The 112,848-nt window shown below is 73.0% G+C and carries 103 protein-coding genes, 3 tRNA genes and 1 pseudogene (2 of these 107 cut by a window edge); 38 read left to right on the forward strand and 69 right to left on the reverse strand.

The features are described from left to right. Positions 1-692, forward strand: the 3' portion of a protein-coding gene (locus ACQEU6_RS17720) for a beta-propeller domain-containing protein (RefSeq protein ID WP_499333244.1). 493 nt of this gene lie to the left of the window's left edge; only the last 692 of its 1,185 coding nucleotides appear in the window; its start codon lies beyond the left edge, outside the window; it ends in the stop codon at positions 690-692. 171 nt (positions 693-863) lie between these two features. Here the strand turns inward: ACQEU6_RS17720 and ACQEU6_RS17725 are convergent, their stop codons facing one another. From ACQEU6_RS17725 to ACQEU6_RS17735, 3 genes are all read right to left on the reverse strand, one after another. Next, entirely contained in the window at positions 864-1,988 is a 1,125-nt protein-coding gene (locus tag ACQEU6_RS17725) for a D-alanine--D-alanine ligase family protein (RefSeq protein WP_499333247.1), read from the reverse strand. Positions 1,989-2,059: 71 nt separating this feature from the next. Next, positions 2,060-3,049, reverse strand: a complete 990-nt coding sequence (locus ACQEU6_RS17730; RefSeq protein ID WP_499340234.1) for an NAD(P)H-dependent glycerol-3-phosphate dehydrogenase — start codon at positions 3,047-3,049, stop codon at positions 2,060-2,062. Positions 3,050-3,066: 17 nt separating this feature from the next. Next, positions 3,067-4,017 carry a lysophospholipid acyltransferase family protein gene (locus tag ACQEU6_RS17735; RefSeq protein WP_499333251.1) on the reverse strand — a complete coding sequence of 317 codons (951 nt, stop codon included), beginning with the start codon at positions 4,015-4,017 and terminating at the stop codon, positions 3,067-3,069. 84 nt (positions 4,018-4,101) lie between these two features. On the opposite strand from ACQEU6_RS17735, the gene cofC reads away from it, so the two are divergent. Then, positions 4,102-4,779, forward strand: coding sequence for a 2-phospho-L-lactate guanylyltransferase (cofC, locus tag ACQEU6_RS17740; protein WP_499333253.1), 678 nt, complete (start codon positions 4,102-4,104; stop codon positions 4,777-4,779). A 9-nt stretch (positions 4,780-4,788) separates the two neighbouring features. Continuing rightward, entirely contained in the window at positions 4,789-5,007 is a 219-nt protein-coding gene (locus tag ACQEU6_RS17745) for a hypothetical protein (protein ID WP_499333255.1), read from the forward strand. 131 nt (positions 5,008-5,138) lie between these two features. Here ACQEU6_RS17745 and ACQEU6_RS17750 read toward each other — a convergent pair whose 3' ends face one another. The 4 genes from ACQEU6_RS17750 to leuC all read right to left on the reverse strand — a co-directional run bounded on the left by ACQEU6_RS17750 (position 5,139) and on the right by leuC (position 8,017). Beyond that, a complete protein-coding gene (locus tag ACQEU6_RS17750) occupies positions 5,139-5,417 on the reverse strand; it encodes an HU family DNA-binding protein (RefSeq protein ID WP_499333257.1) in 279 nt (92 codons plus the stop codon). A 158-nt stretch (positions 5,418-5,575) separates the two neighbouring features. After that, positions 5,576-5,809 (reverse strand): SCO5555 family protein, encoded by a 234-nt coding sequence (locus ACQEU6_RS17755; RefSeq protein WP_499333259.1) that lies wholly within the window; start codon positions 5,807-5,809, stop codon positions 5,576-5,578. 158 nt (positions 5,810-5,967) lie between these two features. Next, the gene (leuD, locus tag ACQEU6_RS17760) at positions 5,968-6,555 is read right to left on the reverse strand and encodes a 3-isopropylmalate dehydratase small subunit (protein WP_499333261.1); all 588 of its coding nucleotides are present in this window, start codon (positions 6,553-6,555) and stop codon (positions 5,968-5,970) included. A gap of 10 nt (positions 6,556-6,565) precedes the next feature. Then, entirely contained in the window at positions 6,566-8,017 is a 1,452-nt protein-coding gene (gene leuC / locus ACQEU6_RS17765; protein ID WP_499333262.1) for a 3-isopropylmalate dehydratase large subunit, read from the reverse strand. A 145-nt stretch (positions 8,018-8,162) separates the two neighbouring features. Here leuC and ACQEU6_RS17770 point away from each other — a divergent pair, with 145 nt between their 5' ends. From ACQEU6_RS17770 to ACQEU6_RS17790, 5 genes are all read left to right on the forward strand, one after another. Continuing rightward, positions 8,163-8,882 carry an IclR family transcriptional regulator gene (locus tag ACQEU6_RS17770; protein ID WP_258938490.1) on the forward strand — a complete coding sequence of 240 codons (720 nt, stop codon included), beginning with the start codon at positions 8,163-8,165 and terminating at the stop codon, positions 8,880-8,882. A gap of 129 nt (positions 8,883-9,011) precedes the next feature. Continuing rightward, a complete protein-coding gene (locus tag ACQEU6_RS17775) occupies positions 9,012-9,641 on the forward strand; it encodes a MerR family transcriptional regulator (RefSeq protein ID WP_499333265.1) in 630 nt (209 codons plus the stop codon). 127 nt (positions 9,642-9,768) lie between these two features. Beyond that, complete coding sequence (locus ACQEU6_RS17780; protein WP_499333266.1) at positions 9,769-10,158, forward strand: YidH family protein; 390 nt, start codon at positions 9,769-9,771, stop codon at positions 10,156-10,158. After that, entirely contained in the window at positions 10,155-10,457 is a 303-nt protein-coding gene (locus ACQEU6_RS17785) for a DUF202 domain-containing protein (protein ID WP_499333267.1), read from the forward strand. The genes ACQEU6_RS17780 and ACQEU6_RS17785 overlap by 4 nt, the downstream gene beginning before the upstream one ends. A 93-nt stretch (positions 10,458-10,550) precedes the next feature. Then, positions 10,551-11,783, forward strand: a complete 1,233-nt coding sequence (locus ACQEU6_RS17790) for an NAD(P)-binding domain-containing protein (RefSeq protein ID WP_499333268.1) — start codon at positions 10,551-10,553, stop codon at positions 11,781-11,783. Here the strand turns inward: ACQEU6_RS17790 and ACQEU6_RS17795 are convergent. Further along, entirely contained in the window at positions 11,780-12,736 is a 957-nt protein-coding gene (locus tag ACQEU6_RS17795; protein ID WP_499333269.1) for a LysR family transcriptional regulator, read from the reverse strand. The two genes, ACQEU6_RS17790 and ACQEU6_RS17795, sit on opposite strands and share 4 nt — an antisense overlap. Before the next feature lie 70 nt (positions 12,737-12,806). Between ACQEU6_RS17795 and ACQEU6_RS17800 the strand changes: the two genes are divergently transcribed. Together ACQEU6_RS17800 and ACQEU6_RS17805 are read left to right on the forward strand one after the other, a co-directional pair. Then, positions 12,807-13,205 carry an NUDIX hydrolase gene (locus tag ACQEU6_RS17800; protein WP_499333271.1) on the forward strand — a complete coding sequence of 133 codons (399 nt, stop codon included), beginning with the start codon at positions 12,807-12,809 and terminating at the stop codon, positions 13,203-13,205. Between the two features lie 124 nt (positions 13,206-13,329). After that, positions 13,330-14,481 (forward strand): glycoside hydrolase family 113 protein, encoded by a 1,152-nt coding sequence (locus tag ACQEU6_RS17805; RefSeq protein WP_499333272.1) that lies wholly within the window; start codon positions 13,330-13,332, stop codon positions 14,479-14,481. Here ACQEU6_RS17805 and ACQEU6_RS17810 read toward each other — a convergent pair. From ACQEU6_RS17810 to ACQEU6_RS17850, 9 genes are all read right to left on the reverse strand, one after another. Continuing rightward, the gene (locus ACQEU6_RS17810; protein ID WP_499333273.1) at positions 14,469-15,851 is read right to left on the reverse strand and encodes an NADH-quinone oxidoreductase subunit N; all 1,383 of its coding nucleotides are present in this window, start codon (positions 15,849-15,851) and stop codon (positions 14,469-14,471) included. The genes ACQEU6_RS17805 and ACQEU6_RS17810 overlap by 13 nt on opposite strands. After that, positions 15,851-17,332 carry a complex I subunit 4 family protein gene (locus ACQEU6_RS17815; RefSeq protein WP_499333275.1) on the reverse strand — a complete coding sequence of 494 codons (1,482 nt, stop codon included), beginning with the start codon at positions 17,330-17,332 and terminating at the stop codon, positions 15,851-15,853. The genes ACQEU6_RS17810 and ACQEU6_RS17815 overlap by 1 nt, the downstream gene beginning before the upstream one ends. 4 nt (positions 17,333-17,336) lie before the next feature. Beyond that, positions 17,337-18,974, reverse strand: coding sequence for a proton-conducting transporter transmembrane domain-containing protein (locus ACQEU6_RS17820; RefSeq protein WP_499333277.1), 1,638 nt, complete (start codon positions 18,972-18,974; stop codon positions 17,337-17,339). A gap of 40 nt (positions 18,975-19,014) precedes the next feature. Continuing rightward, positions 19,015-19,320 carry an NADH-quinone oxidoreductase subunit NuoK gene (gene nuoK / locus ACQEU6_RS17825; protein WP_499333279.1) on the reverse strand — a complete coding sequence of 102 codons (306 nt, stop codon included), beginning with the start codon at positions 19,318-19,320 and terminating at the stop codon, positions 19,015-19,017. After that, positions 19,317-19,853: an NADH-quinone oxidoreductase subunit J family protein gene (locus ACQEU6_RS17830; protein WP_499333281.1), complete on the reverse strand. Its 537-nt coding sequence runs from the start codon at positions 19,851-19,853 to the stop codon at positions 19,317-19,319. The genes nuoK and ACQEU6_RS17830 overlap by 4 nt, the downstream gene beginning before the upstream one ends. Positions 19,854-19,881: 28 nt before the next feature. Beyond that, a complete protein-coding gene (locus ACQEU6_RS17835; protein ID WP_499333283.1) occupies positions 19,882-20,745 on the reverse strand; it encodes a complex I subunit 1 family protein in 864 nt (287 codons plus the stop codon). Continuing rightward, positions 20,738-21,616 (reverse strand): hypothetical protein, encoded by an 879-nt coding sequence (locus ACQEU6_RS17840; RefSeq protein ID WP_499333285.1) that lies wholly within the window; start codon positions 21,614-21,616, stop codon positions 20,738-20,740. The genes ACQEU6_RS17835 and ACQEU6_RS17840 overlap by 8 nt, the downstream gene beginning before the upstream one ends. Next, positions 21,607-21,951 carry an NADH-quinone oxidoreductase subunit A gene (locus ACQEU6_RS17845; RefSeq protein WP_499333287.1) on the reverse strand — a complete coding sequence of 115 codons (345 nt, stop codon included), beginning with the start codon at positions 21,949-21,951 and terminating at the stop codon, positions 21,607-21,609. Before ACQEU6_RS17845 ends, ACQEU6_RS17840 begins: the two co-directional genes overlap by 10 nt. Positions 21,952-22,038: 87 nt before the next feature. Further along, positions 22,039-22,485: a hypothetical protein gene (locus ACQEU6_RS17850; protein ID WP_499333289.1), complete on the reverse strand. Its 447-nt coding sequence runs from the start codon at positions 22,483-22,485 to the stop codon at positions 22,039-22,041. 211 nt (positions 22,486-22,696) lie between these two features. Between ACQEU6_RS17850 and ACQEU6_RS17855 the strand changes: the two genes are divergently transcribed. Both ACQEU6_RS17855 and ACQEU6_RS17860 read left to right on the forward strand, forming a co-directional pair. Next, entirely contained in the window at positions 22,697-23,257 is a 561-nt protein-coding gene (locus ACQEU6_RS17855) for a helix-turn-helix domain-containing protein (RefSeq protein WP_499333291.1), read from the forward strand. A 114-nt stretch (positions 23,258-23,371) separates the two neighbouring features. Then, positions 23,372-25,426, forward strand: a complete 2,055-nt coding sequence (locus tag ACQEU6_RS17860; RefSeq protein ID WP_499333293.1) for an MMPL family transporter — start codon at positions 23,372-23,374, stop codon at positions 25,424-25,426. Between the two features lie 666 nt (positions 25,427-26,092). On the opposite strand, the gene ACQEU6_RS17865 is transcribed toward ACQEU6_RS17860, so the two are convergent. After that, on the reverse strand, positions 26,093-27,064 hold the full coding sequence (locus tag ACQEU6_RS17865; RefSeq protein WP_499333297.1) for a helix-turn-helix transcriptional regulator: 972 nt from the start codon (positions 27,062-27,064) through the stop codon (positions 26,093-26,095). 62 nt (positions 27,065-27,126) lie between these two features. On the opposite strand from ACQEU6_RS17865, the gene ACQEU6_RS17870 reads away from it, so the two are divergent. Continuing rightward, the gene (locus ACQEU6_RS17870; protein ID WP_499333300.1) at positions 27,127-28,113 is read left to right on the forward strand and encodes a zinc-binding dehydrogenase; all 987 of its coding nucleotides are present in this window, start codon (positions 27,127-27,129) and stop codon (positions 28,111-28,113) included. Positions 28,114-28,148: 35 nt separating this feature from the next. Here the strand turns inward: ACQEU6_RS17870 and ACQEU6_RS17875 are convergent, their stop codons facing one another. Continuing rightward, positions 28,149-28,862: a TetR/AcrR family transcriptional regulator gene (locus ACQEU6_RS17875; protein ID WP_499333303.1), complete on the reverse strand. Its 714-nt coding sequence runs from the start codon at positions 28,860-28,862 to the stop codon at positions 28,149-28,151. 57 nt (positions 28,863-28,919) lie between these two features. On the opposite strand from ACQEU6_RS17875, the gene ACQEU6_RS17880 reads away from it, so the two are divergent. The 3 genes from ACQEU6_RS17880 (at position 28,920) to ACQEU6_RS17890 (ending at position 30,885) form a co-directional block, all read left to right on the forward strand. Next, a complete protein-coding gene (locus ACQEU6_RS17880) occupies positions 28,920-29,426 on the forward strand; it encodes a cupin domain-containing protein (protein ID WP_499333308.1) in 507 nt (168 codons plus the stop codon). 117 nt (positions 29,427-29,543) lie between these two features. Continuing rightward, positions 29,544-30,041 (forward strand): hypothetical protein, encoded by a 498-nt coding sequence (locus ACQEU6_RS17885; protein WP_499333309.1) that lies wholly within the window; start codon positions 29,544-29,546, stop codon positions 30,039-30,041. Further along, a complete protein-coding gene (locus tag ACQEU6_RS17890) occupies positions 30,013-30,885 on the forward strand; it encodes an alpha/beta fold hydrolase (protein WP_499333311.1) in 873 nt (290 codons plus the stop codon). The genes ACQEU6_RS17885 and ACQEU6_RS17890 overlap by 29 nt, the downstream gene beginning before the upstream one ends. A 6-nt stretch (positions 30,886-30,891) precedes the next feature. On the opposite strand, the gene ACQEU6_RS17895 is transcribed toward ACQEU6_RS17890, so the two are convergent. From ACQEU6_RS17895 to ACQEU6_RS17905, 3 genes are all read right to left on the reverse strand, one after another. Beyond that, positions 30,892-31,224 (reverse strand): YnfA family protein, encoded by a 333-nt coding sequence (locus tag ACQEU6_RS17895; RefSeq protein WP_499333314.1) that lies wholly within the window; start codon positions 31,222-31,224, stop codon positions 30,892-30,894. 13 nt (positions 31,225-31,237) lie between these two features. Continuing rightward, positions 31,238-31,696: a MerR family transcriptional regulator gene (locus ACQEU6_RS17900; RefSeq protein WP_499333316.1), complete on the reverse strand. Its 459-nt coding sequence runs from the start codon at positions 31,694-31,696 to the stop codon at positions 31,238-31,240. Positions 31,697-31,824: 128 nt separating this feature from the next. Further along, positions 31,825-32,964, reverse strand: coding sequence for an erythromycin esterase family protein (locus ACQEU6_RS17905; protein ID WP_499333319.1), 1,140 nt, complete (start codon positions 32,962-32,964; stop codon positions 31,825-31,827). Positions 32,965-33,054: 90 nt separating this feature from the next. Here ACQEU6_RS17905 and ACQEU6_RS17910 point away from each other — a divergent pair, with 90 nt between their 5' ends. After that, on the forward strand, positions 33,055-33,816 hold the full coding sequence (locus ACQEU6_RS17910) for a TioE family transcriptional regulator (RefSeq protein ID WP_499340235.1): 762 nt from the start codon (positions 33,055-33,057) through the stop codon (positions 33,814-33,816). A gap of 25 nt (positions 33,817-33,841) precedes the next feature. On the opposite strand, the pseudogene ACQEU6_RS17915 reads toward ACQEU6_RS17910, so the two are convergent. The 10 genes and pseudogenes from ACQEU6_RS17915 to cimA all read right to left on the reverse strand — a co-directional run. Beyond that, positions 33,842-34,390: pseudogene (locus ACQEU6_RS17915) on the reverse strand (phosphatase PAP2 family protein); the annotation flags it as partial. A gap of 136 nt (positions 34,391-34,526) precedes the next feature. Next, positions 34,527-34,602 (reverse strand) — tRNA-Glu (locus ACQEU6_RS17920). A gap of 480 nt (positions 34,603-35,082) precedes the next feature. Beyond that, positions 35,083-35,155: transfer RNA gene (locus ACQEU6_RS17925), tRNA-Glu, on the reverse strand. Positions 35,156-35,179: 24 nt separating this feature from the next. Then, positions 35,180-35,251 (reverse strand) — tRNA-Gln (locus ACQEU6_RS17930). 101 nt (positions 35,252-35,352) lie between these two features. Continuing rightward, complete coding sequence (locus tag ACQEU6_RS17935; protein WP_499333321.1) at positions 35,353-35,988, reverse strand: DUF2461 domain-containing protein; 636 nt, start codon at positions 35,986-35,988, stop codon at positions 35,353-35,355. Between the two features lie 11 nt (positions 35,989-35,999). Beyond that, entirely contained in the window at positions 36,000-36,767 is a 768-nt protein-coding gene (locus ACQEU6_RS17940) for a fumarylacetoacetate hydrolase family protein (protein ID WP_499333325.1), read from the reverse strand. Positions 36,768-36,833: 66 nt separating this feature from the next. Beyond that, positions 36,834-38,363, reverse strand: coding sequence for a cellulose binding domain-containing protein (locus tag ACQEU6_RS17945; RefSeq protein WP_499333327.1), 1,530 nt, complete (start codon positions 38,361-38,363; stop codon positions 36,834-36,836). A gap of 81 nt (positions 38,364-38,444) precedes the next feature. After that, on the reverse strand, positions 38,445-38,813 hold the full coding sequence (locus tag ACQEU6_RS17950; RefSeq protein WP_499333331.1) for a tetratricopeptide repeat protein: 369 nt from the start codon (positions 38,811-38,813) through the stop codon (positions 38,445-38,447). A 276-nt stretch (positions 38,814-39,089) separates the two neighbouring features. Further along, complete coding sequence (locus ACQEU6_RS17955) at positions 39,090-39,368, reverse strand: GNAT family N-acetyltransferase (protein ID WP_499333333.1); 279 nt, start codon at positions 39,366-39,368, stop codon at positions 39,090-39,092. Between the two features lie 37 nt (positions 39,369-39,405). After that, entirely contained in the window at positions 39,406-40,983 is a 1,578-nt protein-coding gene (gene cimA, locus ACQEU6_RS17960; protein ID WP_499333335.1) for a citramalate synthase, read from the reverse strand. 386 nt (positions 40,984-41,369) lie between these two features. Between cimA and ACQEU6_RS17965 the strand changes: the two genes are divergently transcribed. Both ACQEU6_RS17965 and ACQEU6_RS17970 read left to right on the forward strand, forming a co-directional pair. Continuing rightward, positions 41,370-41,609 (forward strand): S1 domain-containing protein, encoded by a 240-nt coding sequence (locus ACQEU6_RS17965; RefSeq protein ID WP_499333337.1) that lies wholly within the window; start codon positions 41,370-41,372, stop codon positions 41,607-41,609. A gap of 77 nt (positions 41,610-41,686) precedes the next feature. Then, entirely contained in the window at positions 41,687-42,247 is a 561-nt protein-coding gene (locus tag ACQEU6_RS17970) for a hypothetical protein (RefSeq protein WP_499333339.1), read from the forward strand. A 58-nt stretch (positions 42,248-42,305) separates the two neighbouring features. On the opposite strand, the gene ACQEU6_RS17975 is transcribed toward ACQEU6_RS17970, so the two are convergent. From ACQEU6_RS17975 to ACQEU6_RS18015, 9 genes are all read right to left on the reverse strand, one after another. Then, complete coding sequence (locus tag ACQEU6_RS17975; RefSeq protein WP_499333342.1) at positions 42,306-43,409, reverse strand: branched-chain amino acid aminotransferase; 1,104 nt, start codon at positions 43,407-43,409, stop codon at positions 42,306-42,308. A 165-nt stretch (positions 43,410-43,574) separates the two neighbouring features. Then, complete coding sequence (locus ACQEU6_RS17980; RefSeq protein ID WP_499333344.1) at positions 43,575-44,624, reverse strand: 3-isopropylmalate dehydrogenase; 1,050 nt, start codon at positions 44,622-44,624, stop codon at positions 43,575-43,577. A 58-nt stretch (positions 44,625-44,682) separates the two neighbouring features. Further along, the gene (locus tag ACQEU6_RS17985; RefSeq protein WP_499333346.1) at positions 44,683-45,222 is read right to left on the reverse strand and encodes a (2Fe-2S)-binding protein; all 540 of its coding nucleotides are present in this window, start codon (positions 45,220-45,222) and stop codon (positions 44,683-44,685) included. 707 nt (positions 45,223-45,929) lie between these two features. Then, entirely contained in the window at positions 45,930-47,519 is a 1,590-nt protein-coding gene (serA, locus tag ACQEU6_RS17990; protein WP_499333349.1) for a phosphoglycerate dehydrogenase, read from the reverse strand. Positions 47,520-47,692: 173 nt separating this feature from the next. Beyond that, entirely contained in the window at positions 47,693-48,349 is a 657-nt protein-coding gene (locus ACQEU6_RS17995; protein ID WP_499333352.1) for a thymidylate synthase family protein, read from the reverse strand. 411 nt (positions 48,350-48,760) lie between these two features. After that, positions 48,761-50,311 (reverse strand): DUF2079 domain-containing protein, encoded by a 1,551-nt coding sequence (locus ACQEU6_RS18000; protein WP_499333354.1) that lies wholly within the window; start codon positions 50,309-50,311, stop codon positions 48,761-48,763. 50 nt (positions 50,312-50,361) lie between these two features. Continuing rightward, the gene (locus tag ACQEU6_RS18005; RefSeq protein ID WP_499333356.1) at positions 50,362-52,332 is read right to left on the reverse strand and encodes an FtsX-like permease family protein; all 1,971 of its coding nucleotides are present in this window, start codon (positions 52,330-52,332) and stop codon (positions 50,362-50,364) included. Further along, positions 52,329-53,045, reverse strand: a complete 717-nt coding sequence (locus ACQEU6_RS18010; RefSeq protein ID WP_499333358.1) for an ABC transporter ATP-binding protein — start codon at positions 53,043-53,045, stop codon at positions 52,329-52,331. Before ACQEU6_RS18010 ends, ACQEU6_RS18005 begins: the two co-directional genes overlap by 4 nt. After that, positions 53,042-53,635 (reverse strand): PadR family transcriptional regulator, encoded by a 594-nt coding sequence (locus tag ACQEU6_RS18015; protein ID WP_499333362.1) that lies wholly within the window; start codon positions 53,633-53,635, stop codon positions 53,042-53,044. Before ACQEU6_RS18015 ends, ACQEU6_RS18010 begins: the two co-directional genes overlap by 4 nt. Before the next feature lie 140 nt (positions 53,636-53,775). Here ACQEU6_RS18015 and ACQEU6_RS18020 point away from each other — a divergent pair, with 140 nt between their 5' ends. Both ACQEU6_RS18020 and ACQEU6_RS18025 read left to right on the forward strand, forming a co-directional pair. Beyond that, positions 53,776-54,567, forward strand: coding sequence for a hypothetical protein (locus ACQEU6_RS18020; protein WP_499333364.1), 792 nt, complete (start codon positions 53,776-53,778; stop codon positions 54,565-54,567). Positions 54,568-54,628: 61 nt separating this feature from the next. Then, positions 54,629-55,528 (forward strand): transposase, encoded by a 900-nt coding sequence (locus ACQEU6_RS18025; protein WP_499333365.1) that lies wholly within the window; start codon positions 54,629-54,631, stop codon positions 55,526-55,528. A gap of 155 nt (positions 55,529-55,683) precedes the next feature. On the opposite strand, the gene ilvC is transcribed toward ACQEU6_RS18025, so the two are convergent. From ilvC to ACQEU6_RS18045, 4 genes are all read right to left on the reverse strand, one after another. Next, positions 55,684-56,667, reverse strand: a complete 984-nt coding sequence (gene ilvC / locus ACQEU6_RS18030) for a ketol-acid reductoisomerase (protein WP_499333367.1) — start codon at positions 56,665-56,667, stop codon at positions 55,684-55,686. A 70-nt stretch (positions 56,668-56,737) separates the two neighbouring features. After that, positions 56,738-57,262 (reverse strand): acetolactate synthase small subunit, encoded by a 525-nt coding sequence (gene ilvN, locus ACQEU6_RS18035; RefSeq protein ID WP_499333369.1) that lies wholly within the window; start codon positions 57,260-57,262, stop codon positions 56,738-56,740. A gap of 5 nt (positions 57,263-57,267) precedes the next feature. After that, positions 57,268-59,139 carry an acetolactate synthase large subunit gene (locus tag ACQEU6_RS18040; protein WP_499333371.1) on the reverse strand — a complete coding sequence of 624 codons (1,872 nt, stop codon included), beginning with the start codon at positions 59,137-59,139 and terminating at the stop codon, positions 57,268-57,270. A 150-nt stretch (positions 59,140-59,289) separates the two neighbouring features. Beyond that, a complete protein-coding gene (locus ACQEU6_RS18045) occupies positions 59,290-62,118 on the reverse strand; it encodes a putative bifunctional diguanylate cyclase/phosphodiesterase (RefSeq protein ID WP_499333372.1) in 2,829 nt (942 codons plus the stop codon). A gap of 424 nt (positions 62,119-62,542) precedes the next feature. Here ACQEU6_RS18045 and ACQEU6_RS18050 point away from each other — a divergent pair, with 424 nt between their 5' ends. Beyond that, positions 62,543-63,646: a PQQ-dependent sugar dehydrogenase gene (locus tag ACQEU6_RS18050; RefSeq protein WP_499340237.1), complete on the forward strand. Its 1,104-nt coding sequence runs from the start codon at positions 62,543-62,545 to the stop codon at positions 63,644-63,646. Positions 63,647-63,722: 76 nt separating this feature from the next. On the opposite strand, the gene gatB is transcribed toward ACQEU6_RS18050, so the two are convergent. Genes gatB through gatC form a run of 3 tightly spaced genes read right to left on the reverse strand, consistent with a single transcriptional unit; the run spans position 63,723 to position 67,024 of the window. Next, entirely contained in the window at positions 63,723-65,207 is a 1,485-nt protein-coding gene (gatB, locus tag ACQEU6_RS18055; RefSeq protein ID WP_499340239.1) for an Asp-tRNA(Asn)/Glu-tRNA(Gln) amidotransferase subunit GatB, read from the reverse strand. 14 nt (positions 65,208-65,221) lie between these two features. Beyond that, positions 65,222-66,721: an Asp-tRNA(Asn)/Glu-tRNA(Gln) amidotransferase subunit GatA gene (gatA, locus tag ACQEU6_RS18060; protein WP_499333373.1), complete on the reverse strand. Its 1,500-nt coding sequence runs from the start codon at positions 66,719-66,721 to the stop codon at positions 65,222-65,224. 3 nt (positions 66,722-66,724) lie between these two features. Continuing rightward, a complete protein-coding gene (gene gatC / locus ACQEU6_RS18065) occupies positions 66,725-67,024 on the reverse strand; it encodes an Asp-tRNA(Asn)/Glu-tRNA(Gln) amidotransferase subunit GatC (RefSeq protein ID WP_499333374.1) in 300 nt (99 codons plus the stop codon). Positions 67,025-67,203: 179 nt separating this feature from the next. Between gatC and ACQEU6_RS18070 the strand changes: the two genes are divergently transcribed. Then, entirely contained in the window at positions 67,204-67,452 is a 249-nt protein-coding gene (locus tag ACQEU6_RS18070; RefSeq protein ID WP_499333375.1) for a DUF6458 family protein, read from the forward strand. A 294-nt stretch (positions 67,453-67,746) separates the two neighbouring features. Here the strand turns inward: ACQEU6_RS18070 and ACQEU6_RS18075 are convergent, their stop codons facing one another. From ACQEU6_RS18075 to mnmA, 5 genes are all read right to left on the reverse strand, one after another. Then, positions 67,747-69,861, reverse strand: coding sequence for a putative bifunctional diguanylate cyclase/phosphodiesterase (locus ACQEU6_RS18075; protein ID WP_499333376.1), 2,115 nt, complete (start codon positions 69,859-69,861; stop codon positions 67,747-67,749). Between the two features lie 258 nt (positions 69,862-70,119). Then, entirely contained in the window at positions 70,120-72,288 is a 2,169-nt protein-coding gene (gene ligA / locus ACQEU6_RS18080; protein ID WP_499333378.1) for an NAD-dependent DNA ligase LigA, read from the reverse strand. Between the two features lie 51 nt (positions 72,289-72,339). Beyond that, on the reverse strand, positions 72,340-73,341 hold the full coding sequence (locus ACQEU6_RS18085; RefSeq protein ID WP_499333379.1) for a methionine synthase: 1,002 nt from the start codon (positions 73,339-73,341) through the stop codon (positions 72,340-72,342). Between the two features lie 71 nt (positions 73,342-73,412). Further along, positions 73,413-74,006: a TIGR03619 family F420-dependent LLM class oxidoreductase gene (locus ACQEU6_RS18090; protein ID WP_499333380.1), complete on the reverse strand. Its 594-nt coding sequence runs from the start codon at positions 74,004-74,006 to the stop codon at positions 73,413-73,415. A 34-nt stretch (positions 74,007-74,040) separates the two neighbouring features. After that, a complete protein-coding gene (gene mnmA / locus ACQEU6_RS18095) occupies positions 74,041-75,117 on the reverse strand; it encodes a tRNA 2-thiouridine(34) synthase MnmA (RefSeq protein WP_499333381.1) in 1,077 nt (358 codons plus the stop codon). A gap of 67 nt (positions 75,118-75,184) precedes the next feature. Here mnmA and ACQEU6_RS18100 point away from each other — a divergent pair, with 67 nt between their 5' ends. Then, complete coding sequence (locus ACQEU6_RS18100; protein WP_499333382.1) at positions 75,185-76,270, forward strand: DUF695 domain-containing protein; 1,086 nt, start codon at positions 75,185-75,187, stop codon at positions 76,268-76,270. A gap of 108 nt (positions 76,271-76,378) precedes the next feature. Here the strand turns inward: ACQEU6_RS18100 and ACQEU6_RS18105 are convergent, their stop codons facing one another. Together ACQEU6_RS18105 and ACQEU6_RS18110 are read right to left on the reverse strand one after the other, a co-directional pair. Beyond that, positions 76,379-77,215, reverse strand: coding sequence for a DUF1206 domain-containing protein (locus tag ACQEU6_RS18105; RefSeq protein WP_499333384.1), 837 nt, complete (start codon positions 77,213-77,215; stop codon positions 76,379-76,381). A gap of 39 nt (positions 77,216-77,254) precedes the next feature. After that, positions 77,255-78,430, reverse strand: coding sequence for a cysteine desulfurase family protein (locus ACQEU6_RS18110; protein ID WP_499340241.1), 1,176 nt, complete (start codon positions 78,428-78,430; stop codon positions 77,255-77,257). Positions 78,431-78,574: 144 nt separating this feature from the next. Between ACQEU6_RS18110 and ACQEU6_RS18115 the strand changes: the two genes are divergently transcribed. From ACQEU6_RS18115 to ACQEU6_RS18125, 3 genes are all read left to right on the forward strand, one after another. Continuing rightward, a complete protein-coding gene (locus ACQEU6_RS18115) occupies positions 78,575-79,096 on the forward strand; it encodes a TetR/AcrR family transcriptional regulator (protein ID WP_499333385.1) in 522 nt (173 codons plus the stop codon). Positions 79,097-79,313: 217 nt separating this feature from the next. Next, a complete protein-coding gene (locus ACQEU6_RS18120; protein WP_499333388.1) occupies positions 79,314-80,534 on the forward strand; it encodes an MFS transporter in 1,221 nt (406 codons plus the stop codon). Between the two features lie 49 nt (positions 80,535-80,583). Further along, complete coding sequence (locus tag ACQEU6_RS18125; protein ID WP_499333391.1) at positions 80,584-82,383, forward strand: serine/threonine-protein kinase; 1,800 nt, start codon at positions 80,584-80,586, stop codon at positions 82,381-82,383. 44 nt (positions 82,384-82,427) lie between these two features. Here ACQEU6_RS18125 and ACQEU6_RS18130 read toward each other — a convergent pair whose 3' ends face one another. The 8 genes from ACQEU6_RS18130 to ACQEU6_RS18165 all read right to left on the reverse strand — a co-directional run bounded on the left by ACQEU6_RS18130 (position 82,428) and on the right by ACQEU6_RS18165 (position 91,291). After that, entirely contained in the window at positions 82,428-83,378 is a 951-nt protein-coding gene (locus ACQEU6_RS18130) for an electron transfer flavoprotein subunit alpha/FixB family protein (RefSeq protein WP_499333393.1), read from the reverse strand. Between the two features lie 21 nt (positions 83,379-83,399). Further along, complete coding sequence (locus tag ACQEU6_RS18135; RefSeq protein ID WP_499333395.1) at positions 83,400-84,179, reverse strand: electron transfer flavoprotein subunit beta/FixA family protein; 780 nt, start codon at positions 84,177-84,179, stop codon at positions 83,400-83,402. Between the two features lie 275 nt (positions 84,180-84,454). Further along, complete coding sequence (locus tag ACQEU6_RS18140; RefSeq protein WP_499333398.1) at positions 84,455-85,744, reverse strand: hypothetical protein; 1,290 nt, start codon at positions 85,742-85,744, stop codon at positions 84,455-84,457. A gap of 61 nt (positions 85,745-85,805) precedes the next feature. Further along, positions 85,806-87,764 carry a serine/threonine-protein kinase gene (locus ACQEU6_RS18145; protein ID WP_499333400.1) on the reverse strand — a complete coding sequence of 653 codons (1,959 nt, stop codon included), beginning with the start codon at positions 87,762-87,764 and terminating at the stop codon, positions 85,806-85,808. A gap of 48 nt (positions 87,765-87,812) precedes the next feature. After that, the gene (locus ACQEU6_RS18150) at positions 87,813-88,625 is read right to left on the reverse strand and encodes a serine/threonine-protein kinase (RefSeq protein WP_499333402.1); all 813 of its coding nucleotides are present in this window, start codon (positions 88,623-88,625) and stop codon (positions 87,813-87,815) included. A 43-nt stretch (positions 88,626-88,668) separates the two neighbouring features. Beyond that, positions 88,669-89,619, reverse strand: coding sequence for an acyl-ACP desaturase (locus ACQEU6_RS18155; protein ID WP_499333405.1), 951 nt, complete (start codon positions 89,617-89,619; stop codon positions 88,669-88,671). A 171-nt stretch (positions 89,620-89,790) separates the two neighbouring features. Then, positions 89,791-90,558, reverse strand: a complete 768-nt coding sequence (locus ACQEU6_RS18160; RefSeq protein WP_499333408.1) for an SDR family NAD(P)-dependent oxidoreductase — start codon at positions 90,556-90,558, stop codon at positions 89,791-89,793. 67 nt (positions 90,559-90,625) lie between these two features. Next, entirely contained in the window at positions 90,626-91,291 is a 666-nt protein-coding gene (locus tag ACQEU6_RS18165; RefSeq protein WP_499333410.1) for an NADPH-dependent F420 reductase, read from the reverse strand. An 82-nt stretch (positions 91,292-91,373) separates the two neighbouring features. Between ACQEU6_RS18165 and ACQEU6_RS18170 the strand changes: the two genes are divergently transcribed. Continuing rightward, on the forward strand, positions 91,374-91,760 hold the full coding sequence (locus tag ACQEU6_RS18170; RefSeq protein WP_499333412.1) for a winged helix-turn-helix transcriptional regulator: 387 nt from the start codon (positions 91,374-91,376) through the stop codon (positions 91,758-91,760). Here the strand turns inward: ACQEU6_RS18170 and ACQEU6_RS18175 are convergent. After that, entirely contained in the window at positions 91,747-92,529 is a 783-nt protein-coding gene (locus ACQEU6_RS18175) for an enoyl-CoA hydratase/isomerase family protein (RefSeq protein ID WP_499333414.1), read from the reverse strand. The two genes, ACQEU6_RS18170 and ACQEU6_RS18175, sit on opposite strands and share 14 nt — an antisense overlap. A gap of 105 nt (positions 92,530-92,634) precedes the next feature. Further along, a complete protein-coding gene (locus tag ACQEU6_RS18180; protein ID WP_499333416.1) occupies positions 92,635-93,567 on the reverse strand; it encodes an intradiol ring-cleavage dioxygenase in 933 nt (310 codons plus the stop codon). A 153-nt stretch (positions 93,568-93,720) separates the two neighbouring features. Between ACQEU6_RS18180 and ACQEU6_RS18185 the strand changes: the two genes are divergently transcribed. Continuing rightward, entirely contained in the window at positions 93,721-96,714 is a 2,994-nt protein-coding gene (locus ACQEU6_RS18185; protein ID WP_499333417.1) for a DEAD/DEAH box helicase, read from the forward strand. Beyond that, positions 96,715-97,491: an SWIM zinc finger family protein gene (locus ACQEU6_RS18190; RefSeq protein WP_499333419.1), complete on the forward strand. Its 777-nt coding sequence runs from the start codon at positions 96,715-96,717 to the stop codon at positions 97,489-97,491. Here ACQEU6_RS18190 and ACQEU6_RS18195 read toward each other — a convergent pair. Then, positions 97,488-98,555: a sensor histidine kinase gene (locus ACQEU6_RS18195; protein ID WP_499333421.1), complete on the reverse strand. Its 1,068-nt coding sequence runs from the start codon at positions 98,553-98,555 to the stop codon at positions 97,488-97,490. The genes ACQEU6_RS18190 and ACQEU6_RS18195 overlap by 4 nt on opposite strands. 330 nt (positions 98,556-98,885) lie before the next feature. Here ACQEU6_RS18195 and ACQEU6_RS18200 point away from each other — a divergent pair, with 330 nt between their 5' ends. Continuing rightward, positions 98,886-99,146: a helix-turn-helix transcriptional regulator gene (locus ACQEU6_RS18200; RefSeq protein WP_499333424.1), complete on the forward strand. Its 261-nt coding sequence runs from the start codon at positions 98,886-98,888 to the stop codon at positions 99,144-99,146. Beyond that, positions 99,143-99,718, forward strand: coding sequence for a hypothetical protein (locus ACQEU6_RS18205; protein ID WP_499333426.1), 576 nt, complete (start codon positions 99,143-99,145; stop codon positions 99,716-99,718). Before ACQEU6_RS18200 ends, ACQEU6_RS18205 begins: the two co-directional genes overlap by 4 nt. Here the strand turns inward: ACQEU6_RS18205 and glgP are convergent. After that, positions 99,715-102,312 (reverse strand): alpha-glucan family phosphorylase, encoded by a 2,598-nt coding sequence (gene glgP, locus ACQEU6_RS18210; RefSeq protein WP_499333428.1) that lies wholly within the window; start codon positions 102,310-102,312, stop codon positions 99,715-99,717. The genes ACQEU6_RS18205 and glgP overlap by 4 nt on opposite strands. 354 nt (positions 102,313-102,666) lie before the next feature. Between glgP and ACQEU6_RS18215 the strand changes: the two genes are divergently transcribed. Genes ACQEU6_RS18215 through ACQEU6_RS18225 form a run of 3 tightly spaced genes read left to right on the forward strand, consistent with a single transcriptional unit; the run spans position 102,667 to position 108,058 of the window. Further along, positions 102,667-104,685 carry an alpha-1,4-glucan--maltose-1-phosphate maltosyltransferase gene (locus ACQEU6_RS18215; RefSeq protein WP_499333430.1) on the forward strand — a complete coding sequence of 673 codons (2,019 nt, stop codon included), beginning with the start codon at positions 102,667-102,669 and terminating at the stop codon, positions 104,683-104,685. Positions 104,686-104,741: 56 nt separating this feature from the next. Beyond that, positions 104,742-106,535 carry a maltose alpha-D-glucosyltransferase gene (gene treS / locus ACQEU6_RS18220; RefSeq protein WP_499333432.1) on the forward strand — a complete coding sequence of 598 codons (1,794 nt, stop codon included), beginning with the start codon at positions 104,742-104,744 and terminating at the stop codon, positions 106,533-106,535. After that, the gene (locus tag ACQEU6_RS18225) at positions 106,532-108,058 is read left to right on the forward strand and encodes a maltokinase N-terminal cap-like domain-containing protein (RefSeq protein WP_499333434.1); all 1,527 of its coding nucleotides are present in this window, start codon (positions 106,532-106,534) and stop codon (positions 108,056-108,058) included. The genes treS and ACQEU6_RS18225 overlap by 4 nt, the downstream gene beginning before the upstream one ends. 84 nt (positions 108,059-108,142) lie before the next feature. Here the strand turns inward: ACQEU6_RS18225 and ACQEU6_RS18230 are convergent, their stop codons facing one another. After that, complete coding sequence (locus tag ACQEU6_RS18230) at positions 108,143-108,910, reverse strand: GntR family transcriptional regulator (RefSeq protein WP_499333436.1); 768 nt, start codon at positions 108,908-108,910, stop codon at positions 108,143-108,145. A gap of 214 nt (positions 108,911-109,124) precedes the next feature. Between ACQEU6_RS18230 and ACQEU6_RS18235 the strand changes: the two genes are divergently transcribed. The 3 genes from ACQEU6_RS18235 to ACQEU6_RS18245 all read left to right on the forward strand — a co-directional run bounded on the left by ACQEU6_RS18235 (position 109,125) and on the right by ACQEU6_RS18245 (position 112,267). Further along, positions 109,125-109,343 carry a hypothetical protein gene (locus tag ACQEU6_RS18235; RefSeq protein WP_499333438.1) on the forward strand — a complete coding sequence of 73 codons (219 nt, stop codon included), beginning with the start codon at positions 109,125-109,127 and terminating at the stop codon, positions 109,341-109,343. A 332-nt stretch (positions 109,344-109,675) separates the two neighbouring features. Then, on the forward strand, positions 109,676-111,907 hold the full coding sequence (glgB, locus tag ACQEU6_RS18240) for a 1,4-alpha-glucan branching protein GlgB (RefSeq protein ID WP_499333439.1): 2,232 nt from the start codon (positions 109,676-109,678) through the stop codon (positions 111,905-111,907). A 9-nt stretch (positions 111,908-111,916) separates the two neighbouring features. Then, complete coding sequence (locus ACQEU6_RS18245; protein WP_499333440.1) at positions 111,917-112,267, forward strand: ACT domain-containing protein; 351 nt, start codon at positions 111,917-111,919, stop codon at positions 112,265-112,267. 175 nt (positions 112,268-112,442) lie between these two features. On the opposite strand, the gene ACQEU6_RS18250 is transcribed toward ACQEU6_RS18245, so the two are convergent. Next, positions 112,443-112,848, reverse strand: partial view of an NUDIX domain-containing protein gene (locus ACQEU6_RS18250; RefSeq protein WP_499333442.1) — the end only. 452 nt of this gene lie beyond the right edge of the window; 406 of the gene's 858 nt are visible here — the last part of the coding sequence; the start codon falls outside the window, past its right edge; its stop codon occupies positions 112,443-112,445.

Below are 112,848 nucleotides of genomic sequence, written 5' to 3' on the forward strand. Positions count from 1 at the left end.
CGACCAGCCGGATCGAACCCGGCAGCAGGGCGTCGCAGAGCTCGGTGTACGTCCTGGCCCAGCACGGTGCGCGCCTCGACCAGATCGGACGGCTCGACGGGCTCGGCGAGGGCGAGCGGATCCATTCCGTCCGGTTCTTCGGCGCCACCGGCTACGTCGTGACGTTCCGGCAGACCGACCCGCTGTACGCCGTCGACCTCAGGGACCCTCACCGTCCCCGGACCACCGGCGAGCTCAAGATCAACGGCTATTCCGCCTACCTGCATCCGACGGCGGACGGGAAGCTGCTCGGCGTGGGGCAGGACGCCGACTCCTCCGGCCGTACGAGCGGCCTCCAGGTCTCCCTCTTCGACGTCTCCGCCAAGCCCCGCAGGCTGGACGCCTACAAGCTCCCCGGAGCGAGCTCCCAGGCGGAGTTCGAACCGCACGCGTTCCTGTACTGGCCGAAGACCGGCCTCACGGTCGTCCCGGTGACGGGGCGGGACGGCGGCCCGCCCGAGGCCCTCGCCCTCAAGGTCACCGGAACGGGCGTCACGAGGCTCGGAACCGTCCGGAATCCGGGCGGGGACCTCGGCGGCGGCGTCAGCCGATCGCTCGTCATCGGCGACACCCTCTGGACGTTCTCCGACGCGGGCGCGCGGGCCGTCGACGCGGCCACCCTCAAGGGCGGCGACCGGATCGCCTTCGGCTGACGCGTTCCGGAGTAGCTTGGGTCATGCGCGCGAACGCGTGAGCTGCCCGGTGCAGCGAAGCCGGAGGCGAGCGGAGCCGGGCAGATCGCGAAGCGATGCCGCGTTCGCCCAGGCCCGGTCACGTAGCGGGCCGCCAGGCGAGCGAAGAGGGCCGGGACTGCGAAACGCAGGCTAACGCAGGCCCGTCGAGCGCTGGAGGGCCGTCTGGATGAGGCGGTCGACCAGCGCCGGGTAGTCCACGCCCGTCGCCGCCCACATCTGCGGGAACGCCGACGCGGGGGTGAAGCCCGGCATCGTGTTGATCTCGTTGAGGATCCAGCGGCCGTCGGGCGTGTGGAAGAAGTCGACCCGGGCGAGGCCCTCGCAGTCGAGCGCGTCGAACGCCTGCACGGCGACGCGGCGGACCTCCTCGATCGCCGCGGGCGGCAGGTCCGGCGGGATCGCCATGGTGGTGGAGCCGTCGAGGTACTTCGTCTCGAAGTCGTAGAAGTCGTGGTCGCCCGCCATCAGGACCTCGGCGGGCAGGCTGGCCTCGGCGGGGCCGTCGTCCACGCCCTGCAGGACGCCGCACTCGATCTCGCGGCCCTCGACCGCGGCCTCCACGATGACCTTGGGGTCGTGCCCGCGGGCGGCCTCGACCGCGGCCTCCAGGTCGGACTCGTCGGTGACGCGGGTGATGCCCATGCTCGACCCGGCGCGGGCCGGCTTGACGAACACCGGCGTCCCGTCGGCGAGGCCGAGCTCCCTGATGATCTCGTCGAGCTTGCGCTTGCGCTCGCGCCGCCACTCCCGGTCGCCGACCAGCACGTACGGGCCGACGGGCAGGCCGCGCGCCTGCCAGACGAGCTTCATGAACCCCTTGTCCATGCCGACCGCGCTGGCCAGCACCCCGGCGCCGACGTAGCGGATGCCGGCGAGGTCGAGCAGGCCCTGGATCGTGCCGTCCTCGCCGTAGGGGCCGTGCAGGAGCGGCAGGACCACGTCGACGTCGCCGAGGGTCGCGGGGACCTCGCCCGGCTGGACCACCATCAGGCCGCGGCTGTCGGGGTCGAACGGCAGCGCGAGGACGCCGCCCTCCCCGGTCACCTCCGGCAGGCGGCCGCCCTCGATCGCCAGGCGCAGGTCCGCGGGCGGGAGCACCCAGCGCCCGTCGCGGGCGATGCCGATCGGCACGACCTCGTACCGGTCCCGGTCGATGGCGGCCATGACGGCCCCCGCGGTGACGCAGGAGATCGCGTGCTCGGAGCTGCGCCCGCCGAAGACCACCGCCACGCGGATCCTAGAAACCTGGGACATGACGCCCGACCCTACCGGTGATCAGCACGGGTCGGCCACGAGCGAACCGGGCGCGGTGCGCGGTCGCACCGTCACACCCCGTACCGCTCGGGCTTGGGAGACCGCGAAATCAGCGAGATCGCCGCCTCCTTGATCGGTATGCCGCGGTGCAGCACGGCGGTGACGGCCTCGGTGATCGGCATCTCCACGTTGTGCTTGTTCGCCAGCTCCAGCACCGCCTCGGCCGACTTCACGCCCTCCGCGGTCTGCTTGGTGACGGCGATGACCTCGTCCAGGGTCATGCCGCGGCCGAGGTTCTCGCCGAACGTCCGGTTGCGCGCGAGCGGCGAGACGCAGGAGGCGACGAGGTCGCCCATCCCGGCGAGGCCCGCGAAGGTGTGCTCGTCGGCGCCGAGGGCGGCGCCCAGCCGGGCGATCTCGGCCAGCCCGCGGGTCATCAGCAGCGCCTGGGTGTTGGAGCCGAACCCGAGTCCGACCGACATCCCGACGCACAGGGCGACGACGTTCTTCACCGCGCCGCCCAGCTCGACGCCGATCACGTCGGTGGAGGTGTAGACGCGGAAGTAGGACGTCATCGTGGCGGCCTGCAGGCCGCGCGCGGCGTCCTCGTCCACGCACGCGGCGACCGCGGCGCTGGGCTCGCCGGTGGCGATCTCGCGCGCGACGTTCGGCCCGCTGAACACCGCGACCCGCTCCTCGGGGACGTCGGCGACCTCGCGGATCACCTCCGACATCCGGCGGGTGGTGCCGAGCTCGACGCCCTTCATCAGGCTCACCAGGACGGCCTCGCGCGGCAGCAGCGGGACCCAGCCGCCGAGGTTGCGCCGGAGCGTCTGCGCCGGGACGGCCAGCGCCACGAAGTCGGCGCCCCGCAGGGCCTCCGCCGGGTCCAGGGTCGCGCGGACGGCCTCGGGGAGCGGGACGCCCGGCAGGTAGTCGGCGTTCTCGTGCCGTTCGTTGATGCCCTCGACCACCTCGGGGCGGCGGCCCCACAGGGTGACCTCGCCGCCGGCGTCGTGCAGCATCATCGCGAACGTGGTGCCCCAGGACCCGGAGCCCATCACCGCGGTACGGAAGGTCACGAGTCGGCCGCCTTCGGCTCCGCCGCGCCCCGGCCGGCGGACTCCGGCCCGGCCGGTCCCGCCTGCTCGGGAACCGCGCCTCCGGCCGGGTCGACCACGGCGTCGGCCGCCCCGTCCGCCACCGTGCCGGCCGCCACCGCCTCGGCGGCGCGGCGGCGCTCCTCCAGCACCCGGTGGTGGTCGAAGGGCTCGGCCGGGGGCCGCGCGCCGCGCAGCTCGCCGAGCAGGGCGGTGATCGCGGCCATGATGTCGTCGGTGGCGGCGCGCAGGGTGTCGCGGTCCAGCGGGAGCCCCGCGTACTTCGACAGGTCCACCGGCGGCCCGGCGATCACCTGCATCATCTTGCGCGGCACCGGATGGACCCCCTTCTTCAGGCTTCCCGCGAGGCCCCTCTGCTCGCCCTTCTTGTACGGCATCAGCTCGTGCGCGCCCCAGCTGGCGACCGGGACGACCTTGGCGCCGGTCTTCAGCGCCATCCGCGCCGCGCCGGTCTGCCCCGTCATCGGCCACAGCTCGGGATCGCGGGTGCAGCTGCCCTCCGGGTAGAACATCAGGCACTCACCGTCCAGCAGGGCCTTCTCGGCGTCCCTGAGGGCGAGGGCGGCGTCGGCGCTGTCGCGGTAGACCGGGATCTGGCCGGTGCCGCGCAGCACCGCCCCGATGAACCTCACGTCGAACAGCGTGGACTTGGCCAGGTAGACGGGGTAGCGGCCCGACCCGTAGACGAAGTGGGCGAGCGCGAGGGGGTCGGCTTCGGAGATGTGGTTGGCGGCGATGATGACGCCGCCCTTCCTCGGGACGTTGCCGCGGCCGCGCCAGTCGCGCCTGAGCAGCCCGGACAGCAGCGGTCGCAGGATGACGATCGTGAGCGCGCGCCATCTCGGCGAGTAGCGGTGGCCCTGGCGCCCCTCCTGCGAGGGGGCGACCCCCCGCTTCGCTCCGCTCATCTCGCCCCTCCCTCGATCCGTCCCACAGGTGAACCTGGGGTGTCCTCAAGTGTCGCGGTTGCGTGCGCATAGTGTCGAGTTGCCATGTCTACACCAGCACCCCCCGCGCGAACGCACGGGACGCCGCCGCTCCCGTGGTCGCTCGTCGTCCCCGTGAAGGTCCTCGCCAGGGCCAAGACCCGCATGTCGGCGGCGGCCGGGCCGCACCGGGAGGCCCTGGCGCTCGCGGTCGCGGCCGACACGGTCGCCGCCGCCCTGCGCTGCGACCGGGTCCGCCACGTGATCGTAGTCACCGACGACCCCCTCCCGGCGGCCGAGCTCGCCGCCCTCGGCGCCCGGATCGTGCCGGACGTCCCGGACGCCGGTCTGAACCCGGCCCTGGTCCATGGCGCCGGCCGCGGCCGCGAGCTGGCCCCCGACGCCGGAGTTGGCGCACTTTCAGCGGATTTGCCTGCTTTGCGGCCACAGGAGCTCGCGCGCGTCCTCGACGCCGCCGCCGCCGCGCCCGAGGCGTTCGTGCCGGACGCGGCCGGCGTCGGCACGACGCTCTACACGGCCCGCCCGGGCGTCCCGTTCTCCCCCGCGTTCGGCGGCGGTTCGCGGACCGCCCACCGCGCCCGCGGCGCCAGGGAGATCCTCCTGCCCGGCACCGACAGCGTACGCCGCGACGTGGACACTCCGGACGACCTCCGCGCGGCCCTGGCCCTCGGCGCCGGCCCCCGCACCGCGGCCGTCGCGTCCCGGATGTCCTCGTTGGCCTAGAGTCGGGGCATGCAGGGGACGGTGAAGGCGTTCGACGCGCAGACCCGCTCGGGGAGCGTGCTCCTCGACGACGGGACGGAGTTGGCCTTCGACACCGAGGCGTTCGCGGCGGGCGGCCTGCGGCTGCTGCGCTTCGGCCAGCGGGTGAACCTCGCACTGGACGGCGACCGGATCTGGGTCGTGACGCTGTCGACCTTCCCCCTCCCCACTCCACCAGAGACCGCCTGACCAGGCCCGCACGGCCAGAGCCCCCGGCGGGGCCCGTCTGGGCGAAGCTCGGTGCGCGGGTGCCCTGGGCGGGGCTGGAAACGCGTCAGCGCCCGGGACCGTGCGGTCCCGGGCGCTGACGCGGTGAGGCGTTACTTCTTGCCGGCCACCAGGTTCTTGAAGTCGGCGCCCGCCTTGAACTTGGGCACGGACGTCGCGGGAACCTCGATGGTCTTGCCCGTTGCGGGGTTGCGGGCCGTGCGGGCAGGCCGGTCGGCCTTCTCGAACGAACCGAAACCGGTGATCGCGACCTTGTCGCCCTTGGCGACGGCGGTCTGGATCGCATCCAGGATGGCGTCGACGGCCTCGGCTGCGGCCTTCTTGCTGCCCAGCCGGTCAGAGATGGCGTCGACCAGCTCACGCTTGTTCATGGGTTACTCCTCTAGTTCCCCCCTTGCCCGAACGAAACTAAGGGAACCTCACCATGGACACAATCACCTGCACGCAAACGATGGCGTGTCGCTGGCGTTTTTGTCGGTCTCGCCCCCGTCTCGCCCGGTGACCGGACCGGATCCGGCCACTGCGCACGCTAACCGACGTCGGGCCCGTCTTGGAAATCGGCGAGGAACGCGTCCAGCCTGCGGGCGGCCAGTTCGGCGTCCCGTTTCGCCAGATCGGTGATCGCCAGCAGGTGCCGGATGAGCCGCCGCCGGTCCTGCGGCGGGAGCGGCGCCACGGCGCGATGAGCGTCACGCAACTGTCGCGCGAGCTGAGTCAATGCCGGATCGTCCCACTCTGGCCCGGTCCACGGGGCCGTGCTCACTTGAGGTCCCCAAACGGTCGGCGGTCGTTGCACACTAGGGGGATTCTCCCCCGCCTCCGCGCCGACCGTCTCGCCCGGGGTACGTTCGGGCGCGCCCGTGACGCCCGATATCTTCCGATACCTGGCATCACGGGCGTTGTGTCGTGGAGCCTCGCGGGCTACACCGTGGTGGGGAGCAGCGCGGTGCGGGCGGCCTCGAAGTCGCCGATCGCGTCGGCGTGGCGCAGCGTGAGGCCGATGTCGTCCAGGCCCTCCATGAGGCGCCAGCGGGTGTAGTCGTCGATCTCGAACGGCGCGGTGTCCGCGCCCCAGCGGACCACGCGCTCGCCCAGGTCCACGGTGATCTCCAGGGCGGGGTCCTTCTCGACCGCGCTCTGCAGCGCCTCGACCTGCTCGCCCGTGAGGACGACGGGCAGCAGGCCCATCTTCGTGGAGTTGTTGCGGAAGATGTCGCCGAAGCGCTGCGCGATCACGACGCGGAAGCCGTACTGCTGGAGCGCCCAGACGGCGTGCTCGCGGGACGATCCCGTGCCGAAGTCGGGCCCGGCCACCAGGATCCCCGCGCCCTCGTACCGCGGCTGGTTCAGGACGAAGTCCGGGTCCTCGCGCCAGGCCGAGAACAGGCCCTTGTCGAATCCGGTGCGGCTGACCTGCTTGAGCCACACGGCCGGGATGATCTGGTCGGTGTCGACGTTGCTGCGGCGCAGCGGCACCGCGCGCCCGGTGTAGGTGGTGAACGCTTCCATCGTGTCTCCTCTACAGGTCGGCGTCATTCTGGGGGGACGACCCCCCAGACCCCCCGGCGGCTTCGCCGAGGTCTTGGGGCGCGGCCAGGCGGCCGGTGACGGCGGTGGCGGCGGCGACCGCGGGCGACACCAGGTGGGTGCGGCCGCCCGGCCCCTGCCGGCCCTCGAAGTTGCGGTTGGACGTGGAGGCGCTGCGCTCGCCGGGCGTGAGCTTGTCGGGGTTCATCGCCAGGCACATCGAGCAGCCGGCCTCGCGCCACTCGGCGCCGGAGGCGGCGATGACGGCGTCCAGCCCCTCCTCCTCGGCCTGCTTCTTGACCTTCATGGAGCCCGGGACGACCAGCATCCGGACGCCGTCGGCGACCTTGCGGCCCTCCAGCACGCCCGCGACGGCGCGCAGGTCCTCGATGCGGCCGTTGGTGCAGGAGCCGACGAAGACGGTGTCGACCGCGATGTCGCGCAGCGGCGTCCCGGCGCTCAGGCCCATGTACTCCAGGGCGCGCTCGGCGGACTGGCGCTGGACCGGGTCGTCGTAGGACGCGGGGTCGGGCACGGCACCGCCGAGCGGCAGGCCCTGGCCCGGGTTCGTCCCCCAGGTGACGAACGGGGTCAGCTCGGCCGCGTCGATCACGACCTCGCGGTCGAAGACCGCGTCGTCGTCGGTGCGCAGGGACGTCCAGTGCTCGACGGCGCGGTCCCAGTCCTCGCCCCGCGGGGCGTGCGGGCGGCCCTTGAGGTAGGCGAAGGTGGTCTCGTCAGGGGCGATCATCCCGGCGCGGGCGCCGGCCTCGATGGACATGTTGCAGACCGTCATGCGGCCCTCCATCGACAGCGACCGGACGGCCTCGCCGCGGTACTCGACGATGTGGCCCTGCCCGCCGCCGGTGCCGATCCGCGCGATGATCGCCAGGATCAGGTCCTTGGCGGTGACGCCCTCGGGCAGCGCGCCCTCGACGGTGACGGCCATCGTCTTCGGCCGGATCTGCGGCAGCGTCTGCGTGGCGAGGACGTGCTCGACCTCGCTGGTGCCGATCCCGAAGGCGAGGGCGCCGAACGCGCCGTGCGTGGAGGTGTGCGAGTCGCCGCACACGACGGTCATGCCGGGCTGCGTCAGGCCGAGCTGCGGGCCGATGACGTGGACGATGCCCTGGCCCTCGTCGCCCATCGGGTGCAGCCGGACCCCGAAGTCGGAGCAGTTCTTGCGCAGCGTCTCGACCTGGGTGCGCGACACCGGGTCGGCGATCGGCTTGAGCAGGTCCGTGGTCGGGACGTTGTGGTCCTCGGTGGCGATCGTCAGGTCGGGGCGGCGGACCTGGCGGCCCGCCATCCGCAGCCCGTCGAACGCCTGCGGGCTCGTGACCTCGTGGACCAGGTGCAGGTCGATGTAGAGGAGGTCGGGCTCGCCCTCGGCGTGCCGTACGACGTGCGCGTCGTACACCTTCTCGGCCAGTGTTCGGCCCATCACTCCACCTCACCTGTGCTGATCGTCGATCGTGCTGGTCGTCGGCCGTGCCGGCCCCCGCCGGCGCGCGGCGCGGTCCCGGTCGTCCCGGGCGGCGCGGCCGCCTCGATTTGCATCTCAAATTACGAGACGGCAATATCAATGCATGGACAACTCTAGCGGAGTCGGCGTACTTGACAAAGCGGTGCTCGTGCTGAACGCGCTGGAGGCCGGTCCGGCCTCGCTCGCCCAGCTCGTCCAGACGACGGGACTGGCGCGTCCCACCGCCCACCGGCTCGCCGTCGCGCTGGAGCACCACCGCCTCGTCCACCGCGACACGCAGGGGCGCTTCATCCTCGGCCCGCGGCTGGCCGAGCTCGCCGTCGCGGCGGGCGAGGACCGGCTGCTCGCGATCGCCCAGCCCATCCTGGCGCAGTTGCGCGACCACACCGGCGAGAGCGCGTCGCTGTTCCGCCGCCAGGGGGACGTGCGGGTGTGCGTGGCCGCCGCCGAGCGCACCAGCGGCCTGCGCGACACCATCCCGGTCGGCGCGGCGCTGCCGATGACGGCGGGGTCCGCCGCGCAGATCCTGCTCGCCTGGGAGGAGCCCGACCGGCTGCACCGCGGGCTGCGCGGCGCCAAGTTCGAGGCCACGACGCTGGCGTCCGTGCGGCGCCGCGGCTGGGCGCAGAGCGTCGGCGAGCGCGAGCAGGGCGTCGGCTCCGTCTCGGCCCCGATCCGCGGCGCCGCCGGACGGGTGATCGCCGCCGTCTCGGTGTCCGGCCCCCTCGAACGCCTGACCCGCTCCCCCGGGCGCCTGCACGCCGCGCCCGTCGCCGCGGCCGCCGAGAAGATCTCCGAGGGCATGCGCCGCACCGCCTCCTGACCGTCCGCGCCGGTCGTCCGTCCTGATCCGGCCGCGGTGCGAATCACCATAAGCCGGACGGACCTGGGATTGTGCCGGTCTCCGCGCCTCCGACCTCGCTACCGTTGCCTTCGGTCAAGGGGGTGCAACGTGCAGATCTCCGAGCTCAGCGACCGCAGCGGCCTGACGGTCCAGACGATCAAGTTCTACATCCGGGAGGGCCTGCTGCCGAAGGGCTCGTCGGTGAGCGCCACGCGCTCGGAGTACGACGGGCGGCATCTGGAGCGCCTCCGGCTGATCAGCGCGCTGCGCGAGGCGGGCGACATGCCGATCGCATCGATCCAGGAGATCATCGATGCCATCGAGGACGACCGGGTCGGCATGCACGAGCTGTTCGCCACCACGCAGCACGCGGTCGGCCCGCACGTCGCCGCGCCGCACGACCCGCACTGGCGGGCCGCCCGCGAGGACGTCGACGCCCTCGTCCGCGAGCTCGGCTGGCAGGTCGGCGACCGCGCCCCCGCCCGCGACCTGCTGGCGCACGCGTTCGTGGCGCTGCGCCGGCTCGGCTTCCCGATCACCCTCAAGGACCTGCGCCCCTACGTGAAGGCCGCCGCCGAGGTCGCCGAGCACGAGATCGGGCGGGTCATGGACGGCGCCCCCCGGGCCCGGACCGTCCATTCGCTGCTGGTCTCGACGATCCTCTACGAGCAGGTCCTCACGTCCCTGCACCGGCTGGCCCAGGAGGACGCCTCGGCCCGCCGCTTCGGCAGCGCCTGACGCGGCCGAAGGGCGCGCGCCCCGCGCCCATACCACGCCCCACCAGGCATTTCCGGGATAGACGGTCGGAATTGCCATTCATAACCCGTATTAGGGCCATCACTTTCTTGGCCTAATATGAAAGGCGATGACCGCGACCACGCCTCCGGGCTCCTCGGGCGGCAGGTGGACCGACCGCCTGCTCGCCGAGGGCAACGACCCCGATCCGCGCTTCACCATGGCCAACGAGCGCACGTTCCTGGCCTGGATCCGCACGGCGCTCGCGCTGATCGCGGGCGGCATCGGCCTCGCCCTGGCCGGCGACCTGATCGATTCGCCGCTGCGGCAGGTGCTCGCGGTCGGCTTCGCCGCGGGCGGCGCCCTGGTCGCGGCGCTGGCGTTCCGCCGGTGGCTGCGGACCGAGCGTGCTCTGCGCCGCGACGAGACGCTGCCGCCGCCCGCGCTGGCCCCGGTGATCTCCTACGGGCTGGCGGGCGCCGCGATCATCCTGCTGGTCGCGCTGCTGGTCACCCGGTGAGGCTGCGGGACCCGGGCGCCCAGCCGGAGCGGACGGCGCTGGCGTGGTCGCGCACCATCCTCGCCCTGGTCGGCGCGGGCCTTCTGTGCGTGCGGCTCGCCCCCTCGGCTCCGGGCACGGTCCTCGCGGCGGCGGTCGTGTGCGGCGGGGCCGCGCTGATGCTGCGCCGCACCCGCAGGAGCTTCCATGCCCGGCGCACCCTGCCGGCCGAGGCCGGCGCGGCCGACCCGGTCTCCATCCTGATCACGACCGGTCTGGCCGTACTGCTGGCGGGGGTCGCCGCCGCCTTCGCGTTCTGAGGCGCCCGCCGGGAGGCATGCGGGCAACGCATGACTGCCGTGCGAAGTCTTCGCTGGTGACATGAGTGCACGACGTCTAACGTCGGTCGCGCCATGACACGAATCGCTTTTCTCGGACTGGGACGCATGGGCGTCCCGATGGCCCGGCGCCTCATCGCCGCCGGGCACGACCTGACCGTCTGGAACCGCACGCCCGCCCGGGCCGCGCCGCTCGCGGAGGCGGGCGCCGCCGCCTGCGGCACGCCCGCCGAGGCCGCCCGGGACCGCGAGCTGGTCGTCACGATGCTCACCGACGCGGCCGCCGTCGAGGCCGTGCTGTTCGGCCCGGACGGAGCCGCCCCGGCGCTGCCGCCCGGGGCCGTGATCGCCGACATGTCGACGATCGGCCCGGACGCCGTCCGCCGCGTCCGGAGCCGGCTTCCCGGCGGGATCGGCCATGTCGACGCGCCGGTCTCCGGCAGCGTCCCGCAGGCGGAGGCGGGCGAGCTGGTGATCCTCGCGGGCGCCGAACCGGACGTTCTCGCCCGCTGCGGGGACGCCCTCGCCGCCCTCGGGGACGTCCGGCACGTCGGCCCGCCGGGCTCGGGCGCAGCGCTCAAGCTGGTGGCGAACAGCGCGCTCGTCGGGGGCTTCGCCGTCCTCGGCGAGTCGCTCGCCCTGGCCGACCGGCTGGGCGTCGACCCCGGGCTCGCCCTGGACGCGCTGGGACGCACCAGCCCCCAGGCCCGCCGCCTCAAGGAGCACACCGGCGGCGACTCTCCGCGCTTCACGCTCGCGCTGGCGGCCAAGGACCTCGGCCTCGCCCTGGACGGCGCCCGGCCCGCGGGCGTCCTGTCCGCCGTCCGGGACCGGACGGACGCCGCTCTCGCCGCCGGGCTCGGCGGCCACGACCTCGTCGCCCTCACCGACCACATCAGGAGGAACCCGCCCATGCGCGTGACGCTCGGCAACCCCGGCGCCGTCCCGGCTCCGCCCAACCCGGCCTACTCCCACACCGCCGTCGTGACGCAGGGCACGATGCTGTACGTGTCGGGGCAGATCGCCCTCGGCGAGGACGGCACGGTGGACGGGCCCGGCGACATGACCCGCCAGTCGGAGGTGATCATGTCGCTGCTGGAGCGGATCCTCGCCGCGCACGGGGCCGGGTTCGCCGACGTGGTCAACATCCGGACGTTCGTCACCGACCTGGACCGGTTGCGGGAGTACGGCGACGTCCGCAGGCGGCACTTCACCGGCCCGCCGCCGACCAGCACGACCGTCGAGGTGTCCCGGCTCTTCCACCCCGACGCCCTGCTGGAGGTGGAGATCGTCGCGGCCGTCCCCTAGGTCCGGGGCTCCCCGCCCTCGGAGCGCGGTCCGTCGGCGCCGCCGGACCGCAGCTCCGCGGCCGCGTCCTGGAGTTCCGCCAGGAACGCGGTGACGGGCGGGGACCTGCGCGCGTGCCGTCCGACCGCCGCGTAGACGGCGCGGCGCGGCCGGCCGGACGTCACGGCGCGCAGCACGACGCCGTCCCGCGCCATGGCCGAGGCCGCCAGCGCCGGGACGAGCGTGACCCCGAACCCCTCGGCGACCAGCCCCAGCTTGGAGATCCACTCGGCGACCCGCAGCGGCGTCCGCGGCACGAACCCGGCCGCCTCGCACCGGGCGCGCAGCGCGGCGATCGCCTCCGGGTCGTCGGCGACGATCCACGGCTCGTCCGCCAGTTCCGCGAGCGGGACGCGCTCGCGCGCGGCGAGCCGGTGGCCGGACGGCAGCGCGACGAGCAGCTCGTCGTCCAGCAGGGTCACCAGGCCGTCGGCGGCGATCGAGGGGACCTTGTGCGTGCTGACCAGCGCGAGGTCGAGGTCGCCCGCCTCCAGCATCGGCAGCAGGCGGTCGGTGGTGCCCTCGCGCAGCACCGGCTGGACGCCCGGGTGCCGGGCCCGGAACCCGGCGAGCGCGCGGGGGACGAGCGCGGCGTTGGCGGTGGGGAACGCGCCGAGCCGCAGGGTCCCGGTGTCGAGCCGGCGCAGCCCGTCGAGGGCGCGGGCCGTGTCGGCGAGCCGGTCGAGGAGGGCGCGCGCGTGCGGGAGCAGGTACTCCCCGGCGGGCGTCGGCCGCACGCCCCGGGCGCCGCGCGCGAACAGCTCCACCCCGCAGACGTCCTCCAGCGCCGCGATCTGCCGCGAGACGGCGGACTGCGTGTAGCCTTCGGCGGCCGCCGCGGCGGTGAAGGAGCCCAGGTCGGCGACGGCGACGAAGGTCCGCAGCAGGACGGGGTCGAGGGCTTCGGCACGCACCCCCGGAGCATACGGCCGGCGACGCCGCCCGCCCGCGCGCCGCCGGGCCTCCTGGGGGAGAATGACCGCCGTGGAAGATCTTGACGTCGTCGCGTGGGTCCAGGTGTCGGACGGCCGGATGCTCGCCGTCCGCTCGCGGGGCCGCGACCTGCTGTACCTGCCCGGCGGGAAACGGGAGGCGGGCGAGGACGACTGGTCGGCCCTGTCCCGCGAGGTCCGCGAGGAGCTGGATCTGGAGCTGGACCGGACGTCCTTCCGGGAGCTTGGCGTCATCCGCGCCCCGGCCCACGACCAGCCCGACTTCGCCCACGTCCGCATGGCCTGCTTCACCGCCGCCTACCGGGGCGCGATGGCGGCGGCCGGGGAGGTGGACGAGTACGTCTACGTCGGGCGCGGCGACCGGCACCTGCTCGCGCCGGCCGCGCAGGCCGCCCTCGACCTCGCCGAGCGGCACGGCCTGCTCGCCTGATCGACCTTCGGACCCCGCGCCCGGCGACTTTGGTCGCCGCGGGCGTGGTCCGGTGGCGGCTGCGCGGGCGTGGCCGCCCCCGGAAGGCTCGGTGGCGGGCGGCTCGACCACCGAGGAGCAGACCTTGCCACTGAAGAAGCCGGCGCCACCGGACCGACCCGCAGCACGGACGGAGCCCGCGGCGCGGGTCACCCGCAGGACCGTGCTCGCCGGCACGGCGGCGGCCGCCGTGTCCGGGGCCGCGGTGATCGCCTACGACGCGATGACCGGCGCCGCGCAGGCCGCGCCCGGCCGGCGGCGGCCGCTGCCGCAGCACGGCGTCAACTACGACACCGAACGCGAGGTGTGGAAGCCCGCGTACGTGCGGCGCGAGATCCGGGCGATCCGCCGCGACCTGCACTGCAACGCGATCATCCTTCTCGGCTCCGACCTGGGACGCCTCATGCTCGCGGCGCGCTGCGCGGCGCGGGAGGGCCTGTTCGTGTGGATCGAGGCCCGCCGGTTCGACCGGAACGCGCGCGAGACGCTGGCGTTCCTCACCGCCGTCGCCAAGGCGGCCGAGGGGCTGCGCCGCACCCACCCCGGCGTCGGGATCTCGGTCGGCTGCGAGCTGACGATCTTCATGGACGGGCTGGTGCCCGGCAGGGACTGGCGGGAGCGGGCCGCCAACCTCGGGACCCCCGCGGGCGAGGGCTGCAACGAGCGGCTGAACGCGTTCCTCGCACGGGCGCTCAGGACCGTCCGCCCCCTGTTCGGCGGTCGCCTCACCTACACCTCCGGCGTCTGGGAGGAGGTCGCCTGGCGCGGCTTCGACGTTGTGGGCGTCGACCTGTACCGGGACGAGACGAACGAGGCGACCTACGCCCAGGACGTCCGGGCCCTGCACACGTTCGGCAAGCCCGTCGTCATCACCGAGTTCGGATGCTGCACCTACCGGGGCGCGGACAGGCGCGGCGGCGACGGGTTCGACATCGTCGACTGGTCGCAGGACCCGCCCGTCATCCCGCCGGGCTACGTCCGCGACGAGGGGGCGCAGGCCCGCTTCATCTCCGAACTGCTGGACGTCTACGAGGCCGAGGGCGTGTACGGCGCGTTCGTGTACGACTTCATCGAACCCGACGGCCCCTTCTCCCCCGACCCGGCCCGGGACCTCGACATGGCCGGGTTCTCCCTGGTCAAGGTGCTCCCGCCGGAGACGGGCCTCGGCTACGAGAAGACCGGGCACTTCGAGCCGAAGCAGGCGTTCCGCACCCTCGCCCGCCGCTACGCCCCCTGATAGCCGGCGAGGGCGACGCCGCCGGCGATCCCGAGGACCAGGGAGAGGAGGGCGGCGGCAGCGGCGACCGCCGAGGCGGTCGCCGAGGCGGTGCGCGGCGGGCCGGACGGCCGCCGGAACAGCGGGACGATCCAGCGCAGGTAGTAGAAGACGCTGGCGACCGTGTTCACGGCGGCCACCACCGCCAGCCATGCGTGGCCGCCGTCGAGCGCGGCGCCGAACATCAGGACCTTCGCGACGAACACGGCGGTCGGCGGCGTCCCGACGAAGCCGAGCAGGCAGACGACGAGGGACAGGCCGAGGAGCGGGGAGGCGCGCAGCAGCCCGGCGTATCCGGCCAGGTCGTCGCGGCCGGCGGCGACGACGACCGCGAAGGCGCCCAGGTTCGTCACCGCGTAGGCGGCGACGAAGTACAGCAGCGCGGGCCGGGCCAGGTCGGCGCGTCCCGCCACCGCGACCGGGACGAGCAGGTAGCCCGCCTGGCTCACGGTCGAGTACGCCAGCAGGCGCCGGACGTTGTCCTGCCCGAACGCGGCGAGGTTGCCGAGCGTCATCGTCCCCGCCGCGATCACGGCGAGGAGGACGGGCCAGCCGGCCGGGGAGATCTCGGCGCCGAACCGGTACAGGGCGGCGAACGCGCCGACCTTGGGCACGGTGGTGACGTACGCGGCGACGGCGGGCGACGCCCCCTCCGCCACGTCCGGCACCCAGTACTGGCCGGGGACGGCGCCCGCCTTGAACAGCAGCCCGGCGAGGAGCGCGACGAGGCCCGCGGCGACCACCGCCGGGGGCGCGTCCGCGAGCCCGGCCCGCAGCGCCGGGTACGCGGTGCCGCGCCCGACGCCGGACAGCAGCGTCACACCGCCGAGCATGAACACCCCCAGCAGCGCGCCCATCAGGTAGTACTTCAGCGCGGCCTCGGTCCCGGGCGCGTCCTTGCCGAACCCGGCGAGCGCGTACGCGGGGATGCTCGCCAGCAGGTACGCGGCGACGAGGACGAGCAGGTCCGACGCGGCGCCGAGCATGATCGTCCCGAGCGCCGACAGCAGCATCAGGACGTGGTGCTCGCTCTCCCGCGGATGGCCGCGGACCGGCCCGGCCGCGAGGAGGACGGCGGCGAGGGTCGAGCCGAGCACGGTGATCCGGGTGACGTGCGTGATCGCGTCGACGGAGAAGACGTCGAACGCCATGAGGCCGGGGCGGCGCGCCGCGACCCCGGCGAGGACCAGGCCCGCGGCGAGCCCGGCCGAGCAGACCGCCGCGGCCGGCCGCTGCCGCGCCCGGGGCAGGAACATCCCCGCCACCAGCCCGGTCACGGCGGCGGCCAGGACGCACAGCTCGGGGGCGAGGTCGGCGGGGTTCTCGTTCATCAGCGGCCCACCAGCGCGACGACGGCCGCCGACAGCGGCTCGATCGTGTCGAGCAGGACGCGCGGCGCGACGCCGATGACCAGCGACAGTCCCAGCAGCGGGACGAGCGCTGCCAGTTCGGGCCGCCGCAGGTCGGTGACGAGCGGGGTCAGCTCCCCCAGCGGCCCGAGCACGGCGCGGTGCAGGACGCGCAGGAACAGCGCCGCCGTGAGGAGGATGCCGAGGACGGCCAGCGCGCCCGTGACCGCCGTCGCCGCCGTGCCGCTTCCGATCGTCCCCGCGAAGATCTGGAACTCGGCGATGAACCCGGACAGGCCCGGCAGCCCCAGCGAGGCGAACGCGGCCATCGCGGTCAGCGCGGCGAAGACGGGCGCGCCGCGCGCGATGCCGCCGAACCGTCCGAGGTCGTAGCCGCCCGCCCGGTCGTACAGGACGCCGCACAGCAGGAACAGCGCGCCGGTGACCAGGCCGTGGCTGACCATCTGCGTGACCGCGCCGGTGACGGCGAGCCGCCGCGCGTCCTCGTCCCCGGTCGCGTACCCGGCCGCGCCCAGCGCGAGGACGATGTAGCCCATGTGGCTGACCGACGTGTAGGCGACGAGCCGTTTGACGTCGTCCTGCGCCAGCGCGACCAGCGCCCCGTACAGGACGCCGACCAGCCCGACGATCAGGAACACCAGGGCGTGGCGGCGCCAGGCGTCCGGCAGCATCGGCATCGCGATCCGGACGAGGCCGTAGGTGCCCATCTTCAGCATGACCCCGGCGAGGATCGCCGACCCGGCGGCCGGCGCGTCGGTGTGGGCGGGCGGCAGCCAGGTGTGGAACGGCACGACCGGCGTCTTGACGCCGAGGCCGATCCCCACGGCGAGGAGCGTCAGCCCGGCCGGGCCGCCGCTCGGCGGCGGGGTCCGCGTCAGCTCGACCATGTCGAAGGTGTGGGGGTCGGCGCCCAGGTAGAGGCCGATGAACCCGAGCAGCAGGACGAGCGACCCGAGGAAGGTGTAGAGGAAGAACATCAGCGCCGACCTCGTCCGGTCGCCGTGCCCCCACAGCAGGATCACGAAGTACATGCCGACGATCGACAGGTCGAAGAAGACGAAGAACAGCAGCAGGTCGAGGGCGGCGAACAGGCCCAGGCAGACGGTCTCCAGGAAGAGGAACAGGATCGCGAACGCCCGCACCCGGCGGGTCTGCCGCAGCGAGTACACCGCGCACGCGGCGAACAGGACGGCGGTCAGGGCCAGCAGCGGGAGCGACAGGCCGTCCACGCCGACGTGGTAGCCGGCCCGGACGGACGGGATCCACCGCGCGTTCGTCTCGTACGCGATCCCGCCGCCGGTTCCGTGCGCGGCCCACATCCCGACGACGAGCGCGAGGTCCAGGACGGCGGCGCCGATCCACGTCCAGGGGACCGCGCGGCGCGGGACGGCGGGCAGCGCGAGCGCCACCGCCAGCGGCAGGAAGATCACCAGATTCAGCATCGGCTCACCCGGCCAGGACGGCGACGGCGACGAGGACCGCGAGCACCACCGCGGCCTGGGCGTAGTACAGGTGGACCTGCCCGGTCTGCGGACGCCGCGCCAGGGCGCCCAGCCTCCGCGCCCCGCGCCCGACCGCGGCGACGAGGCCGTCCACCCGCGGCTCGACGCGGCGCCCGGCCAGCCCGGCGATCACCTGTCCGCCGCGCGCGACGCCCCGGACCGCGCCGTCGACGACCCGGTCGTCGAACCGGGCCAGCGCCCGCGCGGCGGCGAACGCCGGACGGACCGCCACGGCCGAAACGGCGTCCTCCAGCCAGAGCCAGCGCAGCGCCCACGCGGGTTCCGGGATCCGCCGGACGGCCATGACCGCGCCCACCGTGAGCACGGCGAGGACACCGGAGAGCGCGAACAGCCACGCTCCGGGCCCGCTCTCGTCCGGCACGCCGAGCAGCCGCCGCCAGGCGCTCGCGACCGGGGGAAGGCCGAGCACTCCGAGCACGGCCGCCGCGAAGGCCAGCGGGACCAGCGGCGCCTGCTGCGCGAACGGCACCCGGAACGCCGCGCCTCCGCCTCCCGGATCGAACGCGGCGCGCAACGCCTTCGCGGCGTAGGCGGCCGAAAGGACGGACGCAGCGAGCCCCACGGCGAGAAGGCCCGGCGAGCCGCCGGCACCGGCGAGGATCTCGTCCTTGGTGACCCACAACGACAGCGGCGGGACACCGGCCAGCGCGAGCGCGCCCGCCGCGAACGCCGCGCCGACCGTGCGATGGCGCCGCGCCGCGCCCCGCAACACGTCCAGCCGCCTCGTCCCGAGCACGCCCAGCCACACGCCAGCGCAGAGGAAGAGCAGGCTCTTCACCGCGGCGTGCGCGACGAGGTGCGCCGTCCCGCCGCCCAGCGCGCCGGCGCCGGCCCCGAGCACCATGAACCCGATCTGCGCGCAGGTGGACGCGGCGAGAAGCTGCTTGAGGTCGCGCTGCGCGACCGCGACGGCGCCGAGGACCAGCGCCGTCACGGCCCCGGCCCAGGCCACGAGCGTGGCGGCCCAGCCGGTCGCGGCCAGCAGCGGATGCACGCGTATCAGCAGGTAGGCGCCGGCGGCGACCATCGTGGCCGAGTGCAGGAGCGCCGACACCGGGCTCGGGCCGTCCATGGCGCGCGACAGCCAGAACGAGAACGGGAGCTGCGCCGACTTCCCGAGCGCCGACACCACGAGCCCGGCCGCGATCAGGTCCCGCCAGGGCGCACCGGACGCGGGGAGGTCGTCGAGCCTGAGGGAGTGGGCTCCGGCGACCGCGAAGCCCGCCGCCGCGTAGAGGCCCATGTCGGCGGCCCTGGTCGTCAGGAAGGCGACCCCGGCCGACCGAACCCGTCGCGCGTCCCACCACGCGTAGCCGATGAGCGCGTACGACATCGCGCCCATGACCTCCCAGCCCATCAGCAGCAGGAGCAGGTCGGTCGCCGTCACCGTGACGGCCGTCGCGGCCGCGAACAGGAGCATCAGGCCGAAGAAGCGAGCGCCGTACCCCTCCCCCGCCGCGAAGACGAGGACCGCGACCAGCACGGCGCCGAGCGTCACGAGCAGGACGGCGGACAGCCCGTCCACCGCCGGCCCGCCCGGCCAGCCGGGGAGGAGCGTCATCCGCACGCTCCCCGCAGGCGGCCGCGCCCGCTCGCTCCGCTCATCCCCCGAGGTCCCCCGCGTCGTCGGTCATGTCCACGTCGCGGGCCCGGAACAGGGCGGTGACGACGGCGAACCCCATCGCCATCTCCAGCGCCATCACCGTGATCGCGACGAGGACCAGCACCTGCCCGTCCGCCATGCCGGGCGACACCCGGAACCAGAACGCGGCCGCGGCGACCACGATCCCGTTGATCATGAGTTCGAGGCCCATCATCAGCATCACGATCGACTGCTGCGACAGCGCCCCGAAGAGGCCCACGCAGAACAGCGCGGCGGCGAGCAGCAGGAACGCCTCCAGCGTCATCGCGCCCCGTCCCCGCCGCGGCGGTCCGCGGGGCCGTAGCGGCCCCGGTGCGCGGCCAGCACCACCGTCGCGATCATGGTGGCCAGGATGGCGACGCCGATCACCATCATGACCAGCATCTTCGGTCCCATGATCGCCTCGCCGAGCGCCACCGTGGGGTCGCGCGGCGGGCGCCCCGCGCGTTCGGGCCACGGGACGGTGAGCACGCCGGCGGCCAGCGCGGCGAAGGCGAGCCCGGAGATCGCGAGCGCGCCGCGCCGGTTGTGCAGCATCGACATCGGCATCAGCCCGGCCGGGTTCATCATGTACATGACCATGAAGACGGCCATCACCAGCATCTCCATGATCATCATGAGGACGACCAGGACGCCGAGGTAGTGCAGGTCGATCAGGAGCAGCTCGCCGCCGACGCACAGGAACGAGGCCAGCAGCGCGAACGTCGCCCGCGCCATCGAGTCCACGACGAACACGGCGACGCCCGTCCCGACGGCGGCGACGGCCAGCACCCAGAACGCGACGGTCTCCCCCTTCACCCGGTCTCCCTCCTCATCCGGCCGCTCCTCACACCACGACGATCGCGACGACGAGCATCTGAAGGACGGAGGCCGGCACCAGCAGCGCCCACGCCACGGTCATGGCACGGTCCATGCGCAGCACCGGCAGGCGCCGCCGCGTCCAGACCAGCAGCGCCAGGACGGCGCACGTCTTCAGCGGCGACCACAGCCACGCCGGCAGCAGCGGCCCCGCGCCGCCGCCGAGGAACAGCGGGACGGCGACGGCGGAGGCCACCACCAGCAGCCCGAGGCGTCCCGCCAGGAAGACGAGCCGGTCAGGGCCGGACAGTTCGGCCAGGACGCCCCCGGCCACGTCGTCGCCCACGGGATGGTCGAAGGGCCCCCAGAACGCCATCGCCGCCGCCGAGACCAGGTAGACCGCGAACGCGACCGGCATCCAGACCGCGAACCACACCCCGTCCTGCGCCTGCCCGATGGCGCGCAGGTCGAGCGAGTGCGCGGCGAGCGCGGCGGTGATGAGCGCGAACATGTGCGGCAGCTCGTAGGCGAGCCCCTGCGCGAGGAACCGGTACCCGCCGACCAGCCCGAACACCGAGTTGACGCCCCAGCCCGCGAGCCACACCGACCCCCACGCGACGACCTCCATCGCGTTGAACCAGACGACGCCGACCCGCGTCCCGACCGCGACACGGTCGCCGAACGGCACCACCAGCGCGGCCAGCGCCGCCGCCACCGGCAGCGACACGACCCCGATGCGGGTGAGCAGCACGTCGGCCCTGGCCGTGACGCGCCGCTGCACCGTCAGCAGCCGCGCGGCCTCGCGGAACGGCTCGGCCGGGCGGCCGGCGAGCGCGCCGCCGAACGACGCCGCCGCGACCGCGAGCACGCCGAGGACCAGCACCTCACCCATCGCCGACCGCCCCGAGATCCGGGTCCAGGCTCGCGACGATCAACCGGGCCCGGGCCAGTTCCGCCCCTGCGAGGAGCACCGGCAGGAGAACGGCCGTCTCGTCCCAGGTCTCGCGCGGCCGGACGGGCCGCCCTTCCAGGGCCGCGCCGATGTCGCGGAGCCGGCGGTCCAGGCGGTCCTTCACGAAGCCCCGCGTCATCCATGCCAGGGTGCGCGACCGGCCGACCCTCCGGGCAAGCGACGCGAACCGCCGCAGCAGGGCGTCGTCGGCGGCCCCGTCCAGGGCGTCGTCGCGCAGCACGGCGGCACGCTCCCCGGCCGCCTCCCATCCCGCCACGCGCAGCAGCCGGGAGAGGCCGTCGAGGCCGGACGCGGCCCGGCGCTCCTGCGTCCAGAACGTCCCGCCGCCGGTGTCGACGGCGATGACCTCGGCCTCCTGGACGACGTCGCCCTGCAAGGTCAGGTCGACCCGCAGCCCTGCCGGCCAGTGCGACAGCACGGGCCCGAGCGGCACATGCAGGACGTCCAGCTTCAGCCCGTCCCGGTCGTCGGCCCGGCCGGCCATGTCCGCGTGCAGGTCGAGGGCGGCACGCGGGCCTCCGGCGACGCCCACCAGGCCGGAGACCGAGGTGCGCACGCGCGGTTCCGGCATGTCCCGCCAGACCACGTCGACGGCCTCGGCGAGCGCGGGACCCGGATTCCCGCACACCACGAGCATCCCCGTCTCCGCGGGCGACAGGGCGGGACGCCACCGGCGTTCGCGCAGCGCGCGCTCGACCGCGAGCCGGTCGCGCGTCCCGTTCGCCGCCGAGACGACGAACGGGCGCCGCGCGGCGAGCCGTCCCAGCCCCGCGGACCGTCTCAGGCCCACCGGAAAGCCCCCTCCCGCCACGCGTAGAGGACGCCGACCAGCAGCAACGCCAGGAACACGAACATCTCGACGACCGCCTTGACGCCGATCGACGCGACGACGAGCGCCCACGGGAACATGAAGACCATCTCCATGTCGAAGGCCAGGAAGACCATCGACACCGTGTACCAGCGCACGTGGTACCGCGACACCGCGTGCTCGGCCGGTCGCGCCCCCGACAGGAACGGCCCGCTCTCGAACCCGCGGGGCGCCGCCGCGGACGAGACCGCGTAGACCCCGGCGATCAGGGCCGCCACCAGCCCGAGGACCGAGAGGACGGCGACGGACGACGGCATTGCCCCTCCGGGTGCGGGTGACGTGCTAGTCGCCCTCTACCTGATCAGGTCACCGGTGAAACATCGCCCGGCGCCGCCCGCCCGGCGTCAGGCGTGCCGCACGCGGTCGGCCTCGGCGGCGGCGAGGATCATCTCGTCCACGACCCAGCGCGCCTCCGGGGACAGGTCGACCAGGGCGCGCAGCACCTCGGGCCGGATGATGCCCTGCTCGACGTCCCGGCGCAGGGCCTTCAGCGTGAGGTCCTCGCCGATCGGCTCGGACTCCCCGGCGAACCCGAAGTAGCCGATCGGCACGCCGAAGAACGTGGCGAGCGCCGTCAGGGTCTTCAGCTGCGGGTTCTCCTGCCTCCCGGTGCGCAGCTTCCACACGGTGGTGGACGAGATGTCCTCCCCGGTGGCGTGCGCGATGGCCGCGGCCGTCTCGACGTTGTTGCGCGGCGGCTCCGCCCGCGCCGGCCAGAGGTTCTGGATCAGCCACTCGACCTTCTCGGCGAGCGACGCTCCCGGCGGCACCTCGTCCACATGTCGTTGCATTCGGCTCCCACTCCCCCCATCACCAGCGATTTAAGTTGACCACACCCTCATCCGTCAGCCAAGGACATGCGCCAGGGCGGGCACGGTCGTGGCGCACCGCAACCCCGGGGTCAGGCGATGCCTCCCTCTCAGGTCGCGGCCGCTCATCCTGGGGGACGAGTCTTACAAAGAAGCATTGCAAAGCGCCTTTGCAACTCTTAGTGTCGCGGGCATGAAGGAGCAGCCGGCCCCGGAGACGATCACCGACCCGCAGCGGGTGCGGCTGCTCGCGCACCCGCTGCGGCGGCGGATCGCCGAGATCATGCGGCGCGGGCCCGTCTCGTCCACGACCCTCGCCCGCGAGCTGGGCGAGAGCACCGGCGCGACGAGCTACCACCTGCGGCAGCTCGCCAGGCACGGGTTCGTGGAGGAGGTCCCCGAACTGGCGCGCGGGCGGGAGCGCTGGTGGCGGGCGGTGCCCGGCGACCGGCGGCTGCCGCCCCACAGCGAGCAGTCGCCGGGGATGCGCGAGGCGGTGGAGGAGCTGACCCGCCGGGAGTTCGCGAACGAGATGGAGATGCTGGACCGCTACCTGCGGGAACGCGACGGGATGGGTCCGTGGGCGGACGCCCTGCTCTTCTCGTTCTCCACCCTCGCGCTGACGCCGGAGCAGGTGCGCCCCTTCTTCGAGGAGTACATCGCGCTCCTCTACCGCTACAAGCGCACGGACGACGATCCGCCGCCGGACGCGCGCACCCTCCACGCCAGGTTCCTGGCGTTCCCGGAGGTCTGAGGAGTCCGGGCCGCCGAGTTGCCGCTCGCCGGCCCGGACGGGCGGAAGCCCGCATCACCACGCCGAACGGCGTGTTTCCACGCAACGCGAACCCCACCGAAAGGAGAGCACCTCATGCTGCTCTCACGCAAACGGCGCCTGCTGAAATGGGCGGTCCTGGCCCTCTGGGTCGCGGTCACGGCGCTGGCCGTGCCGCTGGCGAGCCGGCTGCCGGACGTCGTGCAGGCCGGCTCCTCCGCCGAACTCCCGCGCGGCGCCCAGTCCACGAGGGTCGACGAGTCGGCCGCCCGGTTCGCGGACGGCGACATCGCGCCGGGCATCCTCGCCTACGTCCGCCCGTCGGGCGTCACCGGCGCGGACCGCGCGAAGGTCGAGGCCGACCGCCGCGCCCTCGCCCCGGTCGCGGCCGGTCCGATCGCGGCGCCCGTCCCGTCCCGCGACGGCGAAGCGCTGATGCTGACCGTCCCGCTGCGGGACGACGGCCTCGTCGGCAGCGCGGAAAAGCTTCGCGACCAGGCGAACCGGGACACGCCACCGGGGCTCGAAGTCAGGCTCACAGGCCCGGCCGGGTCCGCGCTGGACGTGGGCGACGCGTTCCAGAAGGTCGACAAGCCCGTTCTGGTCGTCACGGTCGTCCTGGTCGCTCTGGCCCTGCTGTTCACCTACCGCAGCCCGATCCTGTGGCTGCTGCCGATCGTGAACGCGGCGATCGCGCTCCAGACGACCGGCGCGGTGGTGTACCTCCTCGGCAAGCACGCCGGCCTCTACGTCGCCGACGGGACGTCCACGATCCTGAACGCGCTGGTCTTCGGCATCTCGACCGACTACGCGCTCCTCCTGCTCGCTCGATACCGGGAGGAACTGCGCCGCCATCCCGACCACCACCGCGCGATGGCCGCCGCGCTGCGACGCGCCGCCGCGCCGATCGCCGCGTCCGCCGCGACGGTGTCGCTCGGCCTGCTGTGCCTGCTCGCCGCCCGCATGGGCTTCAACTACGCGCTCGGGCCGGTCGGCGCCATCGGCGTCCTCGGCGGCCTGGTCGTCGTCATGTCGCTGCTGCCCGCCCTCCTGGTGATCCTGGGCCGCCGGGTGTTCTGGCCCCGCATCCCCCGCTACGGCGACGCCCCGCCCGCGCGCGGCCCGTGGGACCGCGCCGGGGCCCGCATCGCCGCACGTCCCCGGCTGGTCTGGGTGGGCGGACTGGCGGTGCTCGCCGCCCTCGCCGCGGGCTGCCTCGGCATCGACACGGGCCTGGACCGCGGCCACTTCCTCACCACGACGCCCAGCTCGACGATCGGGGAACGGCTGCTGGCGCAGCACTACCCGGGCGGTCAGGGGCGTCCGCTCCAGGTCGTCACCGACGAACCGGACACCGTGGTCGCCGCGCTCCGCACGTCCCCGGGCGTCGCCCACGTCGGGACGCCGGAACGCTCGACGGACGGACGCCTGACCAAGTTCGACGTCGTCCTGTCCGACCCGTCCGACAGCGAGGCGGCGCAGGGCACGGTCCGCGCCCTGCGGGCAGCGGTCCCCGAGGCGGACTTCGGGGCGGGCACCGCGCTCCTGACCGACCTCGCCGACGCGCAGTCCCACGACCGGCGGGTGGTGATCCCGCTCGTACTGGGGGTCGTCCTGCTCGTCCTGATGGCGCTGCTCCGAGCGGTGGTCGCGCCCCTCCTGGTGATCGCCACGGTCGTCGCGTCCTACTTCGCCGCACTGGGCGCCGCCTGGCTGCTGTTCCGGTACGGGTTCGGGTTCCCCGCCCTGGACGTCCAGGTCGCCCTCATGGGGTTCCTGTTCATGGTGGCGCTGGGCGTGGACTACAACCTGTTCCTCGTCTCCCGGATCCGGGAGGAGGTGGTCGCCGGTGCGGGACACCGCGCGGGCGTCCTGCGCGGCCTCGGCGTCACCGGCGGCGTCATCTCCAGCGCCGGGTTCGTCCTGGCCGCCACGTTCGGGGTCCTCGGCGTCATGCCGATCACGATGATGGTGCAGATCGGCGTCCTGGTGTCCCTCGGGGTGCTGCTGGACACCTTCCTCGTCCGCTCCGTGATCGTCCCCGCCCTGGCCCTGGACGCGGGACACCGCTTCTGGTGGCCCGCACGCACGCCGGGGCCCCCGCCCCCGGCCGCCCGGCCGACGGAAGTCGTCGGCGCGGAATTGCCGTGAATTGCGCGCGGGCTCTCGGCGCCCCCGACCGCCTCGAGAGCCCGCACCAGCCCTAAACATAGGGCAGCCTAACCAAACACTCAGTTCCCGTCGCGCCACAGAAACCATTATCAAATCCATTATCTGATCCGACGTTCGCGACAATCCCGACTTTCAGCCCCACGCAAATCAATCGGCGGCGGGGAGCCCACGCACCCCGTCCGCCGCATCTTTACATCGGCACATGATGACAGGTAACACCCAAGGTCAGGAGAGGATTCCCGCACAAATACCCCTCTCGCGGAGATGTGATCGTTAATGACCTCCCCTCCCCGGCACTCTCGCGGACGGGATCTCTCCGACACATTCGGGCAAGCGGCATGAGGACCCGCCAGACGGGCGAAGTCGGTCACCTTCCCTCCGCGCTCACGAGAATCCTCATTTCCCGTTCTTTGGCAACGACTATTCGTCTAACATGTTGTTCGAACGCCCCGGGACCGGGAATGGCCCGCTGGGCGGAGAGTCCTTTCGAGGACGCGGAGGGGCGGTCGGGGGGGCCGCCCCTCTCGCATGTCCGCCCCAGGTCGGGGACCGCGAAGACGACGCGAGATCAAGGTCCCTGACGGCCCGTTCTCCTCCTGGCCTCAAGACCCCTCGCGCCGCCATCGGCGTGGCCCCTCCAGAGCGCTAGGGCTTCTCCCTGGCCGGGGCCGTGTCGGCGGCGTTGAGGAATCGCGTGCCCCAGTCCCTCAGGTGGTCGACGAATTCGGGCGGTTCGATCACGGTGAATTCGGCGCCGACGTTGCCGAGCGCCTGCGTGGGCCAGTCCAGGCTGGTGGACACCATCGTGAGGCGGCAACGGTCCTGGTCGACCGGTTCGATCCGGCCCCATTGGCCGACCCTCCGGCGCACTTGTTCGGCGGGGGCGTGGACCAATGCGACGACCGTGTGAGCGGTGGGCACCTGGGCCGAGGCCCGCACGAACGCGGCGGCGTCCCCGCCGGGCAGGGGCCGTTGCCGGAAACCGGCACCGGTGCTGCGCGGCCCGGTCAGGCGGTCGAGGCGGAAGCTGCGCCAGTCGTGCCTGGTCAGGTCATAGGCCACCAGGTACCAGCGGCCGCCGAGCGCCACGAGCCGATGCGGTTCGACCTCGCGTTCGGTCTGCGAACCCCCGCGCGCCGTGTAATGGAAGCACAGCCGTTCCTGGTCCCGGCACGCCTGGGCGATCGCGGTCAGGGCCTCGGCCGGGACGACCGGTCCAGCGGGCGCCGCGGCGACGGTCATCGCGCGCAGCGCGTTCACCCGCGCCCGCAGACGGGGCGGGAGGACCTGCATCACTTTGGTCAACGCGCGCACCGCGGCCTCTTCCACGTCCGCGATCCCGCTCTGCGCGGCGTTTCCCATCCCGACCGCCAGCGCCACCCCTTCCTCGTCGTCGAGCAGCAGCGGAGGCAGGACGGCCCCGGGCGCCAGCTGGTAGCCGCCGTCGGTGCCCCGGGAGGCCCGCACCGGGTATCCCAGCTCACGCAGGCGATCGACATCGCGGCGCAGCGTGCGTTCGGAGACCCCGAGACGATCGGCCAGATCGGCGCCGGACCAGTGGCGATGCGACTGCAGCAGTGACAGCAGCGTGAGCGTGCGGGAACTGGTGTTCGCCATGTCCACATCATCTCCCACCTTCCGGTCAGAAAGTGGCCGGAAGGCCGGATAGCGTGGACCGCATGATGACTCGCGAGATCCACCTGACCTCCCAGATCGAAGCCGTCCCGGGCCCGGAGCACTTCACCGTCGCCGAGACGCGGATCGACGGCGAGGTCGTCGTGCGCACCGACTACCTGGGCCTTGCCGCGACCTACCTCGAACTCATGCGCCCCGACTGCCACCTTCCGATCCCGGCGTGGCAGCCGGGCCGGCGAGTCGGCGTCATGGCGATCGGCACCGTGCTGCGCTCGGCCTCACCGGACCTGGAGGAGGGCGACCTGGTCCAGTCGATGAGCGGCTGGAGCACGCACTCGGCGGGCCCGGCGGCCTCCTACTCCAGGTTGGACCCGAACGCCTATCCCGACCCCGGTTACCACCTGGGCCAGGGGCCGACCGCCTTCTACGGCATCGCCGAGGTGGCGAAGGCCGGCCAGGGCGACATCGTGTTCGTCTCCGGCGCGGCCGGAGGGGTCGGCTCGCTGGCCGGTCAGATCGCCCGCAACCTGGGCGCGAAGAAGGTCATCGGCAGCGCGGGCAGCCAGGCCAAGGCCGACTACCTCGTCGAGGAACTCGGCTTCGACGCCGCCTTCGACTACCACCACGACCCGGTCGCCGCGCTCAAGGAACTGGCTCCGGAGGGCATCACCGTCTTCTTCGACACCGTCGGCGGGACGCTGTACGACGCCGCTCTCCAGGCCGCCGCGCCAGGAGCCCGGTTCGCCTTGTGCGGATCACTGTCCACCCAGTTGGGGGGCGCGCCCGACCGCTTCCCCGAGCCGGACCACGCCGCCGCCCAGTCCAGGCAGGTCGAACTGCTGCCGTTCTCCTGCCACCACACGCCCGAGCAGGTCTCCGCCTGGCACCACCACTTCCGCTCGTCGCTCGACCAGGGGCGCTTCGTGTATCCGCGGACCGTGATCGAGACCGGCATCGACGGCGTGCCCGGCGCTTTCCTGTCCATGCTCCGGGGCGACCACCGAGGCAACGTGTCCGTGCGGCTGACGTGAGCGCCCGCGGCCGCGGTCAGGAGCGCGTCACATGCCTACGTGTCGCCTTCGGTGCGTACCGCGCCGCCGCCGGGTGCTGGGCGTGGGGTGTCGAGGCCCAGGGCGTGGTGGAGTTGGGCGGCCAGCCAGGTGGTGTAGTCCTGGGCGCTCCAGCCTCGGGTCGTGATCAGGGCCCGGTAGTGGGACGGGTCGTTGAACAGCCACACGACGTCGACGGCGCGTTCGTGGTCGAGGTCGTGCGGGGCGGGGCCGAGCGACTCGATGCGGTCGACCACCATGGCGGCGCCGATGCGGCGGTTGCGCTGCATCGCGTCCCACAGGTCGGCCGTTTCGGGGCCCTCGTCGGCCGCCCGGCGGACGACCTCGAAGATCTCCGCGGCGCGGCCGCCGATAAGGCGGCAGACCTCGGCGTAGGCGCGCAGGACCGCCTCGGGCGTCGTCCCCTCCAGCACCGGGCGGAACCAGGGGCGCTCGGCGACGGGAACGGGCTCGTCGTCGCCCGCCAGGGCCTGGTCGACCACCTCGCGGAGCAGCGCCGCCTTGGACCCGAAGGCGGCGAAGGCCGTCGGGCGCGCCACCTCGGCCGCCTTGGCGATGTCGGCGAGGGAGGCGGCCGCGTAGCCGCGGTCGACGAAGAGGCGGTTCGCCGCCGCGACGATCGCCTGCCGGGTCTGCCGGGCCCGCTGGTCGCGCAGCGGCGAGTCGTACCGGCGCCTCCCCCGGCCCGACGAACTGTCGTTGACGCCCATGCGGAGGCATACTACCGTCTTATTCAATAGACGTTGTCTCTCCAAATGGAGGCGGCCGTGTCGTCCGTCAACCGTCCCTACGTCCTCGCGAGCGCCGAAGGCCAGGCGCTGTGGTTCCTCGGAAACCTCGTCACCGTCAAGGCCGCGGGGGCGCAGACCCGCGGCCGGCTCACCGTCGCGGAGTTCCTCAACCCGGCCGGGTTCGCCCCGCCGCTGCACCGGCACCTGGAGGAGGACGAGATGTTCTACGTCCTGTCGGGCACGGCGCGCTTCCTGTGCGACGGGGAGGAACTCCCCGCCGGCCCCGGGGACTTCGTGCTCCTGCCGGTCGGCCTGCCCCACACGTTCGTCGTCGGCTCCGGGGAACCGCTGCGCCGCCTCCAGATCACCACGCCGTCCGGCTTCGAGGACTTCGCCGCCGAGGCCGGCGCCCCGGCCCGCGAGCTCCGGCTCCCCGACCCGGGGCCGTTCGACCCGGCGGCCCTCGGGCATGTCGCGGCGCGCCACCGCGTCGAGATCCTCGGCCCTCCCCCGAACGTCGCCGGCGCGTCCGGTCCGGCTTGAGCGGCGCCGGGCGTTCCAGGACGTCCTCCTCGTTCCAGGGGAAGGGGGCGGGACGGGCCGTCGGCCCCTCATGCGCTACTTGACACCCAGGGGCAAGTACTTGCTATCTTCCGTCAAGTGACGACCGCGGAAGACCATGTCGAGCTGGTGGACGAACTGGTCCGGGCGCTGGAGACGCGGATCCTCGATCCTCTGGAGATCCTGCTGACCTCCGACGAGCTCCTCGAACCGGTCAGGGCACGGCTGCGGGTGGAGGCCGAGGTCTGGGCCGTCCAGCTCCTCGGCGCCGACCGGGAGCGGGCCACCCTGACCGCGGCCCGGCTCATCGGGGCGCTGTTCCCCGGCGACGCGCCCTTCGCCCCGCCCGCCTCCTGGTGGAGCACGGCGCTGGGGCGGGCCGTGGCCCGCACGGCCGGCCACCCCGCGGCGGCGGCCGTGACGTACGCCACGGCGGGGGCGATGCTCGGCATCACCCGGCAGGGCGTCCACGACCTGGTCAAACGCGGCAAGCTCGACAGGGATCCCGACGGCGGCGTCACCACGTCCTCCATTCGCGACCGGCTCAACCGCCCCCAGGAGCGCACCCGTGCCATCCCGAGAAGTGATCGTCAATGACCGCCCGGTCCCTCTGGCCGTCCGCGACCACGGCGGCGGCGGATCTCCCGTGCTGCTGCTCCACGGCCTGGGCGGCACGCTCCTGCACTGGGACGCGGTCGCGCCGCTGCTGACCGGTGCGCACCGGGTCCTCGCGATGGACCTGCGCGGCCACGGGCTGTCCGGCGACGGGCTGTGGGAGTGGGAAGCGGTCCTGGACGACGTGCAGGCGGTCATCGACCATCTCGGACTGGACGCCCCCCTCGTCGTCGGCCACTCCCTCGGCGGCATGGTCGCGGTGCGGTGGGCGCTGCGCCACCCGGACGGGCCCGGGATCGTCAACCTCGACGGCCTGCGCTCGGCCGAGACCGCGCCGCAGCACTACGCGGGCCTCGGGCACGACGAACTGACCGCGCTGCTCGCGGAACTGAAGGCCCTCTTCGACGCCCAGGCCGAGGCGATGGCCCGCCCGCTGCCCGAGGCCCACGCCGCGATGCTCCCCCAGCGGGCGCTCCGCAGCACCGGCGAGGGCGTCTACGCGCGGCCGGCCGCCGCGCTGGCCAGGCAGATCAGGTACGACCCGTACTTCCAGGACAGCGTCGCGGCGGTGGCCGGCATCCGCTGCCCCGCCCTGTTCGTCCTGGCCACCGAGAGCCTGCCCGGCCTGCCGGGCCGCGTCGGCGACCTCATGCCGGCGTTGCGCGCGGGCATCCGCCGCGACCTGCTGGCCCTCACCGCCGATCGGCCGCATCTGCGCGTGCTCGAACTGGCCGGCAGCCACGACATGGTCGCCGAACGGCCCGAGCGGATCGCCCGGGCCGTGCTGGGACTCCGAGCCGGGACCGGGGCCGACGATCGGCGCTGAGCGGCCTCAGCCGCGCGGCGCGTACATGATGATCAGGACTCCGAGGACGCAGACGACCGCCCCGGCGACGTCGAAGCGGTCGGGGCGGAAGCCGTCCATGACCATCCCCCACACCAGGGACCCGGCGACGAACACGCCCCCGTAGGCGGCCAGGACGCGGCCGAAGTTCGCGTCGGGCTGGAAGGTCGCGACGAACCCGTACAGGCCGAGGGCGACGAGGCCCGCGCCGATCCACCAGCCGCCCCGGTGCTCGCGGACGCCCTGCCAGATCATCCACGCGCCGCCGATCTCCGCGACCGCGGCGAGGGCGAACAGGACCAGGGAGCGTGCGATCGTCATACCGGAACCGTACTCAGGTGCGGGAACGCCCCGGCGCGGCCCCGGGACCGGCGAACGGCAGCGGGCAGCGCGGCTCGTCCGCGCATGCGATCAGGTCGTCGCAGCCGGCGTCGAGTGCGTCGCGGAGCGTGGACCGGATGGTCTCCAGATCGGCGATGCGCCGCTCCACCTCCGCCAGTTTCGCGCGGGCCCGGGCGGCCAGCCCGGCGTCGCGGCGGCGCGGGGCGTCCAGCAGCCCGGAGACCTCGTCCAGGGTGAACCCGAGCCGCTGCGCCGTTTTGACGACCCGCAGCACGGTGACGGCCTCGGCCGCGTAGAGGCGGTGCCCGCCGAGCGTCCGGGCGGGCTCGGCCAGCAGCCCCCGCCGCTCGTAGTACCGCAGCGTCTGCGGATTCACCCCGGCCGCCTCGGCGACCTGACCGGAGCGCAGCCCCTCGTAACGGCCGCCCGCGGCCATCGGCGTTCCGGCCATCCGTGCTCCTCGTCCTAGCCGCCCCACGTCCCGACGGTAAGCCTGTACCTCGCTACGGGTTGCAACCCCGCGGGCCGCCGAGCCCATCCCCCGCCGCCGGCCGTGCGGCGGCGGGGACGGCGGGACGCTCAGACGGTCGGGCCGTCACTGACGTGCAGGACCGCGTCGGCCGTGTCGAGGATCGCCTGGTCGAGGGGGAAGTAGCCCTGCTCGAGGACGGCGTCGGCGCGCCGGCGGGCGGCCGGGATCGCGGCGGCCGGTGTGAGGCCCCAGGTGGTGATGCGGCCCTGCATGCCGCCCTCGAAGGTGTCCGGCTCCGGCTCCCCCAGCTTGATCGTGTCGCTGCGGCCCAGGCTCCCCGCGACGAGGACGTACCGCTCGTCGAGCAGGGACGCGATGATGGCGCCGGTTCCGAACCAGGTGAGTTCCATGTCCGCCATGCGCATATGGCTCGGGTTCCGCTGCAGGTGGGTGATGTGCGCGAAGACGAACGTCGGGCCGCGCCGCTCCTCGGCGTTCCGGACGGCCAGAAGGTTCTGGGCCATGAGCGCGTCCCGGGCCGCCGCCAGGCGCGAGATGCGCGCTCCCTGTTCCAGGCGCTGGGCCGCCCGCTTGTGGTACCGCAGCAGGCCGAGGCCGGCGGTGAGGTGGATCTCGGCCCTGGACCACTCGGCCCGCGACGTCGCCGCGATCAGCTTCGGCGCCCGCTCGTAGAGCGCGACGAGCATGTCGTCGGCGATCGTCCGCAACCTGCCGGCCTCGGCCGTCGCACCGATCGACATGGCCGGGTCCATGACCGCCTCCGCGCGGCTCCACCGCCGGTCGTCGCCGGTGAGGGACGCGATGTCGAGGTCGAGCCCCATGTAGTCGCGGGCGTGTTCGAGGTAGGCGCGCGGGCTCGGGGCGCTGAGGGTCTCCATCGGGGCGTCGAAGCCGTGGAAGGCCAGCCGCTCGTGCGGGGGGCGGCCCTCGTTGTACTCCCGCATCCAGGCGACCAGCCGCCGGTTGGCGTCCACCTCCCCCCAGCCGTGCGAGAAGCCTTCGCGCATGACGGCGTCGAGGCTTCCGTTGCCTTCCCGGACGAAGTCGTCGACGGCGAGGGCGGCCACCCGGTCGGTCTCCATGGCGATCGACCGGAAACCTCGGCCGGCCAGCCGCCCGAGCAGCTCGTTGCGGATCCGCCCGAACGACGGTTCCCGGTGCGTCGGCTCGCCGAACGCCAGCAGGTCACATGACGAGGGCACGAAGTCGCGAATGTCCTGGCTCATGTGGTGAAATCGTATCGTTGAAAAAACGGTTGATACTTTCTCGCCCGTGACCGTCCTTCTGCCTTCCCAAGTCTCAAAGCGGTGATGACCCTGCGGCCGACAGACCTCGCGCGGGAGCACGGCCTCTCGGCGCAGGCCGTGCGCAACTACGAGCGCGACGGGTTCCTCCCTCGCGCCGAGCGCACGCCCAGTGGCTACCGCGTCTACACCGAGGTTCACGCGGCCGCCCTGCGCGCCTTCCTCGCCCTCGTCCCGGCGTTCGGGCACGCGGCCGGCGGCCGGGTCATGAACGCGGTCCACGACGGCGACCTCGACGACGCCCTGCTGGTCGTCGACCGCGGCCACGAGCAGGTGCTCCGCGACCGCGAAACCCTCGCGGCGGTGAGGAACGCGGTGGACCACCTGATGGCGGAGCCCGGCGCCGGCCGCCCGGACGCCCCCGGGCCGCGGACGATCGGCGACCTCGCCCGCCGGCTCGACGTCACGCCGGCGACGCTGCGCAACTGGGAGGGCGCCGGCATCCTCGTCCCCGCCCGGGATCCGGCGACCGGATACCGCGTCTTCCGCGCGGACGACGTCCGCGACGCGGAGCTCGCCCACCTCCTCAGGCGGGGCGGCTACCCGCTGGAGCACATCGCCATGGTGGTGCGGCAGGTCCGGACGGCGGGCGGCACGGGCCCCCTTGCCGAGGCGTTGGAAGACTGGCGGCGCAGGCTCACCGCGCGGGGCCGCGCCATGCTCGACGCCTCCGGTCAGCTGAGCCTTTATCTGGACGTTCTCGACCGCGCCGGGTGGCGAAGGGGTCCAGGAGGAGCAGGCCCTGGAGCAGGATCGGGCCGAGGGCGAGGCTGAACAGGCAGTCGGTGAGCCAGTGCTTGTCGACGACCGTGAGCGCCACGGCCGTGACCGTCCCCGTCGCCACCGCGATGTCGCGGCGACGGCGCGGCGGCAGGGCCCGGGAGGCCGCGGGGAACGCGACGACCACCAGTTCGAGGATGATCCAGACGAGCACGAACCCGTTGAGGGTGTGACCGGACGGGTAGGCGTCACCGCGGACGAACAGCACGTCGGTTCCACTGATCGGGAACGTCCGGGGGATCAGCGACTTCAGCAGCACCTGCAGCAGCGAGAGGACCCCGACGATCAGCACGCTCGCCAGCGGGTACCGCACCGAACGCGCCCGCACCGCCGCGATGATCGAGAGCGGGACGATGACCCTGGCCAGGTAGCCGCGCTGGCCGAGCGCCGCGAACGCGTCCACCGTCGTCAGCCGCGGGCCCCGGATGTGCGCGTCGCTCCAGCGGTGGACGGCGTGGTCGAGGTGCCGGAGCGGGCCGTCCAGCAGGACGTCCACCGTGACGAGCACCATGACCGCCACGAGCACCGCGTACCAGCTCCTGGACCCCCACCTCACGGCCGGAGACATTCCCCGGCCCACGCCGGAAGCACCCTCATGGGGACGTCAGGATGGCACGCGTACCGGAGCGGCAATCGAACCGCGGAGAAAGCCGCAGGGCATGTACGGAAGAGATGACGCGCAGAATCGCGTCCCGGAACCTTGCTGGTACCCCCGAGCGGATTCGAACCGCCGTTACCGCCTTGAGAGGGCGGCGTCCTAGGCCACTAGACGACGGGGGCAGGACCATGAGCTTCGCGGTCTCCCGCTCGGCCTCGCCTAGCTTACCGGACCCCGGCCCCCGCCTCGAACCGGTTTCCAACCGACCACCCCACCACAAGCCGCCCCCGCACGCTCACGGCAACTCACCACGCGCCCCAGAGGTCGCATCCCGCAGGGTTGTTGACGCGGGTGATGGGTGGTCGGCCGTTCAGTGCAGTGTGTCCACGGTGGCGGTTCCAGTCGTGCACGAAGTCGGTTCGACCTCGGCAAGTGATGGAAAGGCAGCGAAGCCCGAAATCGCCGAACAAGAAAGAACCGCACAAACAAGATAGGAAAAAACGCCTCTTGGACGTCGCAGAGAAAACACTCTGGGCGTACGCCCCAGCCGAGTGAGGGCGAAGCCCGAACACCGGGGGTTCCAGGGGGTCGCCCCCTGGGAAGACACTGCGGGCCCCGGCGAAGGTGAGCCGAGGGCTCAACGAGCAGGGAGGCCCGTCACGTACCCCCGAGCGGATTCGAACCGCCGTTACCGCCTTGAGAGGGCGGCGTCCTAGGCCACTAGACGACGGGGGCGTGTGTCCGCCTGGGCGGACGCAGCTGGGGTACCAGGACTCGAACCTAGACTAAGTGAACCAGAATCACTCGTGCTGCCGATTACACCATACCCCAGTGTGGTACGAACTCCCGAGCCGTTTCCGGCTGGTCGCTCGCGCCTCAAGGAGAATACAGGACAGCGGGAGCAGGGCCAAAACGATTGGCCCTTCGGAGGGTCAGCGAGTGAAGTCGGGCGGTCCGATGTGCTCGCGGCCCCAGGCGACGAGGGGGCGCAGGCGCCGCCAGGACGCGCGCACGCGGGCGATGACCTCGTCGGGGTCGGACATCCACGGGTCGGCGGGCCAGCCCTCGCGAGCGTAGAGGGAGCGGTGCCGCAGGAGGTCCAGACGGGGGGCGTCGGGGGCCGTCCCGCGCGGGCGGGTCTTGAGGCGGTCGCCGGCGATCTCCATGCCGGCGGCGCGGAGGCCGTCGACGACGGCCTCCAGCTCTGCTCCGTGGACGTCGGAGGCGACGGCTTCGCGGTAGCGGCGGAGCTGGTCGGGGGTCGGGGCGTACATGCCGCCCGCGACCATGAGCCCGTCGGCGTCGACCTGGATGTAGAAGCCCTCGCCGGTGTGCCCGCCCTGGTGCGTCTTGTACGGCGACTTGTCCTTGCTGAACCGGACGTCGCGGTACGGGCGGAAGAGCTTGACGGCGCCGAACTCGTCTTCGAGTTCGGCGCACAGCTCGGTCAAGGGTTCGCGGACGTGGCGCTCGTAGGCGTCCTTGTGGGACGTCCAGTAGGGCTTGCTGTTGTCGGCCTGCAACCCCTCGTAGAAGGCGAAGGCCGCGTCGCTGAAACCGGTGAACACCCTGGGCTCCCTCAGTCGCGGGCGATGACCCGGTTGGTGAGGCTGCCGATGTTCTCGACGGTGACGGTGACCTCGTCCCCGATCTCCAGGGGGCCGACGCCGGCGGGAGTGCCGGTCAGGATGACGTCGCCGGGCAGCAGCGTCATGACCTGGCTGACGTGCTGGACCAGGGTGGGGATGTCGTGCAGCAGCAGGGACGTGCGGGCCTCCTGCCGGACCTCCCCGTTGACGGTCGTGGAGATCGCCAGGTCGGCGGGGTCGACCTCGGTCTCGATCCACGGGCCGATCGGGCAGAACGTGTCGAAGCCCTTGGCCCGCGTCCACTGCCCGTCCCTGGCCTGGAGGTCGCGGGCGGTGACGTCGTTGGCGCAGGTGTAGCCGAGGATGACCTCGGCGGCGCGGGACGCCGGGACCTCGCGGCACATCCGGCCGATGACGACCGCGAGCTCGCCCTCGTGGTCGACGCGCTCGGACAGCTTATGCGGGTAGGCGATCGCCTCCCCCGGGCCGATCACGGCGGTGGACGGCTTGGAGAACAGCACCGGCTCGGCGGGCGGCTCGTCCCCTCCCATCTCGCGGACGTGGTCGGCGTAGTTCTTCCCGATCGCGATGATCTTGCTGGGCAGGATCGGCGCGAGCAGCCGGACGTCGGCGAGCGAGAGGCGCTGCCCGGTGAAGGTCAGCTCCCCGAAGGGGTGGGCCGCGATGACGGCGACGGTGTTCTCCTCCACCACACCGAAGGACATGCCGTCGTCGGTGGAGAATCTGGCGATACGCATGGTCAAGAGCCTAGTACGCCGGCCGGAAGCCGCAGGCCCCTCCCGGCGGGTCCCGGGCTCCGCCGGTCAGAAGCCGCAGGCCCTTCCGTTCAGGGCGCAGGACTTCGGTGTGGACGCCGCTCCGGCCGCGCCGAACTGGATGTCCCACGTCGCGCCGGGCTGGATCGCGGGGACGCCGGCCAGGTTCCTGATCTCGACCTTGGAGCCGCCGTGCACGAGCCGGGCTCCCCAGATGTTCTTCACGTCCGCGCCCGGGGCCTTGAACGTCAGTTTCCAGGCGGTCAGGGGCTTCCTGGTGCGGTTCGTGATGACCATCTTGCCCTCGAAGTACCCGCTGTCCTGCTGGACGAGCTGGTACGAGATCCCCTTGCCCTGGACGAGCGGACCGATCGGGGCGATGGTCGCCGGAGGCGGCGTGATGGGCTGCCCGCCCGGCAGCTGCCCGCCGGGCGGCTGGTTCGTCGGGGCCCCGGACTGCGGGGGCGTTCCGGGCGTGCCGCCGGTCGTGGGCGCGCCCGGCGACGCGGGTCCAGCGCCGCCGCCCGTCGCCGGAGTGCTCGCCGCCGGGGACGCCTGCCTGGCGGCCTTGCCCTCCGTCTCGGAGCCCCCGCCGAGCATCAGCACCGCGGCGCCGACCAGTACGAGGACCACCACCACGGCGGCCAGCAGGATGAGGATCATCGGCCGTCCCGAGCGCGACCGCTGCGGCCCGCCGGCCGGCCCGCCGGGCAGCCCGCCGGACGGCGAGGCCACCGCGGGCGACGGCATCGGCGCGACGGCCTGCCCGTGGGGCGGGGGCATCGTGTTCTGGGCGGGAGGCGGCGCCCCGGGCATCCCGTAGGCGAACGCCGGGCCGTTCTGCGCCGGGTTCGCCGTCTCCTCCTCGGAGGCGAACTGCTCCGTCCAGGGCGCCTCGGCGCGCATCGGGGCGGCCGCCTGCGCGGGCGGCGCCTGCTCCGGGGCGGGCGGCTGCTCCGGGAAGAGCGACGGTTCCGGGAAGGGCGCCGGCTCCCGGAAGGGCGCCGGCTCCGGAACGCGCTCCTGGTAAGCAGCGGGAGGCCGGCCGTACCCCGGCGCGGGGCTCGCGCCGTGCTCGAAGGCCGCCGGCTGCGCCTGCGGCGGGACGGCCGGAGTCGGCTTGGAGGGCTGCGTCGGTTTGGAGGGCTGTGTCGGCCTGGAGGGCTGCTCCATGGGGATGTCGGCGAAGGTGGCCGGGGGCTGGAACGCGGTCACGTCGAGCTCGTCGACGGTGTCCGAGGTCGGCGGCTTCTGGAAGGTGATGACGCCCGGGTCCCGGAGCGTCGCGTCGAAGTCGTCGTCCGGCTCGTCGCCCGGACCGTCCTGGTACGTCGTCTCCAGGTCGTCCTCGGGATCGTCGGAGGGGAGGTCCTGGATCGCCGCGCTCCCCGACTGGGGGACGTCGTGGGTCGTGACGTCCCCGTCGAAGAGGTCGTCCACCAGATCGTCGCCGTCGGCCGGTTCGGCCGCCGTCCCGGGCAGGGGCAGCTCTCCGGACACCGCGGACTTCCTGGCGACGCCGAACTCGGCGGTCGTCTTGTGGTCCGGGGGCACGTACCCGGAGTCCTCGCCGCTCAACTCGTCCACCTTCCACTGACGCCGATCTCATGGAGTCCGACGACCGGCGCGACGGATCGGTTCACCATCCGCCCGAAGGCGTCAGCCGGCGGGGGCCGGTTCGAGTCCGCGGCGCGCGGCCTGCCGCATCTGCCGGTTGAGCGTAGCGGTGATGAGCTCGATCGCGTCGGGTGTCGTGGCGTCCTGCGCGCCGCTGAGCCACCGGGTCGCCTCCGCCAGCAGTTCGTCGGCCGCCTGGTCGGCTCCCGCGTCGGCCATCCGTCCGAGGACGGCGCCGAGGCGCAGCGCGGCGTCGGCGCTCCCGGACTCGGCCGCCCTCCGGTACCAGCCGGCCGCCTGCTCCAGACGGCCCTCGCGCTCGTACGTCTCGCCGAGGCCGAACGCCACGTCGGCCCAGGTGCCGTCCGTGGGACGCCCAAGGTCCTCGGGGCTCCAGGGTCGGACAGGCATACGATCACTCCGGCAGGTCGGGTCGCAGGGACGTTCGGTTCGGGGGTCGAGCGGGGACGGGATCGCGCGGTGGAAGGGCTCCGGGCGCACGGCACGCGAAAGCCTCGCACGTGCCGCGCAGACTCCTATAGTGGATCCTTCAACTGAAATCCGCTACCGGTTTCGTCGCTTTGGCGAACTTTCTGCGTGACCGTACCGATACTCACGGAAAGATACTCGTTCATTTCGAACGAGAGGGTCACTCACCGCATATCCCCGGGCACCAGAACGATACGGCTAGCGCACCAGATCCTTGTAGTCGGGGTGCCTGCCGATCCACTTCTTGATGAACGGGCACAGCGGAACGACCGAAAGGCCCTTGGAACGGACGTCGTCCAATGCGCCGCGGGCCAGCGCGCTTCCCACGCCCCTGCCCTCGAACGCGGAGTCGACCTCGGTGTGGGTGAAGACGACGGCGCCCTCGCCCCGCTCGTACTCGGCGAATCCGGCGAGGTCGCCGTCCAGCCTGATCTCGTAGCGGCCCTGCTCGGCGTTGTCAGTGATCTCGGTGCTCATGTCCCTGATAATGCCCGCGCCCGCGCGGGGATTCCCGTCAGCCCGCCTCGTAGCCGGCGCGGAGCAGGCAGTAGGTGACGGCCTCCTCCAGGGCCTGCCAGGACGCGGCGATGACGTTGTCCTCGACCCCGACGGTCCCCCACTCGCGCTCGCCGTCGCCGGACTCGACGAGGACCCGGGTCCGCGCGTCGGTGCCGTGCGCGCCCTCCAGGATGCGGACCTTGTAGTCGACCAGTTCCAGCCGCGCCAGCTCCGGGTAGAGCCGGCCGAGCGCGATCCGCAGCGCGTTGTCGAGGGCGTTGACGGGGCCGTTGCCCTCGCCGGTCGCGATGATCCGCTCGCCCTTGGCGTGCAGCTTGACGGTGGCCTCGCTGATCATGGAGCCGTCCGGGCGGCGCTCCACGATCGACCGCCACGACTCGACCTCGAAGTGCCGCTGCCGGACGCCGGTCAGCTCCTCGCGCAGCAGCAGCTCGAACGAGGCGTCCGCGGCCTCGAAGGTGTAGCCCGTGGACTCCAGCTCCTTCACCTTGTCCACGACGGCCCTGGCCTTCTCGCCGGACAGGTCGTAGCCGAGCTCGCGCCCCTTCAGCTCGACCGACGCGCGCCCGGCCATGCTGGACACCAGCATCCGCATGTCGTTGCCGACGGCGGCCGGGTCGATGTGCTGGTACAGGTCGGGGTCGATCTTGACGGCGGACGCGTGCAGCCCGGCCTTGTGCGCGAACGCGGACACGCCCACGTACGGCTGCTGCGAGCTCGGCGCGACGTTGGTGACCTCGGAGACGGCGTGCGCGATCCGCGTCATCTCGGCGAGCTGGGCGTCGGAGACGAGGTTCATGCCCCGCTTGAGCTGGAGGTTCCCGACGACGGTGAACAGGTTCGCGTTGCCGCTGCGCTCCCCGTAGCCGTTCGCGCAGCCCTGCACGTGCGTCGCGCCCGCCCGGACGGCGGCGAGCGTGTTGGCGACCGCGCAGCCCGAGTCGTCATGGCAGTGGATGCCGACGCGGACGCCGTGGCCGACGACCTCGTGCACGACCTCGGCCAGCTCGTCCGGCAGCATGCCGCCGTTGGTGTCGCAGAGCGCGACGACGTCGGCGCCGGCCTCCGCGGCGGTGCGGACGGCCTCCAGGGCGTAGGCGCGGTTGGCCTGGTAGCCGTCGAAGAAGTGCTCGGCGTCCAGGAAGACTCGTTGGCCCTCCGTACGAAGGTGGGAGACCGTGTCGCGGATCATCGCGAGGTTCTCCTCCAGGGTCGTGCGGAGGGCCAGCTCGACGTGCCTGTCGTGGCTCTTGGCGACCAGGGTCACGACGGACGCGCCGGAGTCGCGCAGGGCGGCGACCTGGGGGTCGTCGGCCGCCTTCACCCCGGCCCGGCGGGTCGCGCCGAACGCGGTGAGCTGCGCGTGCCTCAGGTCGAGCTCTGTTCGAGCCCGCCTGAAGAACTCGGTGTCCTTGGGGTTGGCGCCCGGCCAGCCGCCCTCGATGAAGCCGACGCCGAGGTCGTCCAGATGTCGCGCGACCGCGAGCTTGTCGGGCACGGAGAGGTTGAGCCCCTCCTGCTGCGAGCCGTCGCGCAGGGTGGTGTCGTAGACGTGGAACGCGTCGCCTTGCATGTGAGAACCCCCAGGGGGAGCAGCGCCAGGACACAAAAAAGACCCCTCACGGACGTGAGAGGTCTGCGCGCCGGCGATGTCCCGTTAGCTGCCGGCGCGCCAGCCGATAATGACGAGGCTGTGGCGCATGATGCGCCCAGTCTGCCACATGGTCCCCGAGTCTTGGACATCCGTCTCAGATGTTGGGACGTCGTCGCCGGGACCGCGACCGCGGCGCCGCCGCCCGGCGGCCATAACGCGACTTTCTCCCCTTGGAGTCCATTGCATAATAAAGAACGATTATCAATCAAAAGATGATGGCAATACATTCCTCACCTCGAAATACACTTGCGCTTTCACGGTAAAAGGAATGAGGATCGCACTGTCCGCCGGAGAAGGGGGATCCGATGAGCGGCGAACCGGTCCGCGGGACGGTGGAGTCCTGGGACGACGAGGCCGGGTGGGGGGTGCTGGTCTCACCCGACGTGCCCGGCGAGGTCTGGGCGCACTTCGCGGACGTGGAGGCCGAACCGGGTGCCTTCGCCTCGCTCGATCCGGGCGAGAGCGTGCTCTTCACCTGGGAGGAGGCCGAGCAGGACGGCTACGCCTACCGCGCGCTGCACGTGCGGTCGGTCGGCCGCGGCTGAGCGCCCGGGCGGCGGGCTGATCAGGGCCGTCCACCCGCCGTGGCGGACGGCGAACCTTTCCGAAGGGAATTCCTGGAATGCGCATGCACACATACGGCCGGGCCGCGGCCGCTTCCGGAACGGCGCTGGTGATGGCGCTCGGCACCGTGTCCACCGCGTCCGCCGCGTCCGCGGCCGAGCGGCCGGAACGCGCCGCACCCACCCATTACTTCACGTTCACGAAAAGCCGCCAGTCGTTCTCCTACCGCGACTCGGTCGGCCGGTTCCACGCGCAGGTGAACCTGACCAGGCCCTCCAGGGGCTACCCGATGCCGTGGCTGTTCCAGATCACCAGTGCGAGGCTGCGGGCGATCGCGCGCAGCAGCGCCGTCTGCACGGCGACCGGGCTGAACGGCCGGTACCACGACCGGCACGTCATCCCCGTCGGCTACCTCTGGCATTCCACGGTCGCACCGCACCGCGCCCGGAAGGTCTACACGCTCTCGGGCATCTGCACCTTCGCGGTGCAGGAGGGCGGCCGCCCCGGCCGCGCCTTCGTCGGCTTCTCGTTCCACTACGCCATCAACCCGTCCTCGCGCGGCGCGGGCCCGGCGAGCAAGGGCCCGGTCGTCAAGACGTCCGTGCAGATCCGCCGCTGAGCGGCCCGGACCGGTCCGGCGGCGCGCCGCTTCGGGCGCGCGCCGCCGGCGCCGCCGGTCAGACGATCTTGTGGACCCAGCCGTAGGGGTCGGGACGGGTGCCGTACTGGATGCCGACGAGCTCCTGGCGCAGCCGCATCGAGATCTCGCCGGGCTCGCCGTCGCCGATCGTCCACTCGCGGTCCCGGCCCTTGACCCGGCCGACCGGACTGATGATCGCGGCCGTCCCGCAGCCGAAAACCTCGGTGATCTCGCCGGAGGCGCAGCCCGCCTCCCACTCGTCGATGCTGATCTTGCCTTCCTCGGTGGGGACGCCGAGGTCGGGGGCCAGCTTGAGCATCGAGTCGCGGGTGACGCCGGCGAGCAGGGTGCCGGTGAGCGCGGGGGTGAGCAGCCGGGCCCGCGTGCCGGAACCGTAGACGAACATGAGGTTCATCGAGCCGACCTCCTCGACCCAGCGGTGCTCCACCGCGTCGAGCCAGACGACCTGGTCGCAGCCCTGCGCGACGGCCTCGGCCTGGCCGGCGAACGACGCCGCGTAGTTGCCGCCGAACTTGGCCTCCCCGGTGCCGCCGGGCGCCGCGCGGGTGTAGTCCTGCGACAGCCACACCGAGACGGGCTTGATGCCGCGCGGGTAGTACAGGCCCGAGGGGGCCGCGATGACCATGAAGAGGAACTCGTTGGCCGGGCTGTTGACGCCGAGCGCGCGGGTGGTGGCGAACATGAAGGGCCGCAGGTAGAGGCTGTGGCCCTCGGTGTCGGGCACCCAGTCCTTGTCGGTGCGGACGAGCAGCTCGACGGCGTCCACGAACAGCTGCTCGGGGATCTCCGGCATCGCCATCCGCCGGGCGGACCGGTTCATCCGCGCCGCGTTCATGTACGGCCGGAAGGTGACGACCGAGCCGTCCGGCTGCTTGTAGGCCTTGAGACCCTCGAAGAGCTCCTGGGCGTAGTGGAACACCTGCGAGGCCGGGTCCATCGGGATCGGCCCGTAGGGTTCGAGCTTCGCGTCGTGCCAGCCGCGCTCGGCGGAGTACCGGATCGTGATCATGTGGTCGGTGAAGTACCGGCCGAAACCGGGATCGGCCATGATCCGCGCGCGTTCCTCGGCGGTCGCGGGCCGCTCGGTGCGCGTGATCTCGAATTCCAAGGTGTCGCTCATCGCGGTCAAGTCCTCTCGCGGATCGCCCAGACGGCCCCATCGCCGCATCGGCTTCCTAGTCCCCATTGTCCTACTTCGTCTAGACCTGCTCCTCCACGCGCGGCGCATACGGAAAACCGGGCGCGCCGCGAGGGCACGCCCGGTCCGACCGGAGGCGGCGTGCCCCTAGCCGGATACTCGCTTGGCGATCGCGTCACCGATCTGGGACGTGGACCGGCCGCCCAGCGCGGCGCGCTCGGCCAGGTCGTCGGAGACGGCCTGCTCGACGCGGCGGGCGGCGTCGCCCTCGCCGATGTGGTCGAGCAGCATGGCGACCGACAGGATCGCGGCGGTCGGGTCGGCCTTGCCCTGCCCGGCGATGTCGGGGGCGCTGCCGTGTACCGGCTCGAACATCGACGGCGCGGTGCGGTCGGGGTTGACGTTCCCGGACGCGGCGAGCCCGATGCCGCCGGCGATCGCGGCGCCGATGTCGGTGATGATGTCGCCGAACAGGTTGTCGGTGACGATGACGTCGTACCGCCGCGGCTGGCTCACGAAGAACATCGTGGCCGCGTCCACGTGGCAGTAGTCGGTCGTGACCTGCGGGTACTCCTCGGCGACGCGCTTCAGGGTCCGCTGGTAGAGGTCACCGGCGAAGGTGAGCACGTTGTCCTTGTGGACGAGCGTGAGCTTCCTGCGCGGCCGCGACGCGGCGACCTCGAACGCGTACCGGATGACGCGCTCGACGCCGTAGGCGGTGTTGACGCTCTCCTGCGTGGCGACCTCGTGCGCGGTGCCCTTGCGCAGAACGCCCCCGACGCCGGTGTAGGGGCCCTCGGTGCCCTCCCGGACGACGACCATGTCGATGTCGTCCGGGGTCACGCCGGCCAGCGGGGTGCTGACGCCCGGGAACAGCTTCACCGGGCGCAGGTTGACGTAGTGGTCCAGCTCGAACCGGGTCCGCAGCAGCAGCCCGCGCTCCAGCGTGCCGCTCGGCACGCTCGGGTCGCCGACGGCGCCGAGCAGGATGACCTCCTGCTCGCGCAGCTCGCCGAGGACCGAGTCGGGCAGCGTCTCCCCCGTCCGGTGCCACCGGGCGGCGCCCAGGTCGTAGGAGGTCTGCTCGAACGTGAGGTCGCCGGACACGGCGTCGAGGACCTTCAGTCCCTCGGCGACCACCTCGGGGCCGATCCCGTCACCGGGAATGACGGCCAGACGAATGCTGCGCGAAGCCATGCGCGCACTCTACTGCAAACGTCTCAGTGCTTGGGCTTCCGTCTCATATTGCGGACATTCAACGTACGAGCCCGCAATCGCCGCACATGCCGCCACCAGGGACGCGGTAATACAGGCAGCAGTTGGTCCGAACATACCCGCGCGGCCCGAACGCCCCGACCTCCGCCAGCGGCTCGCGCCCGAGCAGCTCCCGCACGATCGCGACCCGCCCGGGATCGGCGTCCCCGACGTTGAGGCTCCCGGCGAGAGCCGAGGCGGCGTTGCCCCAGACCAGGCCGTCCGCGAGCTTGACGACGCCCAGCACCGCCTCCCGCAGCGGCCGCAACAGCCCGTCCACGACCATGGGATGGACGATCTCGACGGCCTCGCCCGCGCTCTCGACCCGCCACCCGCGAACGTCGGCGAGCCCCAGCCCGATCGGCTCCCCCGGCGCCCACCGCCACCGCACCCCCGAAAGATCGGGAACGACCCCGAGGGCCGCCGCGGCGACGACAGGCGACCACACCCGCGCCGCGAGCCCCTGGAAGAGCAGCGAGCCGGCCACCCGGACCTCGTCGGACCCCAGCCGCCGGGCATGGTCACGGGCAACCTCTCGCAACCGCCCGGCACCCCCAGGAAACGCCCCCCAAGCAGCACCCGAGACCCCCTCGGTGACGAGCTCGAAGTAGGGCCCAAGCCCGGCAACGCGCCGAAGCACGCCACGGACCTCACCCTCCCCGACCTCCGTCACGACCCCAGTCTCGCACCACCCCAGACGCCAAGCCCCCCAAGTCACCAGGGACGCCAGGCCCGAAGGAGGAGAAAGATCAATTAATCCGCACGCCTGTCCAGGGCGGTCTGGAGGGCGCGGGCGGCTTCTTCTTGGGCGTCTTCGGCGGGGGCGTTGTTGTGGGTTTCGTTCATGATGGGATGCTCCGATCGCTGGGCTGGTGGCCGGAGGGGCCGCCGGAGGGGCCGTGGTTCGCACGGTCCGGCGCGGCATCGGACTCAGGGCCGGGCAGAGCCTCCGCAGCGGGTGCCGGCCTGCCGATGATCAGGCCCCGCTGCGGCAGCGAAGGATTACCACGAAGCGCCGCATAGCTATTGCGAGGCTACCCGGCGTTCTGCGGGTTGTCCCGACCCGTGGCTCAAATCTCGGTATATGAGATGAGCGGGTGTCCGGCATATGACCGGACACCCGCTTTGAGCTCAGCCTCTGGAGGCTCTCCTGGCGGCCAGGGACTGTTCAGTAGTGGCCTCGCCCAGGCCCGGTCACGTAGCGAGCCGCCAGGCGGGCGAAGTGGGCCGGGACTCCGAGAACACCGACTAGCCTTCCAGGTCGACGCGGCGGCCCATGTCGGCGCCCACCTCGCGGGTGATGGCGTCGACGAGCTGGGGCGCGACGGCCGAGTCGACGGTGAGGGCGATGAGCGCCTTGCCGCCCTTGGCGTCGCGGCCGACCTGCATGCCGGCGATGTTGACCTGCTCGTCGCCGAGCAGCTTGCCGACGGCGCCGACGATGCCGGGGCGGTCGACGTAGGAGAAGAACGCCATGTGCTCGGTCGGGACGAGCTCCATGTTGTAGCCGTTGATCTCGATGATCCGCTCGGCGTGCTTGGGGCCGGTGAGGGTGCCGGACACCGACACGACGGAGCCGTCGGACATCGTGCCGCGCACCTGCACGACGTTGCGCCAGTCGGGGCTGTCCTCGCTGGTGGTGAGGGTGACCTCGACGCCGCGGTCGCGGGCGAGCAGCGGCGCGTTGACGAAGGTCACGGCCTCTTCGATGACGTCCACGAAGACGCCCTTGAGCGCGGCCAGCTCCAGCACCTTGACGTCGTGCTCGGCGATCTCGCCGCGGACCACCACGTCCAGCCGGACGGGGACGCCGCCGGCGAGGGCGGTGAAGATGCGGCCGAGCTTCTCGGCGAGCGGCAGGCCGGGCTTGACGTCCTCGGCGACGGCGCCGCCCTGCACGTTCACCGCGTCGGGGACGAACTCGCCGGACAGCGCGAGCTTCACCGATCGGGCGACCTGGGTGCCCGCCTTCTCCTGCGCCTCGTGGGTGCTGGCGCCGAGGTGCGGGGTGACGACGACGCTGTCGTGGTGGAAGAGCGGGCTCTCGGTGCACGGCTCGGTGCTGAACACGTCGATGCCGGCGCCGGCGACGCGGCCGTCCTTGAGCGCGAGGTCGAGGGCCGCCTCGTCGACGATGCCGCCGCGGGCGGCGTTGACGATGCGGACGGACGGCTTGACCTGCTGCAGCTCGCGGTCGCCGATGAGGCCGAGGGTCTCGGGCGTCTTCGGCAGGTGGACGGTGATGAAGTCGCTCTCGCGGAGCAGCTCGTCGAGAGTGACGAGCTTCACTCCGAGCTGCGCGGCGCGGGCGGCCTGGACGTAGGGGTCGAACGCGATCACGTTCATGTCGAAGGCGGCGAGGCGCTGGGCGACGAGGACGCCGATGCGGCCGAGGCCGAGGACGCCGACGGTCTTGCCCTGGAGCTCGACGCCGGTGTACTTGGAGCGCTTCCACTCGCCCTGCTTGAGCGCGGAGTGGCCCTGCGGAACGTTCCGCGCGATGGCCAGGAGCAGCGCGATCGCGTGCTCGGCGGCGGTGACGATGTTGGACGTGGGCGCGTTGACGACCATGACGCCGGCCTTGGTGGCGGCCTCCACGTCGACGTTGTCGAGGCCGACGCCGGCCCGGGCGACGACCCGGAGCTTCCTGGCGTGCTGGAACACCTCGGCGGTGACCTTGGTGGCGCTGCGGACGATCAGTGCGTCCACGTCGGCCACGGCGGGCAGCAGCTTCGCTTTGTCGCTGCCGTCGACGTGGCGGACGTCGTAGTCGGCCTCCAGGACGGCGATGCCGGCCGGGGAGAGTTCTTCTGCGACGAGGACGACGGGCTTGCTCAAGTGGAAACAGTCCTTCGAAAAAGTAGACGAACGTGATTCTGTGCAGGTGAAGTCGCGAGTCACCTCGTCGTGCCCTCGCCCCCTCCGGTGAGTCTATAACCCGGGAGCGGCGGCGGTTCCCGGCAGGGAAAGACCCGCCGGTAACTCCGGTTCGTCCCGAGCGCCGGTCTTCGTCAGGCGGCGTTCGGCTCCGGCGCCGAGGCGAGCACGGACGCGACCCGCTCGGCGTCGCCGATGTGCACGTGGGGGACGTCCACGAACACCCGCAGCGGCCCGGGCGGCAGCCCCAGCTCGTCGGCGACCTGGATCTGCACCTCGCGGAGCGGGATGTAGGCCAGGTAGGCGCGGTGGACGTTCTGCGACCGGAACATCGCCGTCATGATCAGCCGGTAGCCGCGGATGCGGAACGACAGCGCGGTCAGCGCCGGCAGGCCGTCGGCCGGCTCGCCCGGGACCGTCAGCGAGATCCACGCGCTGGTGGTCCACGGCCTCGCGCGCAGCAGGTCCACCACCCACCGGATCTGGTCGTGGCCCTGGAGGTCGTGCAGCCGCGGCCAGAACAGCCCGCGGACGGCCCGGCGGGTGCGCTCCTGCGCCCTGCGGACGAGCCGCGCCCGGTCCCCGTACTCGCGCAGGATCGGGTCCTCCCAGCTCAGCGAGCAGATCTCGAACAGCAGCGGCGGCCCCTCGATGATGGGCCCGCCGTCCTCCAGCCCCGCCTCCCCCGCCGCCCACACGTGCCGCAGGACGCCGATCCACGCCCGCCCGCACGTCTCGAAGCGCCGGACGTCCCTGTCCTGCCGGTCCGGCAGGTCCTCCCGGCCCGGCATGTCACGGCTCCTCGCCGTGATCGGTTCCCCGGTCCGCCGCACCGATGACCGGGGATTCGCCCGCCCGCCGCATTGCCCGCCGGGCGAGGAATTGCGGGCCACCGCCCGCCGGTGCCTTCGCCTCGCCGCCGTCCAGCCTCACACCGCTCATGCACCACGCCCCAAGGCCCGCTCCGGCCGAGGTCACGCCATGTTCGCGCAGGCTCTCCTCCCGCGCCGGCCCCGGCCGCAACGGCTTTCTTCAAGTATCTGGCAAAGTACCCAGAAAGGGTAGGGATAATTGGCGGCCCGGCGTCTTCACCGGAATTCTTACCCGTGCGACGATGATCGGTCATCGGACAATCTGTCCAAAAGCCGCGTTTCGCCTTCACCGTCGCCTTACCGGGGCCGCCCGCCCCGGTGGGCCGCGGCTCACCAGGGGTCGGGGACGTTCCGGTACAGCACGACGTATCCGTCCCTCCGGAAGACCTCCCGGTACCCCTCAGCCTTCAGCTCCTCGACCCGGCGCCGCTGCTCGGCGGGCGAGTCGAAGGGGAACTCCAGCCGCCCCACCTGGGCGATCACCCAGGGGGCGCCGTGCGAGCGGTCGTCCCACAGCAGCACGCGGGCGCGGGACGTCAGGGCCGGGCCGAGGCCGTTGGCGGCCTCGACGAGCGCGCCGTCCGGGATCCGCGCGACGGCCGCGGAGGCCGCCCGGGCCCGCTCGTTCGGCCGCCACAGCGCGGGATCGGCCAGGTGGCGGTAGGCGAAGAACGGCACGCACGCGACCGTGACCGCGAGGATCCCCGCCATCGGCGCGGCGGACGGCAGGCGCCGCGGCCGGCCGCGCGCGAACCAGGCCCGTTCGCGCAGCCGCGCCGCGCCGTCGGCCGCCGCCAGGACGAGCACGGCGAGGATGAAGGCGTTGTAGTGGTAGTGCGGCTCCCACCAGTTGCCGAACCGGCTGGCGAGCATCCGTTCGGCGAGCAGCGGGGCGGCGGTGAGGGTCAGCGGGGACGCCAGCGGCAGCAGGAGCAGCGGGAGCAGCACCAGCGCCGTCGTGAGGAGCTTCTGCGGCGGGTCGCCGAGGACGCGCGCGACGTCCCACGGGTGGGTGACGGCGTGCACCGCCGCGCGGGGAAGGTCGGGGCCGAGCGCGCCGTAGGCCCAGTAGTAGTCGTTGTCGCCGCCGAACGCCGCGATGGCCACGCGGGAGCTGAGCCAGGTCGCGGCCAGGCCCGCCGCGATGTAGGCCGCGCCCGCCCGCCGGTCGCCCGGCGGCAGGAGATCGCGCAGCCGGCGCCGCCCGGTGCGGGTGGGACGGGTGGGGCGGGTGAGCAGGTAGAGGCCGAAGCCCGCGAGCAGCAGCCCCATGTCCTCCTTCACCAGCAGCAGCGCGAACCCGGCGGCGGCCGCCTGGAGCCGCCGCCCCGCGTCGTGCCGCTCGACCATGACCGCCGACAGCAGCGGCACGAAGGCGACCTCGTGGAAGTCGAAGGCGAGCGCCTCGGCGATCGGCCAGGACAGCGCGTAGGCGCCCGCGGCGCAGTAGGCGGCGCGGGCGCCGAGCCTGCGCTCGGTGTACCGCCAGATCGGCGGGATCGCGAGCGCGAGCAGGACGGCCTGGGCGACCAGCAGGGTCGCCGGGCCGTCGTGGATCCAGTAGAGCGGCGCGAGCAGCGCGAGGATCGGCGAGAAGTGGTCGCCGAGGATCGAGAAGCCCGGGCCGAAGTCGTTGTGGACGCCCTTGACCATGGCGACCGGCGGGCCGAACCGGCTGTAGGAGCGGATCGCCTGGTCGAAGATCACCAGGTCGTAGCTGCCCGTCCGGAAGGCGCGCAGCCGCATCAGCGAGTACGCCGCGTACAGCAGCGCGCTCGCCGCTACCAGCGCCGTCAGGGCGGCGCGCCGGCGGCGGGCGGCGCGCCCCCGCCCCGCGGAGGAGCCGCCCGCCGGTCCGTGCACCGCAACCGCCTCGACCACGCGCCGGACGCTATCACCGGCGGCGGCGCGCGGCTGAGCGGCGGGCGTTTCTACCCGGAAGTGCGCCGGGCCGCCGGGAGCCGTCCGCCGGCCACCGCGCCGGCGGCGCACGCCGCGACGAGCGGGACGCCGATCGCGATCGCCAGCAGGAGCGGCCACGGGATCACGGTGATCGTGCCGTGCGGGGCGGCGCCGTTCTCCTCCACGCCGTCGGTGAGCGGCCGCGTCACCGCGAGGCCGGGGACGAGCCCGCCGGCGATGCCGAGCCAGCAGCCGAGCCCGGCGATGAAGGCGCCCCGGCCCATCGTCAGCAGCCGGCCGGTGCGGGGCCGGGCGCCGACGGCGCGCAGGGTCGCCATGTCGGGCCGGCCGTCGGCGGCGGCGAGCCCGGTGGCGATCAGGGTCGCGCCGAGCGCCAGGGCGGCCGCGGCCGCGCCGAGCATCAGCGTGACGCTCCCGTACGACTCGGTGAAGCCCCGCTCGACGTGCACGGCGCCGTCGCTGTCGCTGAAGGTCCGCATGGTCCTGGTCAGCCGCGCCTGCTCGGCCTTGGTGACCCGGTGGTCGGCGCGGTCGACGCCGTACGCCTCCGTCCGGACGCGCACGCCGGCCTTCGCGGCGAGCGTGTCCGCGACCGCGGGCGGGACGATGGCCGGCACGTGCGGGTCGCCCTGGGCGGCGACGGCCGGCAGATCCTTGATCGTCGCGATCGTGTGCTCCTCGTCGTCGGCCCAGTAGGTCGCGGTGGCGGTGACCGTCCCGTGGTCGGGCGGCCGCGCCCGGAACAGGACGATCTTGCCGGCGTCCAGCGCCGAGGACACCGCGGGATCGTCGCGGCCGAGCAGCATCCGGGCCTCCCGGGAGCCGCCGACCACGATCGGCAGGATCTCGTCGGAGGACCTCCCCGCGCGCTCCGCCGAGAAGGACAGCGAGGGGCACTTCGAGGTGTCCTCGGCCAGGCACTCCCCCCAGGGCCCGGGAAGGGTGCGCAGCGGGACGAGGGGCACGCCCGGCAGGTCGCCCCGGACGGCGGCCGCCACGGCGCCCTCGTCCCTGTCATGCGTCACACGGATCAGCGCCGAGCCGTGGGGCAGGGACGCCTGGTACTCCACCTGCCGCTGCCGGAAGTCGCTGGCGCCCCCGATGGCCAGCGCGGTGACGCCCGCCACGGCCGCCATGATCGCGGCGACCGCGGGCGCGGTGCGGGCCCGGTTGCGGGCGCCGTCCCGGACGGCGAGGCGCAGCGGCAGCGGGAGCCGGGGCGCGAGGCGCCCGGTCGCCCTGACGATCCACGGGGTGGCGAGCACGAGGCCGATGATGATCGCCGCGGCGCCGAGCGCGGCGCCGAACTCGCGCAGCGCCCGGACGCCCTCCAGGGACCCCGCCAGGCCCGCGAGGACGAGGACGCCGCCCGCGATCGGCAGTCCGCGCCGGGCCGGGCCGGGCGGTTCGCGCCGTCCGGCGAGCGCGGCGACGACGTCCATGCGGCCCGCCTGCCGGGCGGGCACCAGGGCGGCGAGCAGGCCGCTGCCCGCGCCGAGCAGCATCGTCGCGGCGACCACGGTCCACGGCACGGTGAGCGAGCCGTACCCGGACGCGGTCCGCGCGATGACGGCCGCGGCGGCGACGCCGAGCCCGGCCCCGGCCACCGCGGCGGTCCCGCCGAGGAGCAGGCCGCTCGCCAGGACGACGGCGCGCAGATGCCGGCCCGCGCCGCCCGCGGCCGCGACGAGCGCGAGCTCGCGGCGGCGGCGGCGGACGTCCACCATGAAGGCCGGCCCGGCGAGCAGGACGACCTCCAGCACGACCATGCCCACGATCATCGCGAGCACGGCGGACTCGCCGGCGCTCGAAGGGGCGGGCTCCCCCTCGGCGCCGGCGCCGGCGGTCGAGTTCAGCACGGCCAGGGCGACGACGACGCCGATCGGCAGGCCGATCATGGACAGGACCAGCGCCGTGCGGCCCTTGGCGCGCAGCGCGTCCTGGCGGGCCATGCGCAGCGCGAAGACGTAGCGGTTCACAGCTTCTCCTGCAGGAGGCTCTCGGGCGCGGACGGGCGGGGCGTGGCGTCGACGATCCGGCCGTCGCGCAGGAACACGACCCGGTCGGCCCAGGCGGCGTGCCGGGACTCGTGCGTGACCATCAGGCAGGACGCGCCCGCGTCGCAGCGGGCCCGCAGGACGCGCAGGACGTCCTCGCCGGTGTGGCTGTCGAGCGCCCCGGTCGGCTCGTCGGCCAGGACGAGGCGCCGCTCGCCGACCAGGGCGCGGGCGATCGCGACGCGCTGCTGCTGGCCGCCGGACATCTCGTCGGGGAACCGGCCGGCCAGCTCGGCGACGCCGACCTCCGCGAGCGCCTCGCGCGCCTCGCGGCGGGCCGTGCGGGCGCGGACGCCGTCCAGCTCGCGCGGCAGCATGACGTTCTCGTCCGCGGTGAGGCTCGGGATGAGGTTGAGGTCCTGGAAGACGTAGCCGACGCCGCGGCGGCGCAGCGCCGCCCGCCCGGCGCGGCCGAGCCCGCCGAGGTCGGCGCCGTCCACCAGGACCTGCCCGGCCGTGGGGTGGTCGAGCCCGCCGGCGAGCGCGAGCAGGGTCGACTTGCCGGAGCCGGAGGGGCCCATCACGGCGACGAACTCGCCCGCCGCGACGTCCAGCGTCACCTCGCGCAGGGCGTGGACGAGGGACGGGCCGGCGCCGTGGTCGCGGGACACCTCCCGCATCGCCAGCAGGCTCATCGCCGCGCCTCCTCGCCGGCCGGGGCGGGCGCCTCGGCCAGGGCGGAGGGGGCCGCGGACGGCGGCTCGGCGCGGGCGACGTAGGCCTCGCAGTGGTCCAGCCAGCGGACCTCGGCCTCCGCCTGGAAGATCATGGATTCCAGGACCAGCCGCCAGGCGCGGTCGCCCTGGTCGGCGGGGACGGCGGGCGCGCCGGCCTTGAGGCGGGTGAGGTCCTGCAGAGTGCGCAGGGTGGCGGTGCGCTGGGTCTGGACGACGTGCACGGCGTCGACGCCGGGCGCGGTGACGGCCATCGCCAGTTTGATCGCCAGCTCGTCGCGGGGCCGGTCGGTGCGGGCGATGGGGGTGGCGAACCACCGCCGCACGTCCTCCTCGCCCGCCGGGGTGATCCGGTAGACGAACCGGCCCTCGTCGTCGGCGCCGACGCGCGTGACGAGGTCGTCCCGTTCGAGGCGGGACAGGGTGGAGTAGACCTGGCCGATGTTGAGCGGCCAGGTGGCGCCGGTGGACGACTCGAACTCGGCGCGCAGCTGGTAGCCGTAGCGGGGCCCGTGGGACAGCAGGGCCAGCAGACCGTGACGGATCGACATGCCTACCAAGTATGCATACCGAGTATGCGTCAGGCAATACCGAGTATGCATCCGGGAAGACACACCGGCCGGTTTTCACTGTGCGCGACCAGATGTGGCCTTACCGTGACCGAAGTCCCCGGCCGATCAGGAGATGACCCGTGACCTCGGACAGCACCATCAGCGTCCTGCACGACGTCCTGCGCGTGTACGACCACCGGTTCCTGGCACTCGACGGCCCGCAGCGGGAGCGGCTCGTGGAGGGCACCCGCCGCGTCCTCGGCGAGGAGGGGCTGAGCGAGGCCGCCCGCGCCGCGATGCCCGCGTCCGCGCGGCTCCGGGCGTTCTGCATCCAGCACGGCCTGCGCGAGGAGCTGGAGCGGCTGATCCGGGACGAGGTCGAGGGGAGCCCGGCGGGCGCGGTCGTGGTCGGCGGCCGGATCTACGCGATGTACCCCTACCTGCGCGGCGTCTCCCGGCAGGACGCCGACATCACCGCCGAGGTCGGCGTCGAGCACCGCCTGGAGACCGTCTGCTGGCAGGGCAGGAAGGTGCGCGTCCGCGGCGTCGCCGCGCTCCAGCGCGTCGAGACCCGCCGGATGTCCGTCGACGTCGTCCTGCGGGAGCGCGTATCGGGCAGGGAGCACGGCTTCGTCGCCGACCCCCGCGCGGGACGCGCCGGAGGTTTCGAGGTCGTCGCCGACCCGGCCGCCGTGGAACCGGGCCGCTGGGACGTGCACGTCACCGCGACCGCGTTCGGCGTCACCCGCGAGGCGCGCTTCGGCTCGGTGCGCGCCGAGGGGGTCAGGGCCGCGGCGCAGCGGCGGGCCGCCGGCACGAAGGACGTCACCGTCTACTTCACCAAGGGCGGCCACCTGGCCCTGCTCGTGGCCGAGGCCGGCGAACCGGCCTCACTGCGCGGCAGGATCCGCCGCCGCCTCCGCCGCTGCTAGATCGTTGATGGGGGTTTGCTGAACCGCTGCGGGCATGACGAAGGGCGCCCATGATCAGTGTGTGAAGACAAACCTGGACGCCCTTCTGACCGCACTCTACGTCCATCTGGACGATCACGTCCTGCGGTCGGCCGACCGCACCCGCAGACGCGGCCCCGACCGCACCCTCAACGACGCTGAACTGGTGTGCGTCGCTGTGGCCCAGGTCCTGCTCGGCTGCGATTCCGAGCGGCGGTGGCTGCGGACCGCGCCCGGCAGGATCGGGCACCTGTTCCCGCGGCTGCCCGGTCAGTCCGAGTACAACCGGCACCTGCGCGATGCCGCGCCCGCTCTGTTCGCCGCTTCGATGTGGCTGGTCCGCCAGACGCCCTCCTGGCAGGAGCGGCTGCGGCTGATGGACGGCACTCCGCTGCGCTGCGGCGCCTCACGCACCACCGTGCACCGCTCGGCCCTGGGCGAGATCGCCGGCTACGGCATGGACAAGTCCCACCACGCCTTCTACTGGGGCGCCAAACTGATGCTGATCACCACCGCCGAAGGCGCGGTGTGCTCCTTCAGCCTGGCCCACCCCAAAGAGCTGGACGAACGCAAACAGGCCGTGCACCTGCTGCACGTCCAGCAGGCCGCGCCGGGACCGTGCCCGATCGTGTGCGACAAGGGATTCGCCGGAGCCGGGGTGGAAAAGGCCGCCGCCGACCTGGGCCATATCCTGATCCGCCCCGTCCGCGACGACGAGCCCGAACCCGCCGTGAAGGTGTTCCCCAGCTGGCTGCGCCAGCGTATCGAGGCGGTGATCTGGACACTGAAGAACCAACTCGGGCTGGAACGCCACGCCGCCCGCACCACCGAAGGCCTGTGGACGCGCCTGTGCCAGCGCATCCGCGCCCTCAACGCCGCGATCTGGCACAACTGGCTCATCGACGCCCCAACCAAGCGATCACTTACCGCCTACGACCACTAACCAGAGCACTCAACAACCCCCATCAACGATCTAGGCCGTGTTCCAGGGGCCGGGCCCACTTCGCTCGCCCGGCGGCTCGCTACGCGACCGGCCCTGGCCCGCGGGCATGCGAAGGCACGGGGACCGTGCGCCGGTCCCCGCGCCACCGCGGCGGCTCAGTCGTTGAGCCAGCTCATCATCGGGCGCAGCTCGGCGCCCGTCTTCTCGATCGGGTGCTGGGCCAGCTCCTCGCGGTACTGCGTGAACTTCTTCTGGCCGCCCTCGAACTCGTCCACCAGCTCCTTGGCGTACTCGCCGGACTGGATCTCGCCGAGGATCTTCTTCATCGCGGCCTTGGTCTCCGGCGTGATCACGCGCGGGCCGCGGCTGTAGCCGCCGTACTCGGCGTTGTCGGACACCGACCAGTACATCTTGGAGACGCCGCCCTCGTACATCAGGTCGACGATCAGCTTCATCTCGTGCAGGACCTCGAAGTAGGCGACCTCCGGCTGGTAGCCGGCCTCGGTCAGCACCTCGAACCCGGTCTTGATCAGCTCGGAGACGCCGCCGCACAGCACCGATTGCTCGCCGAACAGGTCGGTCTCGGTCTCCTCGGTGAAGGTCGTCCTGATGCCGCCCGCGCGCAGGCCGCCGATGGCCTTGGCGTAGGACAGCGCCAGCGGCCAGGCGTCGCCGGACGCGTCCTTCTCCACGGCCACGATCACAGGCACGCCGCGCCCCGCGACGAACTGGCGGCGCACGAGGTGGCCCGGGCCCTTCGGCGCCACCATCGCCACGTCCACGCCCTCCGGCGGCTGGACGAGGTCGTAGCGGATGCTGAAGCCGTGGCCGAAGAACAGCGCGTCGCCCTCGACGAGGGCGGGCTTGATGTCCTTCTCGAAGATCTCCCGGTGGTGGTGGTCGGGCGCCAGCAGCATGATCAGGTCGGCCTCCTCGGCGGCCTCCGCCGGGGTGACCACGCGCAGGCCCTCGGCCTCCGCCTTCTCCCGGCTGGCCGACCCCTCGCGGAGCCCGACCCGCACGTCGACGCCGGAGTCGCGCAGCGAGAGCGCGTGCGCGTGCCCCTGGCTGCCGTAGCCGATGATCGCCACGTGCCGGCCCTGGATCACGCTCAGGTCGGCGGCGTCGTCGTAGAACATCTCAGCCACAGTGCTGTTGCCTTTCGTTGGTGTGGTTGGTGCCGCCCGAGGGCGGCGTCCGGGTCGCGGGTCAGGCGCTGCGCTCGATGGCCCGCAGCGAGCGGTCGGTGATGGACCGGGCGCCGCGGCCGATGGCCACCATGCCCGACTGCACCAGTTCCTTGATGCCGAACGGCTCCAGGATCCTGATGAACGCGTCCAGCTTGTCGCGGTTGCCGGTCGCCTCGATCGTGACGGCGTCGGGCGCGACGTCCACCACCTTGGCGCGGAACAGCGTCACGGTCTCCAGGACCTGCGAGCGGGTCTCGGCGTCGGCGCGCACCTTGACGAGCACGAGCTCGCGCTGGACGGACGCCGAGGAGTCCAGCTCGACGATCTTGAGCACGTTGATCAGCTTGTTGAGCTGCTTGGTGACCTGCTCCAGCGGCAGGTCGGCGACGTTCACCACGATCGTCATCCGGGAGATCTCCGGATGCTCGGTGGTGCCCACCGCGAGGGACTCGATGTTGAAGCCGCGCCGGGAGAACAGCGCCGCGACCCGAGCCAGGATGCCGGGCTTGTTCTCCACCAGCACCGAGAGGGTGTGCAGGCTCATCGGGGTCAGTCTCCGTTCTCCCAGTCGGGCGCCATGTCCCGGGCGATCTTGATGTCGTCGTTGGTGGTGCCTGCCGCGACCATCGGCCACACCATGGCGTCCTGGTGGACGACGAAGTCGATCACGACGGGGGCGTCGTTGATCTCCATGGCCTTGGCGATGACCTCGTCGACGTCCTCGGCCTTCTCGCAGCGCAGGCCCACGCAACCGTACGCCTCCGCGAGCTTGACGAAGTCGGGGATCCGCTTGGCCGAGTGGAGGTCGGTGTTGGAGTAGCGCCCCTCGTAGAAGAGCGTCTGCCACTGCCGGACCATCCCGAGGTTGCCGTTGTTGATCACGGCGACCTTGACCGGGATGCCCTCGATCGCGCAGGTCGCGAGTTCCTGGTTGGTCATCTGGAAGCAGCCGTCGCCGTCGATCGCCCAGACCGTCGTGTCCGGCGCGCCGACCTTGGCGCCCATCGCCGCCGGGACGGAGTATCCCATCGTCCCGGCGCCCCCCGAGTTCAGGAACGCGCCCGGCCGCTCGTACTTGATGAACTGCGCGGCCCACATCTGGTGCTGGCCGACGCCCGCGACGTAGTACGCCTCGGGACCGGCGATCTGCCCGATCCGCTCGATGACGTACTGCGGCGACAGCGAGCCGTCGGCGGGGGTGTCGTAGCCCAGCGGGTACGTGTCGCGCCAGGCGCCGAGCTGGCGCCACCAGTCGGCGTAGTCGCCCTTGCGGCCCGCCTCGTGCTCGTTCTGCAGGGCGACGACCAGGTCGGCGATCACCTCGCGGGCGTCCCCGACGATCGGGACGTCGGCGTGCCGGTTCTTGGAGATCTCCGCCGGGTCGATGTCGGCGTGCACGACCTTGGCGTGCGGCGCGAACCCGTCCAGCTTCCCGGTGACGCGGTCGTCGAACCGGGCGCCGAGCGCGACCAGCAGGTCGGCGCGCTGCAGCGCGCCGACCGCGCCGACCGCGCCGTGCATGCCCGGCATGCCCATGTTCAGCGGGTGGCTGTCGGGCAGCGCGCCCTTGGCCATCAGCGTGGTGACGACCGGCGCGCCGGTCAGCTCGGCGAGCACCTTCAGCTCGGCGGACGCGCCCGCCTTCAGCACCCCGCCGCCGACGTACAGGACCGGCCGCCGCGCCTGGACGATGAGCCGTGCCGCCTCGCGGACCTGCTTGGAGTGCGGCCGGGTGACGGGCCGGTACCCGGGCAGCTGCAGCGCGACCGGCCACTCGAACGCGACCGTCGACTGCAGGGCGTCCTTGGCGATGTCGACCAGGACCGGGCCGGGCCGCCCGGTGCCCGCGATGTGGAACGCCTCGGCGATGGTGCGGCCGATGTCCTCCGCCTGGGTGACCAGGAAGTTGTGCTTGGTGATCGGCATCGTGATGCCGGCGATGTCGGCCTCCTGGAACCCGTCGGTCCCGATCAGCGAGGACGCGACCTGCCCCGTGATCGCCACGATCGGCACCGAGTCCATGTAGGCGTCGGAGATCGCCGTGACGAGGTTGGTCGCGCCCGGCCCGCTGGTGGCCATGCAGACGCCCACCTTGCCGGTCACCATCGCGTAGCCCTGGGCGGCGTGGCCGGCGCCCTGCTCGTGCCGGACGAGGATGTGGCGCAGCTTCCTGGAGTCGAACAGCGGGTCGTACGCCGGGAGGATCGCGCCACCCGGGATGCCGAACACGGTGTCGACGCCGACGTTCTCCAGGGCGCGGACCAGCGCCTGTGCTCCCGTCATCTGTTCGGTCGTCATGATTCTGCGTTTCCTTGGGGAGTGAGTGTTGGCTCGCCGGGCAACAAAAAACCCCCGCCGCCGTGAGGCGGTCGAGGGGAGGCGCGCAGGACGGAAAGCTTGGTCAGCCTGCGCGCCGACCAAGTACTACGAGGATGGTGGAGGTGCTCTGCACGTGCCCACTTTCGCCGATGTCCGGCCACCGGTCAAATCCTTGGACGCTTTGTCTCATATGTCGAGACGAGGGTGTCGCCCGTCACGGTCGCGTCCGGCAGGGCCGTCCGGTGCACGCCGTCAGCCCGGCAGCGGGAGCGGGAGGTCGCCCGGACGGGCCTGGCCGGCGAGGTTCGTCCGCACCAGCGACTCGACCCGCTGCGCCCCCATCGGCCGCGCCACGAGGAACCCCTGGCCGCGCGGGCACCCCATCTCCCGCAGCAGATCCAGCTGCTCCGGCCGCTCGATGCCCTCCGCCACCACGGTCAGCCCGAGATCGCTGCCGAGCCGCACGATCGTCCGGGTGAGCAGCGTCAGGGTCTCGTCCGAGCCGAGCCCCGCCACGAACGAGGGGTCGATCTTGATGATGTCGACCGGGAGCTGCCCGAGGTAGGCCAGCGAGGCGTACCCGGTGCCGAAGTCGTCGATCGCGAGCCGGACGCCGAGGTCGCGCAGCTGGGACAGGCGCTCGACGTTCTGGTCGGCGTCCTCGACGAGGACCTCCTCGCGCACCTCCAGCGTGAGCGCCTGCGGCGGCAGCCCGGTCTCCGCCAGCGCCGCCGCGACCGACTCCACGAACCGGGGGGCGGCGATCTGCCGGGCGGTGAAGTTCACCGACAGGCCCACGTCCCACGAGTCGCCCCGCCAGCGCGCGACCTCCCGGCACGCCTCCCGCAGCATCCAGTCGCCGAGCGGGATCATCAGGCCGGACTCCTCGGCCAGGCCGATGAACTCCTCCGGCGGCACCGCCTCGCCCCCCCGGCGCCAGCGCAGCAGCGCCTCCACGCCGGTCACCCGCGACGTGGCCAGGTCGACGACCGGCTGGAACTCCACGGAGAACTGCTCCTCGGCGAGCGCCGCCTGCAGGTCGCTGCCGAGCTCCAGCCGCCGGACGACGTCGGCGTGCATGTGCGGCGCGTACACCTCGACGCGCCCGCCGCCGAGCTCCTTCGCGCGGGCCATCGCGAGGTCGCCGTTGCGGATCAGTTCGGCGGCGCCGCGGCGGAGCCGCCGCCCCGCGTCCGATCCGCCGCCGCGCAACTGCTCCGCGTCACCGGCGAACGCGATGCCGACACTCGCCGTCAGCACGATGTGCTTGTTACCGACCTGGTAAGGGTCGACCGAAAGCACGCGAAGGAGCCGACCGGCGAGCTCGACTGTGGCACGCGTCTCACGGTCGTCCGGCGGGAGCTGCACGAGGACCGCGAACTCGTCGCCGCCCCACCGCGCCACCGTGTCGTCGGCCTGGACGTTCGCGCGCAGCCGCCGGGCCGCCTGGGCGAGCACCTGGTCGCCGGCCGCGTGCCCGTCGGAGTCGTTCACGGCGGTGAACCCGTCCAGGTCGACGAACACGACCGCGGCCTTGCCGCCGGACGCCTGCCGCGACAGCACCTCCCGCGTGCGCTCCTCGAAGTAGGACCGGTTCGGCAGGCCCGTCAGCCCGTCGTGGAAGGTCAGGTGGGCGACCTGCCGCTGCAGCGCGGCCCGCTCGCTCAGGTCGCGGGTGGTGACCAGCAGCCGGGACGGCGCCCCGTCCGAGCCCTTGTAGCGGGAGATCGTGGACTCCGTCGGCAGCCACGTCCCGTCCGCGGCGCGCAGCCGGCACGACACCCGCAGCGCGTCCTGCGGCCCGACGTCGCCGGACGGCTCGTCCAGGAACTCGGTGAACACCTGCTGGACGCGCGGCAGGTCCTCCGGGTGGATGATCTCGTTCAGCGGGCGGCCGAGCAGCTCGTCCTGGGTGTAGCGGTAGGTCCGCAGGGCGCCCGCGCTGGCGTGCCGGACGGTGGCGTCCAGGTCGCAGATGAGGACCGCGTCGTTGATGCTCTCCGACAGGGCCCGGAAGTGCTCCTCGCCGGTGTCCACGGCGCGGCGCAGCGCCTCGTTCTCCCGCAGCAGCGCGGCGAGGCGCGCGATGAGCACCAGCGCGGCCGAGCCCGCGGCGATCGAGATCGCCGGCTCCAGGCCGTCGTCGCCCGCGATCGAGTGGCCCGCGATGAACAGCGCGGCCGCGGCGGCCACCGCGGCGGGCGCGAGACCCGGGCCGATCATGCGGCCGCACTCCTCGGCGGGGGCCGCGACGTCCTCGGGGATGTCGTCGACGGGCAGCGCCGGCTCGGCCGCCGGGCCCGTCCACGGCACCAGCAGCAGGAGCAGCAGCCCGGCCAGGCGCAGGATGTCGGAGGGGTCCTCGGCGGACCCGCCGCCGTCCAGCCGGACGAACGTGGTCACGATGTCGGCCGCCGCGATCGCGGCCAGCGCGCCGTACCCCATCCAGGCGAGGCGGCGGTGCCCGCGGGCGGCGCCGAGGACGAACGGCAGCGCCCCGCAGACGAACACGATGTCGATCAGCGGGTACAGCAGTTCGAGCAGGAACTCCGGCGGCGACTCCCCCGACCGGTGGTACAGGCCCCCGAAGAGGGCCACCCAGCCGAGGACGAACAGCGCGCAGGCGCAGACGTAGGTGTCGGCGGCGTAGCGCAGCCACGTCCCCGCGTCGCGGGGCAGCCGGATCGGCGCGACGAGGCCGGTGACGAGCGCGCCCAGGGTGAGCAGGTAGAACAGGTCGGGGACCGACAGCGACAGGGCGCTGCGGCCCGAGCCGTACGCCAGCGCGCCGCCGACCGCGCCGACGAACCAGGCCGCGGCGGCGATGCCGTACCACCGCCAGGACGCGCGCCAGATGCCGCCGGGAGCGCCGGCGGCGTCGGCGGACGGGCCGTCGGGGCGCCGGGACGACAGCAGCAGGGAGATCGCGGCGGCGCCCGCGGCGCCGGCCTCGGTCCAGGCGATGAAGGCGCGGCCGCCCCAGCCGAGCAGCGAGCCGGTGGCGTACAGGATCCCGACGATCGCCGCCAGGGCTACCGGCAGCGCACGCGGCGAAACCCGCCTGGCGTAGTCGCCGCTCATCTCGCCGTCGTCCCTTCCTGCCCGATGGGCTGGTCGGCCCTGGCGGAGGCCGAGGCGTGCCAGGGGAGAGTGGGGTCCACGACCCCCGCAGCCTGGATAACGGCCCGAAGGTCACAGATCGTGCCCCGCGCCGTACCGGCGCGGCCCGGCGGCGAGCGCACCGGCCTCGCCTGCCCGGGGAACAGCGACGTTGCTGCAGTACGGGATCACCGTGTCGCTCACTGTACGTTCGGTAGGTCACGGAGCGATTGAGGCTGGGCGACCTTCCCGCGACGAACGGCCCCATCCCGGATCCGTTTGGGACGTCCGAAAGCCGATCGTCACCGGATCGCCGCCTTGCACGGGATTACGCTGAGTGACAGGAAACCCTGCATGACAGGGAACGGTGAGCACCCGGGATCCGTACTACCTGCGGGAGGCGCTCATGCGACAGCACACGACCATCCTCGTCCCGGCCGTCCTGGTCCCGGCCGCGCTCCTCGCGGCCTGCTCATCCTCGCCGTCCGGAGGCGGCGAGGGCCGGACCCCGCCGCCCGCGTCCAGCGCCCCGTCCGCGACGGCGAGCGGCGGACCGGGCACGCCCCGCACCATCGCCGACGATCTCAAGGTGCCCTGGGCCGTGGCGTTCCTGCCCGGAGGCGACGCGCTGGTCACCGAACGCGACACCGCCCGCCTCCTGCGCGTCACGCCGTCCGGCCGCAAGACGACCGTCGGCACCGTGCCCGGCGTGGACGCGCAAGGTGAGGGCGGCCTCCTCGGCGTCGCGGTGTCCCCGTCCTACGGAACCGACCATTTCGTCTACCTGTACTACACGGCGGCGTCCGACAACCGTGTCGTGCGCGCCACCTATGACGGCCGCCTCGGCGACCCGAAGCCCATCGTGACCGGCATCCCCAAGGGCGCCATCCACAACGGCGGGCGCCTGGCGTTCGGGCCCGACACGATGCTCTACGTCACCACCGGCGAGACCGGCGACGGCGGCAAGGCGCAGGACAGGAACAGCCTCGGCGGCAAGATCCTCCGCGTCACCCCGGAAGGCGCGCCCGCCCCCGGCAACCCGTTCGGCACCCGCGTCTGGACGTACGGGCACCGCAACGTCGAGGGCCTCGCCTGGGACGGCGCCGGCCGCATGTACGCCACCGAGTTCGGCCAGGACCGCTTCGACGAGATCAACCTGATCATCAAGGGCCGCAACTACGGCTGGCCGGTGGTCGAGGGGGTCGGCCACCGCAAGGGCTTCACCGACCCGCTCCTGACCTGGACGACCGACCAGGCGTCACCGTCCGGCCTCGCCTACGCGGACGGTTCCCTGTGGGCCGCCGCGCTGCGCGGCGAACGCCTCTGGCAGGTCCCGCTCGACAACGGCAAGGCAGGACGCCCCATCGCCCGTTTCCAGGGCCGCTACGGAAGGCTGCGCGCGGTCGTCCGCGCCCCGAACGGCTCACTGTGGGTGACGACCAGCAACCAGGACGGCCGAGGCGCCCCCCGGCCAGGCGACGACCGCATCCTCGACGTCCCCCTCCCCTGAGCGGCCCTCGGGCCTCGCCGGAACGCCCCGGTTTCGGGACGTTCCGGCGGTCGCCCCGAGGCTGGGGCGGCGCGGGTCAGGAGGCGCCGAGCTTCTCCAGGATCAGTTCGCGGGCGCGGCCGGCGTCGGCCTGACCGCGGGTGGCCTTCATCACGGCGCCGACGAGGGCGCCGGCGGCGGCGACCTTACCGGCGCGGATCTTGTCGGCCACGTCCGCGTTGCCGGCGATCACCTGGTCGATGACCGAGGCCAGCTCGCCATCGTCGCTGACGACCTTCAGGCCGCGCGCGGCGACGACCTCGTCGGGGCCGCCCTCGCCCGCGAGGACGCCCTCGAACACCGTGCGGGCGAGCTTGTCGTTCAGCTCCCCCGCGGTGATCATCGCCTGCACGCGGGCGACCTGCTCGGGCGTGATCGGCAGCTCGGCCAGTTCGACGCCCTGCTCGGTGGCGCGCCGCGACAGCTCGTTCATCCACCACTTGCGGGCCGCCGGGGCGTCGGTGCCCTGCGCGACCGTCGCCTCGATGAGGTCGACGGCGCCGGCGTTGACGACGTCCCGCAGCTCCAGGTCGGACAGGTTCCACTCCTGCTGGATGCGGCGGCGGCGCGCGGCCGGCAGCTCCGGCAGGGTCGCCCGCAGCTCCTCCACCCAGTCCCGCGGGGGCGCCATCGGCACCAGGTCGGGCTCGGGGAAGTAGCGGTAGTCCTGCGCCTCCTCCTTGCTGCGCCCGCTCGTGGTGCGGCCGGTGTCCTCGTGGAAGTGGCGGGTCTCCTGGACGATGGAGCCGCCGGCGTCCAGGACGCCCGCCTGCCGCTCGATCTCCGACCGGACGGACCGCTCGACCGACCGGAGCGAGTTGACGTTCTTGGTCTCGGTCCGCGTGCCCCACTTCTCGGCGCCGCGCGGCATCAGCGAGACGTTCACGTCGCAGCGCATCGAGCCCTGCTCCATGCGCACGTCCGACACGCCGAGCGACCGGACCAGCTCCCGCAGCTCCGTCGCGTACGCCCGCGCCACCAGCGGCGCCCGGTCGCCGGTCGCGGGGATCGGCTTGGTGACGATCTCCACCAGCGGGATGCCCGCCCGGTTGTAGTCGACGAGGGAGTACTCGGCGCCGTGGATGCGCCCCGTCGAGCCGCCGACGTGCAGCGACTTGCCGGTGTCCTCCTCCATGTGGACGCGCTCGATCCCGATCCGGTACGTCTCGCCCTCGACCTCGATGTCGAGGTGGCCCTCCACGCAGAGCGGCTCGTCGTACTGCGAGATCTGGAAGTTCTTCGGCATGTCCGGGTAGAAGTAGTTCTTCCGGGCGAACCGGCACCACTCCACGATGTCGCAGTTCAGCGCGAGACCGATCTTGATGATGCCCTCGATCGCGGCGTGGTTGGTGACCGGCAGCGATCCCGGCAGACCCAGGCACACCGGGCACACCTGCGTGTTCGGCTCCGCGCCGAACGCCGTCGGGCACCCGCAGAACATCTTGGACGCGGTGCCGAGCTCGATGTGCGTCTCGATGCCGAGCACCGGCTCGTACTTCGCCAGCGCCTCGTCGTAGTCCATCAGGGCCGGAGTGGTCACTTCGCCTCCACCAGTTCCGGGGCCTTGGCCAGCAGCGGGCCGCCCCAGCGGTCTTCGAGGGCCCGCTCGACGGCGGCGCCGACGCGGTAGACGCGGTCGTCGCCGAGGACGGGGGCCATGATCTGCAGGCCGACGGGCAGGCCGTCCGACAGACCGCACGGCACCGAGATCGCGGCGTTGCCGGTGAGATTGGCCGGGATCGTGCACAGGTCGGCCAGGTACATGGCGATCGGGTCGTCGGCGCGCTCGCCGATCGGGAACGCGGTGGTCGGCGTGGTCGGCGAGACCAGCACGTCCACCTGCTCGAACGCGGCCTCGAAGTCGCGCTTGATCAGGGTGCGGACCTGCTGGGCCTTGCCGTAGTAGGCGTCGTAGTAGCCCGACGACAGCGCGTACGTGCCGAGCATGATGCGCCGCTTGACCTCGGGCCCGAAGCCCTCGGCGCGGGTCAGCGCCATGACCTCCTCGGCGCTGCGGGCGCCGTCGTCGCCGACGCGCAGGCCGTACCGCATCGCGTCGAACCGCGCCAGGTTGGACGAGGCCTCCGACGGCGCGATCAGGTAGTAGGCGGGCAGCGCGTAGGAGAAGTGCGGGCAGGACACCTCGACGACCTTCGCGCCGAGGGACTCCAGCAGTTCGACCGCCTCGTCGAAGCGCGCGGAGACGCCCGCCTCGTAGCCGTCGCCCGCGAACTCCTTCACGACCCCGACGCGCAGCCCGTTGACGTCGGCGCGGCGCGCGGCCTCCACGACGGGCGGGACGGCCTGGTCGACCGAGGTGGAGTCCATCACGTCGTGGCCGCTGAACGCCTCGTGCAGCAGCGCCGCGTCGAGCACGTTGCGGGCGAACGGGCCCGGCGTGTCGAGCGAGGACGCGAACGCGATGACGCCGTAGCGGGACGAGCCGCCGTAGGTGGGCTTCATGCCGACGATGCCGGTGACGGCGGCGGGCTGCCGGATGGAGCCGCCGGTGTCGGTGCCGGTGGACAGCGGCGCCTCGTACGCGGCGACCGCCGCGGACGACCCGCCGGACGACCCGCCCGGGATCCGCTCCAGGTCCCACGGGTTGCGCGAGGTGACGTAGGCGCTGTTCTCCGTGGACGAGCCCATCGCGAACTCGTCCATGTTCGTCTTGCCGAGGATCACCAGCCCGGCCTGCCGCAGCCGCGCCGTCACGGTCGCGTCGTACGGCGGCCGCCAGCCCTCAAGGATCTTGGATCCGGCGGTGGTGGGCATGTCCGCGGTGGTGAACACGTCCTTGTGCGCGATGGGGACGCCGGCCAGCGGGCCGAGCTCCTCCCCCGCCGCGCGGCGCTCGTCCACCCCGCGGGCCTGCGCCAGCGTCGTCTCGCGGTCGACGTGCAGGAACGCGTTGACGCTGCCGTCCACCGCCGCGATGCGGTCCAGGTGCGCCTCGGCCACCTCGACGGCCGACGCCTCACCGGCGGCGATCAGCTCCCCGAGCTCCGCCGCGCTCTTCCTCACCAGCTCGGTCACCGCTCAGGCCTCCTCATCGAGGATCCGCGGCACGCGGAAGCGCTGCTCCTCGGCGGCCGGGGCGCCGGCGAGGGCCTGCTCGGGCCGGAGGCACTGCCGCGCCTCGTCCGTCCGGTAGACGTTGGTCAGCGGCAGCGCGTGGGAGGTGGGCGGGATGTCCTCCGCCGCGACCTCCTGCACCCGCGCGACCGCGGAGATGATCTGGTCGAGCTGGGCGGCGAGATGGTCGAGCTCATCGTCGCCGAGCGCCAGCCGGGACAGCCGGGCGAGGTGCGACACCTCGTCACGGGTGATGGCGGACATTCGAGAAACCGTTCCTGCGATGAAGTGGGTTCACGGCCATCCTATGGGCCCGCGCGCCCGCACCCCGACCCGTTTGACGCGGGCGCGCCCGGGGCGGGTCGGGGAGGTCGCCCGTTTCATCCCCGCAGGGAGGGAAAGCTACCTGCGTCCACCCCCGGGACGAGCGAGAGGAGACCGCCGTGACCATCGGCGGCAGCATCGCCCTGATCATTATCGGCGCGATCCTGGCATACGCAGTCGACTACGACCTCAGCGGCATCGACATCCGGCTGGTCGGCGTCATCCTGATGATCGGCGGCGTGATCGGCCTGGTCGTCGGGGTCGTGCGGATCATGTCCGCCCGCCGCGCCGTCGACCGCCGCCCCCCGCCCGCGGCCGTGCGCGAGGAGTACTACCCGGACGAGTACGACGCCCGCCGCCGCTACTGACCGCGGCGACGCCGCACACACCACGCCCAGCAGGCAGGGCGCCGCCTTCCCCAGGCCGGCGTCCTGCCCGGGCATGTGCCGAAACACCGCGCTCTCCGAAGGGACCGCCCTTCACGGAGTGCCGACGTCCTGCCGCGAACATCGCCTCGCCCACTTGAGAAGCCCTTGCCCAGGACAGGGTCCTCTGGCATGGGACCGCGTCCCGGCAGAAGCACCCATGGCAATCGCTCCAGGGCAGACCGCCCCTCACGGGGAGGCTGCACCTGAACAGGCGCTCCGTCGGCTGAGCTCGGGTCAGGCGCCGCCGGGGGTTTTGACCGAGGGGACGGCGAAGGAGTAGAGCCAGTCGGTGGCGGTCGCGGCGTCCATGGGGCGGCAGAAGTGCCAGCCCTGGGCGGCGTCGCAGCCCATCTCGCGGAGACGCTCGGCGGTCGCGGGGTCCTCGACGCCCTCGGCGACGGAGCGCAGGCCGAGGGTGCGGACGAGGTCGACGATCGAGCGGACGATGACGGCGTCGTCGGGCGAGTCGGCCAGGCGCCGCACGAACGAGGAGTCGATCTTAATCTCCTCGACGGGCAGGCGCTTGAGCCGGACGAGGGAGGAGTAGCCCGTGCCGAAGTCGTCCAGGCTGAGCGGGATGCCGAGCTCGGCGAGGGCGCTCACGGTGTCGGAGGCGTAGGCGGGCTCGTTCATCAGGATGCGCTCGGTGATCTCCAGCTGGAGCGCGGCGGCGGGCAGGCCGCGGGCGAGCAGGCCCTCCTCGACGACCTCGGTGAGGCCGGTGTCGAGAAGGTCGCGCCCCGAGGCGTTCACCGCGACCTGGACGGGCATGTCGGCCCGCCACCACGCGGCGGTCTGGGCGAGCGCGGCCTCCACGACGTAGTGGGTGATCGAGCGCATCAGGTAGGTCTGCTCGGCGACCGACAGGAACGCCGCGGGCTCCAGGAGGCCCTTGTCGGGGTGGCGCCAGCGCAGCAGGGCCTCCATGCCGACGAGGTGGCCGTCCCGCAGCGCGATCTTCGGTTGGTAGAACAGCTCCAGCTCGGAGCGGTCGATGGCGCGGCGCAGGTCGCCGAGCATGGTGAGCCGGGCCGGGGAGTTCCGGTCCTTGCCGGGCGAGTACGTCTCGACGCCGGACCGGGCCTCCTTGGCGTTGTACATGGCGACGTCGGCGCGTTGCAGCAGCAGCTCGAAGTCGGGCGCGTGGTCGGGGAACAGCGCGATGCCGACGCTGGCCTCCAGGTCGAACGACATGCCGTCCAGCCGGACGGGTTCGGAGAGCGCGGCGCGCAGCCGTGCGGCGACCTCGCGGGCGGCGGCCTCGTCCCGCACGGTGGGCAGCAGCACCGCGAACTCGTCGCCGCCGAGCCGCGCGACGAGGTCGCCGGGGCGGACGCTGTGGGTGAGCCGGTGCGCGACGAGCTGCAGCAGCCGGTCGCCGGTGGGGTGCCCGAGGGTGTCGTTGACCTCCTTGAACCGGTCGAGGTCGAGCAGGAACAGCCCGGCGCGGTGGTCCGGCGGGTCGGCCGCCTTGCGCCGGCGGGCCCCGAGGCCGGCGGCGCGCGGGAGCCGCCGGTCCGCGCCGCGCGCCTCGGCGAGGGCCTCCTCGGTGCGGACGATCAGCAGCTTGCGGTTGGGCAGGCCGGTGAGCCCGTCGTGCAGCGCCTGGTGCTCGCGCCGGACCGAGACGGAGGCGTTGAGGTAGACGGCGATGAACGGCAGGACGATCAGCGGCACGAACACGGCGGACCGGTCCATCGCGATGACCATCAGCGGGGCGAGGCCGAGCAGCGCCAGGTGCACGAGGACCTGGTAGGCGAGGTCCCAGCGGAGCGCCTTGACGAGCGAGACGCGCGCGTGCAGCGCGACGGCGGCGCCGACGAGGGTGTCGTTGCACGCGAAGTAGACGGCGCCGGCGAGCGCGATCGCGGGCAGGTCGGAGCCGTGCGGCACCCAGAGGTGCGAGGGGGTCGCGAGGTCGCCGGACAGCGCGAGGACGAACTGGGCGGCGGCCAGGCTGAGGGTGTACTGGGCGACGTTGAAGGCGATGCGGTGCGGGGTGCGGGACCGGAAGATCCCGCAGGTGATCACGGCGACGGCCTGGAGGGCGGCGGCGATGGGCAGGCCCGCGTACAGCAGCGCCGCGAACGAGAACGTGGTCGAGGTGGTGGCGCCGTTGTTCTCGGTGCTGCCGGGCGTGATGATCGGCCGCAGCTCGCCGAAGATGATGAAGCAGCCGAGGATCCAGAAGACGGGGGTTCCGGCGAGCGCGTCCAGGTCGGCGCGGGTCAGCCCGGAGAACGCGACGACGCCGGCGGCGACGCCGAGCAGGATGACGACGACGAAGTAGATCCACAACGGGGAGCCGCGGCGTGGCGCCGTGTTCCGCGTGTTGTTCGGGTCCTTCATCACATCCTCGGGGGGCTTCGGGGGGCCTGCCCCCGGCACCGGGCGTCCCCGACCTCGGGGGACGCCCCCCGGGTGTTACGTCCGGAGATTTCAGGTGTGGGTCGTGATGTGAGGGAGGGTACGGCCTTTGCTCAACTTCGCGAAACCGGTTGCGTACGTACCGTTATTTCCTTTCCACGCCCGTCCCTCGTCGCTGGGTAGTGGAAGTGTACCCCTGAGTAACGCAACCCTGGTCGAAACCCCCGCAACCGCGCCGTGTTAGGCGTCGGCGTGCATAGCTGCATTTTTGGCCGCATCTGGCCCATCGGAGAGGAGGACCCGGAACCCCTCCTCCTCTAGGACCGGTACGCCCAACTTGACCGCCTTGTCGTATTTCGACCCTGGACTGTCGCCGACGACCACGAAGCCCGTCTTCTTCGACACCGAGCCGGACACCTTCCCGCCGAGCCGCTGCACCGCCTCGGTCGCCGAGTCGCGGCTGAACCCCTCCAGCGATCCGGTGATCACCACGGTGACGCCCTCCAGCGGACGCGGGCCCGCGGCGCCCTCGTCCTCCATCCGGACGCCGGCGGCGCGCCACTTCTCCACGATCTCGCGGTGCCAGGGCTCCTCGAACCACGTCCTGATCGACGCGGCGATGGTCGGCCCGACGCCGTCGACCGCGGCGAGCTCCTCCTCCGTCGCCTCGGCGATCGCGTCCAGCGAGCGCATCTCGCGCGCGAGGTCCTGGGCGGCGGACGGCCCCACGTGCCGGATCGACAGCGCCACCAGCACCCGCCACAGCGGCTGGCTCTTGGCCTTCTCCAGCTCCTCGAAGAGGACCTCGACCGTCTTCTTCGGCTCGCCCTCCTTGTTGGCGAAGAACGACACCACCTTCGGCTCGCCGGTCTTCGGGTCGGTCTTGGTCGTCCCGGTCCGCTGGTCGAGGACGAGGCTCCTGATCGGGAGCAGCTGGTCGACGGTGATGTGGAACAGGTCGCCCTCGTTCTTCACCGGCGGGTCGCTCGGCTCCAGCGGCTGGGTGAGCGCGGTCGCCGCGACGTAGCCGAGCGCCTCGATGTCGAACACCTTGCGGCTCGCGAGGTAGAACAGCCGCTCGCGCAGCTGGCCGGGGCAGCTCTCGGCGTTCGGGCAGCGGATGTCGACGTCGCCCTCCTTCTCGTACGCCAGCTCCGTCCCGCACTCGGGGCAGGCGGCGGGCATGACGAACTCGCGCTCGGACCCGTCGCGCAGCCCGGTCACCGGCGCGACGATCTCGGGGATGACGTCGCCCGCCTTCCGCAGCACGACCGTGTCGCCGATCAGCACGCCCTTGCGCCTGACCTCGCTCGCGTTGTGCAGCGTCGCCCGCTCCACCGTGGACCCGGCGACCTTGATCGGCTCCATCACCCCGTAGGGGGTGACGCGCCCGGTCCGGCCCACCCCGACCTTGATGTCGAGGAGCCTCGTGTTGACCTCCTCCGGCGGGTACTTCCACGCGATCGCCCAGCGCGGCGCCCGGCTGGTCGACCCGAGCCGCCGCTGCAGCGCGAACTGGTCGACCTTGACGACGACCCCGTCGATCTCGTAGGCGGTGCCGTGCCGGTCCTCGCCGTACTCCTCGATGTACTCGCGGACGGCGGCGAGCCCGCCGACGACCTTGTAGCGGTCGCTGACCGGCAGGCCCCACCCGCGCATCAGCTCGTACGCGCCGGACTGGCTGTCGGGCTGCTTCCCGCCCCGCCACGCGCCGAACCCGTGGACGAGCATGCCGAGCGGCCGGTGCGCGGTGATCCGCGGGTCCTTCTGCCGCAGCGACCCCGCGGCCGCGTTGCGCGGGTTGGCGAAGGGCTCCTTGCCCGCCTCGATCTGGACCGCGTTGACCTGCTCGAACCCCTCGACCGGCAGGAAGACCTCGCCGCGGACCTCCAGCACGTCCGGCCAGCCGTCGCCCGCCAGCCGGCCGGGGATGTCGGCGATGGTGCGGACGTTGTTGGTGACGTCCTCGCCGGTGCGCCCGTCGCCGCGGGTGACCCCGCGCGTGAGCCGCCCCTTCTCGTAGGTCAGCGCGATGGCCAGGCCGTCGATCTTCAGCTCGCACAGGTAGCCGGCGACCTCGCCGACCTCCTTGACGACCCGCTCGTCCCAGGCGAGTAGCTCGTCGGCGCTCATCGCGTTGTCGAGGCTCTGCATCCGCTCCAGGTGCTGGACGGTCGCGAAGTCGGTGACGATGGGCGCGCCGACCCGCTGCGTCGGCGAGTCGGGCGTGACCAGCTCCGGATGGCGGTCCTCCAGCGCGCGGATGTCGCGCATCATCCGGTCGTACTCGGCGTCGGAGAGCGTCGGCTGGTCGAGGACGTAGTACCGGTAGTTGGCCTCGTCGAGCCGCTCGCTCAGCTCCTTGTGGCGCTGCCGCGCCTCGGCCGGAACGCCGTTGCTCATGGTCATGCCCCTATTCTCGCCAACGGGACCGACAATATGAGCCCTCGGCGCGCCCTTCTAGAGGGCCGCTTCGTAGAGCATCCGGGCCGTGTCGCGGCAGCGTTCGAGGGCTGCGCGGACGTGGCGGGGGGAGGCGCCCGCCATCCCGCAGGTCGGGGTGATCACTACTTGTTCCGCCAGTCGCTGGGCCGGGAAGCCGAAGCGGCGCCACAGGTCCCGCACCGGCTCGGCGGTCGCCTTGAGGGGCGGCAGGGCGGCGTCGGTGGCGGGCACCGCGCCGAGGAACAGGGCGATCCCCGCGTCGATCGTCTCCCCCACCGCGTCGTCGTCGCGCCTCGGCACCAGCCGCAGGTCGACCGAGAGGGCCTTCGCCCCGGCGCCGCGCAGGAGGCCGTACGGGACGTTCCGGGCGCAGCAGTGCACGACGGGGTAGGCGCCCGCCGCGTCGATCACGGCGCGGAGGGCCTCTTCGGCGATCGGCTCCTCGATCGCCCGTAGGCGGGAGAAGCCGCTGGCGGTCGGGACCGTCCCGGCCAGGGCGGCGGGCAGGCCGGGCTCGTCCAGCTGGAGGACGATCTGCGCCGCCGGCAGTCGGCGCTGGACGTCGGCCACATGGGCGGCGACGCCCTCGGCCAGGGACGCGGTCAGGTCGCGGACGGCGCCGGGGTCCTTCAGGGCCCGGTCGCCGTGTCGCAGTTCGATCGAGGCGGCCAGCGTCCAGGGGCCGCAGACCTGGATCTTGAACGGGCCGTCGTGGCCGCCCGCGAGCTCCTCCAGGGCGTCCAGGTCGCGGGCGAGGTGGTCGCGGGAGCGCTGGGTGTCGCGGCCCGGGCGGTCGGAGAACCGCCAGCCGGACGGCTCCAGGTGCACGGGCATCTCGACCAGCAGCCCGGCGGTGCGTCCCGCCAGGTCGGCGCCGGGGCCGCGGGCGGGCAGTTCGGGCAGGTGCGGCAGCTCGGGCAGTTCACCGAGGACGATCCGCAGCGCCTCGGCGGGGTCCTCCCCCGGATAGGACCCGACGCCGGTCGCCGTCCCGGCCTGCCACGGAAAGCTCGTCACACGGGAAACCCTATCGGCGCCGCGATCACAGCAGCGCCGCGAGCCGGTCGAGGTCGCGGAGTGTGCCGTCCTCAGGCTCGGTGCGCAGGTTGAACAGGACCTCGTCGGCGCCCGCGGCCTCCAGTTCCGCGACGGCCTCCGGCCTGGTCCTGGACGGGCTTGGGATACGAGTGCACCGGGTCGAAGTCGACGAACTCGCCGTGGAACTCGGCCCGCTCCCTCGTCCACAGCTCCTTGACCGCGAGCACCCGCTCGCGCATGAGCCGCATCCGGGTCGCCGGGTCGGTGCCGTGGTTGCGCATCTCCTCCCGGTTCCAGCCGGCGCCGACGCCGAGCGCGGCGCGGCCGCCGGAGACCAGGTCGAGGGAGGCGACCTCCTTCGCCAGCGTGATCGGGTCACGCTGGACGACCAGCGCGATGCCCGTCCCGAGCCGGAGCCGCGAGGTGACGGCGGCGGCCGCCGACAGGACGACGAACGGGTCGAGCGTCCGGTAGTAGACGCGCGGCAGCTCGCCGCCGCCCGGATACTCCGACTCCCGCTTCACGGGGATGTGCGTGTGCTCGGTGACGAACAGGGACCCGAATCCGCGCTCCTCCAGCGCCCGCCCGAGCGCGGCGGGGCCGATCCCCTCGTCGGTCACGAACGTCGAGACACCGAACCGCATCGCACCCTCCCAGGAGACCGTCCCGACAGCCTGGTCAGGCGGGGACGCGCGCCGTCTCGGCGATCGTGGCCGACGCGAGGACGCGGTCGCCCTCGTAGAGGACGGCGGCCTGACCGGTCGCCACGCCGCGCGCCGGGGAGGCCAGGCGGACGCGCAGGCCGTCCTCGGCCTGCTCGACCGTGCAGTCGTGGACCTCACCGTGGGCGCGGAGCTGCACCTGGCAGCCGAACGGGCCCTCCGGGGCCTCGCTCAGCCACACCGGGCGCTCGCCGACGAGCTCGTGGACGTCCAGCGACTCGCGCGGCCCCACGGTCACCGTGTTCGTGACCGGGGAGATGTCGAGGACGTAGCGGGGCCGCCCGTCCGGCGCCGGGGTGCCGATCCGCAGGCCCTTGCGCTGGCCGATCGTGTAGGCGTAGGCGCCGTCGTGCTCGCCGACCTCGTTGCCGTCGGCGTCGACGATCGGGCCGGGCGCCGCCCCCAGCCGCTCGGCCAGGAAGCCGCGCGTGTCGCCGTCGGCGATGAAGCAGATGTCGTGGCTGTCGGGCTTGTCGGCCACCTGGATCCCGCGCCGCTCCGCCTCCCGCCGGATGTCGGCCTTGGACGTGTCGCCGAGCGGGAACAGCGCGTGCGCGAGCTGCTCGGGCGTGCACACGGCCAGCACGTACGACTGGTCCTTGCCCGCGTCGACGCCGCGCCGCAGGACGCCGCCGTCCAGCCGCGCGTAGTGGCCGGTGCAGACGGCGTCGAACCCGAGCGCCGTCGCGCGGTCCAGCAGCGCCGCGAACTTGATCTTCTCGTTGCAGCGCAGGCACGGGTTCGGGGTGCGGCCCGCCGCGTACTCGCTGACGAAGTCCTCCACCACGTCCTTGTGGAAGCGCTCGGCGAGATCCCACACGTAGAACGGGATGCCGATCACGTCGGCGGCGCGGCGCGCGTCCCGGGAGTCCTCCAGGGTGCAGCAGCCGCGCGCCCCCGTCCGGTACGACTGGGGGTTGCTGGACAGGGCCATGTGGACGCCGGTCACGTCGTGCCCGGCCTCGGCGGCGCGGGCGGCGGCCACGGCGGAGTCGACGCCGCCCGACATGGCGGCTAGTACGCGGAGAGCCATAGTCCTTCGAGCCTACGCGGCGTGGCCCGGTCCTCCGACGTCATTTCCGCGTACGATTGGGGCCGCTATGGGAATCTTCCGTCGTCCGCGCGAGGCGTCCGCCGCCGCACCGCCCGCCATCAGCGAGTTCTGGGAGTGGTGGGCGCAGGCCCGCCCGACGATCGAGGCCTCGCTGGCCGCAGGGCCGGAGCAGTCCGAGGAGTCCGATCCGGCCGCGCCCGGCGAGGGCCTGTCCGCCGAGACGATGGAGGAGCTGTCCCACCGCGTCCACAAGATCAATCCTGGGCTGCAGTGGGAGATCGGCGGCGCCGACGACCGGAACCCCTCGCTGACCGTCACCGGCGGCGGCGACCCCGAGCTGCGCGGCCTCACCGAGCGCTGGGCCCGCCTCGCCCCGGCCGGATCCGCGGCGGGGGGCTGGAGCTTCCACCCGTCCCGGCAGGCCGACCCGGAGATGCTCGGCCAGGACCTCATCCTCGGCGACCACGAGTTCGACCTCGAGTACGTCCGGCTCGGCATGCGCGCCGACGCCGACCGCGCCCGCGTGCACATCACCGCCTACCACCCCGACTTCCTGTTCGTCTCCGAGGAGCAGCAGCTCCAGGTCGCGCTGAACGTCCTGCACTGGGCGCTCGGCGAGGACGACGTGGCCCGCTGGGTCGGCGAGGTCACGATCGCGACCGAGGCGCCGATCGACTCGCTGCCGCCGTCCATGCTGTCCGCGGTCGTGGAGCAGATCTCCGAGCCGTTCGCCGAGCCCGCCTGGCTGACCGGCGAGGGCCGCACCCCCCGCGGCCACCCCGCCCGCCTCGGCGCCCGGTTCCCGCTGCACCGGCAGGACTACCCGCTCTGCGACCTGCACGTGGCGATCACCGTCCCGTACGCCAACAGCAACCCCGACCGGCTCCCGGTCGAGCCGTCGTCGGGTGCGCTGCGCGCGTTCGAGAAGAAGCTCGCCAAGCTCGGCGACCGCGCCGTCCTCGCCGTCCGCGAGACCGGCGACGGCCTGCGCGTCTTCCACCTGTACGCCGACCCCGACTCCGGCGTCATCTCCGAGCTCGACCAGCTCGCCGCCGGCTGGCCCGAGGGCAAGGCCAAGGTCTCCTCCACCAACGACCCCGGCTGGCGAGCCCTGGCCCCCTACCAGCCGTAGCCGAATATTTCTCCCCTCTTGGGGAAGCCTGAGCCACAGCCGCGGGTCGGGTGGCCGGAAGGCGCTCTGGCGCCTGGAGGTCGCACGACGGGGGTTCCAGGGGGGTCGCTACCCCTGGGAGGAAGCTGCGTCTACCTTGCGGTAGCGGGCTTCGCAGAAGTTGTAGAGGCCGAAGGTGATGACGCCTACGGCGATGGCGACGAGGCCCCAGGGGCCGGCGGGGGTGTCGGCGAACTCGCGGAGGGTGCCGTCCAGGCCCTGGGCCTTGTCGGGCTGGAAGCTGATGGCCGCGTAGGCGAGGAAGGCGCCGGCGGCCGCGACGACGAGCCCGCGGGCGGTGTTGCCGATGATCGCGAGGGGCTTGACGACGCGGCGGGCGGTCTTGCCCATCTCCCAGGACTTCAGTTCCTTCATGAACTTGTGCCGGAAGGCGTTCACGACCATGACCGCGCCCACGACGACGAAGGCCACCGCGACCGCCAGGACGAGCCAGCGGCCGCCGGGCGCGTCCATGAGCCGCGCGGTGTAGGTCTTGGACTGCTCGTCGCTCGACGAGCCGTGGTGGCCGAACAGGAATGCGAAGGTCCCGGCGAAGGCGACCGCGTAGACGGCGGCGCGTCCGGCCGACCCCAGGCGCTTGGTCGCCTTGTCGCCGTCCGGGACGGGACGGCCGAGCAGAGCCTCCGCGACCTGCCAGAGGACCAGCGCGGCGAAACCGACCGCCATCAGCGCGACGAGGACGAGGCCGCCCGGTTGGTCGGCGATGGTCTCCAGCGCGCCCGCGCGGTCGGCCTCCTTCCCGCCGCCGCCGAAGGCGACCTGGAGGGCCAGCCGGCCGATGAGGAGGTAGAGGAGGCCGCGCGCGACCAGCCCCACGCGGGACATGTGGTGGAACCAGGGGTGTCCCGCCGCCTGCTTGAGCCCGTGGCTCACATCCGTCGTCACGGCCACGCTGTCCCCGTTCAAGGGACGGTCAAACCAGCGTCAGCTGAGACCCGCGCGGCGGGCTCGCTCGACGACCGGGCCGATGGCGTCGGCGAGGGCCTTCACGTCGGCCTCGGTACTGGTGTGGCCGAGCGAGAAGCGCAGCGAGCCGCGGGCCCGCTCGGCGCCCGCGGCCATGGCGACCAGGACGTGGCTGGGCTGGGAGACGCCCGCCGAGCACGCCGAGCCGGTGGAGCAGGCGATGCCGCGCGCGTCCAGCAGCATGAGCAGGGCGTCGCCCTCGCAGCCCGGGAAGGAGAAGTGCGCGTTGCCGGGGAGGCGGTCGTCCGGGTCGCCGTTCAGCACCGCCTCGGGGACGGCGTCCCGCACGGCGGCGACCAGCGCGTCGCGCAGCCCGGCGAGGCGGGCGGCCTCGGCCTCGCGGCGGGCGACCGCGACCTGGACGGCGGCGGCGAACCCCGCGATGGCGGGGGCGTCGAGCGTGCCGGAGCGGACGTCGCGCTCCTGGCCGCCGCCGTGCAGCAGCGGCACCGGGTCGAGGAACACCGGCGGCTTCGGCTTGGCCAGCAGCAGGGCGCCGACGCCGATCGGGCCGCCGAGCTTGTGGCCGGTGACGGTGAGGGCCTGCGCGCCGCTCGCCGCGAACCCGACGGGCAGCTGGCCCGCGGCCTGGACGGCGTCGGTGTGCAGGGGGACGCCGCGCTCACCGGCGGCGGCGGCCAGCTCGGCGACGGGCTGGACGGTGCCGACCTCGTTGTTGGCCCACATCACGGTGGCGAGCGCCACGTCGTCGCCGGAGCCGAGCAGCTCGCGCAGGGCGTCCGGGGCGACGCGGCCCAGCCCGTCCACGGGGACGACGTCGACCCGCGCGCCCTCGTGGCCGGCGAGCCACTGGACCGCGTCCAGGACGGCGTGGTGCTCGACGGCGCCGACGAGCACGCGGGTGCGGGCCGGGTCGGCCGCGCGGCGCGCCCAGTAGATCCCCTTGACGGCGAGGTTGTCGGCCTCGGTGCCGCCGGAGGTGAACACGACCTCGCTCGGGCGGGCGCCGAACGCCTCGGCGATGATCTCGCGGGACTCCTCGACGACGCGCCGGGCGCGGCGGCCCGCCGCGTGCAGGGAGGAGGGGTTGCCGAGTTCGCGCAGCTCCGCCGTCATCGCCTCGACGGCCTCGGGCAGCATCGGGGTGGTCGCCGCATGGTCGAGGTAGGTCACCACGCGGACAACAGTATCCGCGCCCTTCCTGTTCCCTTCCGGTGCCCGGGGGAACGTCCGGAAAGAGCCCACCGACGTGGCGGAATAGCGACGGGCAGCCCGCGGTTGGCTCGTATACCGTCCAGCCGGTACAGTAAGGACGTCATGAAACGGGAAGCCCTCTTGGACGCCGCCGAGTCCGTGCTCTTCGAGCAGGGGACGCAGGCGCTGACGCTCAGCGCGGTCGCCGACCGCGCCGGCGTCAGCAAGGGAGGGCTGCTCTACCACTTCCCCACCAAGGAGGAGCTCGTCCGGGCCATGGTGGCGCGGGTCATCGAGGAGTTCGACGGCCTGATCGCCTCCCACGACGACGGTACGCCGGGGTCCTACACCCGCGCCTACGTCGAGGCCACGTTCGAGATCCTCACCGGTGAGGCCCGCGCCTACCGGCGGTGGTCGGCCATCACGGCCGCGGCCGCCGACCCCGAGCAGGCCGAGCCGCTGAACGAGGCGATGCGCCGCTGGCACGCGCCCGACCCGGCGGACGGCCCCGACCCGGGCAACGCGGCGGTCGTCAGGCTGGCGGCCGAGGGCCTCTGGGAGGTGGTCAGCCATGATCCCGGGCTGTACGACGCCGAACAGCTCCGAGCGCTGAGACTGCGGCTGCTGGAGCTGCTGGAGCGCTGACCCGGGGGCGCCGCACGCGCCCCGCCCGACCTTCCGGACGTTCCGGACCCGCACGGGTTTGGAGCGTTCCATGACGCGCGTCACACCCGGACGCGCGTCATGCCGCCCGCTTCACACGACCCGCTTTGCACACGACCCGCTTCACAACGACCCGCTTCACAACGAAGACGCATGTCACGCCGGGGTGCGCCCCGCCGAGCCGAGAAAGAGGTGAACAATGCTGTTCCGTGCCCGTTCGGGGACGTTCCTGACCTTCGCGCTGGCCGGTCTGCTGACCGGAGTGTGGGTGGCGCGCATGCCCGCGCTGGCCGGCAAGTTCGGGACGAACGAGGGCGAGATCGGCATCGTCGTCCTCGTCTGGGGGCTCGGCGCGATCGCGGCCATGCAGGCGCTGCGCGGCGTGATGGCGCGGGCCGGCAGCCGCGGCGTCCTGCGGGTCGCCCTGCCGCTGACGGGACTGTCCTACGCGGCGGTGGCGCTCGCCCCCACCTACGGCGTGCTCCTCGGCGCCGTCGCGCTGTTCGGCATGACGTTCGGGATCACCGACATCGCGATGAACGCGCAGGGCAGCGTCGTCGAGCAGGCGTACCGCCGGTCCGTCATGAGCGGCATGCACGCCGGCTGGTGCGTCGGCGCGATGAGCGGTGGCCTGTTCGGCGTCGCCACGGCCGCGGCCGGCTTCGGGTTCACCGAGACCGTGCTGGTCACGGCGCTGCTGTCGGTGCCCGCCGGGCTCGCGCTCGGCCGCACCTACCTGCCCGACCCCGTCGCGCCCGCCGCGTCCGGGACGGGACGCGCCGCGCGCCGGCTGCCGCCCGCCGTCTACCTGATCGGCGCCCTCGCGTTCATCGCGTTCATGACCGAGGGGTCGATCGCCGACTGGAGCGGGCTGCTGCTGCACGACGAGCTCGGCGCGACCGAGGCCGTCGCCGCGGCGGGCTACCCGGTGTTCGAGCTGGCGATGCTGCTCGGGCGGCTCGTCGGCGACCGCGTCCGGATGCGGGTCGGCACCCGCCGGCTGCTGGTCGGCGCGGGCCTCGGCACCGCGGTGGGCATGACGGTCGTCGTGCTGGCGCCGGTCCCGGCGGTGGCGATCGCCGGGTTCTTCGTGACCGGGCTCGTGGTCTGCACGGTCGTCCCGACGACGATCTCGCTGGCGGGCTCCGCCGCCCCGGACCGCCCCGGCGCGGCCGTCGCCCAGGTCGGCGCGATGGGCTACGGCGGCCTGCTGCTCGGCCCGGTCGTGGTCGGCTTCCTGTCGGAGGCGACGTCCCTGCGGGTCGGCGTGAGCGTGGTCGTCGTGCTGGCGCTGCTGATCGCGGCGGGCGCCCGGTACGCGCCGCTGCGCACGACCGCGGACGTCTCCGTCCCCGCCCCGGCGGAGCCCGCGGAGGCTCCCGCGCCCGGCGACTCGCGGGCGGAACCGATCGCCGCCTGAGGCCGCCTTCCGATATAACCCCTTCCACGACGGTGTGTGTGGGGGCGGTATGGACGGATGGCGGGTTCCGGGCTACAGCGAGCTGCGGGTGCTCGGCGAGGGCGCGCAGGGTCGCGTCGTGCTCGCGCGGCACGACGCGACGGGACGCGCGGCGGCGATCAAGTATCTGGCGCGGTCCCTCGCCGGGGACGCGGGCTTCCGCGAGCGGTTCCGCGGCGAGGCCGACCTGCTCAGCCGGTTGCGCAACCCGTTCGTCGCCCAGCTGTTCGGGCTCGTCGAGTCGCCGGACGGCGCGGCGATCGTCATGGAGGCGGTGGACGGGGCGCCGCTGAAGGCGGTGCTCGCCGAGCGGGGGCCGCTGGCGCCCGAGGCCGCGCTGGCGGTGCTCAAGGGATCGCTGCTCGGCCTCGCCGCCGCGCACGGCCTCGGCATCGTCCACCGCGACTACAAGCCCGCGAACGTGATCGTGCGCGGCGACGGGCTGAGCAAGCTGATCGACTTCGGCATCGCGGTGGACGCGGGCGCGTCCGGGCGGTCGGGCACGCCCGTCTACATGGCCCCCGAGCAGTGGCGGAACGAGCCCGCCTCCCCCTCGACCGACGTGTACGCGGCGGCGTGCGTCTTCTACGAGTGCGTGACGGGACGCCGCCCGTACGCCGCCGGCGACCAGACCGAGCTGATGGACCGCCACCTCGCGGCCCCCATCCCGGCGCGGGACGTCCCGGGTCCGCTCCGCCCGCTGATCGAGCGCGGACTGGCGAAGAACCCGTGGGACCGTCCGATGGGCGCCGCCGCGTTCGTCTCCGAGCTGGAGTCGGTCGCGGCGGGCGCGTACGGGTCCGACTGGGAGGGGCGCGGCGTCCGCACGCTCGCGGGCGCCGCCGCCGCGCTGTCGGTGCTGTTCCCGCTGACCGCGCTCGGCCTCGGCTCGGGCGGCGCCGGCGCGGGGGCGGCCGGAGCGGCGGGCGCGGCCGGGGCGGCGGGGTCGGGCGGCGCCGTGGGGACGGGCGGCGCCGGCGCGGCGGGCGCTGCGGGCAAGGGCGTCATCGGCACGCTCGGCGCGAAGGGCGCCGCCGCGGTCGCGGGCGGGGCCGCCGCCGTGACCGTGGGCGGCGGGGCGGCGGTCTACGTCGCCACGGCGGATGACGCGCCCAAGCCGGTGACGGCGCGGCTGGTGGCGCTCAACGAGCCGCGCCAGGAGATCGGCGGCAGGATGACGTTCCAGGCGCAGGGGCAGATCGTACGGGTCACGGGCGGGGACGCCGGGCTCGCCCGGAAGATCAACCAGGCGCTGCGGGCGCCGCTCGAACAGCGCTGGGCCAAGATCCGGGGCGGCCTCGAGGACATCGGCCGCGGCTCCTACACCGACGTCTCCACGCCGAAGATCCTCATGCGGAACGACCGGCTGCTGTCGGTCTGGTACACCGTCGAGCTGCGCGGCGAGCGCGGGACGGGCTGGGACCAGTCCCAGGCGGCGACCGTCGACCTGCGGACCGGCGCGTCCTACCGGCCGCTCGACCTGTTCCGCGTCCCGACCGGGCAGGGCCTCGCACCGCTCGACGGCAAGATCAAGGCGACGCAGCCCGGCGGCGCCTACTGCGGCAGGGGCGGCGCGGGCGGCGCCGGCCTGCCGCAGGGCACCGACAACCCGTCCGCCTTCGTCACGTCGGGCGACGTCACCATGGCCCTGACCCCGGCGGGCCTGCGCGTGGCCTTCTACCTTTCGACCCTGGGATACGAGTCGGCGTGCGGCCAGCTCGACACCGTCCTGCCCTACGCCGAGATCGGCGACATGGTGAAGCCCGCGCTGCTCAGGGCCGTCCCGTACCCGTCGCCCGAGCGCTCCTGAACGGCTAAGGCCCGGCGACGGGACGTCGCCGGGCCCGCGCGAGATCACTTGCGCTTGCTGATCTCCTCGGTGAGCTGCGGCGCGACCTGGAACAGGTCGCCCACCACGCCGTAGTCGACGAGCTCGAAGATCGGCGCCTCGGGGTCCTTGTTGACCGCGATGATGGTCTTCGAGGTCTGCATGCCGGCCCGGTGCTGGATGGCGCCGGAGATGCCGACCGCGATGTACAGCTGCGGCGACACCGTCTTGCCGGTCTGGCCGACCTGGAACGAGTGCGGGTACCAGCCGGCGTCGGTCGCGGCGCGGGAGGCGCCGACGGCCGCGCCGAGCGAGTCGGCCAGCCCCTCGATGATCTTGAAGTTCTCGGCGCCGCCGACGCCGCGGCCGCCGGAGACCACGATCGCGGCCTCGGTCAGGTCCGGGCGCTCGCCCTTCTCCTGGACGACCTTCTCCACGATCCGGGCGCCCTTGTCGGCGTCCGAGAGCGTGACCGACACCTGCTCCTCGGCCGGGGTGGCCGGGGACGCCTCGGGGGCGACGGAGTTCGGCCGCACCGCGATGATCGGCGTGCCCGTCCTCACCCTGGCGTGCGCGATGATCGCGCCGCCGAAGATGGAGTGCTCGCCGACGAAGCCGTCGGCGACGTCCACGACGTCGGTGAGCACGCCGGAGCCGGTCTTGACGGCGAGGCGCCCCGCGATCTCCTTGCCCTCGCCGGTAGCGGCCACCAGGACCGCGGCCGGGGACTTCCCGCCCACGAGCTGGGCCAGCAGCGCGGCCTTCGGGGCGACGACGTAGGAGGTCAGCTCCTCGTCGGCGGCCACGTAGACCTTGCCGGCGCCGTACTCGGCGAGCCTGTCCCTGGCGTTCTCATAGCCCGGACCGACCCATACCGCGGCGGCCTCGCCGAGCCGGTTCGCCAGCGTCAGCAGTTCGAGCGTGACCTTCTTGACCTCACCGTCGACGTGGTCGACGAGGACGAGAATCTCGGCCATATCTGCAATCCCCTTCCTCGGTCAGACGAACTTCTTCGACGCGAGGAACTCGGCGATCTTCGCACCGCCGTCGCCCTCGTCGGTGACGATCTCGCCCTTCGCGCGCGGCGGCGCCTCGGCGAAGTCGACCACCTCGGTCGAGGCGTTCGCCAGGCCGACCCGGGACGCGTCGATGCCGGCGTCGCCGAGGCCGAGCGTCTCGACCGGCTTCTTCTTGGCCGCCATGATCCCCTTGAACGAGGGGTAGCGCGGCTCGTTGATCTTCTCCACGACGGACACGACCGCGGGCAGGGTGGCCTCGACCCGGTCGAAGCCGTAGTCGGTCTGCCGCTGCACCTTGATGGACGTGCCGTCGATCTCGACCTTGTTGGCGAGCGACAGCTGCGGGACGCCGAGGCGCTCGGCGAGCATCGCGGCGATCATGCCGGTGCGCGCGTCGGTGGACTCCGCGCCGAGGACGACCAGGTCGAACCCGGTGCGGCCGATCGCCTGCTCCAGCGCGTACGAGGTCTGCAGCGCGTCGGAGCCCGCGAGGCCGTCGTCGAGGAGGTGGACGGCCTTGTCGGCGCCCATCGCCAGCGACTTGCGGATGGAGTCGGTGGCCTTGCCAGGGCCCATGGTGAGGACGGTCACCTCGCCGCCGTGGGCCTCCTTGATGCGCAGCGCCTCTTCGATGGCGTACTCGCAGAGTTCGTTGATGACGCCGTCCGCCGCGGCGCGGTCGAGCGTGCTGTCATCTGACTTCAGCTTGCGCGGGCTCTCCGTATCGGGAACCTGCTTCACCAGGACGACGATGTTCATGGCCGGTGGCCGACCTCCCTGCACTCAGTTGGCCGCTGAGGTAAGCGGCAGAGGGGCGCCGCCCATGACGAGTCGACGCGGGCGTGCGCTTTCGCAGTCACAGCCTGCCAAACACCCGAACGTGCTTCGGAGCCGGGTCCCCGGTTCGGCCGTGCACGTCTATGTTACTCGCCGGTAGCCTGCTGGCAAATCCCAGTTCGTGAGACCTTGCCCACGTGCCCGGCGGGTTTGCGGTGCGTACCGCGTTCCGAAACGGACGTGCCGGACATCACGCCTCAAAATCTGTTGACGGCGTGCTGGAGGCGGTCCATGGAGCCCTCCAGCGTCCGCTGCAGTCCGTAGGTCGGGGAGAAGCTCGGCGTCATGGTCATCGCGCCGACGCCGACGAGCAGGCACAGCACGCCGAGGAGCACGACCGCGGCGGCGACGGCGCGCGGGCGCCGCGCCACCGGCAGGAACATCCGCTCCAGCTGGCGCCGCGGGGCGCTGACGCCCGGCGCGGTCCACAGCACCGCGGCCCCGGCCCCGGCGCCGAACGCGCAGGCCGTGAGCGAGTCCAGCTTCCCGCCGACCGCCGACGCCGCGGCGAGCCCGAGCGGGACGGCGACCGTGAACGCCGCCGCGTAGGGGACGGTCAGCAGCGTCCGCCCGAACGCCCACGCCCAGCCGCGCGCCGTCGTGCCCGCCACCCGCAGCAGCGTCACCGCGGCCAGCGTCAGGACGAGTCCCGCGATCGGCAGCATGATCACGATGCCCACGCCGGCCACCACCACCATCGCCGCGAGCAGCCGCGCCCAGCCCTGCGCCACCGCCGTCTCGTGCGCCGCCGCCTCCCGTTCGGGGGCGGGGCCCGGCGCGGCCGGGCGGACCGGGGAGGCGGGAGTCTCGGACGCCGGCGCCGGGGCGGCGGGAGGGACGACGGAGGCGGCCGGGAGCTCCAGGCGGGACGCGGCCTCCGCCAGCTCGGCCGCCGACGGGCGGGCGCCCGGGTCCGGATGCGAGGCGGCCGCCACCAGCGGGCGCAGGCCGGCGGGCAGGGCCTCGGCGGGCGCGTCCGGACGGCCGGTGGCGGCGAACGCCACCGTGGCCGCCCACGCGCGGACGTCGTCGCCGGCGTCGGCGCCCGCGGTCAGCGCGAAGTCGACGACGACCGGAGCCTCGTCCACGACCAGGACCGTCCCCGGCCCCAGCTCGCCGTGCGCCAGGCCGGTCCGGTGGATGGCGGCGAGCGCCTTGGCCAGCCCGAAGGCCATGCGGCGCAGCGCGTCCCCCGACATCGGCCCCCGCCCCTCGACCGTCTCGGCGAGCGCGCGCCCGGGGACGAACCGGAACACCACGTAGGGGCGCGGACCGCCGGCCTCGCCGTCCAGGACGTCCGCCACGTAGGGGCTGAGCACCTCGCGCATCAGCGGGACGTCGGGGGCGGCGCCCGGCGGCAGGAGCCGGATCGCCACGTCGCGGCCGTCGGGGCCCGCGGCGCGGTGGGCGCCGCCGGTCCCGCCGCCCAGCCTGGACAGCAGCCGGTACGGACCGATGTGCGCCTGGTGGCTCGTCTCACCGCTCATAATGGGTCGCCACCCTACCGACCGGAGAGGGGCCCGCGCCCCGTCGCCGGAGCGCCGCGCGTCACGTTCCGGGGATGTTCGCCACGAGGTCGTGGACGTCGGCGCGCAGGCTCTCCAGGTCCTGGCTCATCCCGTCCACCGGGGTGGTGTCGGGCGGCTGCCGCTGCGACAGCCCGACCAGCACCGCGGCGAAGATGCCGAGGATGAGGGCGCCGACGAGCGCGGCCTCCGCGCGCGGCAGCACCGCGCCCCAGACGCGGGCGAGCTGGCGGCGGGGCGCGCCGCTGCCCGGCGCGAGGCACAGCAGCCCGATCACCGCCATGGCGGTGTAGGCGATGGCCTTGGACGCGGTCATCTCCGGATTCGCGAAGATCAGCACGCCGAGCAGGATCAGCCCGGCGACGCCGCTGAGCGACGTCCACAGCACGGTCGACATCAGGGCGCCGGGCAGGTGCAGCGGCGTCCGGAACGCGGCGGCGACGGCGTCGCCCGAGCGCGGGCCCCGCCGCGTCTGCCGGCCCTCCATGCCCTTGGCCGCCTTGTCGCCCATCCGCAGCACGAACACCCCGGCGACGGTGACGCCGAGGGCGAGCAGCGGCGCGATGTGGGCGAACCCGAGCAGCGCCACCAGGACGATGAAGCTGAGCACCCGGTACCAGCCGTAGGGCTTGCGCCGCTCCTTGTCGCGCTCGGACCCGCCGGCCCGGTCGGGGCGGGCCTGGTCGGGACGCTCGTAGGGCCCGCGCTGGAGCGCGCCCTGCGGCGGCTGGGCCGGCGGGGGCTGGGTCGGCGGGGGCCCGTACTGCGACGGCGGATAGCCGCCCTGGTAGGGCCCCTGGCCCTGGGCGGCGGGCTGCCCGTAGCCGCGCTGCCCGTACTGCTCCCCCGCCTTGAACGGCGCGGGCCCGGGGGGCGGGACGGGCGGCGGCGCGGCGGGCGGCAGCTGGCCCACGAAGTCCTTCGGCTGCGCCGGGACGGGGGCGGGCGACGGGACGGGCGCGGGGACCGGCATCCCAGGCGTCGACGACGATGTGCCGGGCGACGGCGGGTCGTGCGGTGACGGCGTCGGCATCGAGAACTGCCGGGAGTGGTCGGCCGCCGGATCCTCCGGCCCCGCGGCCCCCAGCGCGCCGGCGGCGCCCGCGGCGCCGGCGGCCCCGGCCGCGCCCGCCGCCGGGTAGTGCCGGTCGACGCGCGTCTGGTCGGTGATGGTGGCTTCGAGATGGATGCGGCGCGTGAGCTGCACCAGGTTGACCGCCGTCGGGCGCTCCGCCGGGTGCCGCCCCATCGCCGACCGCAGCACGGGCAGCATCGCCTCGGGCACGCCGTCCAGGTCGGGCGTGCTCTGCATGATCTTGTAGAAGATCGACTCGAAGGTGCCGGAGCCGAAGGGCGGGCGGCCGGTCGCGGCGTAGGCGACCGTCCCGCCCCAGGCGTGCACGTCCGACGGCGGGCCCGCGTCCTCGCCCTCGATGATCTCCGGGGCGAGGTAGCCGGGGGTGCCGATGACCATGCCGGTCGCGGTCAGCCGGGTCGCGTCGGCGGCCTGCGCGATGCCGAAGTCGATCACGACGGGCTCGCCGTCCACGAGCATCACGTTGCCGGGCTTCATGTCGCGGTGCACGATCCCGGCGCCGTGGATCGCCGACAGCGCCGAGGCCAGCCCCACGCCGAGCCGCTGCAGCGCCGGCCCGTAGATCGGGCCGGACTCCTCGACGATCTCCTCCAGCGTGCGGCCGGGCACGTACTGGGTCACGATGTAGGGCTGGTCGGCGGTCACGTCGGCGTCGAGGATCTCGGCGACGTTCGGGCTGTGCACCCTGCGCATCGAGTCGACCTCGCGGGCCAGCCGGCGACGCGCCGTGGCGTCTCCCGCGACCGCGGGCCGCAGCACCTTGATGGCCACGTTGCGCCCCTCGGGGTCGGCGCCGAGGTAGACGACGCCCATGCCCCCTTCCCCCAGGGTCTGCTGGACGCTGTAGTGGCCGATACGGTCCCCGGACGTGACGGCTCCCTTCATCGTTTCCGAAACCTTACCCTTGCCCATCCTGTAGAGGAGATCCAGCCATCAGGCCGCCACCACCCCGTCCCCCTCGGCCGCGGCGGCCAGCGCCCCGGCGAACCAGCGCGCGGAAGGGCGCTGCGCCGGGTCGCGGCGGAGCGCCGCCCGCAGCAGCCCCGCCAGCGGTTCCGGCGCGCCGTCGAGGTCGGCCTGGCCGCGCAGGATCCTGAAGCACACCCCGTGCAGCGACCCGCGTCCGAACGGCGGGCGGCCCGTCGCCGCGTAGGCCACGGTCGACGCCCACGAGAACACGTCCGACGCGGTGGTGGCGCGCTCCCCCTCGATCAGCTCGGGCGCCAGGTAGGCGGGCGTCCCCACGACCATGCCGCGCCTGGTGATCTGCTCCGCGCCGGACTCGTGCGCGATCCCGAAGTCGATCAGCGTCGGCCGGTCGCCCAGCACGATGATGTTGCCGGGCGACACGTCGCGGTGCAGCACGCCCGCGTCATGGACGTCCCCGAGCGCCAGCGCCAGCCGCCGCGCGAACCGGGCGAGCCGGTCGCCGCGCAGCGGCCCGTACGCCGAGACGAGGTCGTTCAGCGGGCACCCCGGCACGTACTGCATGACCACGTGCGGCCGCCGCGCCGTGACGGCGCCGTCCAGCAGCCGGGCGACGTAGGCGCTGCGCACCCGCGCCTGCGCCCGCATCTCCCGGGCCAGCCGGCTGATCGCCTCCGGCTCCCCCGTGAGCTCCGGAACGAGCTCCTTGACCGCGACCTCGCGGCCGCCGGCGTCCATGGCCAGGTAGACCACCGCCGTGCTCCCCCGGCCGATCTCGTCCAGTAACCGATATCCGCCCAGTCGCCTGTGCGTCCCCATGCACCCTTTGACGCCGGAAAGCGGCCCTCAGGTTCCCGGTTCGTCAGCCCTTGCGCGCGGCCTGGCGGGCGCGGCGCTCTTCGCGGCGGGTCTCGAACTTGGTCGCGGAGGCGTCGAGATGCTCCAGGAACTCGGCGAGCTCCTCGCGGGCCTTCTCGCCGTCGCCGGTCAGGTCGGTGCGGTCGAAGACGCCCCACTTGCGCAGCACCGGGACGAGAACGTCGTCGTGGTGGAGCCGCAGGTCGTAGATGCCGGCGTTGGCGATGACGACCGACTTGCGCAGGAAGCCGTCGATGCTGTGGCCGGGCATCTGGAACGTCGTCACCACGTCGGTGATCGCCCGCATCGTCTCGTTCGGGGCGGCCTCCAGCGCGGCCCCCATCAGGTTCCGGTAGAAGATCATGTGGAGGTTCTCGTCGGCGGCGATGCGGCTCATCATCTGCTCGCAGACGGGGTCGCCGGACGCCTTGCCGGTGTTGCGGTGCGACACGCGGGTCGCGAGCTCCTGGAACGACACGTACGCCGTCCCGTGCAGGAACGAGTCGCCGTGGTCGGCCTCGTAGCCGGCCTCCATGTGGTGCATGCGGGCGCGCTCCAGCGCGACCGGGTCGACCGCGCGGCTCACGGTGAGGTAGTCGCGCAGGGCGATGCCGTGCCGGTTCTCCTCGGCGGTCCAGCGGTTCACCCACGTGCCCCAGGCGCCCTCACGGCCGAAGACCGTGGCGATGGCGCGGTGGTAGCCGGGCAGGTTGTCCTCGGTGAGCAGGTTGACGATCAGCGAGTCGCGCGCCTCGGGGGTCACCTTCGACTGCTCGATCGACCACGGCTCGCCGTTCAGCGGCCCGTCGAAGTCGCGGCCCTCGCTCCACGGGACGTACTGGTGCGGGAACCATTCCTTGGCCATCGACAGGTGCCGGTTCAGTTCCTGCTCGACCACCGGCTCGAGGTCGAGCATGAGGCCGGTCTGGGAGTTCTCTTCGGGGGTCAGGGACATGCGGTTCCTTCGCTGGACGAGGTCGTCTTTGCGGGCGCCAGCAGGCCGTTCACAACCTACTCAAGCGTAGGTTCGATCGTCGCGAGTCGGCGCGAGCCCCGTCAAGTCAGCACCGCGACAAGCAACGCGCGGGAACTTTTGTAGATCTGCGCGAATCGGCGTGACGTCTTGTCACCGCGTGTCGGCGGCCTGTTGCCACATGCGGTTCACGGCCGCCCTGAGCAGCGGTCTCGGAACGAGGCGCAGCGCCGGGAGCGCCGCCTTGTACTGCATGCCGGGAACGCACAGCGCGCGCCCGGCCGACACCGCCTCCAGGCCGGCCCGCGCCACGTCCTCGCGCCGCAGCCAGAGGAGGTTGGCCGGGACGTCGTCGTCGGTGCGGGTGAACCCCGGGCACAGCGCCGTCACGTGGACGCCCTTCCCCGAGACCTCCGAGTGCAGGCTCTCGGAGAAGGACGCCACGTACGCCTTCGTCGCCCCGTAGGTCGCGCTGCCGGGCGAGGGCGTGAAACCCGCCATCGACGCGACGTTCAGCACCCCGCCCCGGCCGCGCGCGACCATCCCGGGCAGCGCGGCGTGGGTGAGCCGCACGAGGGCGGCCACGTTCAGCTCGATCTGCGCCAGGTGGTCGTCCACCGGCAGTTCCGCGAACGCTCCAAAAGCGCCGTACCCGGCATTGTTGACCAGCAGCTCGACCGGCTCGGTGCGCAGCCGCCCCTCGACCTCGGCGCGCTGCGCGGGATCGGTGAGGTCGGCGGCGAGCACCTCCACGGCCACCCGGTACCGTTCGACGAGCTCGCGGGCCAGCCCGTCCAGGCGCTCGCTCCGGCGGGCCACGATCACCAGGTCGGCGCCGCGGCCGGCCAGGAGGCGGGCGAAGCTCTCGCCGATACCGCTGGACGCCCCCGTCACGAGCGCGGTCCGGTACGCATGTCGCATGGCGGCAGATGCTAGCGGCGGTTCTCCACACACCCCCACAGCACGCCCAAAAAACACAAATAACGTTTCAGCCCGCGAGTTCTGAGGTGCGCGCAGGGTCGCCCCCAGCGTACTCGGGCGGCGGCAGCATCGTGGACGGATCCTCGCCCGCCACCCACAACCCCACCAGGAACGCGGTCGCGGCCTCCAGGAGCCCGGCCCTCTCCAGGCTCCCGCCGTCCATCGGCACGCAGCCGAGGTCGCCGACCAGGCCGCGCACCACGGCGAGGGCCTCCTCGTCGTCCCCGCACAGCGGGACGCCCAGCGGACGCCCCGCGAACGCCGGGGGCGTCATCCGCCACACGCTCTCGTGGCAGGTGCTGAAGGCCTTGACGACCCGCGCGCCGGTGGCGTCGGCGATCCGCCGCGCCGCGGACGGGCCGCCCTCCGTCTTGAGCCGCTCGAACGGCGGCTCCATCGGGTTGGTGCAGTCGACCAGCACGCGCCCCTCCAGCGGCCCCGCCTCGCGCAGGACGTCCTGGACACCCTCGTGCCACACGGCGAGCAGCACCGCGTCCCCGAACTCCGCCGCCTCCCGCAGCGTGCCGCCGGCCGCGCCGTGCCCGATCCGGCCGGCCAGCGCGACCGCCTTCGCGGGCGTCCGCGCCCCGATCCGCACCTCGTGTCCCTTGCGCGCCCACTGCGTGGCGAGCGCGTCCGCCATGGCGCCCGCGCCGAGCACTCCGATCCGCATGATGTCCTCCCGTTCGTCTACCGTCGGTCGGGACGTTAGGCGGTCCGTTCCGCACCATCCGGTGCGTATCGGAAGGGGCAGGATGGCGGGCGAGACCATGGACGAGTACCAGTACATCGCCGACTGCCAGACGCGGCTCGGCCTCGACCTGCTGTCGGGCACCTGGACGGGCGTCGTGCTGTGGACGCTGCGGCACGGCCCGCTGCGTCCGGGCGAGATGCGGCAACGGATCGGCGGCATCAGCGACAAGGTGCTGACCGGGACGCTCCGCCGCCTCGAACGCGACGGCCTGGTCTGCCGCCGCCGCTACGCCGAGGCGCCCCCGCGCGTCGAGTACGGGCTGACCGCGCCGGGGCGCGGGATGCTCGAACCCCTCACCGCCCTCGGCCGCTGGACCGAGCGCTACGCCGACGAGGTGCTCGACGCGCGGGACCGCGCGCCCGGCGACGGTGAACTCAGCGGCCGGTGAACGTGGCCTTGCCCGGGCCCTCCTCCATGAAGCTCTTCATCCCGGCCGCCTGGTCCTCGGTGGCGAACAGCGCGGCGAACTGCGTCCGCTCGATCTCCAGCCCGGTGTCGAGGTCGGCCTCAAGGCCCCGGTCGATGGCCTGCTTGGCGGCGCGCAGCGCGATCGCGGGACCGCCGACGAACGTCGCCGCCCACTCCCTGGCCGCGGTGTAGACGGCGTCGTCCGGGACGACCCGGTCCACCAGGCCCATCGCGCGGGCCTCGTCCGCCGCGACGTGCCGTCCCGAGAAGATCAGGTCCTTGGCCCTCGACGGCCCGACGAGCCGCGCCAGCCGCTGCGTGCCGCCCGCGCCGGGGATGATGCCGAGCTGGATCTCCGGCTGGCCCACCTTCGCACCCTCGCCCGCCACGCGGAAGTCGGCGGTCAGCGCCACCTCCAGCCCGCCGCCGAGCGCGTACCCGGTGATCGCGGCGATCACCGGCTTGGGGATCGCGGCGAGCGCCTTGGCGAAGTCCTGCAGCAGCCGCGAGTGCCCCGCCGACATCTCCGCGTACGACATCGGGGCCATCTCCTTGATGTCCGCGCCCGCCGCGAACACCCGCTCGCCCCCGTACAGCACGACCGCGCCGACCGCCTCGTCCTGCGTCACCTGCCGGGCCGCGTCGATCAGCTCCCGCTGCATCTGGGCGTTGAGGGCGTTCATCTTCGGCCGGTCCAGCCTGATCGTCGCGACCCCGTCCTCGACCTCGACCCGTACGAACTCGCCCACGGCGACCCTCCCTGTGCAACCCGATGGCGGACGCCCCAGAGCCTAACGAGCGGGCCGCCGCGCGCCCGCCGCCGGGCGTCCCCGTCCGGCGGCGGGCCGGCGCGGTCAGGCGGGGCCGGGTGCGGCGGACGGGTCCACGCCCACCGTGATCGTGGCGAGCAGCCCGCGCTCGATCCGGCCGCGGTGCACCGGGCGGATCGTCAGCAGGCCCGAGCCCGCCTGCCGGTAGATGCCGTCCTCCTCCAGCTTCACCCGCGTGACCGTGTTGCTCCTGTACGGCTCCAGCGCGGCGACCTTCTCCGCCAGGTCCTCGGCGAAGAAGAACTGCCCGGTGTGGCTGACGTGCCCGCCCGTGTACGTCTTCTTCTCGGCGTCGACCTTGCCGCCGACGTGCACCTTCACGTGGATGTGCAGCGCCCGTCCCTGGTACCAGCCCGGGTAGATGGTCCGGAGCTCGGCGGTCCCGCGGCCGCCCGTGAGCTGGACGCCGCGCAGGAACGTCAGGTCGTTGTCGGGCTCGGCGTGCCCGCCGCCGCCGGGCGGCGGGCCGGTCGGCGTCCCCGTGGGCGGGGCGGTCGGGTCGCCGGTCGGCTGCGGCCCGCCCGGCAGCGTGTCGCCCTCGTAACCGGAGTACACGCCGCCGGCGTCGCAGTGCCAGATGTCCACGGCGGCGCGCTTGACCGGACGGCAGCCGGCGGTGGTGTCCACGACCGCGACCCGCAGGATCATCGGGACGCCCGGACGGTCCTCGGTGACGTCCCGGCGGAGCATCTCGTAGTCCAGGTAGTACGGGCCCTCGGTGGTCTCCGGGGACAGCACGCAGGCCGGTCCCGTCCCGCCCGAGACCTCCGCCACCGGGACGCCGGTCCTGCTCCGCGAGTCGTCCGCCAGGGCGACGCCGCCGGCGGCCGCGCCGACCGCGCCGAGCCCGGCGGCGCCCATCGTGGTGAGCGCCGCGCGGCGGCTCACCCCGCCCTGTCCTTTCGCCGCCTGTCCTTCCGCCGCCTGTCCTTCCGCCGCCTGTCCGTTCGCTGCCATCGGGAGCCTCCTCGTCACGTGGACAGTGATCTGGAGGGAGCCTCCTTGTGTCGAGTTAGAGGGGAATTTGACCAATATGAGAATTCTCTGAGTGACGGCTGTCAGGACGCGGGGGCGCGGGGGCGTCCGAGACGGCTGGTAGCTTCGGGGACCATGCTCGTCGCCCACGCCACCTGGCATGGCGGTGCGCTCTGCCTGTGGGCCGAACGCACCGGCCCGTACGAGCCCTCCCCGGACGTCCACCCCTTCGCGACCTGCGACTTCACCGGCACGTCCTACGAGTCCCTCCTGCGCGCCGCGTTCCGCGTCGAGCTGGAGATGTCGCTCCCCACGGCGGGCGACCATCCGCTGCCGTCGGCCGAGCTCGGCCCCGAGCCGGTGCGCGAGGAGCCCGAGCTGCGCCCGTGGCGGGTCCCGGCCCTGGTCCTCGCGCCGTTCCCCGCGATGGCGCTGCTCCAGGCGGCCGAGCACAGCGCCGACGTCATCGCGGGCACCGACCTGCGCTTCCTGTGCATGCTCGCGGACGAGGCGGTGCACCTCGCCGGGCGCGGCCACGTCCTGCCCGCCCTCCTGCGCGAGGACGGCGACCTCGTGGCGCGCTGGCGCCCGGTGATCGACGACCCGGCGCGGTTCCGCGCGCTGGCCCGCGCCATGCCCGCCGCCTGCCGCGCGGCCGACGGCGGGCGCCCCGCCGCCGAGGTCCTGCGCGAGGCGCTGTCGGCCCTGGTCGACACGGCCGTGCGGGGCGTGGTGCCGCATCCGCTGCTGGTGTCGCGGCGCAAGGAGCTCGACCGGCTGCCCCTCGCCGAACGCTGGGTGGCGGCGCTGACCGGCCCGTCCCCCGAGGTGGCCCGCGAACCCCGCGACGACCCCGACGACCTGATCGCCGAGCTGGACGCGTGGGCCGCCGCAGCGCGCCGCCCGTCCGGCCCGCTGCGCGCCTGCTTCCGCCTCGCCGAACCGGGCGCCGAGCAGTTCGAGGAGGACGCCGAGCCCGGCGATTCCTGGCGCGTCGAGTTCGCCCTCCAGGGCACCGACGACCCGAGCCTCTACGTCCCCGCCGCGCTGGTCTGGGACGGCGAGGCCACCTCGATCCCGCAGGCCGAGGAGACCCTCCTCGCCGGCCTCGGCCGCGCCCTGCGCCTCTTCCCCGACCTGGCGCCCGCCCTGGACGGCCCCTCCCCGCGCGAGCTCCTCCTCGACACGGCGGGCGCGTTCCGCTTCCTCCGCCAGGCGGCCCCGATGCTCGCCGCCGCGGGCTTCGGCGTCCTGCTCCCCCAGTGGGCGGGCAAGGCGAAGCTCGGCATGAAGCTCACCGCCCGCAACGAGGACCCGGAGGCCTCCGCCGGGTCGGCGGCGCCCTCGGGCTTCGACCTGAAGTCGATGGTCGACTTCCGCTGGGACCTCGCCATCGGCGACGAGAGCGTCGACGAGGCCGAGCTGGAGGAGCTGGCCCGGCTGAAGACCCCCCTCGTCCGCCTGCGCGGCCAGTGGGTGGAGCTGGACGAGCACCAACTGGAGGCGGCCCTCGACTTCCTGCGCCACCCGCGCCGCGGCCGCATGACCGCCGCCGAGGCGATCCGCGCGATCGTGCACGCGGGCGACGACGCCCTCCCCCTGACCGAGGTCGACGCCGCCGGCCCCCTCGGCGACCTCCTCTCCGGCGAAGCCGACCGCCGCCTCACCCCCCTGCCCACCCCCGACGACCTGGACGCCGAGCTGCGGCCCTACCAGGAGCGCGGGCTCGCCTGGCTGGCGTTCATGAACGACCTCGGCCTCGGCGCCCTTCTCGCGGACGACATGGGTCTCGGGAAAACGATTTCGGTTCTCTCACTGCTAGTTCACGAACGAAAAGATGGCACAGTGACCGCCCCGACGCTCGCCATCCTTCCGATGTCGCTGGTGGGGAACTGGCAGCGGGAGGCGGCGCGGTTCACGCCCAAGCTGCGGGTGTACGTGCATCACGGGACGGGGCGGCACCGGGGGGACGACCTCGCCGCGGCGGTGGCGGCGGCGGATCTGGTGCTCACCACCTACGGGACGGCGGCGCGGGACGCGGAGATGCTCGCGCCGATCACGTGGGAGCGGGTCATCTGCGACGAGGCGCAGGCGCTCAAGAACAGCGGGACGCGGCAGGCGCGGGCGGTGCGGAGCATCCCGGCGCGGAGCCGGATCGCGCTCACCGGCACGCCGGTGGAGAACCACCTGACCGAACTGTGGTCGATCATGGAGTTCGCGAACCCGGGGCTGCTCGGGCCGCGGAGCGCGTTCCGGCAGCGGTACGCGATCCCGATCGAGCGGGAGGGCGACGAGCAGGCGGCGCTGGCGCTGCGGCGGGCGACGCAGCCGTTCGTCCTGCGCCGCCTCAAGACCGACAAGTCGATCATCTCGGATCTGCCGGAGAAGCAGGAGATCAAGGTCTACTGCAACCTGACGACCGAGCAGGCGTCGCTCTACCAGGCGACCGTGGACGACATGCTCCAGCAGATCGCCGAGGCGGAGGAGGCCAAGCGGCGCGGGCTGGTCCTGGCGACGATGGCCAAGCTCAAGCAGGTCTGCAACCATCCGGCGCAGCTGCTCAAGGACGGCTCGCGCCTGCCCGGCCGGTCCGGCAAGCTCGAACGGCTGGAGGAGATCTGCGCCGAGGTACTGGAGCAGGGCGAGAAGGCGCTCGTCTTCACCCAGTACGCCGAGTTCGGGTCGATGCTCCAGCCCTACCTGGCGGCGCGGCTCGAACGGCCGGTGCTGTGGCTGCACGGCGGGACGTCCAAGCAGGGGCGCGACGACCTCGTCCAGCGGTTCCAGGCGGACACCGAGCCCGCGATCTTCCTGCTGTCCCTCAGGGCCGCCGGGACGGGCCTGACGCTGACCGCCGCCAACCACGTCGTGCACGTGGACCGCTGGTGGAACCCGGCCGTGGAGGACCAGGCCACCGACCGGGCGTTCCGCATCGGGCAGACCCGCAACGTCCAGGTCCGCAAGTTCATCTGCGTCGGGACGATGGAGGAGCGCGTCGACGAGATGATCGAACGCAAGAAGGCCCTGGCCGACTCGATCGTCGGCACCGGCGAGGACTGGCTGACCGAGCTGTCGGTCGCCGAGCTGCGCGACGTGCTGCGGCTGTCGCCCGAGGCGGTGAGCGACTAGATGGACGAGGGTCTCAGGGCGCGCACCCGGCGGGGCTCGATCGGGGCGCGGTGGTGGTCGCGGCGCTTCATCGACCTGGTGGAGTCGTTCGCCGACGCCGGGCGCCTCCAGCGGGGCCGCGCCTACGCGCGCAAGGGCAACGCGTTCGACCTGCGGGTGGAGGCGTACGAGGTGACCGCGAAGGTGCGGGGCTCGGCGCCGGAGCCGTACGAGGTGGCGCTCGGCATCGAGGCGATCGATGAGGACGGCTGGCGCGCGGTGGAGGCGGAGCTTGCGTCCCGCGCCCTGTTCCGGGCCCGGCTGCTGGCCGGGGAGATGCCGCCGGAGATCGAGTGGGTGTTCGCCGAGCTGGGGCTCGCGCTGTTCCCGGACTCGGCGTCCGACCTGCACCTGATGTGCGACTGCCCCGACTGGGGCGACCCGTGCAAGCACGCCGCCGCCGTCCTCTACCTGCTGGCCGAGGCGTTCGACGACGATCCGTTCCTGATCCTCCAGTGGAACGGCCGGCGCCGGGAGCAGCTGCTCGGCGCGCTGCGGCGCGCCACCGGGACCGAGCCCGACCCGCTGGAGATGCGGGAGGAGCCGCTCACCGCCGAGGGGTTCTGGACGCCGCCGTCCGGGCTGGCCCGGCTGCGCGAGCGCCCGCCGGCGCCGCCCGTCCCGCCGGGATTCGTGCTCCAGGTCGCCGCGCCCCCGCCGGTCCGCGTCCGGCGGCGCGCGCTGGCGGACGTGCTGGCCCCCGCCTACGAGGCGCTCGCCGGGCAGGACGAGGACTAGAGCGGCAGGCGGGCCCGGACGGTGAAGCCGCCGTCCGGGCCGGGGCCGGCGTCGAGGCCGCCGCCGAGCGCCTCGGCGCGCTCGCGCATCCCGCGGATGCCGCTGCCGTCCGCCGACGGCGCGCCGGATCCCGGCGCCCCGTCGTCCTCGACGCCGACGACGACGACGCCGGCCTCGTAGCGGACGCGGACGACGACGGACGTCGCGCCGGAGTGCCGGGTGACGTTGGTGAGCGCCTCCTGCACGATGCGGTACGCGGCGAGGTCGGCCTCGGCGGGCAGCGGGAGCGGCTCGCCCTCCATCTCGGTGCGGATCTCCAGGCCGGCCGCCGCGAGGCCGCGGGTCAGCTCTTCCAGCCGGGCGAGGCCCGGGGCCGGCGCGACGGGGGCGGCCTCGTCGACCTGCCGCAGGACGCCGAGCGTGGCGCGCATCTCCCGCAGCACGTCCTTGCTGGCCTGCTTGATCGCGGTGAGGGCGTCCTCGGCCCGCCGCGGTTCGCCGTGCAGGCCGTGCAGCGCGGCGGTGGCCTGCACGTTGATGAGCGAGATGTTGTGGCCGAGGACGTCGTGCAGCTCGCGGGCGATGCGCAGCCGCTCCTCGATGGCGCGGCGGCGGGCCTCGGCCTCGCGTCCGCGTTCGGCGACGCGGGCGCGCTCCTGCGCCTCGCGCAGGTAGGCGCGACGGTTGCGGACGACGCCGCCGATGGCCACGACGGCGACGAACCAGCCGGCGAGCAGGAAGCCGGCCGCGTCGGCGAGGTGGTTGACGTCGTCGCGGCGGTCGGCGGCCACGGTCCCGGCCACCGCGATCCCGGTGAGCGCGACGGCGGCGGTGAGGTGGCCCTCGGCCGCGGCCGTGTAGAGGGCGACGACGAAGGTGAGCACGGCCGGGCCGTCCGGCTCGGTGACCGGGTAGTAGACGGCGCAGGCGGCGAGCGTGACGGCGGCGACCGCGACGGGGTGGCTCCGGCGGAAGTACAGCGCCCCGCAGGCGGCCGCCAGCAGCGCCCAGCTGTGGAGGGGCATCCGCGAGGACGGGCCCGTGTGGATCGACACGAGGGTCATCGCGGCCAGGACCCGAAGGCTCCGCCGGCCAGTGCGGCGTCCGCGCCGCGGCCGGTCGGCAGCCATGGGACCGGCCGCGCGTTCCGGTTGGCAAGGCGCACATGACCATCCTGCCAGGATCCGCTCGCTTGCATGTCCGATACAAGATGTAGTACTCCTACTATCAACAGATGCAGCCATACGGCGATCTGTCCAAGAACACGTACAGGGGGTGGGCATGAGCGAGCCGGTGATCCGCGCGCGGATCGCGCGGATGCGCCACGGCCGCGCGGAGCCGCCGCGCGGAGCGGACCAGGCGGCGGCCGCAGGGGTCGCCGAAGGGTGCCGGCCGTGATCCGCAAGGCCGGTCCGGCGCCCGTCGAGAAGGAGATCGTCTACAACCGGATCCCGGTGCTGAGGGCGGAGCGCGGCGTCTCGCGCCGCGACCTCGCGACCGCGCTCGGGGTGCACTACCAGACGGTCGGTTACCTGGAACGGGGCGAGTACAGCCCCAGCCTGCACCTCGCCCTGCGCATCGCCGAGTACTTCGAGGTGCCGGTCGAGGTCGTCTTCTCCCTCAAGCCGTTCCCGAGAATCGGAGGCACGTCATGACGAACAGCACCGCCGGATGGCTGGAGCGGTCCCGCCGCAGGCGCGCGGACCGCCTCGCCGCCCTCGACGAGCAACTGGAGCGCAGGATGCCCGCCCGCTACGCGCGCCTCCGCGCCCGCCGGACGCTGGCGGGGACGGGCGCGGTCATGCTGGGCCTGTTCTGGGTGGACGCCGCGGTGTCCTGGGCGCTGGCCCCCAGCGACACCGCGATGATCGTCAACTTCGTGATCCTCGGCGTCCTGGTCGTGGGCGGGATACCGCTGGCCGGCCAGCTGATCGCGGTGACCCGGGGCCTGACCTCCCGCCGGGAGCGGGAGCTGGACGAGCGGCAGCTCACGGCGCGGCTCCGCGCGTTCACCACGTCGCACCGGGCCACCACCGCCGTCATGGTCGCCGTGCTGGCGGCGACGATGATCGCGGACCGGGACGGCCGCGAGTCGCAGATCCCCGGCGCCGCGCTCTTCCTGATCCTGTTCGCGCTGCTCGCGACGCACACGCTGCTCCCCCTCGTCGTCGCGGCCTGGCAGACGCCCGACCCGCCGCCCGCCGACGACGAGGGGGAGGACGGCTAGCGCAGGTCGCCGTTCGTCATCCCCTGCGGCGCGGGCGGCAGCGCGACGAGGCCCATCTCGGCCCGTCCCGACAGCAGCGGGTGGCTCGGCACCACCCGCACGCTGTAGCCGAACGCGCCGCTGCGCCCGAGGGGCACCTCGCCGGTGTAGCGGCGCCGCCCGTTCTCCGCCGGGCCGCCGTCCTCCAGCCCCAGGTAGGCCGGGTCGACGAGCGCGTCGGCGTCGTCGACCCTGCCGTAGGCGACCTCGACGGCGACGTCCTCGGGGGCGAGCCCGTCGAGGTCCACCACGACGCGGACCGTCAGCCGCGCGCCGACCTGCGGGCTGTCCTCCCCGGTGGACTCGACGTGGTCGACGGCGACCCGCGACCAGGCGGAGCGGACCTGCCGCTTCCAGGCCGCCAGCTCGCGGGCGCCCGCGAACTTGTCGGCGACCATGGAGCGCTCCGAGACGGCGGCCGGGGTGTACAGGTCGTCGACGTAGTCGCGCAGCATCCGGGACGCGAGGACCTTCGGGCCGAGGGTGGCGATGGTGTGCTTGACCATCTCCAGCCAGCGGCGCGGCATCCCGGCCGAGTCGCGGTCGTAGAACGTCACGGACACGTGGTCCTCGATCAGCTCGTACAGCGCGGCGGCCTCCAGCTCGTCGCGCCGGTCGGGGGCGGCGAGGCCGTCGGCGGAGGGGATCGCCCAGCCGTTCTGGCCGTCGTACCACTCGTCCCACCAGCCGTCGCGGATCGACAGGTTCAGCCCGCCGTTCAGCGCGGCCTTCATCCCGGACGTGCCGCACGCCTCCAGCGGGCGCAGCGGGTTGTTCATCCAGACGTCGCAGCCCTGCACCATGAGCTGCCCGAGCGCCATGTCGTAGTCGGGCAGGAACACGATCCGGTGCCGGATGTCCTCGGACCCGGAGAACCGCACGATCTCCTGGATGAGCCGCTTGCCGCCCTCGTCGGCCGGGTGCGCCTTCCCGGCGATGACGATCTGCACGGGCCGGTCGGGGTCCAGCAGGATCGCGCGGAGCCGGTCCGGGTCGCTCATCATCAGCGTGAGCCGCTTGTAGGACGGGACGCGCCGCGCGAACCCGATCGTCAGGACGTCGGGGTCGAGGGCGTCGTCGATCCAGGAGGTCTCGGCCTCGCTGGCGCCGCGCTGGCGCCACGAGTCGCGCAGCAGGCGCCGCGCGTCCGTCACGAGGCGGCGGCGCAGCAGGTTCCGCATCCGCCAGACCTCCGGCTCGGGGACGTCGCGCACCGCCTCCCAGCCGCGCCCGGACTCCATCACCGAGGGCAGCTCCCGGGCGGTGAACTCCAGCACCTCGCGTGCGACCCAGGTGCCCGCGTGCACGCCGTTGGTGATCGACCCGACGGGGACCTCGGCGGTGTCGAAGCCGCCCCACAGCCCGCCGAACATCTCGCGGCTGACCTCGCCGTGGAGACGGCTGACGCCGTTCACGCGCTGCGCGAGCCGCATCCCCATCACGGCCATGTTGAACACGGTGCGGTCGCCGCTGGGGTAGTCCTCGGCGCCGAGCGCGAGGATCCGGTCGACGGGGACCTGCTCCTCCTCGTTCGCGCCGCCGAAGTAGCGGGCGACCAGCTCGCGGGGGAACCGGTCGATGCCGGCGGGGACGGGCGTGTGGGTGGTGAAGACCGTGCCCGCCCGGACCGCCTCCAGCGCCTCGTCGAAGGTCAGCCCCTCCTCCTTGGCCAGCTCGCGGATGCGCTCCAGGCCGAGGAACCCGGCGTGGCCCTCGTTGGTGTGGAACACCTCCGGCGCCGGGTGCCCGGTGATGCGGCAGTACGCGCGGATGGCCCGCACGCCGCCGATGCCGAGCAGCATCTCCTGGAGGAGCCGGTGGTCGCCGCCGCCCCCGTACAGCCGGTCGGTGACGTCCCGGGCGGCCTGGTCGTTCTCCTCGACGTCGGAGTCGAGGAGCAGCTGCGGGACGCGGCCGACCCGCGCGATCCACACCTGCGCGTGCAGGCCGCCGCCCTTGGGCAGCCCGATGACGACGCGCACCGGCGTCCCGTCGCGCTCGCGCAGGAGCGTGAGGGGCAGGCCGTTGGGGTCGATCGGGGGGTAGCGCTCCAGCTGCCAGCCGTCCGGCGACAGCGACTGGGAGAAGTAGCCGTGCCGGTAGAGGAGCCCGACCCCGAGGATGGGGACGCCGAGGTCGCTGGCGGTCTTCAGGTGGTCGCCCGCGAGGATGCCGAGGCCCCCGGAGTACTGCGGCAGCGCTGCGGTGATCCCGTACTCGGGTGAGAAGTAGGCGATGCTCACCGGCGAGTCCCCCGGCCGCGACTGGTACCAGCGCGGCGCCGTCAGGTACTCGTGCAGGTCCTCGGCGGTGTCCTGGAGGCGTCGCAGGAACCGCCGGTCCTCCGCCAGCCGCGCGAGCCGCTCGGGGGCGACCTCTCCGAGCAGCCGGACCGGATCGTGGTGGACGGCCTTCCAGAGCGCCGGGTCCACATCGCGGAAAAGGTCGAGCGTCTCGTGGTGCCACGACCAGCGCAGGTTGAGGACCAGCTCCTCGAGCTGCTTGAGAGGCTCGGGAAGGACGGTGCGTACCGTGAAACGTCGGATTGCCTTCACGCAACGTCACGCTATGCGCTTCGGGGGCATGGGCGCGACGGCGGGGACCACACCGTCACCTCGCGGACCGGTGGGCCTGGAGGCGGCCCGAATCCCTGGAACCCCGTCCCCACAGGGGATCGCGTTCCGTCCCCTGCGGCCGTCACCTGGGCGGGCCCGCGCGGCGCGGCCGACCGTTTGCCCAAACTCGACCTTCCCAAGACCGGCGCGGCGCGACCGGGGTCGGCCAGGAGCCGGGCCGCACGCCACCGCGCCCCCGCCGGTCGAATGCGAAAAATCATCCAGGCTACTCGACGGTAGGCGCCCGTTCCGGGCATGGACGTTTTGGATCTCTCGAGAGGGTAGGGGTGGCACATGCACGTCGAGTCCGGAACGTCCAGCATGCCCGGCATTCCGAGGCTTGGTCGCATTCCGATCGTCAACGTCGAACCGGTGGTGGGGTGCGGGCGGTGGCCCGCGAAGGCGGTGGTGGGCCAGACGGTCGAGGTGTCGGCGACGGTGTTCCGGGAGGGGCACGAGCGGCTGGGCGCGGCGGTGGTGCTGCGGACGCCGGAGGGCGAGGAGCTGGCGCCGCAGCGGATGAGCGAGGTCGGCGTCGGGCTGGACCGGTGGTCGGCGCGGGTGACCCCGACCGAGATGGGGTCGTGGTCGTTCCGGGTGGAGGCGTGGGGCGATCCGATCGCGCACTGGCGGCACGACGCCGAGATCAAGGTCCCCCGCGGGGAGGACGTCGAGCTCGTGTTCGCCGAGGGGGCCCGGCTGTACGCCCGCGCGGCGGAGGCCGTCCCGGGCAAGGACCGGCCGACGGTGGAGCGGCTGGCCAAGCGCCTCGGGGACGAGACCGTGCCGGTCGCCGACCGGATGGAGGCCGTGGCCGATCCCGACGTCGAGGACGTCCTGGAGCGGTATCCGTTGCGGGATCTGCTGACGGTGAGTGACTGGTGTCCGCTGGTCGTGCACCGGCAGCGGGCCCTGTTCGGAGCCTGGTACGAGTTCTTCCCCCGCTCCGAAGGCGCCGCCTTCGACCCCCTGGGACGCCGCGGCCCGACCTCCGGCACCCTCCGCACCGCGATGAAACGCCTGCCCGCGATCGCCGACATGGGCTTCGACGTGGTCTACCTGCCGCCCGTCCACCCGATCGGCACCAGCCACCGCAAAGGCCCCAACAACACCCTGGACGCCGGCCCCTACGACCCCGGATCGCCCTGGGCCATCGGATCACCCGACGGCGGCCACGACACGATCCACCCCGACCTGGGCACCCTGGACGACTTCGACGCCTTCGTCGAACACGCCGGCAACTGCGGCCTGGAAATCGCCCTGGACCTGGCCCTGCAATGCTCCCCCGACCACCCCTGGGTCCACGACCACCCCGAATGGTTCACCACCCGCGCCGACGGCACCATCGCCCACGCCGAGAACCCACCCAAGAAATACCAGGACATCTACCCCCTCAACTTCGACAACGACCCCGACGGCCTCTACACCGCCGTCAAAGACCTCATCCACCACTGGATGAACCACGGCGTCCGGATCTTCCGCGTCGACAACCCCCACACCAAACCCGTCGCCTTCTGGGAACGGCTCCTGGCCGACATCCACACCACCGACCCCGACGTCCTGTTCCTCGCCGAAGCCTTCACCCGACCCGCCATGATGCACACCCTCGCCAAAATCGGGTTCCACCAGTCCTACACCTACTTCACCTGGCGCAACAACGCCGAAGAACTCACCGAATACATGCACGAACTCACCGGCCCCACCGCCGCCTACATGCGCCCCAACTTCTTCACCAACACCCCCGACATCCTCAACGAATACCTCCAGCACGGCGGCCGCCCCGCCTTCGAAATCCGCGCCATCCTCGCCGCCCTCCTCTCCCCCACCTGGGGCATCTACTCCGGCTACGAACTCTGCGAGAACACCCCCGTACGCCCCGGCAGCGAGGAATACCGCGACTCAGAGAAATACCAGTACCGCCCCCGCGACCACGAAACCGCCGACCGCACCGGCACCACCATCGCCCCCCTCATCACCACCCTCAACACCCTGCGCAACACCCACCCCGCCCTCCAGCAACTCACCAACCTCCACTTCCACCACATCGACCAACCCGAACTCCTCGCCTTCTCCAAACGCCACCTCCACGACACCGTCCTGACCATCATCAACCTCAACCCCCACCAACCCCGCGAAGCCACCGTCCACCTCGACCTCCCCGCCCTCGGACTCCCCGACCACCCCGACCAACCCCACACCCTCACCGACCAACTCGACGGCGCCACCTACACCTGGACCAGGTCCAACTACGTCTACCTCGATCCCCAAGTCCGACCCGCACACGTTCTGACGGTCGGGAGCAGCGAGAGTTGAGCGGACCGCACGAGCCACAGTCGCCGGCCGTCCCGCCGGAAGCCCCGCCTGGCACAATGCCCTGGGACGAACCCCTCACCGAGATTCCGCCGGACGCCATTCCGGCGACATCCGAACCCGTTCCGGACGCGTTCGCCCCGGACACCCCGCGCGATCCGCACTGGTTCAAGACGGCGGTGTTCTACGAGGTGTCGGTCCGGGGGTTCGCCGATTCCAACGACGACGGGTACGGGGACCTGCGGGGGCTGATCTCCAAGCTGGACCACCTGCAATGGCTCGGCGTGGACTGCCTGTGGCTCCTGCCCATCTACCAGTCACCGCTGAAAGACGGCGGCTACGACATCGCCGAGTACACGAAAATCCTGCCTGATTTCGGGGAGCTGGGCGATTTCGTGGAACTCATCGAAGAAGCCCATGCGCGGGGGGTCCGGGTGGTCGCGGATCTGGTGATGAACCACACCTCCGACCAGCACCCCTGGTTCCAGGCCTCCCGCACCGACCCCGACGGGCCCTTCGGGGACTTCTACATGTGGGCCGACGACGACACCGGCTACCCCGACGCCCGCATCATCTTCGTCGACACCGAGTCCTCCAACTGGACCTACGACACCGTCCGCGGCCAGTACTACTGGCACCGCTTCTTCACCCACCAGCCCGACCTCAACTACGACAACCCCAACGTCCAGGACGCCATGCTGGAGAACCTGCGATTCTGGCTCGACCTGGGCATCGACGGATTCCGCCTGGACGCCGTCCCCTACCTGTACGCCCGCGAAGGCACCAACTGCGAGAACCTCCCCGAAACCCACGCCTACCTCAAACGCGTCCGCGCCGAAGTCGACCGCCTCTACCCCGACCGCGTCCTGCTCGCCGAAGCCAACCAATGGCCCGCCGACGTCGTGGAGTACTTCGGCGACCCCGCCGCCGGCGGCGACGAATGCCACATGGCCTTCCACTTCCCCGTCATGCCCCGCATCTTCATGGCCGTCCGCCGCGAGCAGCGCTACCCCATCTCCGAGATCATGGCCCAGACCCCCAAGATCCCCGACAACTGCCAATGGGGCATCTTCCTGCGCAACCACGACGAACTCACCCTGGAGATGGTCACCGACGAAGAACGCGACTACATGTACACCGAATACGCCAAAGACCCCCGCATGAAAGCCAACATCGGCATCCGCCGCCGCCTGGCCCCCCTCCTGGACAACGACCGCAACCAACTCGAACTGTTCACCGCACTCCTGCTCTCCCTCCCCGGCTCCCCCGTCCTGTACTACGGCGACGAGATCGGCATGGGCGACAACATCTGGCTCGGCGACCGCGACGCCGTCCGCACCCCCATGCAATGGACACCCGACCGCAACGCCGGATTCTCCACCTGCGACCCCGCCCGCCTGTACCTCCCGGTCATCATGGACCCCATCTACGGCTACCAGGCCGTCAACGTCGAAGCCCAGGCCAACAACCCCGGATCCCTGCTCCACTGGACCCGCAAGATGATCGAGATCCGCCAGCGCCACCCCGTCTTCGGCGTCGGCTCCTACGTCGAGCTGTCCGCCTCCAACCCCTCCGTCCTGGCCTTCACCCGCGAGATCAACGGTGGGGACGCCAACCAGTGGGGCGGCTCGGACACGGTCCTCTGCGTGAACAACCTGTCCCGGTTCCCCCAGCCCGTGGAACTGGACCTGCGGCGTTTCCGGGGCTCGTCCCCGATCGAGTGCATGGGCGGCGTCCAGTTCCCCGCCATCGGCGAACTGCCCTACCTGCTGACCCTTCCCGGACACGGCTTCTACTGGTTCCTGCTCCCGCCACCGCCGGACGAGCGGGAGCCGGGAGAGGGAGTGATGTGACCGTGGCGCCGTCCGATCCGCCGACCGGCACCTCGCTCGTCCAGCTCCTGGCCGGCTGGCTGCCCCGGCAACGGTGGTTCGGCGGCAAGGACGGCCCCATCCACGACCTCGCCATCGGCACCGCCACCGAACTCCACCCCGGCGACCCCGCCCTGCACCACCTCATCCTCGACGTCCACCAGGACGGCACCACCGACCACTACCAGCTCCTCCTCGGCGTCCGCCACGAGCTGCCCGAGCATCTGGCGCCGATCGCGATCGGACTGCTGGAGGGCCCGGAGCAGGGCATCACGGGGTACGTCTACGACGCCGCGCACGACGCGGAGCTGACGCGCCCGCTGCTGGGCCTCATGGCGGACGAGCGGACGGTCGGGCCGCTGACCTTCCGCCGCGCCCCCGGCACCGGCATCCGCACCGACCTGGACGGCGTCCCGATCCCGGGCGAGCAGAGCAACACCTCGCTGGTCTTCGGCGACGCCTACATCTGCAAGCTGTTCCGCCGCCTGTCCCCCGGCGTCAGCCCCGACCTGGAGGTCAACCTCGCGCTCTCCCGGCGGGGATGCGAGCACGTCCCGAGCGTGCACGGCTGGATCGAGCTGGAACCGGGCGCCCTCGGACCCGCGGACCGCTCCCCTTCGGACGTCCCCCCGAGCGTCCCCCCGAACGTCGCGGACTCCGGTCTCGCCTACCCCGGCGGGCAGGAGCCGGTCACGCTCGCGCTGCTGTCGGAGTTCCTGCGCACCGCGACGGACGGCTGGCAGCTCGCGCTCACCAGCGTCCGCGACTGGTTCGCCCAGCCCGAAACGCCGGGCGCGCACCCCGCCTTCACCGCCGACGACGCCGGGGCCGCCGGCGGCGACTTCGCCGCCGAGGCCGAACGGCTCGGCGCGGCCACCGCACAGGTGCACCGCGACCTCGCCGTCGCGTTCGGCGCGGTGCAGGCGCCGCCCGAGCTGCTGCGGGAGATGGTCTTCGCGATGCACGGGCAGCTCGACCAGGTCAGCGCGGCGGTCCCGCAGCTGCGCCCGTACGCGCCCGCGATCCGCGAGGTGTTCGACCGGGTCGCCGCGGAGGCGGCGCCGCTGCCGGTCCAGCGCGTGCACGGCGACTACCACCTCGGCCAGGTCCTGCGCACCGACTCCGGGTGGACGCTGCTCGACTTCGAGGGCGAGCCGGCCCGCACGCCCGCCGAGCGCCGGGCGCCCGCGCACCCGCTGCGCGACGTCGCCGGGATGCTCCGCTCGTTCGAGTACGCCGCGCGGTTCCTGCTGGCCCGGGAGGGCGACCTTCCGCCGCGGGCGGCGGAGGTGCTGGAGCTGCGCGCCCAGGCGTGGGCGGAACGGAACCGGGCGGCGTTCTGCGCCGGCTACGCGGCCGCGGGCGGGCCCGATCCCGCGGCGCACGCGATGCTCGTGCGGGCGCTGGAGTTCGACAAGGCCGTCTACGAGATCCGGTACGAGGCGCGGAACAGGCCGTCGTGGCTGCCCGTCCCGCTGCGGTCCCTGGCCCGGCTCGCGGGCTGACCCGGCCGGGACCGCACCGCCCTTCCCCGCACCGCCCTTCCCCGCACCGCCCTTCCCCGCACCGCCTTCCTCCCGGCCGCGGCGTCACAGGTCGATGGCGTAGTCCAGGACGACCCGGTCGGCGGGCAGCACGATGTCGCGGCAGACCTCCATGACCCCCGCGCGCGTCAGCATGCGGCGGGTGATGGCGAGCACCGGCACGCCTCCCGCCATGTCCAGGGTCTCGGCCTCCTCGGGGGTCGGCATCCGGGAGCGGACGGCCTCCTCGACGCGGATCGGCGGATGCCCGAGGTAGGCCAGCTGCGCGAGCGTCCCGCCGGGCCAGGGCTCGCGCGCCGGATCGGCGACGGGCGTGTCGCCGACCACGTCCCACGGCAGGTAGTTGACGGAGATCTGCTGCGGCTCCTCGCGGGCGTAGAAGACGAACCGGCGGCGCAGCAGCTCGGTGCCGGACGGCAGCTCGAACAGCGCGCCGAGGTCGTCGTCGGCCCGGACGCGGGAGTACTTCCGGTCCAGCCGGTACTCCTCCCAAGTGATCTTCTGGTCGCGGGTGAACGTGGTCTCGGGGGGCGCGGCCGGCTCGGCCACCGCGCGGTAGCGGTCCATCGCCACGCGGCGTGCCGGCGGGACGGCCCGGACGAGCGTGCCGCCGCCGCGGCGTGTCTCCACCAGGCCCTCGCCGCGCAGCAGCGCGACGGCCTGCCGCACGACGATCTCCGAGACGCCGTGGATGCCGCGCAGCTCGGCGAGGGTCGGCAGCCGGGTCCCCGGCGGGAGGCTGCCGTCCCGGATCTCTTCTCGCAGGGCGTCGGCGATGCGCAGGTAGGCGGGACGCTCCGGCACCGGCGTCACCTCCCTCTCCTCGGGCGTGCCCCCCGGCCTCCTGCTCGCGGTCGCGTTCGAACAGCGTTCGACACCGCGTTCGATCCTGCTCGCTCCTCCGGTCATCCATACCTTCCAGGCGCTATCCGCGGGGGCACGGTCCGCTTACGGACAGCTTGACACCTCTCAGGCCGAGTAAGACTTTTGTATACAGAAGAGCGGCCTCGGGGAAGGGACGACCTTGATGGGCGACTTCGAGGATCTGAAGGCGGCCATCGAGGGCGACTTCCCGGGTTGGCAGGTGTGGCGCAGCGACGCGGGACGCTGGTACGCGACCCGCAGCGGCGACCTCACCGATGCCCAACTCCAGGCGGGATGTGCGATGACGGTGGCCGCGGACGACTCCGGAGGGCTCCGGCGGACGCTGCTCGACCAGGCGTGCGGGGAGTCCGGTGGCCGGTGACGGGAGGCAGGGGACTCGGGGCGGCCCGGCCCGGGCGCGGGGGCGGGCCGGGCTGGGACATTCCGGTACGGAAGGTACCTGTGTCGCTGAGGTGACACAGGAATGAGGCCCTGGGCGGTGGGGTCGGGGTCACCCCTGGGGCGAGGTAGACGTGGCCGCACGGACGGCACATTCGGCGCGACCCCACGACGAAGAGTCGTGCCGGCCGTGCGGCCGCAACACCCGCATCCGAACGCCGGGCTCGCGAAAACAGGGCGGCCCGTCATGTGAGAGCGCCCGTTCTCGGGGCACCCCTTTGGGTGAACCGCTCAGTGACGGGAGACCATGACGCCATGGCACGGGTGACGCGCGCGGAGATCGATCGGCTCGTCGGCGGCGACCACCATGATCCACACGGTGTCCTCGGGGCGCATCCCGGCCGGGACGGGGTGACGGTGCGGGCGTTGCGGCCGCTCGCCGAGAAGGTCGAGGTCGTCCTGCCCGGCGGCGACCGGCACCCGCTCCGGCACTTCCACGAGGGGCTGTTCGCCGGGACGCTGCCCGCCGGGTCGTCCCTCGCGGGCGCCGACGAGGACCGGGCGCCCCTCGCCGTCCCCGACTACCGGCTCGCCGTCACCTACGGGGACGGGATCGAGACGGTCCAGGACGACCCCTACCGGCACCTGCCGACACTCGGCGAGCTCGACCTGCACCTGATCGGCGAGGGGCGGCACGAGGAGCTGTGGCGCGCGCTCGGCGCCCGCGTCCGCTCCTACGCCTCCGCGCTCGGAACCGTGACCGGGACGGGTTTCGCGGTGTGGGCGCCGACGGCGCGGGGCGTGCGCGTGGTCGGCGACTTCAACCACTGGGACGGCCGCGCCTACCCGATGCGGTCGCTCGGCTCCACCGGGATCTGGGAGCTTTTCGTCCCGGGCGTCGGCGACGGCACGTGCTACAAGTACGAGATCCTCGGCGCGGACGGCGTGTGGCGCGCCAAGGCCGACCCGATGGCGCAGGCCACCGAGCGTCCGCCCGCGACGGCGTCCCGCGTCTTCACCTCCTCCTACGCGTGGGAGGACGGCGCCTGGATGGACGCGCGCAAGGAGCACGACTGGCTGCACGAACCCATGAGCGCCTACGAGGTGCACCTCGGCTCGTGGCGTCCCGGGCTCGGCTACAGGGAACTGGCGGAGGAGCTGACGCGGTACGTCAGCGACATGGGCTTCACGCATGTGGAGCTGCTGCCGGTCACCGAGCACCCCTACGGCCCGTCCTGGGGCTACCAGGTGACGTCCTACTACGCGCCCACCGCACGGTTCGGCGACCCGGACGACTTCCGGTACCTCATCGACCGCCTCCACCAGGCCGGTATCGGCGTCATCATGGACTGGGTGCCCGCCCACTTCCCGAAGGACGAGTGGGCCCTGGCCCGGTTCGACGGCACCGCCCTCTACGAGCACGACGATCCGAAGCGCGGCGAGCACCCCGACTGGGGAACCCTCGTGTTCAACTTCGGGCGCGCCGAGGTCCGCAACTTCCTGGTGGCGAACGCGTCGTTCTGGCTGGAGGAGTTCCACATCGACGGGCTGCGCGTCGACGCCGTCGCCTCGATGCTGTACCTCGACTACTCGCGGAACGAGGGCGAGTGGACGCCCAACGTCTACGGCGGGCGGGAGAACCTGGAGGCCATCTCGTTCCTCCAGGAGATGAACGCGACGGTCTACAAGCGCAACCCCGGCATCATGACGATCGCGGAGGAGTCGACGGCGTGGCCCGGGGTGTCCCGCCCGACCCATCTCGGCGGACTCGGCTTCGGGTTCAAGTGGAACATGGGCTGGATGCACGACACGCTCGAATACCTGCGCCATGAGCCGGTGTTCCGGCACTACCACCACAACGAGATCACGTTCTCGCTCGTGTACGCGTTCTCGGAGAACTACGTCCTGCCGCTGTCGCACGACGAGGTCGTCCACGGCAAGGGCTCGCTGCTGAGCAAGATGCCGGGCGACTCCTGGCAGCAGTTCGCCGGCCTGCGGGCGCTGCTGGCCTACATGTGGTCGCATCCCGGCAAGCAGCTGCTGTTCATGGGGCAGGAGTTCGGGCAGGGCGCCGAATGGGCGGAGGAGCGCCCGCTGGACTGGTGGCTGCTGGACAACGCCGCCGAGGGCGCCAACCACCTCGGCCTGCAGAAGCTCGTGCGCGACCTGAACCACGCCTACCGGGACGAGCCCGCGCTGTGGACGCGCGACAGCGACCACGAGGGGTTCCGCTGGATCGACGGCAACGACGCGGGCGGCAACACCCTGTCCTACCTGCGCTACGGGACGGCCCCGGACGGCGGCGAACCGCCCGTCGTCGCGTGCGTCGTCAACTTCGCCGGGAACCCGCACGAGAACTACCGGGTGGGCCTCCCCCGGACGGGCCGCTGGCGCGAGATCGTCAACACCGACGCCTACGAGTACGGCGGCAGCGGCGTCGGCAACCTCGGCCGGGTCGAGGCGGCCCCGGAGCCGTGGCACGGGCTGCCCGCGTCCGCGGAGATGCGCGTGCCGCCCCTGGGGGCGGTGTGGCTCGCCCCTGAATAGGGTGACGGGATGCGCCTGCACATCGTCCCCGGCCAGTTCTTGGTGGAGCACCTCCCGCACGCGACGTTCCCGGAGGACGACGAGTGGGTCGCGCTCATCCGCGCCCCCGAGGGCCTCACCGTGATCCGGGACGCCTCCCCCTTCGCGGAGACGGACCGCTGGATCGGCTTCTACGGCGACGCGGGCCACGGCCTCGACACGCCGGGCGTCCTCGCCGCCATCGTGGGACCGCTGGCCGAGACCGGCGTGCCCGTCTTCGTCGCCTCGACGTACCACTCCGACCTCGTCCTCGTCCCGGAGCACCGGTCGAAGGAGGCGGCGGAGGCGCTGCGCGACGCCGGCCACCGCGTCGAGAACTAGGGCCTGGTCTCGAAGCCGCCTCGGCCGCACGCGCGAACGCGTGACCTGCCCGGTGGAGCGAAGCCGGAGGCGAGCGGAACCGGGCAGATCGCGAAGCGATGCCGCGTTCGCACAGGCCCGGTCACGCAGCGAGCCGCCAGGCGAGCGAAGTGGGCCGGGACTTGATTAACACAGCTCAGAGGCGTTCGAGCAGCCAGCGGGGGCCGGTGACGGCGGCGCCCGCCTCCTCGCAGCGGGCGCGCAGTTCCCGGTCGGCCGTGACCACCAGGTGGGCCTTGCCCGGGTCGCCCCGGCGGACGAGGTCGACGATCGCGTCGTCGCCGCTGCCGGGCGCGGCCACGACCCGCAGGCCGTCGACCGGCTCGTCGGCGACGCCCCGCGCCGCGCCCTCGACGACGAGGACGACCTCCGGGAAGCAGCGGTCGTAGGGGAAGAGGCCGGCCGGCAGGCCGTTCACGCCGCCGTCCAGGCGCTTCAGGTCGTCGCGGAGCCGGGCGTTCGCGCCCGCCCTGTCCTTCCACCAGCCGTCGGCGCGGGCGCCCACGACGTTGGCCGCGTCCACCACGAGGACGAGCCCGCGC

The organism is Spirillospora sp. CA-108201 (assembly GCF_050936235.1).
In the GTDB taxonomy this organism is placed as follows: Bacteria; Actinomycetota; Actinomycetes; order Streptosporangiales; family Streptosporangiaceae; genus Spirillospora.

Excerpts from the sequence above, each read along its gene's own strand:
- ACQEU6_RS18045 (WP_499333372.1), bottom strand. The coding sequence starts at position 62,118 with ATGAGCGGCGACTACGCCAGGCGGGTTTCGCCGCGTGCGCTGCCGGTA.
- ACQEU6_RS17905 (WP_499333319.1), bottom strand. The coding sequence starts at position 32,964 with ATGAGCCAGGACATTCGCGACTTCGTGCCCTCGTCATGTGACCTGCTG.
- ACQEU6_RS17745 (WP_499333255.1), top strand. The coding sequence starts at position 4,789 with ATGCAGGGGACGGTGAAGGCGTTCGACGCGCAGACCCGCTCGGGGAGC.
- ACQEU6_RS17950 (WP_499333331.1), bottom strand. The coding sequence starts at position 38,813 with ATGCCTGTCCGACCCTGGAGCCCCGAGGACCTTGGGCGTCCCACGGAC.
- ACQEU6_RS18015 (WP_499333362.1), bottom strand. The coding sequence starts at position 53,635 with ATGTCGATCCGTCACGGTCTGCTGGCCCTGCTGTCCCACGGGCCCCGC.
- ACQEU6_RS18180 (WP_499333416.1), bottom strand. The coding sequence starts at position 93,567 with ATGGCAGCGAACGGACAGGCGGCGGAAGGACAGGCGGCGGAAGGACAG.
- ACQEU6_RS17850 (WP_499333289.1), bottom strand. The coding sequence starts at position 22,485 with ATGCAACGACATGTGGACGAGGTGCCGCCGGGAGCGTCGCTCGCCGAG.
- ACQEU6_RS17965 (WP_499333337.1), top strand. The coding sequence starts at position 41,370 with ATGAGCGGCGAACCGGTCCGCGGGACGGTGGAGTCCTGGGACGACGAG.
- cofC (WP_499333253.1), top strand. The coding sequence starts at position 4,102 with ATGTCTACACCAGCACCCCCCGCGCGAACGCACGGGACGCCGCCGCTC.
- ACQEU6_RS17845 (WP_499333287.1), bottom strand. The coding sequence starts at position 21,951 with ATGCCGTCGTCCGTCGCCGTCCTCTCGGTCCTCGGGCTGGTGGCGGCC.
- ACQEU6_RS17980 (WP_499333344.1), bottom strand. The coding sequence starts at position 44,624 with ATGGCTTCGCGCAGCATTCGTCTGGCCGTCATTCCCGGTGACGGGATC.
- ACQEU6_RS17810 (WP_499333273.1), bottom strand. The coding sequence starts at position 15,851 with ATGAACGAGAACCCCGCCGACCTCGCCCCCGAGCTGTGCGTCCTGGCC.
- ACQEU6_RS18195 (WP_499333421.1), bottom strand. The coding sequence starts at position 98,555 with ATGACCCTCGTGTCGATCCACACGGGCCCGTCCTCGCGGATGCCCCTC.
- gatB (WP_499340239.1), bottom strand. The coding sequence starts at position 65,207 with ATGGACTACGACGAGGCGCTGGCGAAGTACGAGCCGGTGCTCGGCATC.
- ACQEU6_RS17820 (WP_499333277.1), bottom strand. The coding sequence starts at position 18,974 with ATGACGCTCCTCCCCGGCTGGCCGGGCGGGCCGGCGGTGGACGGGCTG.
- ACQEU6_RS18090 (WP_499333380.1), bottom strand. The coding sequence starts at position 74,006 with ATGCGGTTCGGTGTCTCGACGTTCGTGACCGACGAGGGGATCGGCCCC.
- ACQEU6_RS17790 (WP_499333268.1), top strand. The coding sequence starts at position 10,551 with ATGACACGAATCGCTTTTCTCGGACTGGGACGCATGGGCGTCCCGATG.
- ligA (WP_499333378.1), bottom strand. The coding sequence starts at position 72,288 with ATGACCATGAGCAACGGCGTTCCGGCCGAGGCGCGGCAGCGCCACAAG.
- ACQEU6_RS17895 (WP_499333314.1), bottom strand. The coding sequence starts at position 31,224 with ATGACGATCGCACGCTCCCTGGTCCTGTTCGCCCTCGCCGCGGTCGCG.
- ACQEU6_RS17970 (WP_499333339.1), top strand. The coding sequence starts at position 41,687 with ATGCGCATGCACACATACGGCCGGGCCGCGGCCGCTTCCGGAACGGCG.
- ACQEU6_RS18190 (WP_499333419.1), top strand. The coding sequence starts at position 96,715 with ATGGACGAGGGTCTCAGGGCGCGCACCCGGCGGGGCTCGATCGGGGCG.
- ACQEU6_RS18130 (WP_499333393.1), bottom strand. The coding sequence starts at position 83,378 with ATGGCCGAGATTCTCGTCCTCGTCGACCACGTCGACGGTGAGGTCAAG.
- ACQEU6_RS18155 (WP_499333405.1), bottom strand. The coding sequence starts at position 89,619 with ATGTCCCTGACCCCCGAAGAGAACTCCCAGACCGGCCTCATGCTCGAC.
- ACQEU6_RS18010 (WP_499333358.1), bottom strand. The coding sequence starts at position 53,045 with ATGAGCCTGCTGGCGATGCGGGAGGTGTCCCGCGACCACGGCGCCGGC.
- ACQEU6_RS18165 (WP_499333410.1), bottom strand. The coding sequence starts at position 91,291 with ATGCGGATCGGAGTGCTCGGCGCGGGCGCCATGGCGGACGCGCTCGCC.
- ACQEU6_RS18170 (WP_499333412.1), top strand. The coding sequence starts at position 91,374 with ATGGCGGGCGAGACCATGGACGAGTACCAGTACATCGCCGACTGCCAG.
- ACQEU6_RS18135 (WP_499333395.1), bottom strand. The coding sequence starts at position 84,179 with ATGAACATCGTCGTCCTGGTGAAGCAGGTTCCCGATACGGAGAGCCCG.
- ACQEU6_RS18120 (WP_499333388.1), top strand. The coding sequence starts at position 79,314 with ATGCTGTTCCGTGCCCGTTCGGGGACGTTCCTGACCTTCGCGCTGGCC.
- ACQEU6_RS17725 (WP_499333247.1), bottom strand. The coding sequence starts at position 1,988 with ATGTCCCAGGTTTCTAGGATCCGCGTGGCGGTGGTCTTCGGCGGGCGC.
- ACQEU6_RS17955 (WP_499333333.1), bottom strand. The coding sequence starts at position 39,368 with ATGAGCACCGAGATCACTGACAACGCCGAGCAGGGCCGCTACGAGATC.
- cimA (WP_499333335.1), bottom strand. The coding sequence starts at position 40,983 with ATGCAAGGCGACGCGTTCCACGTCTACGACACCACCCTGCGCGACGGC.
- ACQEU6_RS18075 (WP_499333376.1), bottom strand. The coding sequence starts at position 69,861 with ATGAAGGACCCGAACAACACGCGGAACACGGCGCCACGCCGCGGCTCC.
- gatC (WP_499333374.1), bottom strand. The coding sequence starts at position 67,024 with ATGTCCGCCATCACCCGTGACGAGGTGTCGCACCTCGCCCGGCTGTCC.
- ACQEU6_RS18235 (WP_499333438.1), top strand. The coding sequence starts at position 109,125 with ATGGGCGACTTCGAGGATCTGAAGGCGGCCATCGAGGGCGACTTCCCG.
- ACQEU6_RS17860 (WP_499333293.1), top strand. The coding sequence starts at position 23,372 with ATGCTGCTCTCACGCAAACGGCGCCTGCTGAAATGGGCGGTCCTGGCC.
- ACQEU6_RS18145 (WP_499333400.1), bottom strand. The coding sequence starts at position 87,764 with ATGAAGGGAGCCGTCACGTCCGGGGACCGTATCGGCCACTACAGCGTC.
- ACQEU6_RS17780 (WP_499333266.1), top strand. The coding sequence starts at position 9,769 with ATGACCGCGACCACGCCTCCGGGCTCCTCGGGCGGCAGGTGGACCGAC.
- ACQEU6_RS17815 (WP_499333275.1), bottom strand. The coding sequence starts at position 17,332 with ATGCTGAATCTGGTGATCTTCCTGCCGCTGGCGGTGGCGCTCGCGCTG.
- ACQEU6_RS17940 (WP_499333325.1), bottom strand. The coding sequence starts at position 36,767 with ATGCGTATCGCCAGATTCTCCACCGACGACGGCATGTCCTTCGGTGTG.
- ACQEU6_RS17900 (WP_499333316.1), bottom strand. The coding sequence starts at position 31,696 with ATGGCCGGAACGCCGATGGCCGCGGGCGGCCGTTACGAGGGGCTGCGC.
- ACQEU6_RS17975 (WP_499333342.1), bottom strand. The coding sequence starts at position 43,409 with ATGAGCGACACCTTGGAATTCGAGATCACGCGCACCGAGCGGCCCGCG.
- ACQEU6_RS17865 (WP_499333297.1), bottom strand. The coding sequence starts at position 27,064 with ATGGCGAACACCAGTTCCCGCACGCTCACGCTGCTGTCACTGCTGCAG.
- ACQEU6_RS18215 (WP_499333430.1), top strand. The coding sequence starts at position 102,667 with ATGCACGTCGAGTCCGGAACGTCCAGCATGCCCGGCATTCCGAGGCTT.
- leuD (WP_499333261.1), bottom strand. The coding sequence starts at position 6,555 with ATGGAAGCGTTCACCACCTACACCGGGCGCGCGGTGCCGCTGCGCCGC.
- ACQEU6_RS17835 (WP_499333283.1), bottom strand. The coding sequence starts at position 20,745 with ATGGGTGAGGTGCTGGTCCTCGGCGTGCTCGCGGTCGCGGCGGCGTCG.
- glgB (WP_499333439.1), top strand. The coding sequence starts at position 109,676 with ATGGCACGGGTGACGCGCGCGGAGATCGATCGGCTCGTCGGCGGCGAC.
- ACQEU6_RS18115 (WP_499333385.1), top strand. The coding sequence starts at position 78,575 with ATGAAACGGGAAGCCCTCTTGGACGCCGCCGAGTCCGTGCTCTTCGAG.
- ACQEU6_RS18185 (WP_499333417.1), top strand. The coding sequence starts at position 93,721 with ATGCTCGTCGCCCACGCCACCTGGCATGGCGGTGCGCTCTGCCTGTGG.
- ACQEU6_RS18245 (WP_499333440.1), top strand. The coding sequence starts at position 111,917 with ATGCGCCTGCACATCGTCCCCGGCCAGTTCTTGGTGGAGCACCTCCCG.
- ACQEU6_RS18125 (WP_499333391.1), top strand. The coding sequence starts at position 80,584 with ATGGACGGATGGCGGGTTCCGGGCTACAGCGAGCTGCGGGTGCTCGGC.
- mnmA (WP_499333381.1), bottom strand. The coding sequence starts at position 75,117 with ATGGCTCTCCGCGTACTAGCCGCCATGTCGGGCGGCGTCGACTCCGCC.
- ACQEU6_RS18100 (WP_499333382.1), top strand. The coding sequence starts at position 75,185 with ATGGGAATCTTCCGTCGTCCGCGCGAGGCGTCCGCCGCCGCACCGCCC.
- ACQEU6_RS18205 (WP_499333426.1), top strand. The coding sequence starts at position 99,143 with ATGACGAACAGCACCGCCGGATGGCTGGAGCGGTCCCGCCGCAGGCGC.
- ilvN (WP_499333369.1), bottom strand. The coding sequence starts at position 57,262 with ATGAGCCTGCACACCCTCTCGGTGCTGGTGGAGAACAAGCCCGGCATC.
- ACQEU6_RS18150 (WP_499333402.1), bottom strand. The coding sequence starts at position 88,625 with ATGGGGACGCACAGGCGACTGGGCGGATATCGGTTACTGGACGAGATC.
- ACQEU6_RS17730 (WP_499340234.1), bottom strand. The coding sequence starts at position 3,049 with ATGGGCTCCGGGTCCTGGGGCACCACGTTCGCGATGATGCTGCACGAC.
- treS (WP_499333432.1), top strand. The coding sequence starts at position 104,742 with ATGCCCTGGGACGAACCCCTCACCGAGATTCCGCCGGACGCCATTCCG.
- ACQEU6_RS17735 (WP_499333251.1), bottom strand. The coding sequence starts at position 4,017 with ATGAGCGGAGCGAAGCGGGGGGTCGCCCCCTCGCAGGAGGGGCGCCAG.
- ilvC (WP_499333367.1), bottom strand. The coding sequence starts at position 56,667 with ATGTTCTACGACGACGCCGCCGACCTGAGCGTGATCCAGGGCCGGCAC.
- ACQEU6_RS17875 (WP_499333303.1), bottom strand. The coding sequence starts at position 28,862 with ATGGGCGTCAACGACAGTTCGTCGGGCCGGGGGAGGCGCCGGTACGAC.
- ACQEU6_RS18160 (WP_499333408.1), bottom strand. The coding sequence starts at position 90,558 with ATGCGACATGCGTACCGGACCGCGCTCGTGACGGGGGCGTCCAGCGGT.
- ACQEU6_RS18050 (WP_499340237.1), top strand. The coding sequence starts at position 62,543 with ATGCGACAGCACACGACCATCCTCGTCCCGGCCGTCCTGGTCCCGGCC.
- ACQEU6_RS17750 (WP_499333257.1), bottom strand. The coding sequence starts at position 5,417 with ATGAACAAGCGTGAGCTGGTCGACGCCATCTCTGACCGGCTGGGCAGC.
- ACQEU6_RS17770 (WP_258938490.1), top strand. The coding sequence starts at position 8,163 with ATGGACAACTCTAGCGGAGTCGGCGTACTTGACAAAGCGGTGCTCGTG.
- ACQEU6_RS17995 (WP_499333352.1), bottom strand. The coding sequence starts at position 48,349 with ATGCCGGGCCGGGAGGACCTGCCGGACCGGCAGGACAGGGACGTCCGG.
- leuC (WP_499333262.1), bottom strand. The coding sequence starts at position 8,017 with ATGGGCCGAACACTGGCCGAGAAGGTGTACGACGCGCACGTCGTACGG.
- nuoK (WP_499333279.1), bottom strand. The coding sequence starts at position 19,320 with ATGACGCTGGAGGCGTTCCTGCTGCTCGCCGCCGCGCTGTTCTGCGTG.
- ACQEU6_RS17870 (WP_499333300.1), top strand. The coding sequence starts at position 27,127 with ATGATGACTCGCGAGATCCACCTGACCTCCCAGATCGAAGCCGTCCCG.
- ACQEU6_RS17855 (WP_499333291.1), top strand. The coding sequence starts at position 22,697 with ATGAAGGAGCAGCCGGCCCCGGAGACGATCACCGACCCGCAGCGGGTG.
- ACQEU6_RS18140 (WP_499333398.1), bottom strand. The coding sequence starts at position 85,744 with ATGAGCGGTGAGACGAGCCACCAGGCGCACATCGGTCCGTACCGGCTG.